This window comes from Curtobacterium sp. MCBA15_008 (assembly GCF_001865065.1).
GTDB lineage: Bacteria > Actinomycetota > Actinomycetes > Actinomycetales > Microbacteriaceae > Curtobacterium.
In genome coordinates, this window is the sequence record NZ_MJGN01000056.1 from 82,018 (window position 1) to 196,903 (window position 114,886).

Here is a 114,886-nt window from a genome sequence, read left to right on the forward strand (position 1 = left end):
CGGACTGGAAAGCGGAATCGGGCGTACCCGGTGGGAAGGATCCGCCGGGTACGCCCGATTCGACCGGGTGTGCCCGGTTTCGCCGGGCTCAGTGCGTTGCTGCGGCGATCAGGGTCTCGGCCGCGCGGCGGGCGTGCACGGCCGGCTCCGTCGTGCCGGCGATGGCCGCCGTGGTCTGCGCGCCCTCGGCGAGGAGTGCGAGCTGGGCGGCGAGCTCCTCGGCCCGGGCGGGGTCGGCGACCGCGTCGGCGGTGAGCTGCTGCACGAAGCGCTGGAAGGAGTCCTTGTGCTCGCGGGCGATCTCGGCGACGGCGGGTGACGTCGCGCCGAGCTCGCCGAAGGCGTTGATGAACCCGCAGCCGCGGAAGGTGTCGTCGCCGAACCACGACTCGAGGAAGTCGTACATCGCCAGGAGCTTGTCGCGCGGGGTCGAGGCAGCCTCGACCGCGCCGTGCACGCCGCGCTCCCAGAGGTCGTGGCGTCCCGCGAGCACCGCGGCGATGAGCTGTTCCTTGCCCGGGAACGCCGCGTAGAGCTTCTTGAGCGAGACGCCGGCACCGGTGCGGATCTCGTCCATGCCGACGGACTGGATGCCGCGCGCGTAGAAGAGCTGGTCAGCGACGTCGACGATGTGGGCCCGGACCTCCGGGTCGACGGTGCCGGTCGAGATCGTGCCGGTCGGGATCGTGCTGGTGGCCATGTGCGTCCCTCGTTCCTCGCGTGTTCACCATCCCCGACTTGCGCTGGGGAACGAACGTTCTCTAGTGTAGTGGACATCGGCCGAGAACGATCGTTCTCCGCCAGGTCGAACGGCCGCAGGGCCGCTCTCAGGGAAGGAACCACCATGGGAACCATCACCGTCGGGACCGAGAACAGCGTCGACATCGACCTGCACTACGAGGACAAGGGGACCGGTCAGCCGATCGTGCTGATCCACGGCTTCCCCCTCGACGGCAACTCGTGGGAGGGGCAGACTCCGGCCCTGCTCGAGGCCGGCTACCGCGTCATCACGTACGACCGTCGCGGGTTCGGCCAGTCCTCGCAGCCGTCGACCGGGTACGACTACGACACCTTCGCCGACGACCTGCACACCGTCCTCGAGACGCTCGACCTGCACGACGTGATCCTCGTCGGCTTCTCGATGGGCACCGGCGAGATCGCCCGCTACATCGGCCGTCACGGTGAGGACCGGATCGCGAAGGTCGCGTTCCTCGCCTCGCTCGAGCCGTTCCTGGCGATCACCGACGACAACCCCGACGGCGCCGGCCCGATGTCGTTCTTCGAGGGCATCGCCGCCGACGTGAAGAAGGACCGGTACGCGTACTTCACGAACTTCTACCAGGACTTCTTCAACCTGTCGGAGAACCTCGGCACCCGCATCTCGGAGGAGCAGGTCCGCAACGCGTGGAACGTCGCCGCCGGTTCCGGTGCGATCGCGTCTGCCGCGGCACCGCTGACCTGGCCGACCGACTTCCGTCAGGACATCCCGAAGGTCACCGTCCCGGCGCTCATCGTGCACGGCACGGCGGACAACATCCTGCCGATCGACGCCACCGGCCGCCGCTTCACCAAGGCGCTGCCGGCCGCGGAGTACGTCGAGATCGAGGGTGCGCCCCACGGCCTGCTGACCACGCACACCGCCGAGGTCAACGAGGCCCTGCTCACCTGGCTCGCCCGGTCCTGATCCCCGGACGAGTCGTCTGGTTCACCCGGCCCTGATTCCCGGGTGACCCAGTCGAGGGAACAGAAAACGTCGGGTCCGATCATCGGACCCGACGTTTTCTGCTCCCACAACGGGATGCTGCGCTCGGGGCTGACGCGCTCGGGCTGACGCGACGCCCTGCGGCGCGCTCAGTCCTCTTCCGCGGCGTCGTCCGGGTTGGTCACCTGCGCGCGGCCGGCGTCGTCGAGGTGGATCGACGTGCCGTCGTCGAGCGCGACCATCGGCTTGCCCTCGAGGAACGTCAGGGTCCAGCCCCACCCGGTCGTGTCGACGGCCTCGGTCGCGAGTTCGGCCTCGACCTCACGCACGGCGACGACCACCGCCTCGGGGAGTTGCCCGGGTGCCTCCGCACCCACGTTCCAGCGTCTGCCCAACTGCATCCGTGCCTCCAGTCCGTCTGCTAAGCCTGCTGCTCAGCCAACTCGATCTCGGTCACCGCGAGCTCCGCGCCGTCCGTGAACGACAGGTTCTCGATGCGGCCGACGGCCGCCAGGTCGACCGCCGCACGCTCGATGAGCGCGCGCGTCTCGGCCGGAGCCGCGACGACCGCGCGCGTGACGGGCGTCTTCTGGGACGCCTTCGCCGCGGTCTTCGCGCCACGGATCCCGATGAGCGCCTGGCCCACGGCGGCCAGCAGCCCCGTCGGCTCGGCCTGGGTGGGCAGCTCGGCCACGGTCGGCCAGGAGGCGCGGTGCACGCTGGTCTCGTGGGTCCAGGCCCACACTTCCTCCGTCGCGAACGGCAGGAACGGCGCGAGCAGGCGCAGGAGCGCGTCGATCGCGGCGCGGAGCGCGAGGACCGCGCTCGCCTGCGTCTCGTGCGTCGACTCGGTCGCGGTGCCGTACGCGCGCTCCTTGACGAGCTCGAGGTAGTCGTCGCAGAAGGTCCAGAAGAAGCGCTCGGTGACCTCGAGCGCGCGGGCGTGGTCGAAGGCGTCGAACGCCGCGGTCGCCTGCTCGATGACCGTGCCGAGCTCGGCGAGCACGTCCACGTCGAGCGGCTCGGTGACGCTGGTCGCGCCCTCGGGCAGCGGGAAGCCGTAGACGAACTTCGCCGCGTTGAGGACCTTGATCGCCAGACGACGGCCGACCTTGATCTGCTTCGGGTTCTGCGGGTCGAACGCCGCGTCGGTGCCGAGCTTCGACGAGGCCGCCCAGTAGCGGACCGCGTCGGCGCCGTGCTGCTCGAGGATCGACAGCGGCGTGACGACGTTGCCCTTCGACTTCGACATCTTCTTGCGGTCGGGGTCGACGATGAAGCCGGAGATCGACGCGTGCTTCCAGGGCACCGTGTCCGCCTCGAGCTGGCTGCGGAGCACGGTGGTGAACAGCCACGTGCGGATGATGTCCTGCGCCTGCGGGCGGACGTCGTACGGGTAGACGAGGCCGTAGAGCTCGGGGTCGGTCTCCCACTTGCCCGCGAGCTGCGGGGTCAGGGACGAGGTCGCCCAGGTGTCCATGACGTCGAGCTCGCCCTGGAAGCCGCCGGGGACGCCGCGCTGGTCCTCGCTGTGGCCGGGTGCCGGCTCGGACGCCGGGTCGACGGGCAGCTGGGCCTCGGTCGGGACGATCGGCTGGTCGTACACCGGGTTGCCGTCGGCGTCGAGCGGGTACCACACGGGCAGCGGCACGCCGAAGAAGCGCTGGCGCGAGATGAGCCAGTCGCCCGAGAGGCCGCCGACCCAGTTGTCGTAGCGCACGCGCATGAAGTCGGGGTGGAAGGCGATCTCCTCGCCGCGCTTCCGGAGCGTGTCCTTCAGCTGCTCGTCGCGGGCGCCGTTGACGATGTACCACTGGCGGGTGGAGACGATCTCGAGCGGCTTGTCGCCCTTCTCGAAGAACTTCACCGGGTGGTTGATCGTCTTCACGTCGCCGACCAGGTCGCCGGACTCGGTGAGGGCGTCCACGACGACCTTCTTCGCCGAGAAGACGGTCTTGCCGGCCATCTCGGCGTACAGGGCCTTGCCGCCCTCGGACTCGATCCACGCCGGCTCGTCGGAGCGGACGCGGCCGTCGAAGCCGATGATCGCCCGGTTCGGCAGCTGCAGCTCGCGCCACCACACGACGTCGGTGGTGTCACCGAACGTGCAGACCATCGCGATGCCGGCGCCCTTGTCCTTCTGCGCGAGGTGGTGCGCGAGCACGGGCACCTCGACGTCGAACAGGGGGGAGCGGACCGTGGTGCCGAAGAGGTCCTGGAAGCGCTCGTCGTCGGGGTGTGCGACGAGGGCGACGCAGGCGGGCAGGAGTTCGGGGCGGGTGGTCTGGATGACGACGTCGTCGCCGCCGTCGGTGCGGTGGAAGGCGATGCCGTGGTACGCGCCGGGCATCTCCTTGTCCTCGAGCTCGGCCTGCGCCACGGCCGTGCGGAAGGTGACGTCCCAGAGCGTCGGGGCGTCGGCCTGGTAGGCCTCGCCGCGCTCGAGGTTGCGGAGGAAGGCGCGCTGGGCGCTCGCCCGCGAGGTGTCGTCGATGGTGCGGTACGACTGGGTCCAGTCCACCGACAGGCCGAGGGTGCGGAAGAGGTGCTCGAACTGCTGCTCGTCCTGCACGGTCAGGCGCTCGCACAGCTCGATGAAGTTGCGGCGCGACACCGGGACCTGGTCGGCGGCCTTCGACGACTTGCCGTCACCGCCCTCGAACGGCGGGACGAACGTGCCGTCGTAGGGGAGCTGCGGGTCGCAGCGGACGCCGTAGTAGTTCTGCACGCGGCGCTCGGTGGGGAGACCGTTGTCGTCCCAGCCCATCGGGTAGAACACGTGCTTGCCGCGCATGCGCTCGTACCGAGCCTTGAGGTCGGTGTGCGTGTACGAGAACACGTGGCCGATGTGCAGCGAACCCGAGGCGGTCGGCGGCGGGGTGTCGATCGAGTAGACGTTGCTGCGGTCGCCGGCCGCTGCACGGTCGAAGCGGTAGGTGCCGTCCTGCTCCCAGACGGGGCCCCAGACGTCTTCGAGCCCGTCCACTGTGGGCTTCTCGGGCATGGGCTTCGTCATGGCTGCGCCTTCCGTTCGCTGTGTGCGGCACCGAGTCCGTGATGAGGTGCCTGAATGTCGCGCGCACGCTGCACGCGGTGCCTGCAATCGTAGCGGCCGAGCGCGCCGAGCAGGTCGCCGCACGGGTCGCGGTAGCACACAGACCTGTCGGACACGCCGAATGCCTGGTAGTCTGTCGGAGTTTGTCCGGCGAGCGCGGAGTTCGCAGGAGCTGCACCGTTGCCGTCCGCCGGACGCCCGAAGGACGCACCGCACACCGGAGGAACGACTTGGCACCGAACAACGCACCCCACCCGCACGGCGATCGGCCGTTGCGCACGAAGGGCGCCGCGAAGCGCGCTCGTCGCGATCTCACGAAGGACGACGTCACCGTCGTCGAGGAGTCGCTCCTCAAGCGTGCCGTCGCCGCCGCGGCGCTCGGCAACGCGATGGAGTGGTTCGACTTCGGCATCTTCGCCTACCTGACCGTCACCATCTCGCAGGTGTTCCTGCCGCAGGGCGACCCCGCCGCGAACATCGTGGCGACGTTCGGCTTCTTCGCCGCCGCCTTCATCGTGCGCCCGATCGGCGGCGCCGTCTTCGGCCCGATCGGCGACAAGATCGGCCGCCAGAAGGTCCTCGCGCTGACGATGATCCTGATGGCCGCCGGCACGCTCATGATCGGCCTGATCCCGTCCTACGACTCGATCGGCTTCTGGGCTCCGGTCCTGCTGCTCGTCGCCCGCTTCGTGCAGGGCTTCTCGACCGGTGGTGAGTACGGCGGCGCCGCGACGTTCATCGCCGAGTACTCGCCCGACAAGCGCCGCGGGTTCATGGGCTCGTGGCTCGAGTTCGGCACCCTCGCCGGCTACGTGCTCGGAGCGTCGATCGTCACCGGCCTGCAGTTCGGCCTCTCCGAGGACGCCCTCCTCAGCTGGGGCTGGCGCATCCCGTTCATCATCGCGGGCCCGCTCGGCCTGATCGGCCTCTACCTCCGGCTCAAGCTCGAGGAGACCCCGGCGTTCCAGAAGCAGCAGGAGCAGGCCGCCGAGCGCGAAGGGCAGAAGACGCCGTTCCTCAAGCTCTTCGCGGAGAACTGGCGCTCGCTCATCATCTGCATCGGCCTGGTCCTCGTGTTCAACGTGACCGACTACATGCTCCTGTCGTACATGCCGACCTACCTCGAGCAGAACCTCGGCCAGAACGCCACGTTCGGCCTCATCCTCATCGTGGTCGTCATGCTGCTCATGATGGTCGTCATCACCTTCGGCGGCCGGCTGTCCGACAAGTTCGGGCGTCGCCCCGTGCTGGCCGCGGGCTGCATCGGCTTCATCCTGCTGTCCTGGCCGGCCCTGAAGCTCGTCCAGACCGGGACGGGCGTCGGGGTCTTCGCCGGCCTGCTCATCCTCGGCGTGGTCCTGGTGACCTTCACGTCGACGATGCCCTCGACGCTGCCGGCGCTGTTCCCGACGATCATCCGATACGGCGCCCTCGCGATCGCGTTCAACGTGTCGGTGTCGCTCTTCGGTGGCACGACGCCGCTCGCGACCTCCGCGCTCATCAACGCCGCGAAGGACCGCGGCTTCGGGTGGGCCGAGGACATCCCGGCGTTCTACCTGATGCTCGCGGCACTGATCGGCCTCGTCGCGGTGTACTTCACCAAGGAGACCGCCGCGTCGCCGCTGATGGGCTCCGGCCCGACGGTCGGCTCGGAGGACGAGGTCGCCGGGGTCATCGAGGACTACAACGACCCGACGTCGGACCTCGCGCAGTCGGACTGGGCGAAGGAGTTCTCGACGAGCGAGATCCCGATCATCACGGCCGACGCCGCGAAGAAGGAGCCCGCGGACTCCTAGCCCGCGGCACCGCTGCGAGCTTTCGCGCTCAGCGAGACGTCCCGGCCGGTTGGTCGCGTGATGTGTCGCTGGGCGCGAAACTGCGTCGGGACGGCAGCACCGTCAGGCCGCGCCGGCCTCGTCACGCCGCGGTCCGGCCGCGAGCCGCTCGGCCGCACGCAGCAACCGCGCCGTCACGGCGTGCGCAGGCCGGTCGAAGACCCGTGCGGCCGGCCCCTGCTCCACCACGCGGCCCTCGTGCACGACGAGCACGTCGTCGGCCACCCGGCGCACGGCCCGCAGGTCGTGCGACACGAAGACCATCGCCACACCGGTCTCGTCCCGCAGCCGCTCCAGCAGTGTCAGCACGGCGTCCTGCACGGTCGCGTCGAGTGCCGTGACGGGTTCGTCGAGCACGATCACCTCGGGGTCCGTGGCCAGCGCACGGGCGATCGCGAGCCGTTGGCGCTGCCCGCCGGACAGCGTGCGCGGCGATCGGTGGCGCAGGACCGGGTCGAGCCCGACCTGCGCGAGCGCGGCGTCGACCCGCGCGCCGAGGTCCCCGCCCGCCGAGCGTTCGCGGCCGCCGGTGAACGCGTCGGCGAGCACCCGCTCGACACTCCACCGCTCGTCGAAGGTCGCGCCGGGGTCCTGCACGACGGCGGCCATCCGGTGTCGTCGGGGCCGACGGTCGCGTTCGTCGAGCGGCACCCACGGCTCGCCGTCGAGGGTCACCGTGCCGGTGTCCGGCGTCTCGAGGCCGAGCAGCATCCGCGCGATCGTGGTCTTGCCGGAGCCGGACGCCCCGATCACCCCGAGCACCCGGCCGCGGGCGAGCGCGAACGACACGTCGGTGACGGCGGGGACGCCCTCGAACGCGCGGGAGAGCCCCGACGCGGCCAGGACCGCCCCGGCACCGGACGACCCGGTCCCGGCGCCGGACGGCCCGGTTCCGGCAGCCGCCGCCGACCCGGTGCCGGCCGCCGCCGACCCGGCGCCCGCCGCCGCCGTCCCGCGCGACGCCGCCCGCACCAGCGCCCGCGTCGCCTCGTGCTGCGGGGCCGCGAACACCGCCGCGACCGGTCCCGCTTCCACGACGCGCCCCTCGTGCATGACCACGACACGGTCCGCCCACCCCGCGACGAGCCCCAGGTCGTGCGTGATCACCAGCAGTCCGGCCCCGCCCGCCTGCGCCGCACGGAGCTGCTCCATCACGGTGACGGCCACCCCCGCGTCGAGCGCCGTCGTGGGTTCGTCCGCCACGACGAGCTCCGGGGACGACACGGTGGCGGCCGCGATGAGCGCACGTTGCCGCATCCCGCCGGACAGCGTGCCGGCGAGCCGTCCGTCGGTCGCGATCGCGGGGTCGAGCCCGACCGCCTCGAGCGCGGTGCGGACCGCGTCCACCCGGGCGACGGCGCTCATGTGGGTGTGGAGGCGCAGTGCGTCGGCGACCTCGCGCCCGACGGGACGCAGCGGGTCCAACGCGCCCAGTGCCTCCTGGCCGACGTAGCCGACCCGTGAGCCGCGCACGCGACGCCACCGTCGGTCGGAGAAGGCGCGGACGTCGAGCCCGGCGACGGTGAGGCGGTCGACGCGCACCGAGGACCCGGGCGCGGAGAGCCCGAGCGCGGCGCGTGCCGTGACGGTCTTGCCGGAGCCGGAGGCGCCGACGAGCGCAACGCACTCGCCGGACTCCACCCGCAGGCCGACGTCGTGGACGAGCGTCGTGCCACCGACGGCGACGGAGAGGCCGTGCAGGTCGAGTGCGGTCATCGGAGGGCTCCCGTCCGTCGGAGGGCCCGACCGAGCACGGTCACCGCGGTCGCGAGCACGACGATCGCCAGGCCGGGGAAGGTGCTCATCCACGGGGCCGTCTGCAGGTAGGTGCGGCCGTCGGCGAGCATCGCGCCCCACTCCGGGGCCGGGGGTGGGGTGCCGACGCCGAGGTAGCTGAGGGCGGAGGCCCACACGATCGCCTGCCCGACGCCGAGCGTCCCGACGGCGACGACGGGCCAGAGCGCGGTGGGCAGCACGTGGCGGAACACGATGGTCGCGGGGGAGCGGCCCATCACGACGGCGGTCTCGACGACCTGCGAGCTCCGCGCACTGCGCACCAGGCCGCGCACGATCCGGGCGTACCCGGGTGCGGTCGCGAACCCGACGGCGAGCATCGCCGGCACCGTGCCGGGACCGGTGACCGCGATGACGACGAGCGCGACGAGCAGCAGCGGGAGCGCGAACGCCACCTCGGTGATGCGCCCGACGACGGCGTCGACGACCCGGCCGCCGAGTCCGGCGACGACGCCGAGGACCACCCCGATCCCGCCGCCGACCAGGGTCGCGACGACCCCCACGACGAGCGATGCCCGGGTACCGGCGACGACCCGCGCGAGGACGTCACGCCCCGACTCGTCCGTGCCGAACGGGTTGGCCCACGACGGCGCCCGGAGTGCTTGGGCGGGGTGCACGGCGAGCGGGTCCCCACCGCCGAGCAGCGCCGGCCAGACCGCCGCGACGACCGCGACCGCCACCACGACGGCCGCCAGCGTGCCGGCCGGCCCGAGCGTCCCCCCACGGAACCGCTCGGACCGTCCGGTCGACGGGTCGCGCTGCGTGCCGGCCTGGAGGCTCGGCTCGGCAATCCCGCTCACCGTGCGCCCGCCCCGGTGCGGGTGGCGCGCGGGGCGCGACGCCGACGCGGCCCGGTCGTCCGGCCCGCGGTGCGCGGGTCGACGGCCCGCTCGACCAGGTCGGCGACCGCCAGCACGACGACGTACGCCGCTGCGGACACCAGCGCGATGCCGGCCACCAGGGGCATGTCGCGCTGCGTGACCGCGGTGACGAGGGCCCGTCCGATGCCCGGCAGTGCGAACACCGACTCGACGACGACGGCCCCGGACACCAGCGACCCGAAGGCCCAGGCGGACAGGGCAATGCCCGGCAGTGCCGCGTGCCGGAGCAGGTGGCGACCGAAGAGCCCCGCGCGGGTCTCGCCCCGGCTGCGGGCGGCGAGCGCGAACGCCGACCGCTGCGCGTCGACCACGCCGTCGCGGACCGTCTCGGCCAGGTACCCGGCGACCGGCACCGCGACCGTGACGACGGGCAGGACCCAGCCTCGGACGGTGCCGTCGCTCACGGCGGGCACCCACCCGAGCGCGCTGGCGAACACCACGATGAGGACGCTGCCGAGCCAGAAGTGCGGCGTGACGCTGGCCGTGACGGAGATCGCGCTCGTCAGGCCGGCGGCGAACCGGCCGCGCTGCGTCGACCACCACGCGGCGACGATCGCCAACGCCCAGGCCACGACGAGGCCGAGGACGGCCAGGGTCAGCGTGACGGGGAGCTGCTGCCCGAGGAGCGTCGCGACCGGCGTGCGGAAGGCGTACGAGTCGCCGAGGTGCCCGGTCGCCAGGCGTCCGAGGAACACCGCGTACTGCACGAGCACCGGCCGATCGAGGCCGTACTCGGCACGGACCTGCGCCACGGCCTCGGCCGACGCCTGCGACCCGGGCCCGCCGAGGATCGCGAGCGCGGGGTCACCCGGGATGAGCCGGATCGCGACGAAGACGATCGTCGCGACCGCCCACAGCACGCCGATGCCGCCCAGCAGACGCCGGACCGCCCATCCGGACCACCGCCCTGCAGCCGAGCCGCCGATCGTCCGCAGGCGGCCCACCGGGCGCGTGCCGGGCCTCCTGTCCGTCACGGTCACCGCGTCAGCGGTCGATCCAGGCCGTGCCGAACCACGGCGTCGAGACCGCGGTGGTCTGCACCCCGTGGACGGACGAGCGGATCAGGAAGTGGTTCTGCTGGTCGTAGAGGGGGAGGACCGTGCCGCTGGCGAGGATCGTCTCCTGCGCCTGCTCGTAGAGGTCGCCGCGCTCCGAGGTGTCCGACGTCCGGGCTGCCTGCTGGAGCAGCGCGTCGAGCTTCGGCTCGTCGAGCTGGGCGAGGTTCGCGAAGTACCCCGACGGTGCGGGCGTGATGCTCGCGCTGTCGTAGAGGATGCGGAGGACGTCCGCGCCGACCTTCGTGTACGGAGCGCTGACGACGTCGTACTCGTTCGCCGCGAGGGCGGCGTACCAGCTGGACAGGTCGAGCTCCTTGAGGACGACCTTGAACCCGACGGCCTTCTCGGACGCCTGGATCTGCTGGAACAGGCTGCGCTCGGCCGGCACCGACTGGTTCGTCGACACCGGGAAGGTCACGGTGAGCTGCTGGCCGTCCTTCTCGCGGACGCCGTCGCTGCCGACCTTCCAGCCGGCGTCGTCGAGCAGCTGCTTCGCCTTCGTCGGGGAGTACCCGAACAGGCTCTTGTCGGAGTACCCGTACGGCTCGACGCTCGAGAGCACGGAGTACGAGCGCTTCGCGGTGCCGAGGAAGAGGCTCTGGATCCCGGGGTCGACCTCGGCGCCGGCGATGAACGCCTTGCGGACGGCCTCGTCACGGAAGACGCCGTGCCCGGAGTTGAGCTCGAGCCGGTTCGACGCGCCGGGCCGGGGTGCGTCGAGGTCGCGGATCGACCCCTTCGACGAGGCGGCCTTCAGCTGGTCGGGCTGTGCGTTGTCGATGACGTCGACCTGGCCGGACTGCAGCGCGGCGTAGCGCGAGGTCGAGTCGGGCAGGAAGCGCCAGGTGATGCCCGACAGCCGCGGCTTCGTCGTGCCGCCGGCCTGCTTGCCGAGCGGTGTGTAGTCGGTGTTCTTCGCGAGGGTGACCCGGTCGCCGTGCTTCCAGTTGGTGACCTCGAACGGGCCGGTGCCGACGGGTGACTCGCAGTTCGCCTCCTGCGAGCGCTGCAGGGCCTTCGGCGACTCCATGCCGACCCACGGCTGCGAGAAGGACTCGAGCAGCGCGCTGTCCGGACGGCTCAGGGTCAGCGTGACGGTGTGGTCGTCGGTCGCGGTCGCCTTCGTGATCGACTGCAGGGCGAGGTACCCCGTGCTGGACGCCGTCGCCGGGTCCTGCACGTGCTCGATGTTCGCGACGACCGCCGCGGCGTCGAACGGGGTGCCGTCGGTGAAGGTCACGTCGTCGCGGAGCGTGAAGGTGAGGGTCGTGCCGTCGTCGCTGGTCTTCCAGGACTCGGCGAGCGCGGGGACCGGCTTGCCGTCGTCGAGCGCGGTGAGCTCCTCGATGTACTGGCTCGACAGCAGCGCCTGCGGGTAGTTGCCGCCGACATGGGGGTCGAGGCAGGTCGGTTCGGCGTCGCCGGAGGCGTAGACGAGCGTGCCGCCGTTCCGCGGCGTCGAGTCGGCCGTGCTCGTGCCGGCACCCGTGCAGCCGGTGAGGGCGAGGAGGAGCGCGAGGGCACCCGCGGCGCCCGCTGTCCCGCTCGCGACACGGCGGCGGCTTTTCTGTACTGAGTCCAAGATCATGGCTGGACGAGTCTAGCGGTTTACTGGGGCGCATGGACGAACCGATGCGCCGCGGTGGGCGACCCCGACGCTCGAGTGCCGAGGTCCTCGCGGACGCCGCCGCCGAGCTGTTCCTCGAGCAGGGCTACGGCCGGACCACCGTCGACCAGGTCGCCGTGCGCGCCGGGGTGAGCCGGGCGACGTTCTTCAACTACTTCACCGCGAAGTCCGACGTGCTCTGGCTCGAGCTGGACGCCGCGGTCGCCTCGCTGCCGGAGCACCTCGCCGCCTCGACCGAGGACTCCGCCGTCCGTGCCGTCGAGCAGGCCCTGCTCGCCACCGCTCGCGCGCACGACCCGGAGCGGGTGCCGTGGGCGATCGCGCAGGCCGAGGTGATGGGCATCGGACCGGAACTCGTCGCCAGCGTCGCCGCCCGGGTGACCGCCCAGCACGCGACCGTGGCGTCGTTCGTGGCCGGACGGACGGGGGACCACCCCGCCGCGCTCTGGCCGCAGACCGTGTCCGGCGCGATGCTCGGGGCTGCTGCGGCGGCCTTCGGCGTGTGGGTCGCCGACGGGGTGGGCCGGCGGCCGCTCGTCGAGTACGTGGGGGCTGCGCTGACGCCGGTGGCCGCGGGGCTCGACGCGCACTGACGAGGTGCACAGGCTGGCTCGCGGCGGCGTCGTGCGCGCCGACCGCTGTGGGAGGATCGTCGCCGTGCAGTCGTGGGTACGCGTGGGGCGTTGGCCCGTGTTCGCCATCGTCGCCCTCGCCGGGGTGTTCGTCTGCTTCTGGCACATCGGGCAGCAGGTGCTCGACGGCGACGAACTCATCTACGTGCAGGCCGGTTGGCAGTACGTCCACGGGGTCGTCACGTTCAACCTCGAGCACCCGCCGACCGCCAAGTACCTCTACGGCCTCGCCCAGCTCGTCGTCGGGCAGGGCGTCCTCGGCCCGCGTCTCGTGGCGGGCACCGCCGTCTTCGCGACCGGCGTGGTGCTCTTCCTCTGGCTGCGTGGACCGCTCGGACACTGGGGCGCGCTCCTCGCGGCAGGCCTCTGGTGGCTGACTCCGCGCGCGAACGGCCCCGACGCGTTCGACCCGGGCTCGGGCACCGCGGTCCGCATCGACCGGATCGCCCTCCTCGAGCCCGTGATGGTGTTCTTCGTGGTCCTCGCGCTCGCCGCCGCCTGGGCGTGGATCACCACGAGCAGTCGCTGGCGTTGGGCGTGGGCGGCGGTCGCCGGTGCAGCCCTCGGGCTCGCCGTCACGTCGAAGGCCACCGGCGCCCTGTTCGTCGTGGCGATCGTCGTCCTGCCGATCCTGTTCCGGCGATGGTGGGAGCTGCTCGTCGGGGGCGTGATCGCAGCCGCGGCGTTCGCGGTGACGTTCGTGGCGTCGTACGCGCCCGTCGGCATGGTCCGCGGGCTCACGTACATGCTCGACTTCCAATCGGCACACGACGCGAACGGCCACCTGGCGGAGATCGCCGGCCACACGTACCGGTTCGCGCCGTGGTGGTCGCAGTACTGGTACATGGTCGTCGGCACCACGCCGGTGCTCGTCGCGGTGCTGGTCGTGGGGATCGTCGCCGCGCTGTTCGTCCGGCCGGACCAGCTCGTCGTGTACCTCCTCGCCGCGATCATCCCGGTCATGGTGTTCTTCGGTGCGTCGAAGGTGGCGCTCGCGCACTACTACGACGCGTGGATGCCGGTCGTGATCGCGCTCGCGGCCGTCGGCTTCGCCCGGCTCGGCCAGAGCGTCTCGCTCGCCGTCCGCGTGCGGACCGGCCACCGTGCCGGACGCCGGGTGCCCGTGGCCGCCACCACGGTGATCGCCGCCGTGGTCGTCCTCGGGGTCGGCGCGGCAGTCGTCCCCGCGACCCAGCAGACCGTCGCGGTCGCGCGGGTGCGGCCGTCGGGGCTGGCGCTGCTCGACCGGGAGCTCCGGGCGCACGGCGTGGACGGCGGCCGGATCCTGTTCACCGAGTACGGGGCACCGGGATGGCGCCCGTACTTCGCCGACCGCGGCGTGGACGTGCCGGTCGCCGGTCGGTACGGCGCGATCGTGCAGGGGACCGACGACCGCTTCCCGGTGCCGGAGCAGGTCCGGGCCTTCCTGTCCGCTGAACGGTCACGGTTGACGGCGTTCCGGATCGACGACCTGCGGGTGTGGGTGCCGGCGGGCGGCGGTGCGATCGTGATCGACGGCGGGGCGGTGTCCCTGCAGCGCTGACTGCGCTGGCTCCGTCCGGAGGGTCCCGCAAAACGCAACCTCGGCGGGTTCGCGCAGCGCCATACCGCTGCGAGCAACCGCCCACGTTGCGTTTTTGCGGGAGCGCGCAGCCGCTCGCCCGCCGCCGGCGCTCACTCCGTCCGGAGGGTTCCCGCCCCGCCGGACGCCACGTCCTCCACGGTGCCGTCCCGGACGACCTCGGGCACGTCGTCGTCGGTCGGCACGAGCGACTGGTCGCCCGGCAGGCTCAGCGTGAGCACGGCCTCCTCGATGTACTGGCTCTGCTCGAGCGAGTGCTCGACCTCCCGCAGTCGGACGGCCACGTGCTCCTCGTTCTCGTTGCCGGTGAGGTCCACCGCCGCGACGAGGTAGACCCGCGACGGCCCGACGAACTCCAGGTGCAGGTACGTGACCCGCTCGACCTGCGACCGGCCGAGCAGTTCGACGAGCACCGCGTTCTCGAGCTCCGGCGAGGTGCTCTCGCCGAGCAGGAACCGGCGGTTGCGGTCGATCAGCACGATCGCGACGACGCCGAGCAGGACGCCGATCGCGATGGACCCGATCGCGTCGAAGACCGCCAGGCCGGTGATCTGGTGCAGGAACACCCCGAGGAACGCGACGACCAGGCCGACGAGCGCGGCGGCGTCCTCGGCGAAGACGGCACGGAGCGTCGGGTTCGACGACTGCAGCACGTGGCGGAGCACCGGCACGCGGCGCTTCGTGGCGGCACCGTGCGCCTGCCGGTACGCCTGCAGGAAGCTCGTGCCCTCGAGCACGAACGACACCGCGAGCACGACGTAGTTCACCACCACGTCCGAAGCGGGCCCGGTGTCCCCGAGCTCTGAGATGCCGTGGTAGATCGACACGATCGCGCCGGCGGTGAACAGGCCGAACGCGGCGAACATCGACCAGATGTACGTCTCGCGGCCGTACCCGAGCGGGTGGGCGCTGTCGCGCTTCCGGGCGCCGCGACGCTCGGCCACCAGCAGGAAGACCTCGTTCCCGGTGTCCGCCCACGAGTGCGCGGCCTCGGCGACCATCGACGCCGACCCGGTGAGCATGGAGGCGACCGTCTTGGCGATCGCGACGAGCAGGTTCGCGGCGAACGCGATGATGACGGTGAGCGAGGACTCGGGACGGTCCTGCTCCGAGGATGCGGGCATCGCTCCAGCATGCTCCCGTCCGGTAGACTCGCGTTCCAAGAGCACCGATCCGGACATCACCGGGGAGCTCCCGGAAGAACGCGGACCTGGTCCGTCAGTAGAACCGGGCGGGTTCGGGACCGTCACCACCCCGACGACGAGCGGTCGTGGACGTGTCGAACCGGCACCCGCGGCAAGCGAGGTGGTACCGCGGAGCACGCTCCGTCCTCGTGGAGATCGACCGAACCCACGAGGAGCACCGGTGCCTTACCCGTTGAACGCAGACCGTTCCGACGACGCCCGCGACGGCGTCACCCCGTCGCCGTCCTTCCCCGCCGTCGAGCAGGGGATCCTCGCCTTCTGGAAGGGCGATCGCACCTTCCAGGCGTCCATCGACCAGCGCGAGGGCTGCCCGGAGTGGACGTTCTACGACGGCCCGCCCTTCGCGAACGGCCTGCCGCACTACGGCCACCTGCTGACCGGCTACGCGAAGGACGTCTTCCCGCGCTACCAGACGATGCGCGGCAAGCAGGTGCACCGCCGCTTCGGCTGGGACACCCACGGCCTGCCCGCCGAGCTCGAGGCGATGCGCCAGCTCGGCATCACCGAGAAGCACGAGATCGACGAGATGGGCGTCGACGTCTTCAACGCCGCCGCGAAGAAGTCGGTCCTGCAGTACACCGACGAGTGGCAGCAGTACGTCACCCGCCAGGCGCGCTGGGTCGACTTCGAGGACGACTACAAGACCCTCGACGTCACCTTCATGGAGAGCGTCCTCTGGGCGTGGAAGCAGCTGTGGGACAAGGGGCTCGCCTACGAGGGCTTCCGGGTCCTGCCGTACTGCTGGAACGACCAGACGCCGCTGTCGAACCACGAGCTGCGCATGGACGACGACGTCTACAAGATGCGCCAGGACCAGTCCGTCACGGTCTCGTTCCCGCTGCACGGCTCGCGCGCGGACGCGCTCGAGCTCACCGGCGTGCGGGCACTCGCCTGGACGACGACCCCGTGGACCCTCCCGACGAACGCCGCCCTGGCCGTCGGTCCTGAGATCGCCTACGCGGTCGTGCCGGCAGGGCCTGGAGGCGCGGCTGACGGTGCCGACGCCGGTTCCGTCTCCTACCTGCTGGCTTCGGACACCGTGGCCGCGCACGCGAAGGAGCTCGGCTACGCCTCGGGTGACGAGGCGCTCGCCGCCGTCGCCCGCACCCTGACGGGTGCTGAGCTCGACGGCGTCGAGTACGAGCGCCTGTTCGACTTCCTGGCCGATGCCGAGGGCATGGAGCACGCCTGGCGCATCCTCGTCGCCGACTACGTCGAGACCGGCGAGGGCACCGGCATCGTGCACCAGGCGCCGGCCTACGGCGCCGACGACCAAGAGGTCTGCGCCGCCGCCGGCATCCCGGTCGTGCTGTCCCTCGACGAGGGCGGCGTCTTCACGTCGCAGTTCGGCGAGGTCGCGGGGATGCTCTGGTCGGACGCGAACAAGCCGCTGACCAAGGCCGTCCGCGACGCCGGTCGACTGCTCCGCCAGGCGTCCTACGAGCACAGCTACCCGCACTGCTGGCGCTGCCGGAAGCCCCTCATCTACAAGGCCGTGTCGTCGTGGTTCGTCCGCGTCACCGAGCTCCGCGACCGCATGGGCCAGCTCAACCAGGACATCAACTGGGTGCCGGACAACGTCAAGGACGGCCAGTTCGGCAAGTGGGTCGGCAACGCCATCGACTGGTCGGTGTCCCGCAACCGGTACTTCGGCACGCCGATCCCGGTGTGGCAGTCGGACGACCCCGAGTACCCGCGCACCGACGTGTACGGGTCGCTCGAGGACATCGAGCGCGACTTCGGCCGCCTGCCGCTGAACGCCGAGGGCGAGGTGGACCTGCACCGCCCGTTCATCGACGACCTCACCCGACCGAACCCGGACGACCCGACCGGGCGGTCCACGATGCGCCGGATCTCCGACGTGTTCGACGTCTGGTTCGACTCCGGGTCGATGCCGTACGCCCAGGTGCACTACCCGTTCGAGAACCGGGAGTGGTTCGACTCGCACAGCCCGGCCGACTTCATCGTCGAGTACATCGGGCAGACGCGCGGCTGGTTCTACGTCATGCACGTGCTGTCCACCGCGCTGTTCGACCGTCCGGCGTTCCAGAACGTCATCAGCCACGGCATCGTCCTCGGCTCGGACGGCCAGAAGATGTCGAAGTCCCTCCGGAACTACCCGGACGTCTCCGAGGTGTTCGACCGCGACGGTGCCGACGCGATGCGCTGGTTCCTCATGTCGTCGTCGGTGATCCGCGGCGGCAACCTCGTCGTCACCGAAGAAGGGATCCGCCAGGGCGTCCGCGAGTTCCTGCTCCCGCTCTGGTCGACGTACTACTTCTTCACCCTCTACGCGAACGCCTCCGGGGACGACGGGTACCAGGCGTCCCGTCGAACGGACAGCACCGACGTCCTCGACCGCTACCTGCTCGCGAAGACCCGGGTGCTCGTCGAGGACGTCACCACGCACCTCGACGCGCTCGACACCCCGCTCGCGGCCCAGGCCGTGCGGGACTTCGCCGACGTGCTGACGAACTGGTACGTCCGTCGGTCGCGCGACAAGTTCTGGCTCGGCGCGGAGTCCTCACCCGAGGCCCGGGCGGCGTTCGACACGCTGTACACGGTGCTCGAGACCCTCACCCGCGTCGCCGCGCCGCTCGCCCCGCTCGTCACCGAGGAGATCTGGCGCGGCCTGACCGGCGGCCGGAGCGTCCACCTGACGGACTTCCCGGACGCCGACGAGTTCCCGGCCGACGACGCCCTCGTCGACGCCATGGACCGCGTCCGCGACGTCGCCTCGAAGGGACTCGCGCTCCGCAAGGCGACCGGCAAGCGTGTCCGCCTGCCCCTCGCCACGCTGACCCTCGTGGTGCCGGACCCGGCGGCCGTCGCCCCGTTCGCCGACATCCTCCGCGACGAGCTCAACGTCAAGCAGGTCGTGCTCGAGCAGCAGGAGGAATCCTCGCTCGGTCGCTACGGCATCGAGCGGAAGCTCACCGTCAACGCCCGCGCCGCCGGACCCCGGATCGGCAAGCAGGTGCAGCAGGTGATCCCGGCCGCCAAGCGGGGCGACTGGGTCGCGACCGAGTCCGGCGTCACCGTCGGCGGCATCGACCTGGTCGAGGGCGAGTACACGCTCGACCTCACCGTGGCCGACGACAGCGTCGCGGTGGCGTTCCTCGACGGCGGCGGCTTCGCGGTGCTCGACACCGTCACCACGCCCGAGCTCGAGGCCGAGGGGCTCGCCCGCGACGTCGTCCGCGCCGTCCAGCAGGCCCGCCGCGACGCCGACCTCGACGTCAGCGACCGGATCGCCCTGCGACTCCGGGTCACGGCCGACGCGGTGGACGCCGTCCGGACCCACGAACAGCTCATCGCGGGGGAGACCCTGTCGACGAGCGTCGACGTCGAGACGGCCGAGTTCGCGCAGAGCGAGGGCACCGACGTCGGCAACGGTGCGAAGGTGTCCGTGGAGGTGGCACGCGCATGAGCGATTACCCGGAAGAGCCGTCCGAGGACGGCATCGAGATCCCGGTCGGCCCCGCCGGCGACGTCGACCCGACGGAGTCCGTGCCGTTCGGCGCGGACGACGACGAGGTCGAGCGCGTCGAGGCGGCGCTGTACGCCCGCATCGGCGAGCAGTCGCCCGAACACCGGCTGTCGGCCACCCGGCGCGCCGTCGAGCTCCTCGGCGACCCGCACCTGTCGTACCCGGTGATCCACCTGACCGGCACGAACGGCAAGACCTCGACGGCGCGGATCGCCGAGAGCATCGTGCGCGCGCACGGGCTCCGCACCGGCCTCATGACGAGCCCGCACCTGGTGTCGATCCGGGAGCGCATCGTCATCGACGGCGCACCGATCGCGCCGGACCGCTTCGTCGAGAACTGGGACGACATCGCCCCCGTCCTCGAGCTCACCGACCAGGAGCTCACCGCCAAGGGCGAGCTCCCGCTGACCTTCTTCGAGGCGCTGACCGTCCTCGCCCTGGCGTGCTTCGCCGAGGCGCCGGTCGACGTCGCCGTGATCGAGGTCGGCATGGGCGGCGAGTGGGACTCCACGAACGTCGTGCAGAGCCAGGTGCAGGTCTTCACCCCGATCGCGATCGACCACGCGAAGCAGCTCGGCAGCACCGTCGCCGAGATCGCCCGCACCAAGTCGGGGATCATCAAGCCGTCCTCGTCCGTCGTGTCGAGCGCACAGGTCCCCGAGGCCCTCGCGGAGCTCCAGCGCGCTGCCGAACTCACCGAGTCGACCCTCGCGGTCGAGGGTGACGGCTTCTGGGTCGTCGACGTGACGCCGGCCGTGGGCGGGCAGCTCATCACCGTGCAGGGGATCGCCGGCCGCTACGACGACCTGTTCCTCCCGCTGTTCGGCAAGCACCAGGCCCACAACGCCGCGGTGGCGATCGCCGCCGTCGAGTCGTTCCTCGGCCGCGGCTCGCAGCCCCTCGACGAGGACGTCCTGTCCGAGGGGCTCGCGGGTGCGACCAGCCCCGGACGCCTCCAGCCGATCGCGACCGGTCCGACCGTCGTGGTCGACGCGGCGCACAACCCGCACGGCGCCCGTGCCCTCGCCGAGGCCCTGCCCGTGGCGTTCCCGTCCGAGCACGTCGTCGGCGTCGTCGGGATCCTCGGCGACAAGGACGCCCGCGGGTTCGTCCGCGCGCTCAAGGGCACCATCTCGACGTTCGTCGTCACGCAGCCCCCGGGCGACCGGGCGCTCGATGCGGACGAGTTCGCCCGGATCGTCGTCGACGAGGTCGGCGAGGACCGGGTCGTCGTCGAACCCTCACTCGCGGCCGCGCTGCAGGAAGCGCGCGACCTGGCGGACGAGGCGGACGCCGAGGACGCCATGGTGCTCGTCGCGGGCTCCATCGTGATGGTGGGCCGGGTCATGGACCTGGTGCACCGGGAAGGCACGGCGAAGTGACGGACGCACCACGGGCCTCCAGGCCGGGCCGTGCCCCGCGCGTCCGCAAGCCGCGACGCGAACGCGGGGCCCAGGAGAGCCTGCTGTCCATCGCGCTCGTGCTCGAGGCGATCATGTTCTTCTTCCCGATGCTCGTCGTGTTCGGCAAGGGGACCCTCCCGCCGGCCGCGGCGTTCGGCGGCGGCATCGGCGCGATGGTCGTGCTGGCGCTGGCCTCACGCCTGACCGGCAAGCCCGCCGGTGTATGGTTCGGGTGGCTGCTGCAGGCGGCCATCCTCGCCACCGGGTTCATCGAACCGTTCATGTTCGCGGTCGCCGTGGTGTTCCTGGCGCTGTGGGTCTTCTGCTTCGTCAAGGGCGGTCAGCTCGACCGCATGAACGCCGCGCGCCGAGCGGCCATCGGCGAGGACTGACCACCACATTCGACCCCGAACACAGGGAGTACTGCGTGTCCGACTTCGAAGAGACCCTCGTCCTCGTCAAGCCCGACGGCGTCGCCCGCCAGCTCACCGGTGAGATCCTCCGCCGGATCGAGGCCAAGGGCTACGAGATCGTCGACCTGAAGATGCTCACGGCGCCGCGTGACCTGCTCGACGCCCACTACGAGGAGCACCAGGGCAAGCCGTTCTTCGAGCCGCTCGTCGAGTTCATGCAGTCCGGCCCGGTCGTCGCCGTGCGCGTCGCCGGCAACGGCGTCATCGCCGGCTTCCGGTCGCTCGCCGGCACCACCGACCCGACCTCGGCCGCGCCGGGCACCATCCGTGGTGACCTCGGTCGCGACTGGGGCCTCAAGGTGCAGCAGAACCTGGTGCACGGGTCCGACAGCCCCGAGTCGTCCGCGCGCGAGCTCGCGCTCTGGTTCGCCTGAGCCGCGGGGACGACCGTGACGAACAACAACGACCGACCCACCAAGAACGAGCGTCGCCAGCACGCACGTGACGTCGCCCGGCAGCGCGCCGACGCCGAGAAGCGCCGCAAGCGCCGCAACCGCTGGTTCCTGCAGGGCGGCATCGGCGTCGGCATCATCGCGATCGCGGCCATCGTGGCGATCGTCATCGTGAACGTGAACAACGCGAACACGGTGTCGGCGACGGGCCCGAAGAACATGGCGACCGGTGCGATCCAGTTCACCGGCCAGAACGGCGAGGTCACCCCGGTGACCACCGGCAACGTCACGGCGAACGGGACGGCCACGCCGGTCCCGACCAAGAACGCCGACGGCGCGGTCGCCGTGACCGAGTACGTCGACTGGGCCTGCCCGGTCTGCAAGCAGTTCGAGGCCGCCTACGCCGACCAGATCCTCGACAAGGTGAAGTCGGGCGAGGCCACGCTGGCGATCCAGCCGGTGTCGATCCTCGACCGCAGCTACCAGAACTCGCGCTACGCCAGCCGTGCCGCGAATGCCGCGATGTGCGTCGCGAACTACGCCCCGGACAAGTTCCTCGACGTCCAGACGCAGTTCTTCGACAACCAGCCGGAAGAGGGCACCGCGGGCCTGACGAACGCCGAGATCGCGAAGCTCGTGAAGGCGGGCGGGGCGACGGGGTCGAACGTCTCCGAGTGCCTGTCGAGCGAGCAGTTCAAGGGCTGGGTGACGAAGTCGACCAAGGACGTCGTCGCGGACCCGGCACTGCAGGGCACGCAGGGCTTCGGTACGCCGACGATCCTGGTGAACGGCAAGAAGGTCGACACGCTGACCAACGTCATCTCCGAGATCGACGCGGCCGCGAAGTAGGCCGGCACCGGCCGACGGCCGCCGGCCCGCTGCGGCTCGCACAACCAAAGTCGCCCCGAACCACGCGCATGCGCGGTTCGGGGCGACTTTCGTTGTGCGGCGTCGACCGGCGCCGCGGCCACCGGGCTGCCGCGCCACCGGCGCCGCAGCCACGACGAGGGTGAGCGCCCTACGCGGCGCCGCCGTTCTGCTCGGCGAACGCGGCGAACGCGTCCGTGTCGGTCAGCGAGCCGGTGTACTGCTTCCCGTTGACGATGATCGTCGGCGTGCTCGTCACCTTGTCGAGCGACGAGTTCGGGATCGCCTCGTTGAGCACCCGGTTCGTGGCGTCGCCGACCCAGCCCGCGAATCGTTGGTCCTGGATGCAGGACGCGACCTCGCCGCTCGTCGCGCCGGCGGCCTTCGCCAGGGCGGCCAGCTTGTCGTTCGTCAGCCCGCGGGTGCTCTCGGACGGCTGGTTCTCGTAGAGCGAGGTGTTGTACGCCAGGAACGCGTCCGGGTCGTCGTTCGCGACGCAGGCGGCCGCAGCGGCCGAGCGGGTGGAGTACTTCGACCCGAGCGAGACCCGGTCGAGCAGGTTGAACGGATGCAGTTCGAGCGTCGCCGAGCCGTCCTTCACCCACTGCTGGATCTGGGGCATCTGGCTCGTCTCGAACTGGTTGCAGTACGGGCACATGTAGTCCGAGTACACGGTGATGTTGGTCACCGAGTCGTCCTGCTCCGTCGGGGTCGGCTTCCCGCCCTCGGGCGTGGCCTTCGTCGTCACGGGCTGGATCTGCCCGTCGACGCCGTGCAGCAGGACCCCGTCGCTCGCCATGTTCTTCGGACCGGGACCCGCCGGCTGCACCGAGTTCGCGATCACCACGACGACGATCGCGACGACCGCGAGCCCGCCGACGATGATGCCGCTGATCCCCAGGGTCCGGTTGCGGCGCCGACGCGCCTGCTCCTTCTCACGTGTCTCGCGAGCGCGTTCCCGCGCTGCCGCTCGCCGTGCCTTCTTGCCGTCGTCCTCGCTCATCGAGATCGAGCGTAGGTGCTGCCCACACGCCGATCCGCCGTCCTGGCTGGGAAGGAACCAGGAATTCGGTGACGCGTCATCGACAACGTCCAGGGAGGGATCAGAAGGACGTCAGGATCGTCGGGAACTTGATGAGGATCGTCACGATGATGACCAGGTAGTTCGCCAGCGGGAACGCCCAGCAGAAGGGCAGCAGCAGCCGGCCGACACGCTGCGTGCCGGCGCCGAAGCGACCCTGCGCGGCGTTCCAGATCGTGAACACCCAGAACATCGGGATCGTCATCGACCAGACGAGCATGCACCACGGGCAGAGCGCGCCGATGAACCAGACCGTCTGCGTGAAGAGCCACGTCACGAAGACCCACGCCAGGAACACGCCCGCGTTGAACGCGATCCAGAACCAGCGCGAACCGTTCCGGAAGCCGGCGAGCAGCATCACCGCGACGGCGATCGGCGCGACGAAGCCCATCACGCCGAGCAGCGGGTTCGGGAAGCCGAACAGGTGCCCCTGCCAGCTGGCCATCACGTCCGAGCAGCTGATGAACGGGTTGACGTCGCAGGACAGCACCTTCTTCGGGTCCGCGTACTTCGCGAACTCGTCGAGGACGAGCGAGAAAGACCCGTACAGGCCCACCAGACCGGTGATCAGGAGGAAGACCCCCATGGCGATCGGACGTCGGACGGCAGGTGCTGGCGTGCTCACGGCGTCATCATCGCACGCCCGTTCCGGTCCTTTCCGGGTGCGGCATGCGATAATCGCTGCATGTCGTGCGGCCGATCCGCGCGACGACGAATGCTTTCCGGGCGCCGCCCGGACGATCAGGTGCGGTGAGAGCGCACCGTGACCGCGATGCGCACGACGCACCGGTCACAAGACAGCGAACGCGGGGGCGTGGTCGCCACCCGCTACAACTACAGAATTCCCGCCGCCCGACGAGGGCGCGAGCGGGGTCAAGGAGTGCACCAGGTCCATGGTGGAGCAGAACAACGACAACACGAACCACGAAGAAGTCGCGCCGAAGCGTCGCGGTCGCCTGTTCGGCGGCCGTCGCGCCCGGTCGGCAGGCAGCCTGGAGGCACGGGGTGACGCCGCGCAGGCGGCTCCGGCCGACGAGACGGTCGCGCTGACGGACGAGACGGTCACCGCACCGGAGACCGCAGCGGCGGTGCCCGCGGTCTCGGTCGAGGTCGACGCGGTCGCCAGCCCGAGCGCCGAGCCGCACGACGTGAGCACCCTGACCGGCGACCTGCCGGTCGTGGACGCCACCGGGACGGCGGCGGCGAGCGTCGAGGACGAGGCGAGCCGCGCCTCCAGTCCGGACGCCGCCGGAACCGACACGCCGGACGAGCCGGCGTCACCCGCCGCGGCCGAGCCGTTCGTGCCGAAGGCGACGAGCACGCTCAGCCTGATCTTCCACGCGCCGGTCCTGCCGGAGCTGCCGTACCGCGCCCCCCGCGTGGACGAGGACGACGACGACGAGCAGGGCGGCGGACGCCGTCGCTCCCGCCGCCGCGGCACCAGCGCCGACCGCGAGCCGCGCGACCTGCGGGAACCGCGCGAACCGCGCGACCACCAGGAGCCCCGTCGCCGCGAGGTCGAGTACATCACCGAGCCGCAGAAGGTGAAGGGCTCGACCCGGCTCGAGGCGAAGAAGCAGCGCCGCCGCGACGGCCGTGACGCCGGGCGTCGTCGCCAGGTCGTCACCGAGGACGAGTTCCTCGCCCGCCGCGAGAGCGTCGACCGCCAGATGATCGTCCGTTCGAGCTCCTCGACGATCGAGATCGGCGTGCTCGAGGACAACGTCCTCGCCGAGCACTACGTCACCAAGTCGCACAACGTGTCGCTCATCGGCAACGTGTACCTCGGCAAGGTCCAGAACGTGCTGCCCTCGATGGAGGCGGCGTTCGTCGACATCGGACGCGGTCGCAACGCCGTGCTCTACGCGGGCGAGGTCGACTGGGCCTCGGTCGACACCGGCAACCACGGCCGACGCATCGAAGCCGCGCTGAAGCCCGGCGACAAGGTGCTCGTGCAGGTCACGAAGGACCCGGTGGGCCACAAGGGCGCCCGGCTCACCAGCCAGGTCTCGCTGCCCGGCCGCTACCTCGTGTACGTGCCGAACGGCTCGATGAACGGCATCTCGCGCAAGCTGCCGGACACGGAGCGCGCGCGCCTCAAGAAGATCCTCAAGGAGGTCCTGCCGGAGCACGCGGGCGTCATCGTCCGCACCGCCGCCGAGGGCGCCACCGAGGAGCAGCTGACCCGCGACGTCCAGCGCCTCACCAGCCAGTGGGAGGCCATCCAGAAGAAGGTCGCCGGCGGCCAGGCGCCGGTCATGCTCCACTCCGAGCCCGACCTGCTCGTGAAGATCGTCCGCGACGTCTTCAACGAGGACTTCACGAAGCTCATCATCGACGGCGAGTCCGCACGGGCCACCATCGACGAGTACCTGACCGCGGTCGCGCCCGACCTGAAGGACCGTGTCGAGCTCTACGACGGCCCGGACTCCTTCGAGGAGTACCGCCTCAACGAGCAGATCGAGAAGGCCCTCGACCGCAAGGTCTGGCTGCCCTCCGGTGGTTCGCTCGTCATCGACCGCACCGAGGCCATGACGGTCATCGACGTCAACACGGGGAAGTTCGTCGGCTCCGGCGGCAACCTCGAGGAGACCGTCACGAAGAACAACCTCGAGGCAGCCGAGGAGATCGTCCGCCAGCTCCGCCTGCGCGACATCGGCGGCATCATCGTCGTCGACTTCATCGACATGGTGCTCGAGTCGAACCGCGACCTCGTGCTGCGTCGTCTCGTCGAGTGCCTGAGCCGCGACCGCACGAAGCACCAGGTCGCCGAGGTCACCTCGCTCGGCCTCGTGCAGATGACCCGCAAGAAGATCGGCGTCGGGCTGCGCGAGTCCCTCGACGAGGTCAACGCCAAGGTCAACGACAACAACGCCGACCCGGGTCCGTCCAAGAGCCGGCGAAAGAGCCGTGGCGGCAACGGGTCGAACGGCAACGGCAACGGCGGCAACGGCGGCGGCAACGGTGGAGCGCCCGAGGCGAAGTCCTCGCAGGCGCACCAGATCACCGACGACGTGAAGAACGCGCTGTCGCGGATCGCCGCGTCGACGATCCCGCACGAGGAGCACGACACGCCCGCATCCGCTCCGGCGGCCTCGGTCGAGAGCCCCTCGTCGCCGACGTCCTCGCCGGACGCGTCCGAGCAGGGGGAGCAGTCCTCCGGCCCGAAGCGTCGTCGTCGCCGCGGCGGCCGGGGTGCGGGTGCGCCCGACACCGCGTCCACCGAGTCCGCGTCCACCGAGTCCGCGTCGGCTCCGGAGGCTGCCGCTTCCACCGCGCCCGAGGCACCCGTCGCGCCGGTCGTCGAAGCACCCGGCGCCGAAGCACCCGTCGCCGACGCCCCCGTGGCCGAGTCGCCGGTCGTCGAGGCTCCGGCGGTCGAGGAGCAGGCGCCGAAGGCTCCGACGCGTCGTCGGGTCAGCTCCAGCGCCCCGGTGACCCCGACCGAGACCTCGGTCGCGATCCTCGACATCCCGATCGCCGCCACGAAGCGCGAGCCGCGAAAGGTCAGCGGTGACGCCGAGTCGCTGCTCGACTCCGTCCTGCAGGCGCTCCCGGAGCCGAAGCAGCCGGGGCAGGGGCGTTCGCGTTCGCGCCGCGTCTCGTCGCCGAGCATCAGCGCTCCGGCGACCACCGACGGCGACACCACCGACGACGGCCCCGTGATCCTGGGGAACTGACGATGTCGAACCCGGGCGACCCGCAGCGGTCGCAGCAGGACCGCGGGTACTACGGTGCGGGCTGGCAGCAGCCCGCACCGGGCCCGCAGGCCCAGCAGCACCCGCAGCAGCAGGCCCCGCAGCAGCCGTACGGCGGCGGGCAGTACGGAGCACCGCAGTACGGCGCACCGCAGCCCGGCCCCGCCGCCGGACAGCAGTTCGCCGGACAGCAGTACGGCGGGCCGTCCGGGGCTCCGCAGCGCCGTCAGCGCGCTGCGGCCGACCCCCGCCGGGCGTTCGCGCCGGGAGCGTCGGTCACGAACACCGCCGGCGCGCTCATCGCCGTCGTGTCGCTCGTGCTCGTCGAGTTCGTCTCCGGACTCATCGGGCTGCTCGGCACGTCGCTCGTGGTCCACCCGTTCTCGTCCTACGGCGCGGGCAACAGCCTGCTCGGCGGGTTCGTCCGCGGGGTCTTCGCCTCACCGTTCCCGTTCTACGCCGGGGCGTTCCTCGCGCTCGCGTTCCTGACGCCGATCGCCCGCCGCAGTCCGCTGCCGACGGTGCTGCTCCGTGCGGTGCTCGCCGGAGCCGCCGGCACCGTCGCCCTCGCGCTCGTCGGCGTCTTCACGGGGTCCTTCGGGGCCGTTCGGTACGGGGGAGCACGACTCGTCATCGACGTCGTGACGACGCCGCTGCAGAACGGCATCCCGTTCACCGTGCTGCTGCTCGCGACCTCGACCGCCGCGTGGCTGTGGCTCGGACGCCCGCGAGGCGGACGCCGTGCCGCCGGAGCCCCCGGCACGCCCGGCACCGTCCGACCGGCGGACGCCGTACCGCCGGCGACCGTGCAGACCGCACCGGTCCAGCAGCAGCCGCAGCACCCCCAGCAGCCGCAGGTGCCGCCGTACGGCGGTCAGCAGCCGCCGACCAACCCCTGGGGTGGTCCGGCGCCCCGCTGAGTCGTCCCGGAGCGCTCAGCGCCTCGACCCTCCGGGGCCGCGCACGGCGTTCGCACACCGCAAGTCACCCCGAACCGCGCCATCGCGCGGCTCGGGGTGACTTGCACCGTGCGGTGCGCACGCCACGCGGAGGCCGGAGGCGGCGTGCCGGGGCAGAGCCGCGCCTCCGGGCCGGGTCAGAAGACGCGCTTGTCCCGCTGGGCGACCCGCAGTCCGCTCGCGATGAGCCGGAGCACCAGCTCGCGCCCGGAGACCGCGGTGGCCCCGGCGGCGACGAGTTCGTCGTACCGCGCGAGGGGCACGTCGTAGTGGTCGTGGTCGAACGCGCGGCGGGGGATCCCGGCACGTTCGGCGAAGGCGTGCAGCTCGTCGTAGGATCGGTCACTGACGAGGTGTGACCACACCGTGTCGTGCGCAGGCCAGGTCGGCGGGTCGATCAGCACGGTCACACGAGCAAGCTTACGTGTGTCGCCGTTTGACCGGACGTAGGGGGATCGAGTATTCTCGATCCCTGGTGTCAGCGGGCCGTTCTGCCTGCGTCGCCGATCGGGCCCGGGCCTCCGGGAGCCGCTCGTGCAGAAGTGGGCACCCGAGACTTCCCTCAAGCAGAGTTACGTAAGGATTTCCACGTGGTTTACGCAGTAGTGCGCGCCGGCGGCCGTCAGGAAAAGGTCGAGGTCGGGACGATCATCACGCTCGACCGTGCCAAGGCCGACGACAAGGGCAACATCGACCTCGCCCCGGTGCTCCTCGTGGACGGTGACAAGATCACGTCGGCGGCTTCCGAGCTCGCCAACGTGACCGTCACCGCCGAGGTGCTCGAGGACCTCCGCGGTCCGAAGGTCATCATCCAGAAGTTCAAGAACAAGACCGGGTACAAGAAGCGTCAGGGTTTCCGCGCTGAGCTGACCCGCGTCAAGATCACCTCGATCGCGTAAGGCGGGAGTAGAAGATGGCACACAAGAAGGGTGCGAGCTCCACTCGCAACGGTCGTGACTCGAACGCACAGCGCCTCGGCGTGAAGCGCTTCGGTGGCGAGGTCGTCAACGCCGGCGAGATCATCCTCCGCCAGCGCGGGACCCACTTCCACCCGGGCGCCAACGTCGGCCGCGGTGGCGACGACACGCTGTTCGCCCTCTCGGCCGGTTCGGTCGAGTTCGGCACCAAGGGCGGCCGCAAGGTCGTCAACATCGTCAACGCGTAACACCACTGACGATCTGACTCTGCGGGAGGGGCGGGCCACGTGCCCGCCCCTCCCGTTCTTTCTTTGCAACACCTAGGAGTGGACCCATGGCGACCTTCGTCGACCGCGTGACCCTGCACCTCAGCGCGGGCAACGGTGGCAACGGCTGCGTGTCGGTCCGCCGTGAGAAGTTCAAGCCCCTCGCCGGCCCCGACGGCGGCAACGGCGGGGACGGTGGTGACATCGTGCTCGTCGCTGACCCCAACGTGACGACGCTGCTCGGCTACCACCGTTCGCCGCACCGTTCCTCGAAGAACGGGCAGCCCGGCATGGGCGACCACCGGAGCGGCATCAGCGGGGAGACCCTCGAGCTGCCCATCCCGATCGGCACCGTCATCCACGACGAGGACGGCGAGGTGATCGCCGACATGACCGAGCCGGGCATGCGCGTCGTGATCGCCCCCGGCGGTCAGGGCGGCCTCGGCAACGCGGCGCTCTCGACCACGAAGCGCAAGGCTCCCGGCTTCGCGCTCCTCGGGACCGAAGGGTGGGCCGGCGACGTCAGCCTCGAGCTGAAGACCATCGCCGACGTGGCCCTGGTCGGGTTCCCGAGCGCCGGCAAGTCCTCGCTCATCGCCGCGATCTCCGCCGCGAAGCCGAAGATCGCCGACTACCCGTTCACGACCCTCACGCCGAACCTCGGCGTCGTCGAGTCCGGTTCCGTCCGCTTCACCGTCGCCGACGTCCCCGGCCTGATCGAGGGCGCGTCCGAGGGCAAGGGCCTCGGCCTCGAGTTCCTCCGTCACGTCGAGCGCTGCGAGGCGCTGCTGCACGTCATCGACTGCGCCACGCTCGACCCGGGCCGCGACCCGATCACCGACCTCGACGTGATCCTCGGCGAGCTCGCGCGCTACCCGGTCCCAGAGGGCCAGGTACCGCTGCTCGAGCGTCCGCAGATGATCGCGCTCAACAAGGTCGACGTGCCCGAGGCCGCCGAACTCGCCGAGTTCGTCACCGCGGAACTCGAATCGCGTGGCTACCGGGTCTTCCCGATCTCCACCGCGTCCCGCAAGGGCCTGCGCGAGTTGACGTTCGCGCTGGCCGACGTCGTGGAGCAGGCACGCGCCTCCCGGGCCGCCGAGCCGGTGCCGGAGCGCATCGTGCTCCGTCCCAAGGCGGTCGACGAGAAGCCGTACACGATCCGCGCCGAAGGCGGGGAGGAGCACCGCTTCTACCGCATCCGCGGATCCAAGCCGGAGCGCTGGGTGCAGCAGACCGACTTCACCAACGAAGAGGCGATCGGCTACCTCGCGGACCGCCTGGCGAAGCTCGGCGTCGAGGACGGCCTGTTCAAGGCCGGAGCCGTCGCCGGGTCCACCGTCGTCATCGGTGGCGACGGCGGCACGGTCTTCGACTGGGAGCCGACCCTCACCTCGACCGCCGAGCTCATCACGAGCGCGCGCGGGACCGACTCGCGCATCGGGGCGACCTCGCGTCCGACCCGCAACGAGCGCCGCGAGGAGTACTTCGAGCGGATGGACGCCAAGGCCGCAGCCCGTGCCGAGCTCGAGCAGGAGCGCATCGCCGGCCTCTGGGTCGACGACGACGACACCGACGGCACCGTCGCCACCGACGCATCGGTGACCGGCGCGTCGGCGACCGGCGCGGACCAGAGCGACAGGGACTGACCGCAGCATGACCGACACGACCGCGCGCACCGGCCTCGGACCCGTCACCCGACGCGAGGACATCCCGCGTGCGCGGCGGATCGTGGTCAAGGTCGGGTCGTCGTCGGTCAGCGGGGACAACACCGGGCAGATCGCTGCGCTGGTCGACGCCCTCGCCGCAGCGCACGCCCGGGGGACCGAGGTCGTGCTGGTGTCCTCTGGTGCCATCGCGACCGGGTTCCCGTTCCTCGGACTCGAGGGGCGGCCGGACGACCTGGCCACGCAGCAGGCCGCGGCGGCCACCGGCCAGAACGTGCTGATGTTCCGGTACCAGAAGGAACTCGACCGGCACGGGGTCGTCGCCGCGCAGATCCTCCTGACCGCGGGGGACCTGCAGAACCCGACGCACCGGGTGAACGCGCAGCGGGCCGTCGACCGGTTGCTCACGCTGCGGGTGCTGCCGATCGTGAACGAGAACGACACCGTCGCCACGCACGAGATCCGCTTCGGTGACAACGACCGGCTCGCGGCCCTGGTCGCGCGCCTGCTCGGGGCCGACGCCCTCGTGCTGCTCTCCGACGTCGAGTCGCTCTACACGCGGCCGCCGGAGCAGCCCGGCGCGACGCCGATCTCGCTCGTGCCGTTCGGCGACGAGCTCGCCGGGGTGACCTTCGGGTCGATCGGGGCAGCCGGCGTGGGGACCGGGGGAGCGGGGACGAAGGTCGCTGCGGCACGGCTCGCCGCCGAGGCCGGCACCGCCGTGCTCGTGACGGCGACGGCGCTCGTCGAGCGGGCGCTCGCGGGTGACCAGGTGGGGACCTGGTTCGAGGCGGCTCCGCGCTCCTGAGCGCGTTCCGTCCGGCTGGGCGCGCTGGTCGGCGCGCGGTCGGCGAGGTCGCTCGATGTGTCGCCGCACGTGACGGCTCGCGGCGTGTCGTGCGACCTCGGCGCTCGGCAGGCGGCGTGTTGCGCGACTTCGTCGCGTGTCCGGACTGGAGGCGCGGCTCGGCCCCGGCGTTCGGCGCGCCCTGGTGCGGTCGGCACCCTGGTGCGGTCGGCGAGCGGGTGGAACACGTCCCGCTCGGCGCGGACCGTTGACCGTTCTCGCCCGGTCGGCGGACGTGAGCGGCACGTCGTGACCGCTCGACGGCGGACACGCCCGCTTGTTCCGGGGCGCTGCCGATTCGAGGACAGGCGGCCGGTCCCTCCACAGGAGGTGCGCCTCCAGGCCGAGTCCACAGGCGGACCTGACCACCGTCATGCGGCGAGGGCCCGCGCCTAGAATCGAGCCATGTCGCTGACCGCCCCCGCACCGACCCTGACCGACAGACTCGTCGCCGCGAGGGACGCCTCGTCGGCCCTCGCCACGGCGACCACCGCGGTGAAGGACTCGGCGCTCCTCGCGATCGCCGCCGGGGTGCGTGCAGCGACGGACGAGATCGTCGTGGCGAACCACGGTGACCTCGTCGCCGGCGAAGAGGACGGCCTGTCCTCGGGGTTGCTCGACCGTCTCCGGCTCGACGCCGTGCGGATCGACGCCCTCGCGGCCGCGGTCGAGCAGGTCGTCGGGCTCACCGACCCGGTGGGGCAGCACGTCCGCGGGTCACGGCTGCCGAACGGCCTGCAGCTGACCCAGGTCCGGGTGCCCTTCGGCGTGGTCGGCGCGATCTACGAGGCACGCCCGAACGTCACGGTCGACATCGCGAGTCTCGCGCTGAAGAGCGGGAACGCCGTCGTCCTCCGCGGTGGCTCTGCGGCGCAGCGCACGAACGCGGTGCTGGTCGCCCGCATCCAGGACGCCGTGGCGTCGGTCGGGCTGCCGCGCGCGCTGGTGCAGACCATCGACGAGTTCGGGCGGACCGGCGCGACCGAGCTCATGCGCGCCCGTGGGCTGGTCGACGTGCTCATCCCGCGAGGGAGCGCCTCGCTCATCCAGACCGTCGTCACCGAGTCCCAGGTGCCGGTGATCGAGACCGGGGCCGGCGTGGTGCACGTCTTCCTCGACGAGTCCGCGCCGCTCGACCGCTCCGTCGACATCGTGCTGAACAGCAAGGTGCAGCGGCCGAGCGTGTGCAACGCCCTCGAGACCCTCCTGGTGCACGAGCGGGCGGCGGAGCGCCTGCTGCCGGTGCTCGCCGACCGGCTGCGCGCCGCCGGTGTGACGCTCCGCGGCGACGAGGCCACCCGGGTCATCGTGCCGGGCGTACTGCGCGCGACGGACGACGACTGGGCGACGGAGTCGATGGACCTCGACCTGTCGATCCGCGTCGTGCCCGACGTCGACGCAGCGATGGCGCACATCGCCCGGTGGTCGACGCGCCACACCGAGTCCATCGTCACGAACGACGTCGACACGGCCGAGCGCTTCCTCGCCGAGGTCGACTCCGCCGTCGTGATGGCGAACGCGTCGACCCGGTTCACCGACGGCGGCGAGTTCGGTTTCGGTGCCGAGGTCGGGATCTCCACCCAGAAACTGCACGCTCGCGGCCCGATGGGGCTGCCCGAACTCACCAGCACCAAGTGGCTCGTGCGCGGGCAGGGCCAGATCCGCGGCTAGACTGAACGGCGAATTCCCCCGACCGAACGGAGCATCGGACACATGACCTTCCTCGCTGAAGCCGCTGAGCACGCCTCTGGCGTCCCCGCGTACGTCTTCCCGCTCTGCGGCGCGCTGTTCTTCGCGTTCCTCGGTTTCGTCACCTGGAGCTTCCGCGACGTCGCCTACCGTCACTCGCAGAAGTTCGAGGCCACTCGCCACCACGAGACGGGTGTCGACGAGTTCGGTCACACCAAGATCTGACCTGCCACTCCATGCTCGAGAGCACGGGGCGGCCACGCATCGGTGTGATGGGTGGCACGTTCGACCCGATCCACAACGGTCACCTGGTGGCCGCGTCCGAGGTCGCGCGCGCGTTCGAACTCGACGAGGTCGTGTTCGTCCCCACCGGTCAGCCGTACATGAAGTCCGGCGTCACCGACGCCGAGCACCGCTACCTGATGACGGTCGTGGCCACCGCGTCCAACCCGATGTTCACCGTCAGCCGGGTCGACATCGACCGTCCGGGCCCGACGTATACGGTCGACACGCTCCGCGACCTGCACGCTCAGCGGCCCGACGCGCAGCTCGTCTTCATCTCGGGCGCAGACGCCGTCCAGCAGATTGTCGACTGGAAAGACCATGATGGCCTCTGGGACCTCGCGCACTTCGTCGCCGTGACGCGTCCGGGACACGCCTTGAGCATCACCGGATTGCCCGAACGAGACGTAAGCTTGCTCGAAGTTCCCGCGCTGGCGATATCGTCGACCGATTGCCGCGACCGGGTGAGACGCGGTTTCCCCGTGTGGTACTTGGTCCCCGACGGCGTCGTCCAGTACATCTCCAAGCACCATCTGTATCGGAGCGTTGCATGAGTTCGTCCGACGCGCAGCCGCCTCTGTCGCGGCGCGAGGCGCGCGAGCGGGAGCGTGCCGCCGCGGCCGGTGCGCAGCCCGTCACGCCGCCACCGACCGTCGCGGCACCGGCCGACCCGGCGGGAGCCCGCAGTCGTCCCGGGTCGCACGTCGCGCCCGCACCGGGTGCCCCCGCGCAGTCCGCCAAGCCGTCCTCGGCCGCCGCGCCCGTGTCGGCGCAGTCCGCCGAGCCCGTGTCGGCGCCGACCGCTGCGGCTCCCGCTCCGGTCGCGTCCTCACCGTCCGGCGTGCCGTCGGCCCCGCCGGCGTCCGCCACCGAGATCGTGCCCGGCAGCGGTGGCCTCACACGCCGTCAGATCCGTCAGATGCGCGCGGCCGAGGGGCAGGCGATCCAGCCGGTCCCGCTGCAGAACCCGACGCCGCAGTCCTCGGACCGCACGGTGCAGGACGTCCTCGGTTCGGTCGACGCGCTCCAGGTCGACCCCAACGCCGACGCGAACGCCGAGCCCGAGGGCTCAGCCGCCCAGGAGCCCGCCGCCGAGACCGTCGTGCTCGACCAGGCCGCCGTCGCCCAGGCGACCGAGGCCGACGGCTCGCCCGACGCCATCGAACCCCTCGAGGCCGCGGCGGCCCACGCCGAGGAGCCCCGTCGACACCGCTCGACCTGGGCCCCGCCGGACGCCGACGCGACGGACACTGCCGTGCCCGACACCGCCGTGCCCGACACCGCTGCGCCGGACTCCGCTGCGCCCGATGGTGCTGCGCCCGGAGCCGGTGCCACGGACGCCCCGGCCCGCGAGACCCCTGCTGACGATGCTGCCGCTCCGCCCCTGCCGACGTCGGCCTCGAGCGTCGCGTCGTCGACCCCGGCGGTGTTCCCGCTCTCCCTCGACGAGGACGACACCAACGAGGTCCCCGTGCTGGCCGCTCCGGGCACGACCCCGGCTGCCGCCCCGACGTCGGCTTCCCGACCGGTGAGCGCGCCGACCTCCGCCCCGCGGGCCAGCGGTGCGCCTGCATCGGAAGCGCCGCGTGTCCCCGCCTCGTTCCAGCGACCGACCGAGCCGAAGCCCGTCACGACGGCCTTCGAGCCGCCCGTCGGCCACTGGTCGCAGCAGGCGCACGACTCCCACGACGCCGAGGTCCACGACACCGAGACGGGCACCCGTCGCGTCGCGGTGACGAACACGAACGCGATCATCCTGCCGAACTCGGCCCTCGCTGACCCGACCGGTGCGCTCAACGCCACCGGCGAGGTCATCCTCACCGGTTCGATCGACCTGCCGGCCTCGCTGTCCTCGACCGGGTCGCACCGGCCGATCGACGGAGCCGAGGTCGACCGACTGCTCGAGCAGCACGACGAGCAGCCCGACACGGACGCCAGCCCGGTCCGTGCCAGCCGCGCGGTGTCGAGCCACACCTCGACCCGTCAGGTGGTCCTGGCGGCCGCGAAGCCGAAGGAGTCGCGCACGCCGCTCATCCTCGGCGTCACGGTCGGGGCCGTCGGCGTCGCCGCAGCAGCGGTGATCATCGTGGCCCTCGTCACCACCCACACGTTCGGCGGCTAGACCCCGCCATCGACACCCGCCCATCGGACCCCCGTCGGTCGCGGCCTGGCCGCCGTCGGTGGGGTGGCTTATGATCGGGACCCATCAAGCGATCCGGCACCCTGCCGGTTCGACGACCGGAAGGAATCCGTGACCGCCTCCTCACGTGCACTGGAACTCGTGCAGATCGCCGCACAAGCGGCCGACGCCAAGCAGGCCGAGGACCTCGTCGCCCTCGACGTGACCGGGCCGCTGCAGCTCACCGACGTGTTCCTGCTCGCGACCGGCCGGAACGAGCGCAACGTGCTCGCCATCGCGGACGAGATCGAAGAGCGCCTCCTCGACGCCGGGGCCAAGCCGCTCCGCCGTGAAGGCCGGAGCGAGGGCCGCTGGGTCCTCATCGACTTCGGCGACATCGTCGTGCACGTCTTCCACGAAGAAGACCGTCAGTACTACTCGCTCGAGCGCCTCTGGTCGGACTGCCCGACGATCCCGCTCGAGCTTCCGGTGGACCACACCGCCTAGCCGCGACTCGCCCGGGTGGCGTCGACGATTTCGTCACCCGGCGATCGCATGGTGTACGCTTCTATGGTGCCTCCGGGGAACTGGTCGGCACGAAAGCAGTACGAACGGGTCTGTGGCGCAGCTGGTAGCGCACCTGCATGGCATGCAGGGGGTCAGGGGTTCGAGTCCCCTCAGATCCACCAACAACCCCCGCGGTTCCTCGGAACCGCGGGGGTTTCGTCGTTCCCGGGCACTTGTCCCGGCACCCGTTCCGGCGCCCGCAGCGGTCCCGCTACGCTGAGCGCATGAGCAGCGACGCCCCCCTCTCCGGTTCCGCCCTGACGATCACCTCGGCCGGCTACACGGCCGAGATCGCCTCGGTGGGGGCGACCCTGCGGGCGCTCCGGCACGAGGGGCGCGACCTGGTGGTGCCGTTCGACGCCGACGAGGTCCGACCGGCCTTCCGCGGCGCCGTCCTCGCACCGTGGCCGAACCGGGTCGTCGACGGGACGTACACGTTCGGGGGCGTCGAACACGAGCTCGCGCTGACCGAGCCGAAGCGCCAGCACGCCCTGCACGGCCTGGTCGCCTGGACCGACTTCCGCATCGCCGTGCACGAGCCGGACCGTGCGGTCCTCGCGACGACGGTGCCCGCCCAGTTCGGCTACCCGTTCCGCGTCGAGGTGCTCGTGGAGTACCGCGTCGACGCCGACGGGCTGCACACCACCGTCACCGGCACGAACACGGGCGACGACGCCGCGCCGTGGGGGACCGGCCCGCACCCGTACCTGGTGGGCGGCGAGGGCCGGGTCGACGACTGGACCCTCACCCTGCCGGCCGCGCAGGTGCTCGAGGTCACCGAGGACCGGCTCATCCCGACCGGGCTCGCGCCCGTGCACGACGAGTTCGACCTGCGGACCGCGACGCGCATCGGCGACCGGTTCATCGACCACGCGTACACCGGCTTCGACCGCGACGCCGAGGGCGTCGCCACGATCGTTCTGACCGCGGCGGACGGGCGCGGCGTCCGGGTGTCCTTCGGGCCCGAGTGCCCGTGGGCGCAGGTGCACACCGCGGACCACGTCGTGCCGGAGTACCACCGCGCCGGCCTCGCGGTCGAGCCGATGACCTGCGCGCCGGACGCCTTCAACGCCGGTGCCGACTCCGGGCTCGTCGTGCTCGAGCCGGGCGCCTCCCACGCGGCCTCGTGGACGATCGCAGCGGTCTGACCCCAGCCCGCGCCGGGGCACCGGCCCGGCCGTCGGTCCGCATCGTGGTGCGGCGGCTGCCGTCGACGCCCGACCTCGGCTCGCTCGCGGCCGACACCGCCGACGACGTCGTCTGGCTCGACTCCTCCCTGCCGGACGGCTCGCCGCTCGGCGCACGTGCGCGGGCACGCTGGTCCGTTCTGGCGTGGACGGACGGTCCGTTCGCGGCACGGTTCCGGCACCAGGACCGGCGGGCCCGGATCACGGCGGCCCCGGCGTCCGATCGGTGGTTCGGGGCGCCCCGGCACGAGGACCGGTCGGCGTTCGACGTGCTCACCGACCTGCTCGCGTCCACCCCGGAGTTCGCCGAGCCGATCACGGGGTGCGGGTTCGCGCTCGGCTGGGTCGGGTTCCTCGGCTACGAACTCGGCCGTGAGTCCGGCGCCGTCGACCGCACGGCGGACGGGCACGCGGACGCCGACCTGCGCTTCACGGACCGCGCCGTGGTGGTCGCGGACGACGGAGCCGCCTGGGCGCTGGCGCTGGTCGCCGACGCGGAACCGGCGGCCAGTGCCGCGAACCGGGCGTGGACCGAGACGGTGACCGCGTCGTCGACGGGAGCCGACGTCGCGGAGGGCGAGCCGCGCCTCCAGGCCGACACGGCGGCGACCGGACGCGTGACGCGCGCCGCCTACGAGACGGCCGTCGAGGCGTGCCGCGCGGAGATCCGCGAGGGCAACGCGTTCCAGGTCTGCCTCACCACCGCCTTCGGGCTGGCTCCGGCGGCGGGCCTGGAGGCGCGGGTCGGCTCCGCCACGGACCCGCACCTGGTCGAGTACCTGCGCCTGCGCAGGGCGGACCCCGTGCCGTTCGGTGCGTACCTGCGGCTCGGGCCGCTGCGGGTGGCGAGCCGGTCGCCGGAGCGGTTCCTGCGGATCGAGGCCACCGGTGCGGTGTCCGCGGAGCCGATCAAGGGCACCCGGCGGCGGCTCCCGGACCGGGCGGCGGACCGGGCCGTGCGGGACGAGCTCGCGGCGAGCGTGAAGGACCGCGCCGAGAACGTCATGATCGTCGACCTGCTGCGGAACGACCTGCTCCGGACGGCGGTGCCGGGGTCGGTGCACGTCGACCGGCTCTGCGACGTCGAGACCTACGCGACCGTGCACCAGATGGTCTCGACCATCGGTGCGGTGCTGCCGGAGGGTGTCTCGCGGGCGGCCGTCGTGCGCGCGGCGTTCCCGCCGGGGTCGATGACGGGTGCGCCGAAGCACAGCGCGATGGCGATCGCGGACCGGCTCGAGGGCGCGCCCCGGGGCGTGTACTCGGGCGTGATCGGGTACTTCTCGGCGAGCGGGGCGGTCGACCTGTCGGTGGCCATCCGCACACTGGTGACGGTGGTCGACGAGGACACCGGTGCCGTCCGGTCACGGACGTTCGGTGCCGGCGGCGCGGTGACGTGGTCGTCGGTGGCGGCGGACGAGGCGGACGAGGTGGAGACGAAGACCCGGTCGGTGCTCGCCGGGGTGGGGGCCGTCGCGCGCTGGTAGCGGCGTGTCTTTCGGACTCATCGGCGTGTCGAACGCGTGTTCGACTTAGTTGTCCACAGGATGTCGGTCCTCGTTGACATCATCGAACACATGTTCGAATATGAGGGCATGCAAACGGCGACGGCACTCCAGTCGTCCGGGGCTCCGCCGGAGTCGACCGGACGCTCCGGGTCTGCCCGGCCGGTGCGCCGCGTGGACCACCTGGGCGATGCCCGGGTGGCGCTCGAGCGCATCACGTCGCTGCGGTCGCGGGTCGCCGAGATGGAGTCCACGCGCGTCGACACCGAGGGGCTCCCCACCGCCGAGGCGCTCGCGCCGCTGCTGCCGGGCGGCGCGATCCGGGTGGGCGGGTCCTACGCCGTGCAGGAATCGGTGCTCCTGGCCATCACCATGCTGCAGGCCGCCTCCGCGGCCGGGGCCTGGTGTGCCGTCGTGGGGGTGCCGTCCTTCGGCGTCGAAGCGGCCGCCGCTGCCGGCATCGACCTCGAGCGGCTCGTGCTCGTCCCCGACCCGGGCGACCAGTGGCTCACCGTGACCGCGGCGCTGGCGGACGTGGCGCAGATCGTCCTCACCCGTCCGCTCGGCCGGGTGGTGCCCGGGGACGTCTCCCGGCTGTCGGCACGGCTGCGCCAGCGCGGCGGGGCGCTCGTCGCGCTCGGGTCGTGGCCCGGGGCCGACGTCACGCTGCGGGTGACCAGGTCGGAGTGGAGCGGCATCGGGGACGGCCACGGCTTCCTGACGGAGCGGCGGGTCACGGTGTCGGCGAGCGGCCGGGCCGGGGCCGGGCGTCCGGTGGACGCCGACCTGCTCCTGCCCGCGGCGGACGGCACCGTGCGTGCTGCCGTGCCCGCGGGTGCCGCTGCCGGTGGTGGCTCGACGTCCGTGCTGCGTCCCGTGGCGGTGGCGTCGTGAGCCCCCGTGGCGGTGGACGGACCCGGACCGCCGGGTCCCGGGTCACCGGGGCACTCGCCGGGTCCGGGGCGCCCGATGCGCGGTCGATCCGCGCCGACGCACTCGCTCGCGGGGGTGCGCTGCCCGAACCCCCGCCGACCCGGACGATCGTGCTGTGGTGCCCGGACTGGCCGGTGATCGCCGCCGCCCGCGCCGCCGGCGAGCCACCGGAGCGCCCGCTCGCCCTCGTCGCGAAGGGGCAGGTGTACGCCAGCTCCGCCAGTGCCAGGCAGCACGGCGTCGTGCGGGGCATCCGCGTGCGCGAGGCCCAGGCGCGCTGCCCCGAGCTCGTCGTGCAGCCCTACGACGACGCGCTCGACCACCGGGCGTTCGAACCCGTCATCCGTGCGGTCGAGGCAGCTGTCCCCGGCGTCGAGGTCCTCCGACCCGGCACCATCGCGCTGCGCTCCCGTGGCCCGGCCCGCTACTACGGCGGGGAGCGCGCCGCGGCGGCCACCCTGGCGGGCATCGCCGCCGACCACGGTGCACCGGGGGTGCGGGCCGGGGTCGCCGACACCCCGTTCGCCGCTGAGCAGGCCGCACGTGCCCGACCGGTGCGCCCCGGGGAACGCGTCCGGATCGTCCCCGTCGACGGATCGGCACCGTTCCTGTCCGGGTTGCCGCTCGGGGTGCTCGGGGACGCCGACCTCGCGATGCTGCTCGGTCGGCTCGGCATCGCGACCCTGGGGGAGTTCGCCGCGCTCGGCGACGAACAGGTGCGCGACCGGTTCGGGCCAGCCGGGGCGTTCCTGCACCGGCTCGCCGGCGGCCGCGACCCGCGCGAGGTCGCTGCGCGGAGCGTCCCACCGGAACTCCGGGTCGAGGCCGCGTTCGAACCGCCACTCGACCGTGCCGACCAGATCGCGTTCGCGTTCCGGCGCTCCGCCGACGACTTCGCCGAACGGCTGCGGGCGGCGGGGCTCGTCGCCACCACGATCCGGGTGGGCATCGTCGACGAGCGGGACATCCTGCTCGAACGCACGTGGGTGCACCCGCGGTGGTTCGACGCCGCCGACGTGGTCGACCGGGTGCGCTGGCAGCTCGCCGGCGGGGTCGACCCGACCGGGCTCGAGGCGCCCGTCGTCTCGGTGGTGCTCGAACCCGTCGCGGTGGACGACATGGCGAACCACGAACGCGGGCTCTGGGGGACCGGACCCGACGAGCGGGTGCACCACGCGCTCGCCCGCGTGCAGGGGCTCGTCGGGCACGACGGTGTCGTCACACCGCGGGTCGGCGGCGGTCGCACCCTGGCCGAACGGGTCGTGCTCGTGCCGTGGGGCGACGCCCCGGTCGGCGGCGAACGCGCCCTGGCGACCGTCCGTGACCGCCCGTGGCCCGGCAAGCTGCCCGGACCGCCCCCGGCGACCGTGCTCGACCGTCCGCGCCCGGTGGACGTCGTCACCGCCGACGGCGGCACCCTCGACGTCGACGACCGCGGGGCGCTGACCGGCGTGCCCGAACGCTTCCGCGCCGAGGGGGAGCGCGGCGGCCGGTTCGGGTCCGTGACGGCGTGGGCCGGGCCGTGGCCGCTGGTCGTGCGCTGGTGGGAGGCCGGTGGGCGGCGGCTCCACCGACTGCAGCTCGTCGACGCCGAGGGGCGTGCGTGGTACCTGGTGCTCGCCGACCACCGCTGGTGGGCCGAAGCGGTGGCGACGTGAACGGCCGGACCGGAGGACACCGCTGATGGGCTACAGCAACCCGCCGATCCCGTGGTCGCAGTTCGAGCGTGCCCTGTCCGACAAGCGGAGCCCGGGCAGCACGCACGACGGCGACGGCGGCGACAGCCCCGCATGGTCCCGCAAGCGCGAGCCCTACGCCCCGGCGACCCCGCCGGTGATCGACGGCGGCAACGTCCCGGTGGTGCCGTACGCCGAACTGCACGCGCACTCGACGTTCAGCTTCCTCGACGGCGCGAGCGGACCGGAGCACCTCTTCGAGGAAGCCGCACGCCTGCACCTGCACGGCCTCGCGCTCACCGACCACGACGGCTTCTACGGCGCCGCGCGGATGGCCGAGGTCGCCGAGGCGTACCCGACCGTGGCGACCGTGTACGGCACCGAGCTGTCCCTCGGGCTGACCGAGCCGCAGAACGGCGTCCCCGACCCGGAGGGCACGCACCTGCTGCTGCTCGCCGACGGGCAGGAGGGCTACCACCGACTCGCCGGCGCCGTCACCAGCGCGCACCTGGCCGCCGGGGCCGAGAAGGGGCGGCCGCGGTACGACCTCGACGACCTCGCGGCGCGGTCGGACGGGCACTGGCGTGTCCTCACCGGGTGCCGGAAGGGTGCCGTCCGGCAGGCGCTCGAACACGGTGGCGAGTCCGCGGCCGAGGACGCCCTCCGTGCCCTGCTCGACCGGTTCGGCACCGCCGGCGTCGTGGTCGAGCTCATCGACCAGGGCGACCCGATGGACACCACCCGGAACGACGCCCTGGCCGCCCTCGCCGCGAAGCACGCGCTGCCGACCGTGGCCACCGGCAACGTGCACTACGCCACCCCGGACCGGTTCCCGGTCGCGACGGCCCTCGCCGCGGTCCGGGCACGGCGGAGCCTCGACGAGATCGACGGGTGGCTGCCGGCCGCGCCCACCGCGCACCTGCGCTCCGGCGTCGAGATGGCCCGGCGGTTCGCCCGCTGGCCCGGAGCCGTCGAGCACAGCGTGACCCTGGCCGACGAGCTGGGCTTCCGGCTGAAGACGGTCAAGCCCGGGCTGCCGGACATCGACGTCCCCGAGGGGCACAGCACGATGTCCTGGCTGCGGGAGCTCACCTGGCGCGGTGCCCGCCGGTTCTACCCGGGCAGCGCCGACGGGGTGGACCCGCAGAAGCGGGAGCGCATCGAGCGCGAGCTGTCGGTGATCGAGGACAAGGACTTCCCCGGCTACTTCCTCATCGTGCGGGACATGGTGCAGTACGCCCGCGACCGGGGGATCCTGTGCCAGGGCCGCGGGTCGGCGGCGAACTCGGCGGTCTGCTACCTGCTCGAGATCACCGCGGTGGACTCCATCCGGTACGGGCTGCCGTTCGAACGGTTCCTGTCGGCGATGCGCGACGAGGAGCCCGACATCGACGTCGACTTCGACTCCGACCGGCGTGAAGAGGTCATCCAGTACGTCTACGAGAAGTACGGCCGGTTCAACGCCGCCCAGGTCGCGAACGTCATCACCTACCGGCCGAAGGGCGCCGTGCGGGACATGGCGAAGGCGCTCGGGCACAGCCCCGGGCAGCAGGACGCCTGGTCGAAGCAGGTCGAGCGGTGGGGGTCGGTGACCGAGAGCCAGGACCACGACATCCCCGACGCCGTGGTCGACATGGCGCAGCAGGTCCTCGGGTTCCCGCGGCATCTCGGCATCCACTCCGGCGGCATGGTGCTCACCGACCGGCCCGTCGGCGAGGTCGTGCCGATCGAGCACGCCCGGATGGACGGTCGGACGGTGCTGCAGTGGGACAAGGACGACTGCGCCTACATGGGGCTCGTGAAGTTCGACATGCTCGGGCTCGGCATGCTCGCCGCCCTGCAGTACTCCTTCGACCTGGCCGACGAGCACTGCGGGGAGCGCTGGGACATGCACTCGATCCCGAAGGAGGAACAGGGCGTCTACGACCAGCTGTGCCGAGCGGACACCATCGGCGTCTTCCAGGTGGAGTCCCGGGCGCAGATGGGCACGCTGCCCCGGCTGCTGCCGCGACGGTTCTACGACCTCGTGATCGAGGTCGCCCTGGTGCGTCCGGGGCCGATCCAGGGCGGCGCGGTGCACCCGTACATCCGACGTCGCACCGGCGAGGAACCCATCACCTACATCCACCCGTCGCTCGAACCGGTGCTCGAGCGGACCCTCGGTGTGCCGTTGTTCCAGGAACAACTGATGCAGATGGCGATCGCGGTCGGCGGGTGCTCGGGGGACGACGCCGATCTGCTCCGGCGCGCGATGGGGTCGAAGCGCGGGCACGAGAAGATCGACCGGCTCCGCGAGAAGCTCTACGCGGGGATGGCGGCGAACGACATCCACGGCGAGGACGCCGACGCCATCTACGCGAAGATCCAGGCGTTCGCGAACTTCGGCTTCGCGGAGAGCCACTCGATCAGCTTCGCCCTCATCGTCTACGCGAGCGCGTGGATGCGGTTGCACTACCCGGGGGCGTTCCTGGCGGCGTTGCTCCGGGCACAGCCGATGGGGTTCTACTCACCGCAGACGCTCGTGGCGGACGCCCGGCGCCACGGGGTCCAGGTGCTGCGACCGGACATCCTGCGCTCGGGCGTGGACGCCACGCTCGAGCCGCTGCCCGACGGGGAGCGTGCGACGACGGGCGACGACACCTGCCTGGACACCGAGCAGGCCCCGGTGCTGCCGTTCGACAAGGCCCTGCCCGACGACACCGCCCGGCACCGTCGCGACGGTGCGTTCGCGGTCCGGCTCGGCCTCGCCGAGGTGGCGTCGCTCGGACGGAAGAGCGCCGAGAAGATCGTCGCCGAACGAGACGCCCACGGCCCGTTCACGGACATGTCCGACCTGGCCCGCCGGGTCGGCCTCACCACGGCGCAGCTCGAGGCGCTCGCCGCCGCCGACGCGTTCGCCGCGCTCGGGGTGGACCGCCGCGGTGGCATGTGGTCCGCCGCCCAGGCCGCCGCGGAGCGTCCCGACCAGCTGCCGGACACCCAGGTCACCGTGCAGCCGCCGCTGTTCGGGCAGATGACCAGCGGGGACGTCCTCATCGCGGACATGTGGTCGACGGGGATGACGACCGACGACCACCCGGTCCGGCACGTCCGTGACGGACTCGTCGCCCGCGGGGTGCTCAGCGTGCAGGACACCGCCACCGCCGAGTCCGGCCGGCGGGTCGAGGTCGGCGGGATCGTGACGCACCGGCAGCGTCCGGCGACGGCGTCGGGCATCACGTTCATGAACGTCGAGGACGAGACCGGGCTCGTGAACGTGATCTGCAGCGTCGGGGTGTGGGGACGCTACCGACGGGTCGCGCGCGAGGCGCCGGCGATCATCGTGCGGGGCATCCTCGAACGGTCGCCGGACGGGGTCGTGAACCTGGTGGCGGACCGGATCGAGCACCTGTCGCTGTCGGTGCGGACGCGCTCGCGGGACTTCCAGTGATCGCGCGCTACGACGCCTCGGGGATGCGGACCGTGACCTCGAGCCCGCCGGAACGGACGTTGCGGAGGGAGGCCGTGCCTCCAGACCGTTCCGCGACCGCCCGCACGATCGCGAGCCCGAGGCCGGAGCCGCCGGGCAGGGGGATCCCGCCGGTGGCCGGGTCCGGGTTCGGGCGCGACTTCCGCGCTTCGTCCGGTCGGGTGAACCGATCGAACGCGACCGGGATGAACGACTCGGGGACGCCGGGGCCGTCGTCGGTGATCTGCAGGACCCCTTCGCCCGCGGCACTCCGCCACGACACGAAGACCCCACCGCCGCGGGGCAGGGCGGCTACGGCGTTGCCGGCGATGTTCGTGACCAGCTGCGCCATCCCACCGGTGTCGAGCCGGTACCGCGGTTCCGTGCTGCCACCGCCGATGCCCGGGCCGGAGCCGCCGACCGTCACCGGTGGCTCGAGGTCGAAGTCGACGGTGATGTCCTTCGCTGATGCGATGAGCCGGACGCGGTCGACGGCGGACATCACCTCGTCGCCGAGGTCCGACCACGCGGTGAGGGGTTGCTCCTGGCCGTCCTGGTCGCGTCGCTCGGACTCCTCGATGCGCGAGAGCGCGAGCAGGTCGTTCGCCAGCCGCGACAGCCGCGCGACGCTGAGCTTCGCGCGCTCGATGTGGGCGGCGAGGGCTGCGGCGTCGTCGCCGTCGAGCGAGGCGAGGTCGAGCTGGGTGGTGAGGATCGCCAGGGGTGTGCGGAGTTCGTGGCTGGCGTCCGAGACCATCTGGCGCTCGCGCTCGGTGGCCTGGCGGGTGCGGGCGAGGAAGGCGTTGAGGGTGGTGGCGAGGGAGGCCAGTTCGTCTTGGGCGGGCCCGACCGGCAGCTCGGCGCGCTCGGGCGCGACGGACAGCCGTTCCGCCTCACGCCGCATCCGGTTCACCGGACGCAGGGCGGCGGTCGCCAGGGCCCACGACGCGATGCCGAACGCGACGAGGATCGCGAGCCCGGTGAGCGACAGGGTCGAGGTGAGGTCGTCGACGACGATCGCCTCGGCCTGCGAGTTGCGCGCCGCGACCACGGTCCAGCGGCCGGCCTGGTTGACCGGGTGTTCGACCACGACGCGGTACTCCGACCCAGAGACCCGGATGAGCGAGGTGCCGGCCTCCGTCGCTGTCAGGCTGCCGAGGGCGCGCTCGACCTTGGGCGGCATGGTCGACAGGGCGATGTCGCCCGTGGGGGAGACGACCGCGACGAGTTGCGCGTTGCCGGGCGCGGAGAGCTTCGGGTCGCTGTCGACCTCGAGCGTGGCGACGTACGGATCGGCGTCCGCGTCGAGCAGGGTCCGGGTCGCGCTCGCGACGACGCTGACCACCTGGAACCGCATGACCAGCACGAGCAGCACGATGACGACGGCGGCGATGGCCGTCGAGCCGATGGTGATCCGCGACCGCAGCGAGAGCACCCGGAGCGGACGGATCAGGCCGCGCCTCGGGGTGTCCGATCCGGAGGCGGGCCCGGGTCCGGTGGTGCCCGGTCCGGTCACGCCCCGAGGAGGTCGAGCCGGTAGCCGCGGCCGCGCACGGTCGAGATCGCGACGGTGGCCTCGTGCGAGGTCAGCTTCTTCCGGAGGTACGAGATGTACTGCTCGACGACGTTCGGGTCGACGTGCTGCGAGCCGTCCCACACCTCCTCGAGGATCTTCGGGCGGTCGACCACGGTGCCGACGGAGCGGGCGAGGAGGCGGAGGAGCGCGAACTCGGTGGGGCTCACGGCGACGCGCTGGCCCTTGATGAGGATGCGACGGGCCTCTGAGTCGATCGCCACGTCGCCCACCTCGATGGTGCGCGGTGCGCCGGCGGACTCGCGCCGACCGAGCGCGCGGAGGCGGGCGGTGAGCTCGGCGAAGGCGAAGGGCTTGGTGAGGTAGTCGTCAGCGCCGGCGTCGAGTCCGAAGACCCGATCGTCGACGGCGTCGCGTGCGGTCACGAGCAGGATCCGCACCGGGTCCTCGCGCTCGCGGATGCGCCGGGCGAGCTCGAAGCCGGACATGCCGGGCATCATCACGTCCACGACGGCGAGGTCGAACGCCTGGTCACCGAGCGCGATGAGCGCCTCGACCCCGTTCTCGACCGCCGTGACGCGGTACCCCTCAGCGGCGAGCCCACGCTCCATGAGCGCGCGCATCTCGTCATCGTCTTCGACCACCAACAGGCGCATAGCGACCTCCTCGGACCCATCGTGGCATCGAACCGGGGAAGCAGGGGCGTTCCGGCACCGAACTCGCTGAATCTCGTCACAGCGACGGAGTCGTCCGAGCAGAACGGTCTGTCCCTCGTTCGTGGGACGTGAGCACTTCTTGCTTCGTTGCTAGGCTCGCGCACCGGACGGGGCGTACCCGACGCAGCGTCCGCACTGGGGGAACCATGAACGAAACGCCGGAACACCCGGCCCTCGTCCGACTGCGCGCCGAACTCGATGCCGCTTGGAAGGGCATGGGGGTCCTCGGCGACATGGAGGACGTCAGCCGCGACCGCGTCGTCGCCGAACTGCGCGCTGCGGTTCCGGACGTCGCCAGTCGTGCTGCGCGCGCGGCGGGAGCCGACGTCGTCGTCGCGGAGATCAGTCGGTTCGCCGAGGCCGAGGTGGTCGCGAGCGACGCCGCCGTGCCGACCGCCATCATCTGGGACGACATCGTGCACACCGCGGCCGAAGCGGCCTCCGCTTCGCGCTGACGCGATCGGACCGCCTGGGGCGTGCGTCGCGCGTCCGCCGCGAGCGGGCGCATCCGTGCGCCCCGCGGCGAGCGGGCGGATCCGCTGGGTCGCTTTGTCGCGCGCCGCGGGGTTTCGCCCGCTCGCGCTGGCGCACGCCTGGCGGGGCGTGGCGGGGTCGACCCGTTCCTCCCGCCCGTCCGGTGTCGCGTCCGCGACGAGCGGGCGGACCCGCTGGGTCGCCTTGTCGCGCACCGCGGGGTTTCGCCCGCTCGCGCTGGCGCACGCCTGGAGGGGCGTGGCGGGGTCGAGCCGCTCCACCAGTCCGTCCGGTGTCGCGTCCGCGACGAGCGGGCGGACCCGCTGGGTCGCCTTGTCGCGAACCGCGGGGTTTCGCCCGCTCGCGCAGACGCTCGCCTGGAGGTGCGTGGCGGGGTCGATCCGTTCCTCCAGTCCGTCCGGTGTCGCGTCCCGGGCGCGGGCGGGCGCATCCGCTGGGTCGTCCTCGCGCGCACCCTGGCATTTCGCCCGCTCGCGCTGGCGCATGCCTGGAGGCGCGTGGCGGGGTCGATCCGTTCCTCCAGTCCGTCCGGTGTCGCGTCCCGGGCGCGAGCGGGCGCATCCGCTGGGTCGTCCTCGCGCGCACCCTGGCATTTCGCCCGCTCGCCCGGCCGCACGCACGTGCGGGCGGCCGCGCCGCAGCTCCGAGCGCCGCGGACGCGTCAGTCGTCCTCGCCGAGCAGCTCCTCGCGGACGCGCCGGATGTCCTCGAGCAGGGCCCCGATGAGCACCCAGTGCCGGGAGTTCGGCCGGATGACCTCGAGCGGTGCGGTCAGTGCGGGTTCCGACGGCGCCGGGTCCGCACCAGCGACTACCGACGCAGCACCCGCCCCCGCCCCAGGCCCGGGTCCGGCCCCCGCCCCGGCTCGGGCTCTGAACCTCCCGAACACGGACGACACGGACGACCCGGACGACCTCGACCCCGACCCCGACCTCGACCCCGATCCCGACCCCGACGCCCCCGACGACCCCACCTCGGACGCCGCCACCCGCGCCCCTAGCGCTCGGACGTCGGCCCCGATGCGGGCGACCTCGGTGGCGATGCTGCCGACGACCGGGTCGGAACGGAGGTCCGGCGCGGTGTTGTCGTGGATCGCCCGGGTCATGCCGGTCACGCGGGTGACGAGCACGCGCAGGTGCTCGGCGGCCGCGAGGTCCTCGTCGAGGATCGTCCGGTGCCGCCCGCCGCGCGGGTTCATGGTGAGGGACTCCCGGGCCGCGGTGAGCGAGGCCTCGGCGCGGGCGTGCTGCTGCCGGAGCGCTCGGGCCTGCAGGAGGGCCTCGTGCCAGCGGTCCCGGTCCCACCCCTCGGTGAGACCGATCGCGATCCGCTCGAACGCGACCGCGGTGTCCCGAGCGAGCCGGGCGACGGCGAGGTGCGCCGGGCCGAGCAGCACCGGCGGGACGACGACGGCGTTGACGATGAGGGCGACGATCGCGCCGAGGACGGTCTCGAGGATCCGGTCGGCCGAGTAGTTCGGCGTCACGACGCCCGCGGTGAGCACGAGCATGCCGCTGATTCCGACCTGCGTCGCCGAGGTCGGGGTGAGCCGGAGCCCCCACGCGATGAGGATCGCGAGCACGATGACGAGCAGCACGACCCACACCGAGTCGCCGAGCAGCAGGTGGAACCCGGTCGCGAGGATGACCCCGAGCACCACCCCGGCGCTCCGCTCGAGCCCCTTCACGAACGACTGGTTGATGCTCGGCTGGACGACGAGCAGCGCGGCGATGGCGGCGAAGGTCGGGAACGGGCCGTCGATGAGCACGCGGCAGAGCAGCACGGCGGCGACCACCGCGACCGCGGTCTTCACGACCTGCAGGAACGGCGTGCGGCTGGAGCTGCGGAGTCGCGCGACCGGGTTCACGACGTCCACGGTAGCCACGGTCCGCACGCCGAGCCGCGCACGAGCGCGACGAATCGTCCCCCGTCCGGTTGACTGGTCCCGTGTGGCCCAACCACGAACGCGTCATCCCGCAGGCCTTCGCCGGCTCCGGGACCTCCGTCGTGGCCGCACGCGCCCACTCGGTGGAGCCGTCTGGCAACGGCTACCTCTACGGGTACGAGGTGGACACCGTCGACCGGAACGGACAGCGCGCCACCGTCCTGACCTACGTCGACACCGGCGGGACCCATGACCAGAACAGCGCCATCGTCACCGATCCGGCGACGGGCGAGCCGGTGTCGGTGTGGGCGTACCCGAACGACCCCGGCCTGCCGGTGCTGCCGCAGGTGACCTACCGTGACGCGGTCGCCGAGCTCCTGACGACGCTCGGGATGCCGGTGACGAACCCGACGCTGACCGTCGCGGCCTACCGTCCGGGCAAGCGTGCCGTGGTCCGGGTCGACGCGCCGGAGGGCACGGTGTTCCTCAAGGTCGTCCGTCCGCACCGGGTCGCGCCGATCGAGAAGTCCCACGAGCAGTTCGTGTCCGCGGGGCTGCCGGTGCCGCGCGTGCTGTCGAGCCGCGGCGACGGGCTCCTCGTCCTCGAGCGCATCCGCGGCGTGCCCGCCGGCAGCCGGATCCTCGACATCGCCGACGACCCCCGGTTCGTGGCCTCGCTCGCCGCGCTCACCGGCCGGATCGCGACGGTCCCCATGACGCAGCAGGCGCGCGCCGACGCGATGGACCACGCGGACTGGCACCGCCGCACCCTGGTGGCGGCGCTGCCGCAGGACGCCGAGGAGATCGACGCCCTGTACGACGCGATCGGCCGCCGCTCGATCGGCTGGTCGTCGGCGACGAAGCAGGTCGTGCACGGCGACCTGCACCTCGAGCAGGTCTTCGTCGACGAGGACGAGCCATGGCGCATCTCCGGGCTGCTCGACATCGACACGGCGGGCTGGGGCTTCCCGGTCCGCGACATCGGCGCCGTGGTGGCGCACCTTGTCGTCACCGGGCTCTGGCACCGGTCGCGCGGGGACGCCGAGCGCGGCGCCGCGGCGGAACGACTCGCCGACGCCGTCGCCCGCGACTGGGTCGCGCGGAACCCCGACCAGACCGACCGCATCGGCCCCGCCATCGGCGCGCAGCTCCTCGCCCACGCGGGCGGGCAGGCGACCACCGGTTCCGCGAACGGCATCCAGACCGCGGAGCAGCTCCTCGCCGCGACGCAGGCCGCCCTGGCGGACGCGGCCCCGGTCCTGCCGTCCGACGGGCTGGTCCGCCCGCGGTCCGCACCACAGGTCTGAACCGGCTCCGCCCCGTGGGACGCACGGTGCGGGTCGGGCGCGCACCGTGCCTCCAGGACCGTCTGCCTGGAGGCGCGACTCGCGCGGGCGACGTCGAGTCGCCTCCGTCGGTGGTCGGGGAGTAAACTGAGCGCGCACGCACCGGATCCCCGCGTGCCGCGTCGATTCCGGACGCAGCAGTCGGTCACTTGACCGACGTGGGGAACCGGATCCGTGGTCGTCCCGAGGGGGCGTCACGTGCGTGTGACGGCGCCGGATCCCGGCGCGGACCGTCGCATGCGGCACCACCCGGTGGCCGCTACGGGAACGGCCCGCGGGACTCCACCGGACGTCCCGACACGGGGACCGGCGAAGCAGCAGGCCACGGTGGCCCGCGAGCGCCGGAGCCGTGTCAGGCACCGGTTCAGGACTTCCGCCCGATGGCGGCTCGCCCGGCACGAACGGGCGGAACAGGAGGAGCGTTGGCTCGATCAGGCACCCGGCGAGCAGCCGGCGGCACGCGGACCGCATCCCGCCGTACCCGGCCGCTCGACAACGACGGCGTCATCCCCGTCCTCGCGCGCGCCGTGCGCGAGGTCGAGGCGGCCGCGCAGCGCGGCCCGCTCAAGGCGTCGAACCGCTCGAAGTTCCAGGCGGTCGCCCTGCTCATGCGCGAGGAACGCGCACGGGTGAAGGCCGACCCGGAGCTCACCGACTCGCAGCGCGCCGAGCAGCTCAAGCGGCTCGACGGCGTCGCCACCATCCTCGCGAAGACCGCAGCGCGGGACACCAGCGTGATCCAGCTCCTCACCGAAGAGGCGTCGATGAGCGAGGCGACCCGCACGGTCAAGCGCGACATGATGATCGCCGGCGGCATGGAACTGCAGCCGGAGGAGCTCGTCATCGCCGCCGAGCCGTCGCCCTCGGTCGAGACCCCGGTGCGCTCCGTCGTGCCGCAGGCCGTCGTGCAGCGCCAGCTCGCCAACCCGTTCCTGCCGCCGGACTTCGCGCTCGCCGACCAGCCCGTCGCACACCCGCGTCGCCTGGCGAACTGGGAGCTGTTCGGCCCGCTGTTCAAGTCCTTCGAGTACGGCGCGGGCGGGGGAGCGGCGACGATGCCGCTGCCGGAGCCCACGACGCTGCACTCCCGGTCGGGCACCACGCTCATGAAGCACCAGGCGGAGCTCATCGCGTCCGCGGAGCAGGGCCACCGCACGTTCCTGCTCGCCGACGAGCCGGGCCTCGGCAAGACCGCGCAGTCGCTCCTCGCGGCCGACGCCGCGAACGCGTTCCCGCTGCTCGTCGTCGTGCCGAACGTCGTCAAGACGAACTGGGCGCGCGAGGCCGAGCGCTGGGTGCCGAACCGCCGCGCCACCGTCATCCACGGGGACGGCGACGACCTCGACGGGTTCGCCGACATCGTCATCGTGAACTACGAGATCCTCGACCGGCACGTCGGCTGGCTCGGGGCCTTCGGGTTCAAGGGCATGGTCGTCGACGAGGCGCACTTCATCAAGAACAAGGACTCGCAGCGGTCGCGGTTCGTGCTGCAGCTCGCCGAGAAGATCCGGCAGCGCACCTCGGCACCGCTGCTGATGGCCCTCACCGGGACGCCGCTCATCAACTCCGTCGAGGACTTCCGCACGATCTGGGAGTACCTCGGCTGGATCGACGACAAGAAGCCGCGCGCGAAGCTCATGAACGAGCTCGAGGAGATCGGCCTCACGCCGGCCGACCCGGGCTTCTTCGTCGAGGCGCGCAAGGCCGTCATCGACCAGGGCATCGTCCGACGCCGCAAGGTCGACGTCGCCGCGGACATCCCGGCACGCCGGATCGCCGACATCCCCGTCGAGCTCGACGGCGACGAGGGCCGCTCCATCCGCGACGCCGAGCGCGAGCTCACCGCGAAGCTCGTCAAGCGGTACCACCAGGCGCTCGACGCCCGGACCGGGCAGGACCCGGTGGTCGGCATCGACCACAAGCTCGTCCGACAGGTCGCCCGCTGGGAGCTCGAGGACCAGGACGCCTCGTCGACCGGCGAGAACGTGTTCTCGATGGTCCGTCGGATCGGCCGTGCCAAGGCCCAGCTCGCGGCGGACTACGCCGCGCAGCTCGCGTCGAACGTCGGCAAGGTCGTGTTCTTCGCGAAGCACCTCGACGTCATGGACCAGGCGGAGGAGGTCTTCGCACGCCGGGGCCTCCGCACCGCGACGGTCCGCGGCGACCAGACGCCGACGCAGCGCACCGCCGAGATCGACTCCTTCGTGAACGACCCCGACGTCGCCGTCATCGTCTGCTCGCTGACCGCGGCGGGCGTCGGCCTCAACCTGCAGGTGTCGTCGAACGTCGTGCTCGCCGAGCTGTCGTGGACGTCGGCGGAGCAGACCCAGGCGATCGACCGCGTGCACCGCATCGGGCAGGAGGAGCCGGTCACCGCGTGGCGGATCATCGCCGCGCAGACGATCGACACCAAGATCGCCGAGCTCATCGACTCGAAGGCGTCCCTGGCCGCGCGCGCGCTCGACGGCTCGGACGAGGAGCTCGTCGACTCGGGCGACATCCAGCTCGACGCCATGGCGGCGCTGCTGACCGAGGCGCTCGGGGGCTAGTCCCGCGGTGCGCGCTGCGCTGCCTGGCGCCGCCCGGCGCGGCGCTGATGCCGCCGGCGTGGCTCTGGCTCCGCCCGTTGCACCCCCGTACGAACATCGCGCCCCGTAGCTACGGGGCGCGATGTTCGTACGGGGGTGCGTGGAGTCAGATGCGCGACTGGACCTCGGCGAGCGACGGGTTCGTCGCGGTGCTGCCGTCGGGGAACACCAGCGTCGGCACGGTCTGGTTGCCGCCGTTGACCTCGGCCACGAGCTCCGCCGTGCCCGGGGTCTGCTCGATGTCGACCTCGGTGTACGGCACGCCGGCCTTCGACATCTGGTTCTTCAGGCGTGCGCAGTACCCACACCAGGTGGTCGTGAACATGGTGACGCCGCCGGCTTCCGGCACGAACGCGTCGCGGGTGATCGTCTCGCTCATGGCCTCAGGCTAACTCGTCCTGCTGGGGGTCTTGTGCGGCTTAATCTACATAGATAGGTTGAGAGCATGCAACCGATCCAGCGCGTGACGGCACCCACGCTCGACGTGCTCGACGCCCTGCTCTCGAGCGACGGACCCGTGTGGGGCCTGCTCGTGATCAAGGCCACCGGGCGACAGGCGGGCACGGTGTACCCGATCCTCGAACGACTCGAGCGGCAGGGGTGGATCCGGTCGTCGTGGGACGACGACGCGGACCGGTCCGGACCGCGTCGTCGGCTCTACGAGTTCACGGCCGACGGTGTCGAAGCCGCCCGGAGCCTCGTGGCCGAGCGACAGACCGACGCTGCCGGGGCAGCCCGGCCCTCCCGTCCCGCACGCCCGAGCGGCCGGCCGGTGACCTCGTGAGCGCCCTCGACCGGCTCCTCGTGGACGCGGCCGTCGCCGTGTCGCCCGCCGCACACCGGACCGCCCGCCGAGAACAGTGGGCCGCCGACGTCCGCGACGCGCACGAACTCGACCTGTCGCCGACCGCGCTCGCGTTCGGTGCGCTGACCACCGCGCTGTTCCACCGACGCGCGGGCCACCGATCCACCTGGGGGGAATCCATGACCGCACCACCGCTCGACGTCCGGCCCGCGCCCCACACGATCCGCACGGTGCCCGTGTTGGTCGTCGTCGCGCTCCTGTCGCTCGTCGCCGCCGGTGCCTGGCTGATCCTCCAGCCGAACTACGGGTACGAGAGCGACGCCGATCGGGTCGTCGGCACGGCGGGACTCTGGACGCTGGTGTTCATCGTGCCCGGTGCGGCGACGACGCTGGCAGCGCTCGCGCTCCGCACCCCGATCGGCCGGCGACGTGTCGGGGCGAGCATGATCGCCGCCGCGACCGTGACCGGCGTGCTCGCCCCGCTGACCACGGTGACCGCGGCGTTCCCGCTCCCGACGATCCCGTTGTTCCTCGCGCTCGCGGGCTGGCTCGTCGCCGTCCGGGCTCGGGGTTGGACGTGGTCCCTCGCCCTTGTGCCCGTCCTGGCCCTGGCGCTCGACTGGAGCGGCACCATGTACCAGCTCCTGCCGGTCCGGTGGAGCCCGTTCATCGTCGGGATGCCCGCGATGTCGGTGATCGTCGCCGGGGTGATCGCGAGCCGGTTCTCCACAGATGCACCCGCCAGGGTCGAGCAGCACCCGGAAGCCCTGGTAGACAAGAGCGCGTGAGCGACACGCACCTCGAGATCGAGCGAACCTACGACCTGCCCGAGGGCGGTGCCCTCCCCGACCTGATCGGCGTCGGCGGCATCCTCCGTACCGACCACCAGGACCCCTTCGAACTCGACGCGACCTACTGGGACACCGAGCGCTACGACCTGGTGGCCGCGCGGGTGACCGTTCGCCGACGCACCGGGGGACCGGACGCGGCCTGGCACATCAAGCGCTCCGAGTCGGACACGATCCGGCACGAGCAGCACTTCCCGCTCACCGACGACGCCGACGCCGTGCCGGACGAGGTCCTCGCCGCGCTGTTCACCGAACGCCGTGGCCGCGGGCTCCGTCCGGTCGTGCGCATCACGACGACCCGCACCGTCACTCGCCTCCTCGACGAGGACGGCGACCAGATCGCCGAGCTCGCCGACGACCAGGTCACCGCGCGGCGCCTCGACGACGACGCCCCGGAGACGCCGCGGACCTGGCGCGAGGTCGAGGTCGAGACCGTCGGCGGTGTCGACCCGCAGGTGGCGCACGAGCTCTTCGCCGCCCTCGACGGTCGGTTCGCCGCGGTCGGCGCCGGCCCGGCGGCTGTCTCGTCGAAGCTCGCCCGCGGTCTGGACGGCGCGCCCGCAGCGCGCCTCCGGTCGGCCGAGAAGCCCGAGAAGGGCACCGCGGCACGCGCGCTCACCAAGCGGCTGCGCAAGCTCCGGTCGGGACTCCTCGAACAAGAGGCCCTGCTCCGGTCCGGCGGGGAGGCGGACCTCCGCGAGACGGCCGAGATCGCACTCGGCCTCGCCGCGGTGACCGGTTCGTACCGGCCCGCGTTCCCGGCGACCGAGACCGTCGACCGCGCGGTCGAGGCGGCCGAGGGGCTGGCGGCGGTGACCGCTCGTGCCGCACTGGCCGACTACCTCGTCGAGCGCCTGCCGCGGGCGTCGACCCCGGCGCAGGACTCCCTGGTGGACGCCATGACGCGGGAACGCATCCTCGCCGCCACCCGGGAGCGCCGCGCCGTGGCCGTGCGCGACGTCGTCGCGTTCCTGCACGGTGAACCGTTCCTCGAACTGCTCGACGTGCTCGACGACGCCGTGGAGCGGCCGGAGCCGACCGCGTGGGCGCTGCGCTCCCCGAAGAAGGTCGCGCAGGACGTCTCCGCGGTCGAGAAGCCCCGCGTGCGAGAGCTCGTCCGCGATGCCGTGGGCGAGGACGACGAGACCACCGCCGTGCTCGAACGGGAGACCGCTGCGCGCGAGGCGACCGAGCTCGCATGGCGTGCGGCGACCCGTGCCCGCAAGGCGATGGACGTGCTGCGGGACGATGCGTTCCCGCATGCGCTGTGGACCCGCATCGGCGACGCGGCCGACGTCCTCACCGAGCGGGTGCGGTCGCTGCACGCGCTCGACGTGCTCCGGGTGCACTCCGGCATCGCCGAGCGTGGCGGCGAGGGCACCTTCGGGTACGGCGTGCTCGCCGGTGACCGGGTCCGGCTGGCCGAGGAGTCCTACGACGAGGCGGTGCAGGCGCTCAACCGCGTGTGAGCACCGGGCTGCGGCCTACGCGGTGAGCGGGACGGTCGCCGCGGGCGCGACGTCGAACCGGCGGCCGGGGTACCGCAGCCCGCTCCAGTACATGTTCGTGTGCGCGATGACGTCCGCGGATGCGATGACGGTGCCGCCCCACTCGGCATCGGTCGTGGTGTGGGCGTCCTCGACCAGGGTGACGTCGAAGCCCTCGGCGGCGGCACGCTGCGCGGTGGTCCGGACGCAGTAGTCCGTCTGCGTGCCGGTGACCACCAGCCGCGAGACGCCGAGGTCGGCGAGCACCACGTGCAGGTCCGTGTCCGCGAAGGAGTCCCGGTAGGTCTTCCGGATGAGCGCCTCGGCATCGAGCCGGACGAGCGGCGCAGCGAGCTGCCAGTCGTCCGACCCGACGGGGAAGTCCTGTTCGTCCTGCACCCAGACCACGGGGACGCCCTCGGCCCGCGCCCGTTGGACGAGCCCGTGGATCCGGTCGACGACCTGCTGCCCGTCGAGGCAGGGCCGGACGACCCCCGCCTGGACGTCGATGACGAGCAGCGCGGTCGTCATCCGGCAGCGATCGGGTTCGCGTTCGCCGCAGCCGGCGTGACGTCGGCGAGCCCGAGCACGTCGAGGAGCCAGGCGAGTTCGAACGCCCGCTCCTTCCACGAGTCGTACCGACCGCTGACACCACCGTGCCCGGCTGCCATCTCGGTCTTGAGCAGCACAGGCGCCCCGACCTCCCGGAGCTTCGCCGTCCACTTCGCCGGTTCGACGTAGAGGACCCGGGTGTCGTTGATCGACGTCACGGCGAGGATCTTCGGGTACTGCACGTCGTCGCGCACGTTCTCGTACGGGGTGTACTCGCTCATGTAGCGGTAGACCTCGGGGTCGTGCAGCGGGTCGCCCCACTCGTCCCACTCGATCACCGTCAGGGGCAGGTCGGGGTCGAGGATGCTCGTCAGCGCGTCGACGAACGGCACCGCGGCGAGGATGCCGGCGAAGCGTTCCGGCGCGAGGTTCGCCACCGCGCCCATCAGCAGCCCGCCGGCGCTGCCGCCCTCGGCCACGAGCCGGTCGGCACTGGTGCGACCCGAGTCGATGAGGTGCGACGCCACCGCGACGAAGTCGGTGAACGTGTTCTTCTTCGTGAGGGTCTTGCCGTTCTCGTACCAGTGGCGGCCCATCTCACCGCCGCCCCGGACGTGGGCGACGGCGAACACGACACCGCGGTCGAGCATCGAGAGTCGCATCACGCTGAAGCCGGGGTCGATCGAGTGCTCGTACGAGCCGTACCCGTACAGGTGCAGCGGCGCCGGCTGGTCGGCGTCGACCGCGTCGCGGCGCCAGACGAGCGAGATCGGCACGCGCGTGCCGTCGGCCGCGGTCGCCCAGTCCCGCTCCTGCATGTAGTCGGCGGGGTCGTAGCCGCCGAGGACGGGCTGCCGCTTGAGCACGGTCACCTCGCCGGTCGCCAGGTCGAGGTCGCTGACCTCGGACGGCGTGACGAACGAGGTGAAGCCGATGCGGAGCGTCGGCTGGTCCCACTCGGGGTTGCCGCCGAGTCCGGCCGAGAAGAGGGCCTCGTCGAACGGGACCTCGTGCGCGTCGCCGTAGCCGTCGCCCTCGATCGGGATGATCGCGATGCGGGGGAGCGCCTCGGACCGGTACTCGAGCGCGAGGTGTCCGGCGAAGGCGTCGACCGACTCGATACGGCGTTCGGGGTCGTGCGCGACGACCACGCGGCGGTCGCGCTCGGAGGTCGGGTCGTCGGCGGGGACGTCGACGAGCTCGAAGTTCTCGGCGCCCTCGTTGTGGAGCACGAGGAACCGGTCGCTCCCACCGACGATGGCGTGCTCGATCTCGTACTCGACCCCGTCGCGGCGCGGCCAGACGACCTGGAACTCGCCCGTGGGATCGGCCGCGTCGAGCACGAGCGCCTCGGACGTGATCTTCGACCCGAGCTCGATGACGATGTACTGCGACGACCGGGTGACCCCGACGCCGACCCAGTAGCGGTCGTCCGGCTCCTCGAAGACGAGCACGTCGTCGGAGGCGCTGGTGCCCACGGTGTGGCGCCAGATCCGGTCCGGGCGCCAGGAGTCGTCGACCGTGGGGTAGAACACGTACCGGCCGGAGGGATCGAACGTCGCGCCGCTGCCGGTGTTCGGGATCTCGTCGCCGAGGTCCGTGCCGCTCGCCAGGTCGCGGACGTGCAGCGTGTACCGCTCGTCACCTTCGACGTCGATGCCGTAGACCAGTCGGGTGCCGTCGTCACTGATGTCGTAGGTGCCGAGCGAGAAGAAGTCGTGGCCGTCGGCGAGGGCGTTGCCGTCGAGGACGACCTGCTCCCCGGGGAGCGTGCCAGCACCCTCGCCCACCGCGGGCGGGGTCCAGTCGTCGCGGCCGGCGATCGGTGCACGGCAGTGCACGCCGTACTGGCTGCCCTCGGCCGTGCGGGTGAAGTACCACCAGTCGCCCATCCGGACGGGCACGGAGAGGTCGGTCTCCTGCACGCGGCCCTTCACCTCGGAGAAGATCCGGTCACGCAGGGCGCTCAGGTGCTCGGTCTCGGCGTCGGTGTACGCGTTCTCGGCCTCGAGGTAGGCCAGGGTGTCCGGTGACTCCTTGTCCCGCAGCCACTCGTAGTCGTCGACGAAGTCGATACCGTGGTGGGTCCTCGTGACCGGCCGCTTGGCGGCGGTGGGAGGGGTGGCCTGTGCGTGCTCGCTGCTCACCACCCCACCCTATTCGCCCGCTGTCGGACGGCGGCCTGGACGCGGTCGCCGAACGCGGCGAGTTCGTCGGCTGCGGCGACCGTCACCCAGGCGCGGTCACGGCGTCGTGCGGTGACGGACCGCAGGACCCCTGCGCGGCAGAGGTCGTCGGTCACCGCGTCCACCGTGCCCTGGTCGCCGTGCAGGAGCGCGTCGAGGCGGTCTTCGGTGAGCACCGGGTCGTGGGCGAGGGCCCGCCCGACCACGGCGTGTGGGCCGGCGGCGCACGGGCCGATGCTCCGCTCCGCCGCGACCTCGTCGAGGAGCACCGCCGTCAGCGTGGCTTCGTCGCAGACGGTCCCGACCGCGATGGCGACGTCGCGCACCCACTCGTCCACTCGTCCGTCGCGGAACCGTTCCAGGTGCCAGAAGTAGCGGTCGCGTTCGGCGACGAGGGCCGTGGCGACGGGGACCGTGACGAACCGGGTGAGCCCGCGCCGTCGGAGCACGGCGGCGAGGAGTGCCCGTCCGATCCTCCCGTTGCCGTCGGTGAAGGGGTGGATCGACTCGAACTGGGCGTGGGCGATCGCAGCCTGTGCGACCGGGTGGACGTCGTCGCGGTGCAGGAACACGAACAGGTCGTCCATCAGGGCCGGTACCAGCTCCGGCGGTGGCGGCACGTACCGGGCGAGCCGCGGGGTCCGTCCGCCGCCGATCCAGTTCTGCACGGCCCGGTACTGCCCGGCGTCGCGTCCGTCGACGGGGTCGTCCCGCAGCAACCGGCGGTGCGCGTCGAGCAGCGACGACTCGGTGATGGTGCCGGAGCCCGCCGCCGTCACGAGTCCGTCGATCGCCCCGCCGGCACGGACCATCGCGGTCGCGCTGGCGTTCGCACGGATGCCGACGACCGCGCGGGCCAGGTCGTCGAGGCCGGCTCGCTCGTTCTCGATGCGGGAGGACGCGACCGCCTCGGTCCGGTCGAGCACCCCACCGAGCGCGGTGAGCCCTGCACCGTGCTGCGCGTCGAGCTCGCGGAGCGCCGCGGCGGCACGGTCGAGCACCGCCGCGGTGCCGGTGTCCGGCGTCCACCGCGCCCCTGCGATGGTGCGCGGGATCGACGCCCGGACCGCCGTGGTCTCGCGGTCGGCGCGAGGACCGCGGACGGTGCTGCGCCAGGGCACGGTCGTCGCGGTGTGCGACGGCCAGTGCCGGTCGTGTCGGTTCGGTCGGGTGTGCTGCATGGTTCCTCCGTCGCCCGGGCGGGATCGTCGTGCTCCGACCGTAGGCAGGGCACACACGGCGGCACCAGGAATCGGTGTTCCACATGCATGACGGCCTTGTCACCGGACCTCGCTACCGTGGTGGCATGAGCAACTCCTTCGTCGTCACCAACGCACACGTGGTCCCCGTCTCCGCCCCCGAGTTCGACGGCACCGTCGTCGTCGAGCAGGGCAAGATCACCGCCCTCGGCGCGGACGTCGCCGTGCCGGCCGGGCTCGAGGTCGTCGACGCCGGCGGCGCGTGGCTCGTCCCCGGCTTCGTCGAGTCGCACGGCCACGTCGGCATCCACGAAGAGGCGAACGGCGAAGCCGGCAACGACACGAACGAGATGACCGGGCCGAACATGGCCGGCGTCCGCGCGATCGACGCGATCGACATCGACGACGAGGGCTTCCGTGACGCACTCGCCGGCGGCATCACGTCCATCGTCGTCAAGCCCGGCTCGGGCAACCCGATCGGCGGCCAGACCGTCGCCATCAAGACCTGGGGCGGCCGGACGATCGACGAGCAGCTCATCTCCGACTCGGTGAGCATCAAGAGCGCCCTCGGCGAGAACCCCAAGCGCGTCTACGGCGGCAAGGGCCAGACCCCGTCGACCCGCCTCGGCGTCGCGAAGATCATCCGCGACGCCTTCGTCGAGGCGCAGAACTACCGCGCCGCGCGCGACGCCGCGGCCGCGAAGGACGAGCCGTTCGCCCGCGACCTGACGAAGGAGACGCTCGTCCGCGTGCTCGACGGCGAGCTGGTCTGGGACCAGCACACGCACCGCCACGACGACATCGCGACCGCCATCCGTCTCTCCGAGGAGTTCGGCTACCGCCTCGTCGTGAACCACGGCACCGAGGCGCACAAGATCGCCGACGTGCTCGCCGAGAAGGACATCCCGGTCATCTACGGCCCGCTGTTCACGAGCCGCTCGAAGGTCGAGCTCCGCGACCGCGGGATCCCGAACCTCGCGACCATCGCCGCCGCCGGGGTCCGCGTCGCGATCACCACGGACGCACCCGTCGTGCCGATCAACATGCTCGTCGACCAGGCGACCGCGGCCGTGAAGGAGGGCCTGCCCCGGCAGACCGCGCTCGAGGCGCTCACGACCAACCCGGCCGACTTCCTCGGCTTCGGCGACCGCGTCGGCCGCCTCGCCGAGGGCTACGACGCCGACCTCGTGCTGTGGGACGGTGACCCCCTCGACGCCACCAGCCGCGCGACGCGCGTCTGGATCGACGGTGCGTCCGTCTTCGAGTGGGCCGACGGGACCGGCGTCACCACTCCGCGCTGGTAGCGGGTCACGACGGACCGGAGGCGCGGTGCCAGCCGGCACCGCGCCTCCCGTCCGTCACCCGGACGCGACCGCGACCCGCGACCGCGACGCGTGCCCGGGCCTCAGACCTCGCGTGCCAGCAGGAAGTCGTTGATGCCGGTCGTGAGCGCCGCGTCGATCGCCCGCGCGTTGCCGTTGACCTCGCGGATGGGCGCCGCCTGCCGGACGCTCGACACGAGCCAGGCGGCGTCCGCCGACAGGAAGTCCTCGACGGTCAGGAGCTCGTAGGCGGTCTCGATGCCCTCCTGCTCGGCGAACCGGAAGACGTCGGCCTGCGTCGTGCCGGCGAGGATCCCGATGTCGGTACGCGGCGTGACGAGCCGGCCGCCGACCGACAGGATGAGGTTCGCGCGCGTTCCCTCGAGCACGTAGCCGTCGGTCGAGACGAAGACGGCGTCGTCCGCGCCGCGGCGTGCTGCCTCGCGGAGAGCCGCCATGTTCACCCCGTAGGACAGCGTCTTCGCGCCCTGCAGCAGCCACGGCGAGGTCCGCTCGACGTCGTGACGGTAGCCGCGGTCGAGCGTGACGACCGAGATGCCCTCGGTGCGTGCTGCGGTGGAGTCGCCGGACGGCGCCGCGTACACCCAGCCCGTCGGCCGGTCGGTGCCCTCGACGCCGCGGGTCAGGACGGTCTTCGCGAAGGCCTCGCGGACGGGGTCGAGCCGCGCGCACACGGCCTCGATGGCCTGACGCCACGCCTCGGCGTCGGGGGCCGGCAGGTCGAGCATCGCGGCGGATCGACCGAAGCGCGCGATGTGCGCCTCGAGCGCCTGGGGGTGGCCGTCGACGACCGTGATGGTCTCGAAGACCCCGTCGCCCCGGGTGATCCCGAGGTCCTGCACCTGGATGTGTTCCTCGAGGGGCTTCGCCCACGTGAAGGCGTCGGCCGCGGGGTCGTGCGGTGCGGCGTCGCGGGAGGGCTGGTTGAGGACGGCGAGGACGGTTTCGGTCATGGCCCCATCAAACCGCAGGCGTGTGACGAACGACCCGATGCCGTGCAGGGGACCGGTCAGCCAGCCTCGGGCAGCGCGCCCATCAGCTTCCACACCGCGGGCGTGAGCTCCGGGTGCTGCAGCGCGATGCGGCGGAGGCGGTGGTACTCCTCGCCCATCCGGGTGCCCTGCCCCGAGGCGGGGTGCATCGACCACTGCGCGCTCCGCTTGCCGATGGCCTCGTCGAGGTCGACGGCGTCCGCGCGCAGGATGAGCACGACCTGCTCGTCGACGGTGGGCAGCGTCGGCATGAACTCCCACGGGTCCTCGCCCTGACGGCTCCGGTGCTCGACGAGCATCGAGATCTCCTCGGCGGCCTCGGCGCGCAGCACTTCGAGGCTGCGCCCGGTCCTGCGGGGCTCAGCCATGGTGCCCCCGCAGCACGCCTGCCATGGAAAAAGCCTACGCCAGAACTTCGGCCAGACTGGACACGTGGCCCTTCGCGACGAGAGCAAGTCCCAGCACCCCGCGGTGGTCGTGGTCTACCTGCTGCGCGACGACGGGTCGGGTCCGCAGGTGCTCCTGGGGGAGAAGCGCCGCGGCCTCGGCACGGGCCGCCTGGTCGGTCCCGGCGGCAAACGGGAGCCGGGGGAGTCCGCGGTCGAGACCGCGGTGCGCGAGGTACGGGAAGAGGTCGGCCTGCGGATCGAGGCTGCCGACCTGGAGGCACGTGGCACGTTGGACTACCGGTTCCCGTACCGCCCGTCCTGGTCCCAGGTCTCGGACGTCTTCGTCTGCCGCCGCTGGCAGGGCAGCCCGTCGGGCAGCGACGAGCTCGAGCCGCGGTGGATCCCGGTCGACGCCGTGCCGTACGACGCGATGTGGGACGACGCGCGGTACTGGCTGCCGGGAGTGCTCGCCGGTGGATCGGTGCGGGCGCGCTTCACCTTCGGCGAGGACGACGCGACGGTGTCCGGCTTCAGCGGCACCGGCGTCTGACGCGCGGCCGCCCTAGCGGGTGTGCGTGCGGGTGCTGCCCGTGCGGGCCTCTTCGGCGGCGGCGATGACCTCGGCGTCGCCGCTCCGGCCGCCGAGCGGGCGGACGAAGAAGTCGACGATGCCGAACACGATGGCGCCGATCATGGCGAACATCGCCCAGCCGACGAACAGCCCCGCGACGTTCCGGCCGTCGGCGGGGGCGAGGAGGACGCTCGCGGCGTAGAACCCGACCGTCAGCACGAGGAACACGACGACGACGGTGACGAGGACGCGGTGCCAGGCGATGCGGGGGTTCATGACCCCCAGGGTACCCGCCCGGCCGCGGCTCACCGGTCCGCGTGCCGACCGTGGGGACGGTCGCCGGTCGCGTCCGGACCACCCGCGTCGGACCGGACCGGGGCCCGGGAACCCTCGCCGCGCGGGACGGGACGGGTGCGTGGTCCGGTCCCCGCGCCTCCCGGCCGTTGCACCGGACCGGAGCGGTCCCCGTTCCGCACCACGGCGATGCGGCCGGTGGGCGTGGTCTCGGTCTCGAGGCCGTCCCGTCCGCCGGTGAAGACGTCACCGCCGACGCGGGCGTCCTCCCAGTCCTCGTCGCGGAGCACGCTCAGCGTGCCCGTCTCGGTCGAGGTGAGGCCGTGGCGCTCGAGCTCGGCGTCGCGCTGCTTGCCGAGGAACTCGCGGTTCGCGGTCTGGGCGTCCTGGAACATCGTCGTGCGGCCGGTGACGATCGCGCGGATGCGGCGGTGCTCCCACCACTGCTTGCCGAAGTACATGAGCACGAGGCCGGCGGCGGCGTAGCAGGCCATCGTGATGAGGCCGCGGGCGGGACCGGGGCCGACGCCGTACACCTGGTGCTTGATCATGTCGACCATGCTCGAACCGACCACGACGTGGTTGAGCCACGCGAACGGCTCCGGCATGAACCACTTCGGGTACGCACCACCGGACGACGGCATCGACAGGAAGACGAAGCAGATCATCGCGGGTGCGGCGATGAAGCGGCCGACGAAGTAGCTCAGCCCGTTGACGGCGAGGCCGATCGCGACGATCCATCCCCAGGCGATGAGCACGAGCTGGATCCAGTGCCCGTGGATCGCGCCGAGCACCGGGCCGGCCAGCGTGTTCGTGATGAGGGAGATGACGAGCCCGCCGACGACGATGACCGCCATCCGGGTGCGGTGCCGGAGCGGGCCGCCCATGATGCCGATGAACATCGCGACCATGTATCCGCCGATGCACCAGGCGAGCATGACGTACATCGCGACGGTGCCGTACTCGTCCCAGGCCGGCAGGGGTGCGAGTTCGGTGATCGTCGGCGCCGCGACCCCGATGCCCGTGAGGACCGTGCTGAGCGTGACGGGCACGAGCGAGGCGACCTGGAACTGGTGCGCGCTGGCCTTGAAGACCTCGTTCGCGCTCGGGTCGTAGGCCACCGCCATCGTGCCGGCGATGACGTCGTGCTTCGCCCGGGCGAGCGAGTCGTACACGTGGAAGACGTACTCACCGGGGAGCGCCTTCTGCACCGCGGCGACGAGCGTCGGGTCGCTGCCGACCAGGGCGACGGGGACGTCGTGGGGGTGCGGGGAGTGGAACGCGAAGACGTAGCAGAGGCAGAAGCCGACGATGAAGAAGAGCGGCATCCAGAGCTGGAGCCCGATCAGCTGCAGCGAGGGGTGCAGTGTGCTGAACCAGCGGCGGTACCGACTGATGCGCTGCGGATCGGGGACGGGCGCCTGCCTCGTGGGGCCGCCGCCGCCGGACCGGGCCGGACGTGTGCCGGCGACCGGGGCACCCCGCCGTGGCTTCGACCCACCGCGCGTGGAGGGGCGGGTCGTGCGCGGCTTCGGAGCGGAGTCCTTCCGCGGCCCCCCGTCGCGATCCGGGAGGTCGTTGTTCCTGGGGACGTCGTTCCGCGGCGTGCTCACTCGGCGATGCGCTCCTGTTCTGGGTCGGAGCGCCAGGATACGCCCGGCCCGCTCGGCGCGCGCCGGACGCCGTGATGCCCCCGCTGCTGCGTCCGCGGGGGGACCGGGGCTGCGTCGGCCCGCGTCAGGACCGGCTGCGGGACGCCTGCGCCGAGTCCATCGCGAGCTCTTCGGCGTCGAGCGTCACGAGCACGCGGCGCATGACCTCTTCGTCGAGGTTGCCCTTCTCGCGCTCCTCGAGCACGATCTCGCGGCGCCGGTCGAGGAGCTCCCGCCGGATGTCCTGGATCTGCGAGCCACGGAGGCGGACCGGGGCGTTGCGTTCCTCGACCTCTTCTTCTTCGGCGTCGCGGCGGAACGTCTCCGCCTGCCGCTCGAGCCGCGCCTTGAGGCGGTTGACGACCGCGTCCACGGCCTCGTCCCCGTACTGCTTCGACCAGTCCGGGCGGCGCTTCTCGAGCAGCTCGATCGCGGCCTCGGTGGTGCGCTGGTTCAGGCGCATCTCGCTGCGGACGTCGGCGTCGTCCTCTGCCGGGTCCTGCACCTTGAGCGCACGGATGACGAACGGCAGCGTGAGGCCCTGCAGCAGGAGGGTGCCCACGGTGACGACGAACGCGATGATGAAGATGGTGTCCTGCGCGGGGATCTTCGTCGGGCTCACCACGACGGACACCGCGGCGGCGAGGGTGACCACGCCGCGCATGCCGGTCCACGAGATGACCGTGAGCTCCCGCCAGTTGAGCTTCGGTTCGGCCGTACCGCGCAGCCACCGCAGCGACGGGTGCCCGCGCGACAGCCGGATCCGGAGTGGACGGAGCCATCGCCCGTTGATGCGGTTGCGGACGTACGACTCGAAGACGAACAGCGGCCGGACGAGGATGACGACGACGAGCACCACGCCGGCGGCGGTCAGGGTCTGCGAGAGGCTGCGCTCGCTCACGACGAGGTCGTGCACGACGGTGTTGAGCTGCAGGCCGATGAGGGCGAAGACGAAGCCCTCGAGGATGACGTCGATGCTCGTCCACAGCGGGCGCTCCTGCAGCCGGGTCGCGTAGCCCTCCTTCGGCGAGTTGTAGCCGATGTAGAGCCCGGCGGTGACGACCGCGATGACGCCGGAGCCGGAGAGGTGCTCGGCCAGGATGTACGCGACGAACGGCAGCAGGATGCTCATGATCGTCTCGACCACCGGGTCGTTGATGCGCATCCGGATCCAGTGCACCAGCACGCCGAGCACACCGCCGACCAGGAGCCCGACGCCGATGGCCAGCCCGAAGATCCCGAGGTCCTGCCAGATGGTCAGCGACGTGCCCGCGATGATCAGCGTGAACACCCGGACCAGGGTCAGCGAGGCCGCGTCGTTGATCAGGCTCTCGCCGGAGAGGACCGTCATCACCCGGCGGGGGAGCCCGAGCTTCCGTCCGATCGCAGCGGCCGACACGGCGTCCGGCGGGGCCACGATCGCACCGAGCAGGATCGCCGCGGGCAGGGTCATGTCCGGGATGAGGAAGTACGCCACGACGCCGACGACCAGCGCCGTGACGATGACGAGGAAGATGCCGAGACGACGGATCTGCTTGATCGACCCGCGGAAGCTCTGCCACGACACGTCGAGCGCGGCCGAGTAGAGGAGCGGCGGCAGGATCACCGTCAGGATCACCTCGGAGTCGATCTCCATGGGGGGCAGCCCCGGCAGGAAGGACGCCGCCAGCGCGACCGCGGTCACGAGCAGCGGTGCGGGGAGCCCCCAGGACCGGGCGAAGCCGGTCACCACGAGCGATCCGACCAGCAGGATGAGGAGCTCGACGGTGTCCATGGCCTCCATTCTCCCAGAGGCATGGGTCCACGGCTGTACAGACGTGAAGGACCGGTGAACACGAGGTTGCGAGCAGGGTTTGCCCTCTGACCGCCTGATGAGGAACACTGGCCCGCGGTGGACATCACACTCATAGTCGTCCTGGTCATCGCGTTGGCCCTCTTCTTCGACTTCACAAACGGTTTTCACGACACCGCCAACGCGATGGCGACACCGATCGCCACCGGTGCGATGAAGCCCAAGGTCGCCGTCACGGTGGCCGCGGTGCTGAACCTCATCGGTGCGTTCCTCAGCACGGCGGTCGCGACGTCGATCTCGCACGGCTTGATCAACGAGGGACCCGGTGGCGTCGCCATCAGCCCCGAGATGATCTTCGCGGGGCTCATCGGCGCGGTCGTCTGGAACATGATCACGTGGCTGCGTGGCCTGCCCTCGTCGTCGTCGCACGCGCTGTTCGGCGGCCTCATCGGAGCCGCGATCGTCGGCGCCGGGTTCCAGGCGGTGAACTACGCCGCGCTCCTGACGGTCGTGATCATCCCGGCGTTCCTGTCGCCCGTGATCGCCGCGCTGGTGTCCTTCCTGTCGACGCGCATCGCGTACCGGATCACCCGGCGCCCGGTGTTCCCGAACGAGCGCGGCGGGTTCCGGATCGGCCAGGTCTTCACGAGCTCGATGGTCTCCCTCGCGCACGGCACGAACGACGCGCAGAAGACGATGGGCGTCATCACGCTGACGCTCATCGCGTCCGGTGCGCAGTCGTCGAACCAGGGCGTGCAGTTCTGGGTCATCGTGGCGTGTGCGCTCGCGATCGCGCTCGGCACCTACACCGGCGGCTGGCGCATCATCCGCACGCTCGGCTCGGGCATCACCGAGATCCGCGCGACGCAGGGCTTCGCCGCCGAGGCGTCCACCGCCGCCACGATCCTCGCGTCGAGCCACCTCGGCTTCGCGCTGTCCACCACGCAGGTGTCCTCCGGCTCGATCATCGGCGCCGGGCTCGGTCGCCGCGGGTCGAAGATCCAGTGGTCGACCGCGGGCAAGATCGTCATCGCCTGGTTCATCACGCTGCCGGCCTCGGCCGCGGTCGGGGCGGTCGCCTCGGGCATCGCGCGCTTCGGCGTCGTCGGGCTCGTGATCGACGCGGTCGTCGGTGCCGTGGTCATCCTGGGCCTGTACCTCTGGTCGCTCCGGAAGCCGCACGAGCAGGCCTCCGCGATCGAGGTCGACGTGGCCGCGAACGCGGTCCTCACCCGCAAGGAGCTGCGCGACCTGCAGCGGAAGAAGCGCGCGGAGACGGTCGCCGCCCGCCGCGCCGAGCTCAGCCGTGAGCGCACCCTGCGCCGCATGGCCGGACGCAAGGGAGGCCGTCGCTGATGGGCATCGACTGGCTCGCCTTCCTCACCGTCGCGATCGTGGCCCTCGTCGGCGCGTGCTTCGTGGTCACCGTCTACTCGGTCGGCCTCCGCTTCTGGAGCGCGGCCGACACCCGCGCCGGCAAGTACACCGTGAAGGACGACGGCACCGTCGGCCCGGCCACGAGCGGCTTCCCGCTGCCCGGCAACACGCCACCGGGCGTCCGCGTCTTCCGCGCCCTGTCGGTCGTCTGCTTCGCGATCTGCGCAGCAGCGGTGCTCTACGGCATCTACCTGATCGTCCCGCAGTTCCACTGACGCCGGTCGCGCCTCACGACCCGGCGTCGGCCTGGAGGCGCGGTGCCAGCCCGCACCGCGCCTCCAGGCCGTCCGTGGTCGCGTCTCACGCCGCATCGAGGGAGCAGGAATCGTCGGGTCCGGCGCACCCACCCGACGATTCCTGCTCCCTCGACGACGCGCCCGCACCGGAGGCGGGAACCGACCGGCCGGACGGGCTAGCCTCGCAGGCGTGACCGGCAACGAAGCAGCACAGGCCCCTGACCGCGCGCAGACGCGCACCGAGACCGACTCCCTGGGATCGCGGGAGGTCCCGGTCGACGCCTACTGGGGCATCAACACCCTGCGGGCGCTCGAGAACTTCCCGATCACCTCGGTGCCGATCGCGGTGTACCCGGACCTCATCGAGGCGCTCGCGATGGTGAAGCAGGCCGCGGCCCGGGCGAACAAGGCGATCGGGGTGCTCGACCCCGAGCGCGCCGACGTGATCGACCGAGCCGCGCAGGAGGTCCGCGACGGCGCGCTGCGTGACCAGTTCGTCGTCGACGTGGTGCAGGGCGGCGCCGGGACGAGCACGAACATGAACACGAACGAGGTCCTGGCGAACCGGGCCCTCGAACTCCTCGGCCACGAGAAGGGCGACTACGGGGTCCTGCACCCGATCGACCACGTGAACCGCAGCCAGTCGACGAACGACACCTACCCGACGAGCGTCAAGCTCGCGATGATCCTTGGCGTGCAGCGGCTCATCGGCGAGCTCGAGCTGCTCTCCGGCGCGTTCGCGGAGCGGGGCCGGGCGTTCCAGGACGTCCTCAAGGTCGGGCGCACGCAGCTGCAGGACGCCGTGCCGATGACCCTCGGGCAGGAGTTCACCGGGTTCGCGCACACCATCCAGGAGGACGTCCTCCTGCTCCGCACCGTGATGCCGCTGCTGGCCGAGACGAACCTCGGCGCGACGGCGATCGGCACCGGCATCACCGCCGACCCGCAGTACCGCGACGAGGTACGGCGGCAGCTGCAGGTCGTCACCGGGCTCGACATCGTCACGGCGCCCGATCTCATCGAGGCGACGAGCGACGCCGGCGCGTTCATGACCCTGTCCGGCACCGTGAAGCGGAGCGCGGCGAAGCTCTCGAAGATCTGCAACGACCTGCGGCTGCTCGCGTCCGGCCCGCAGGCGGGGCTGGGGGAGATCACGCTGCCCGCACGGCAGGCGGGGTCCTCGATCATGCCCGGCAAGGTCAACCCGGTGATCCCGGAGGTCGTGAACCAGATCGCGTTCGCCGTCGCCGGTGCCGACACCACCGTGACGATGGCGGCCGAGGGCGGGCAGCTGCAGCTCAACGCCTTCGAGCCGATCATCGCGCACTCGATCCTGCAGTCGCTGCAGTGGATGGCCAGGGGCTGCGCCACGCTCCGGGAGCACTGCATCACCGGCATCGAGGCGAACGAGGCGAAGCTCGCGGCGCAGGTCGACACGAACGTCGGCGTCGTCACGGCCCTCACGCCGTACATCGGCTACGCGGCCGCGGCATCGATCGCGCACACGGCGCTGACCACCTCGACGCCGATCGCGACGCTCGTGGTCGCGGCCGGGCTGATGGAGGAGGACCAGGTGCAGCGGGTGCTCAGCCCCGCGCGCCTGTCCGGCATCGAGCTGGCGACGGGCGCGATCCCGGTCGTCACCGAGGAGATGCTGGACCGGGCGGCACGCGAGCGCTGACGGCCCCCTGCCCCCCCCCCTTGCCCCCGCAAAACGCAACTGTGGCGGTTGCTCGCAGCGGAGTACCGCTGCGAACAGTCGCCAACGTGGCGTTTTGCGGACGCGCGGACGCGCGGCCGCGCTCAGGGCATCGGGGGTTCGCCGACGCGCACCTGCCGCGACAGGTCGCGCAGGTGTTCCTCGGTCGGCGTGGGCGGCTCCGCCAGCTCCTCGGCACGCTGCGCCGCCGCCGTCCGGACCTGGTGCGCCGCCGCGATGTCCTGGTCACGCCAGCGCGCGAGGGTGAAGTTGCGGGTGACGTCGCGGAGCGGCAGCCGGATCGACTCGTCGGCCTCGATGCCGGCGAGGAGCTGCCGCATCCGGATCACCTCGGAGTCGAGCTCGCCACCGACGACGAGCACGAAGTTCGAGATGTAGAGGTAGACGAGCAACAGGATCGCGCCGCCGAGCCACCCGTACGCCTTGTTGCTGCCACCGATGGTCTCGACGTACAGCGTGAACCCGACCGTCGCCAGCGCCCACGTCACGATCGCGAAGCCGGCACCCGCGGACACCCAGCGGAGCTGCGGCGTCTTCACGTTCGGGGTCGCGTAGTACAGCGTCGCCACCATCACGACGAGGTCCGCCGCCAGGACCGGCCACTTCGCGACGTTCCAGACGTCGTCGATCCACGGCGCCCACCCGAGCTGCCGGATCACGGCCGCCGAGATCGTCGGCGTGCCGAGCAGGATCACGATCGCGATGGCACCGCCGACCATGACGAGCAGCGTGACGAGGAGCATCATGCTGCGGAACTTCCAGATCCGCCGGCCCTCCTCGACCTCGTACGCGGTGTTCATCGCCCGCCCGAACGCGGTCGCGTACCCGGACAGCGACCACAGCGTCAGCACGACGCCGATCGTGAAGCCGAGCCACGGGTTGTCGAGGGTGAGGAGCTGCCGGAGCGGCCCCTCGAGGTGCTGCGCCGTCTCCGGCCGCACGATGAACCCGAGCACCGCGATGATGTCGGACAGGCTGTCGCCCTTCCGGTCCACGATCGACAGCGCGGAGACGACGGTGAGTGTCGTCGGGAAGACCGTGAGCAGCGCGAAGAACGTGAGGGACGCTGCCGCGTCGACGACACGGTGCCGGATGACCGAGTGGTAGGTACGCCGGACGACGGCGCGGACTCCCGTCCGCTGGAGGTCGCGCGATGCGCTGTCCGGCATGCGTTGTACGGTACCCGACACGTGACGGCCTGGAGGCGCGGGGCGGCGCCGCCACGCGCCTCCAGTCCGGCCCTCGGTCGCGTCTCGTGCCCCGCCCCCTTCCGCACAACGCCACCGTGGCGGTTGCGCGCAGGGGGATGTCGCTGCGGGCAGTCGTCGAGGTTGCGTCTTGCGGGGTGAGGGCGGCGGGAGCCGTCAGTTCGCGTGCGGGTGCAGGGCGTCGTAGCGGCGGAAGGACGGCACGAGGCGGAGGAGCAGCGCGACGAGGCCGATGATGAGCACGCCGCCGATGATCGGCGGGTACGCGATGCCGGCCGCGACGACCAGGCCCGCGTAGAGATCGCCGAGCCGTGGGCCACCGGTGACGACGACGATGAAGATGCCCTGCAGTCGGCCGCGCATCCCGTCCGGCGACGCCGCCTGCAGGATCGTGTTGCGGAACACCGAGCTGACGTTGTCGGCACCGCCGGCCGCGGCGAGGAACAGTGCTGCGAGCCCGAGCGCGGGCAGGATGCCCACGGAGAACGCCTCGCCGGAGCGACCGCCGAGCACGTGTGCCAGCGCGATGACGACCCCGAAGGCCGCGATCGCCGCGCCGTAGGCGGTGATCGCCCAGCCGACGGCCTCGCCCTGTCGCCGGACGTGGCCCAGCGGTCCGGAGAACACGCTCGACAGGAGAGCGCCGATCGCGTAGGCCGCCGTCAGCGTGCCGACCGTGATGGAGCCGCCGCCGATGACGAGCGCGCCGATCGCGGGGAAGAGCACCCGCGGCTGCCCGAACGTCATCGCGACGATGTCGAGCACGAACGTCATCGTGATGTTCTTCGACTTCCGCAGGAACTTCGCGCCCTCGACGAGCGAGCCGAGCCCGGGGCGGAGCGCGCCGTGGTCGGCGGCCATCCGCGGCAGGGTGAAGACGCCGAGGAAGGCGAAGGTGAAGAGGACGACGTCGATCGTGTAGGTCGGCGCGAACCCGACGCTCGCGATGAGGACACCCGCAACCGCCGGGCCGACCGTGACCTGGAACCCGGACGCGATCCCGCCCAGGGCGCTCGCCGCGGGCAGCAGGTCGGTGCCGACCAGGCGCGGCACGATCGCCGAGCGGGAGGCGTTGCTGACGGTCGCTGCCACCGCGTTCACCGTCGCGAGCACGTAGAGCAACAGGACGCTGTGCAGGTCGAGCCAGGCGTGCGTCGCGATCAGGGCGACCGCGACCCAGGCGATGATCGACGACACGAGGGCGACGAGGCGCCGGTCGAAGGCGTCCGCGAGCATGCCGCCGTACAGGCCGGCGACGATCATCGGCAGCAGGGCGATGACGCCGACGAGTGCGACCGCGAAGGTCGAGTGCGTGATCTCGTAGACCTCGAGGCCGACGGCCACGGTGGTCATCTGCGTGCCGATGCCGGCGATCGCGGTGCCGGCCCAGAGCCGGGCGAAGGCGGGGGAGCGGCGGAGCGGGGTGAGGTCGGCGAGGATGCGGCGGCGCGGCGGTGCGTCCTGCGGGGGAGTCGATGGTGTCACGGTGGAACCATTCTGGTGCCTGTCGGGGCCGGACGGGGGCTGCGGCGCCGGGACCGCGCTCTCTGGTTGACTGGCGGGCATGACTGACCTGAACAGCAAGCCCGAGTTCGACGCCCCCGAGGGCCCCGCCCCCACCGAGCTCGTGATCACCGACATCGTCGAGGGCTCCGGCGACGTCGCCAGCGCCGGCTCGACCGTCAAGGTGCACTACGCCGGCGTCGAGTACGAGACCGGCGAGGAGTTCGACAGCTCCTGGAACCGCGGCGAGCCGATCGACTTCCCGCTCGCGGCGCTCGTGCGCGGCTGGCAGGAGGGCATCCCCGGCATGAAGGTCGGCGGACGCCGCAAGCTCGTCGTGCCGCCGGAGCTCGCCTACGGCCCGGCCGGCGGCGGACACTTCCTCTCCGGCAAGACCCTCATCTTCGTGATCGACCTGCTCGGGGTCCGCTGATGCAGGTCGGCGCCCCGACGATCGAGCTGAACGACGGCCACCGCTTCCCGGAGCTCGGCCTCGGCACGTACGGCCTGAACGGCGACGAGGGCGCGGCAGCGGTCGGCACCGCGATCACCGGCGGCTACCGGCTGCTGGACACGGCGCTCAACTACGGCAACGAGGACGCCGTCGGTCGTGCCGTCCGAGAATCCGAGGTGGCGCGCGAGGACCTCGTCGTCACGTCGAAGCTCCCGGGTCGCCACCACGGCTACGACGAGGCGCACCGCTCGATCGACGAGACCCTCGGCAACCTGGGGCTCGACAGCGTCGACCTGTACCTCATCCACTGGCCCAACCCGTCGGTGGACAAGTTCGTCGACACCTGGAAGGCGTTCGTCGACCTCCGCGACAGCGGCAAGGTCCGCTCGATCGGCGTCTCGAACTTCACGCCGGAGCACCTGCACCGCATCGTCGACGCCACCGGTGTCGCCCCGGCCGTGAACCAGGTCGAACTGCACCCGTACTTCCCGCAGGCGGCACTGCGGAAGGTGCACCAGGAGCTCGGCATCGTCACCGAGAGCTGGAGCCCCCTCGCGAAGCGGTCGGAGCTCCTCTCCGAGCAGCCGATCGTCGACGCGGCGGCGGCCCACGGCGTGACGCCGGGCCAGGTCGTGCTCCGCTGGCACGTCCAGATCGGTGCCGTCCCGGTGCCGAAGTCCGGCGACGCGGCCCGGCAGCGCGAGAACCTCGACGTGTTCGGCTTCGAGCTGACCGACGACGAGGTCGCGGCGATCTCCGGGCTCGAGCGCGGCCGCCTCTGGGACGGCGACCCGGACACGCACGAAGAGATGTAGTCGTCCCCGCGGGACGGACGGGAGGCGCGGTGCCAGCTGGCACCGCGCCTCCCGTCTCCTGTGTCGGTCCGGCGGGACTACACTGGACACCCCTCTTTCCCGAAGGGTTGTGTGTGTCCGAACCGACCGAGATCGACCGCGAGCGCGGCTACGTGGACGGGCTGTTCGCCCGGCTCGACGAGCTGACCGCCGAGGCCGAGCAGCGACTCGCCGAGACCCGCCGACAGGCGGTCGGCGGCAACCATCAGAGCCGCAGTGAACGCGACGCGTTCGCGCGGCTCTACGAGGACACCATCGCCACGCTCGACCGCGTCGGCGACCGTCTCGTCTTCGGTCGGCTCGAGGTCTCCGAGCCCGACAGCGACGAGGACGCGTTCCGCTACATCGGCCGCGTCGGCCTGCGGGACGCCGACCACCGCCCGCTCCTGCTCGACTGGCGCGTCCCCGGGGCGAGCGCGTTCTACCAGGCGACCGCCGCGCACCCGATGGGCATGCGGGCGCGCCGGCACCTGACGCTCGACGGCCGTGCCGTGGTCGGCATCGAGGACGAGGTCTTCGACGCGAGCCTCTACGACGACGAGCGGACCCACCTGCAGGGCGAGGGCGCGCTCCTCGCGGCCGTCACCGCCGAGCGCACCGGCCGCATGACCGACATCGTCGCGACCATCCAGGGCGAGCAGGACCGGATCATCCGCTCCCCGCTCGAGGGCGTGCTCATCGTGCAGGGCGGCCCCGGCACGGGCAAGACCGCCGTGGCGCTGCACCGGGCCGCGTACCTGCTGTACTCGTACCGCGAGCGGCTCCGGGGCTCCGGCGTGCTCGTAGTCGGGCCGTCGCCGGCGTTCCTCACGTACATCGAGCAGGTGCTCCCGTCCCTCGGCGAGACCGGCGTCGTGATGGCGTCGCTCGGCTCGCTCTACCCGGGCGTGCACGCGACGAAGCACGACCGGCGCGAGGTCGCCGCGGTGAAGGGCAACGCCGAGATGGCGCAGCTGCTCCGTCGTGCAGTGCGCTCCCGGCAGGTCGTGCCGACCGAGTCCGTGACGCTCGACGTCGAGGGCGAAGGACTCGTCGTCCCGCCGGGGCTCGTCGCCGACGCCATGAAGCGCGCGCAGGACCGCGGCAAGCCGCACAACGCCGCCCGCGTCACGTTCAACAAGATCGCGCTCGACTCGATGACCCGCCTGCTCGCCGACCAGCTGCGCGAGCGCGGGACGGCCGTGGACGAGGCCGACGAGAAGGTCCTGCGCGAGGACATCCGCTCGTCGTACGACGCCCGTGTCCTGCTCAACACGGCGTGGCTGCCGTTGCCGCCGGAGAAGCTCCTCGAGGACCTCTACGCCCGGCCGAACTGGCTCGCGTCCCTCACCCCGCACTGGACGCCCGAGCGCCGCGCGCTGCTCGAGCGCGGCCGCGGTGCCGGGTTCACCGTCGAGGACGTCCCGCTCCTCGACGAGGCCGCCGAACTGCTCGGACCGTTCGACCCGACCGGCGGCGCCGCCAAGCGTGCGGCGAAGGCGAGCCGCAACCGCGACATCGAGAACGCGCGCCAGGCCATCGAGAACATGGGCGTCGAGGGCATCGTCACCGCCGAGCAGGTCGCCGGCTCCTTCGCCGAGGGCGGCGACGCCCGCAGCACGGCCGAGCGCGCCGCCGAGGACCGCGAGTGGACCTACGGCCACATCGTCGTCGACGAGGCGCAGGAGCTCTCCCCGATGCAGTGGCGGATCCTCGCCCGGCGCAACCCGCTCCGCTCCTTCACGATCGTCGGCGACATGGCGCAGGGCTCCTCGCCCGGGGCCGCCCGCACCTGGGACGACGTGATCGGTGCCCTCGCCCGTCGCCGTCGGGGTCGCGCGCCGCAGATCCCGATCGAGCACCGCATCGAGCAGCTCACCGTGAACTACCGCACGCCGCGCTCCATCGTCGAGGCGGCGGGGGCCTTCGCGGACGCCGCCGGCCTGACGGTCACCCGGAACGAGGCCGTGCGCGACGGCGACCCCGTCGAGCGGCTCAGCGTCGCGCGCGCCGAGGTGTTCGACACCGTGGCCCGGGTGGTCGACGCCGAGCGCGACCGGATCGGCAGCGGCACCATCGGGGTCATCGTGCCCGAGGCCGACGCCGACGCGATCCGGCAGCGGCTCGCCCGGACCGAGGCCGACGTGCGGTCGCTCGGGTCGCCGCGGGCGGGGTCCGTGACGGTGCTGACCGGTGCGGACGCGAAGGGTCTCGAGTTCGACGGCGTGCTGCTCGTCGACCCGGAGCGGGTCGGCGCGGACGCGGCACGTGCGGCGGCCGCGGTCTACGTCGCGATGACGCGCCCGACCCGACGGCTGACGGTCATCGACGTGGCCTGAGGCTGGCGCCCGTCGCTGCCCGCGGCGGCTTCGTCCGCCCGCGCACCCGCCTCGTCCCCGGCGACCCCGTCCCCGGCCCCGTCGAGGGAGCAGGAATCGTCGCTCGGCGCAGACCGACCCGACGACTTCTGCTCCCTCGACGCGTCAGGACGGGTCGCCCTCCGAGCGCACCCGGGCGACCAGGTCGGCCCACGGTCCGTCCAGGCGCCGGCCGGGGATCGTCACGGTCGTCTGTGCGACGGTGATCGTCCACGTGAAGTCGTCGGGGACGGGTGCAGCCGCTGCGGGTGCGTCCTGAGGGAGCGCCCCGAGCAGGGTGGCCCAGTCGTCGGGGTCGCTGCACGTGTCCGTGTCGAGCTGCCAGCGCCGCGTGGTGCCGGCGAAGCCCCCGGAGCGGCGGACGTCGATGTGCATGCTGCCGACGCTACGCCGGGCGCGGGCATCAGTCGAGGACGCCGACCGTCCGCCAGGCCTGCTGCACCGCGGTGTGCTGGGCGGACCCCTCGCCGAAGCGGTTCCGTGCGGCATCGACCGTGACGGCCGCGAAGCCGGCGAAGTCGATCGACGCCGTCACCGCGTCCGAGGTCAGGGCGTCCCACCAGACGGCTCCGGCGCCCTCCCACGCGTTCCCGCCGATCGCCGTCGCCGCCAGGAAGAAGGCGTGGTTCGGGATCCCCGAGTTGGTGTGCACGCCGCCCTGGTCGTCCGTGGTCTCGACGTAGCCGGCCATCGTCGCGGGCTGCGGGTCCTTGCCGAGCACCGGGTCGTCGTAGGCGGTCCCCGGCGCCTTCATGGACCGGAGGGCCACTCCGTGCACGGCGTCGGTGAAGAGCCCCTCGCCGATCAGCCACGACGCCTGCTCGGCACGCTGGCCGGCGGCGTACTGCGCCACGAGCGAGCCGAACACGTCGCTCACCGATTCGTTGAGCGCGCCGGACTGTCCCTGGTAGGTCAGGTCCGCGGTGTACTGCGTGACGCCGTGGGCGAGCTCGTGACCGATGACGTCGACGGCGATCGTGAAGCGGTTGAAGACCTCGCCGTCCCCGTCGCCGAACACCATCCGGCTGCCGTCCCAGTAGGCGTTGTCGTAGTCCTGCCCGTAGTGGACCGTGGCGTCGAGGGGCAGTCCGGCGCCGTCGATCGACACCCGCCCGAACACCTCGAGCCAGAAGGCGTGGGTGTCGCCGAGGCCGGTGTACGCCTCGTCGACGGCGGGGTCGCCCGACGTCGGGTCCCCTTCGTGCCGGACCGGGGTGCCCGGCAGCGTCGTGGACCCCTTCGCGTCGGAGATCGTCCGCTGCGGCGACCGGTCGACGGTGCCGCTGACACCCCGCGGTCGGAGGAGGTGCTCGTGTTTCGGGGCCTGCACCGTCTCGAGCGAGGCGAGGGCGGTCCGTGCGGCCTCGGCCGCGCGTGGGAAGTCCGGCGCGTCGGCGACCGCGCGGAGCAGGTAGGGCGGGACGACGGAGTGGAGACGGCCGGTCGGTGACATGGCGGCCATGCAACCACCGGGCACCGACAGCCCGGCTCGGAACTCAGTCGCGCGTGCGGTTCTCGACCAGGCCGAGCGCGTACGACTCCCACCACTGCCCGGCGGCTGGTCCGCCGTTGCAGGTGCCGTCGCTCAGTCCGGGGGTCTTCACCCAGAGCAGGGCGTCCAGGCGGGTGGACCCCCGGGTGACGTGGGGTGCCTGGCCGAGCCCGGCGCCGTCGGGGTTGCACCACGTCCCGCGCCAGCCCTTGCCGTTCCGCGAGACGTCGATGACGAAGTGCGGGTCGCCGCCGATGGCGTCCGCGAGTTCGTCGGCGTAGGCGCGCTCCTGGTCGACGCGGTAGAAGTTCGAGACGTTCGTGAAGAAGCCCTGCGTCCGGTCGACGCCGGCCTCGCGCAACCACTTCGCCATCGTGGCGGTCGGCACCCGGTTCTCGTTCCCGCCGTCCAGGTAGACCGTGAGGCCGTGGCCGCTGAGCTCGCCGACGGCCTTGCGGATGAGCGGCAGACGGTCCTCTTCGAGCCGCTTGCACACCTGGATCTGGGCGATGGCGTCGGGTTCGACGAGCACGACCGCACCCGACCCCTGCATCGCCCGGGCGGCCGCGCGGACCCACGGCAGGTAGTCGTTCGCCTCGGTGCCGCCCTTCGAGTAGCTGCCGCAGTCGCGGTCGGGCACGTTGTAGAGGACGAAGACCGGCGTGCGGTGCTGCCGTTCGGCGCTCCGGACGACGTCGCGGATCGTCTCGCGCGTCTCGCTGACCGAGGTGTTCGTCAGCCACGTGGCGATCGGCTGGTCGGCGATCACGGCGATCTTCTCGGCGGTCGCGTCCTGTCCGTCGGCGCGGGCCTCGGCTTCGCGCTTGCCCGGCTGGTTCTCGTCCGGCGGCTGCGTGGCGAGGCCGCCCGGGAAGGCCTCGGCCGCGGACTTCCGTTCGGCGACCTGCCGCCCGTCCGGTCCGGAGCCGCGGGGGAGGACCAGGACGAGCGTCGTCACGAGCGCGGCGACGACGACCGCGCCGACCCCGAGCCAGAGCCACTGGCGTCGGCCGGAGCTGCGGCGTGCGCGGGTTCCCTCGAGACTCGGCATGCGCCCATGCTCGCAGGTGGACCCCCGGCGCGCCCAGACCCACGGCGTGCCCAGACCCCGGGCGCGCCCAGACCCGCGACGTGTGCCGACCCCGGCGCCAGCCCGGTCGGCCGCTCCACCAGCACGCCGGGCGTTCCCCCAGGACTGGTGGTGGTTCCTGCCAGGACCGTGCCGCAGACTGGCGGGATGTTCCGGAAGCTCCTCCTCCTCGCCCTGACCGCGGCGTACGCCTGGGTGATCTGGCGGATGACCCTGACGCCGCAGGTGTTCACCGCGGCGCAGAACTCCCTCGTGCTCCACGCCCTCGCCTGGGTGCAGCAGCTGCCGCACGGCACCTGGTTCACCTACGAGCGCACCGAGTTCCTGGCGAACATCGCGATGTTCGTCCCCGTCGGCATGCTCGCGGCGCTCTGGCTGCCGCGGCGCTGGTGGTTCCTCGGGGCTGTCGTTGGCGTCGGCCTCTCCGCCGGCATCGAGGTCGCGCAGGCGGTCTACCTGCCGTACCGCGTGGCGGACCCGCGCGACGTCCTGTCGAACGGCCTCGGCGGGATGCTGGGCGCGACGCTCGTCGGACTCGTCCGCAGCCTGTTGCCCGCTCCGCGCCGCCGTCGACTGCGCGCTCGGACCGCCTGACTCTGGTAGTCTTCTCCGGTTGCCGTCGAACGGCCGCGGACAAAGAGCGCTCATGCATCAGGTGTGGGCACCGCGCAACGGACAGGAAGGGGATCTACCTATGGCACTTGACGCGAAGGTCAAGCAGGAGATCATCGAAGAGTACGCGACCCACCCGGGCGACACCGGATCCCCCGAGGTCCAGGTCGCCGTTCTGACGCGTCGTATCAACGACCTGAACGAGCACCTCAAGGAGCACAAGCACGACCACCACTCGCGTCGTGGTCTGCTGCTCATGGTCGGTCAGCGTCGCCGTCTCCTCGGTTACCTCTCCGACGTCGACATCGCTCGCTACCGTGCGCTCATCGAGCGCCTCGGCCTGCGTCGCTAGTCGACCGAAGCACGCTTGACGAACGCCCCGGTCCTCCTCGTGAGGACCGGGGCGTTCACTGTTGACCAGGAGCGCGTTGACCAGGAGCTCGTTCCCCGGGAATGCTTGCGCTCCCCGCTCGGTTGGCTACGATGTTCATGCAAACGCATCGAAAGTCGGGAGTCACCATGACCACCATCGCCGTCGTCTCCGCCGGGCTGTCCGAGCCCAGCTCCACCCGTCTGCTCGCCGACCGCCTGGCCGAGTCCACCGTCGCGGCGCTCGCCGCTCCGGATGCCACGGGCCTGCCCGGAGGCGCGGCGAAGGTCCTGCACGTCGACCTGCGTCCGCTGGCCCACGAGATCACCGACGCCATGCTCACCGGGTTCGCCGCGCCGGGCCTGTCCGCCGCGATGGCGACCGTCATCGAGGCCGACGCGGTCGTGTTCGTCACACCGATCTTCACCGCCGGCGTGAGTGGGCTCGCGAAGTCCTTCCTCGACGTGCTCGACAAGGACGCCCTCGCCGACATGCCCGTCCTGCTCGGTGCCACCGGCGGGACCGCCCGGCACTCGCTCGCGATCGACCACGCGCTGCGACCGGTGTTCGCGTACCTCCGCGCCGCGATCGTCCCGACGGGCGTCTTCGCCGCGACCGACGACTGGGGGAGCGAGGCCGACTCGGCCGCCCTGGACGGTCGCATCCGCCGGGCCGGGGTCGACCTGGCCTGGGCGATCCGCGCCTCCCGTCGGACCCCGCAGGAAGCCGACGCGCTCCCGGAGACCGTGGACTTCGCGTCCCTGCTCGGCGGGGTCGGTCACTGACGCCACCGGTGAGGGGCGGCGTCGAGCCGAGCCGCGCTCAGTACCAGTGCGGGTTGACGCCCATCTCGTGGCCCCACGCCGCACAGGGCGACCCGTAGGCGCTCTTGATGTACGCGAGGCCCCAGTTGATCTGCGTCGCCGCGTTCGTCCGCCAGTCGGGTCCGGCCGCGGCCATCTTGTCCGCCGGCAGCGACTGCGGGATGCCGTAGGCGCCACTCGATGCGTTCAGGGCGTTCGCCCGCCAGCCTGACTCCTGCGTCCAGAGGGACTGCAGGCACCCGAACTGGTCGGGTCCCCAGCCGTACGAGGCGAGGGCGCTCCGGGCGTAGGCCTGTGCGCCCGCCGGGTCGACGACGACCCCGCCGGTGCTCGGGTACGACGTGCCGGAGCCCCCACTCGAAGCGGTGCCTCCAGTGGGCGCGGCGGTGTTCGCCGCGGCGCGGGCCGCCGCCTCGCGCTTCCGCTGCTGCTCGGCCTTCTGCGCGGCGACCTTCTGCCCGAGTGCGTACCGCTCCTCGGTCTGCGCCGTGGTGTCCTTGAGCGACGCGAGCTGCGCGTACAGCTCGTCGCTGTGCTCCTGCGTGTCGTCGACGGCCGCGTTCGCCGCGGCCTCGGCGTCCTTCGCGGCGGTCGCCTTCGTCTCGGCGGCATCCGCCAGGTCGGCACGCTCGTGCTCGGCCCGCTTCGCCTGCGCGTGGAGTGACGACGCGGTCTTCGCCGCGACGGACGCGTCGTCCATCACGCCCGCCCAGGTCGACGACAGCTGGTCGAGCGCCCCGAGCTGGTAGAGGAGCTCGCGCGGGTCCTTCGCGGTCGCGATCCGCGTGGTCATCTGGTTCGAGCTGCCGTCGCGGTACAGGTTCGCCGCCAGCTGGCCGGCGCGCTGCTGCGCGCGGTCCGCGGTCTTGGTCGCCCGATCGGCCTGGGCCTGGAGGCTCGTGGCGGCCTGGGTGGCCGCCGTCAGGTCCGCCTCGGCGTCGTCCGCCTTCGCGGAGGCGTCGAGCGCCGTCTGCGACTTCGCCGCGGCGACGGCCTGGGCCGCCTGGAGCGCGGCCTGCACACGGGCGACCTCGGCGTCCTTGGTCTGCTCGTTCCCCTTCGCGCGCTGCACGTCCTGCCAGCTCGGGTACTCCGTCGCGGTCGCCGGTGCTGCGGTGACGACGGGGGCGACGAGCGCACCGACGACCACGGCGGCCGCGACGAACAAGCCCCGGGAGGGGGTGAGGCGCATGGCGGCAGGCTACCGGGGACACGCCCGTTCGCCCTGAGCCTCGCCGCCGTTTCCCTGCGGACTGGTAAAGTCCATCACGTCCGGGGACCGTTTCCCCGGGCAGTACGACAAACACTGCGCAGGCCGGGCACGGAGCTGGTCATCGGTGGTGGCTCGCGGGCCGGACGGTTTCCCGAGTGCTTCTACTGCTGGCCAGACATGCGTCCCGATCCCTTCGGCGCGCACGCACCCAACGGGTGCCGTGGCCCCAGCCTGCCGAACACCTCAAGGAGGCACCCTTTTGGAGGGTCCCGAGATCAAGTTCGCCGAGGCCGTTCTCGACAACGGCAAGTACGGCAAGCGCACCGTCCGGTTCGAGACCGGTCGGCTCGCACAGCAGGCGCAGGGCGCGGTCGCCGCGTACCTCGACGAGGACACGATGCTCCTCTCGGCCACCAGCGCCGGCAAGCACCCGCGTGAAGGATTCGACTTCTTCCCGCTGACCGTCGACGTCGAGGAGCGCTCGTACGCCGCCGGTAAGATCCCCGGTTCGTTCTTCCGCCGTGAAGGCCGTCCCAGCACCGAGGCGATCCTCGTCTGCCGTCTCATCGACCGGCCGCTGCGCCCGTCGTTCGTCGACGGCCTCCGCAACGAGGTCCAGATCGTCATCACCGTCCTGAGCATCGCTCCGGACGAGTTCTACGACGCGCTCGCGATCAACGCGGCATCCGCGTCGACGCAGATCTCCGGTCTGCCGTTCTCCGGCCCGATCGCCGGTGTGCGCCTCGCGCTCATCGGTGACCAGTGGGTCGCGTTCCCGAAGGCGTCGCAGCTCGCCGAGGCCGTGTTCGACCTCACCGTCGCCGGCCGTGTCGTCACGGACGAGGCGGGCAACGAGGACGTCGCCATCATGATGGTCGAGGCCGAGGCCACCGAGCACAGCTGGGACCTCATCCAGGGCGGCGCCACCAAGCCCGACGAGGCCGTCGTCGCGCAGGGTCTCGAGGCGGCGAAGCCGTTCCTCAAGTCCCTCGTCGAGGCGCAGGCGAAGATGGCCGCGCAGTCGGCCAAGGAGATCCAGGACTACCCGGTCTTCCCGCCGTACGCCCCCGAGGTCTACGACGCCGTCGAGGCGATCGCCCTGTCCGAGCTCGGCGACGTCTACAAGATCGCCGGCAAGCTCGAGCGTCAGAACGCCGACGACGCCCTCAAGGCCCGCGTCAAGGAGGCCATCGCCGCCAAGGTGACGGCCGGCGAGCTCCCCGAGAGCGCCAACGGCCAGGTCAGCGGCGCCTACAAGTCGGTCACGAAGAAGGTCGTCCGCGGCCGCATCCTGACCGAGCAGGTCCGCATGGACGGCCGCGGCCTCGCCGACATCCGTCCGCTCGACGCCGAGGTCGCCGTGATCCCGCGCGTCCACGGTTCGGCGATCTTCCAGCGCGGTGAGACCCAGATCCTGGGCGTCACCACGCTGAACATGCTCAAGATGGAGCAGCAGATCGACTCGCTGTCGCCGGTCACCAAGAAGCGCTACCTGCACCACTACAACTTCCCGCCGTACTCGACGGGTGAGACCGGTCGTGTGGGGTCGCCGAAGCGTCGCGAGATCGGGCACGGCTTCCTCGCCGAGCGCGCCCTCGTGCCGGTGCTGCCGTCGCGCGAGGAGTTCCCCTACGCGATCCGTCAGGTGTCCGAGGCCCTCGGCTCCAACGGTTCGACGTCGATGGGTTCCGTCTGCGCCTCGACCCTGTCGCTGCTCAACGCCGGTGTGCCCCTCAAGGCCCCGGTCGCCGGCATCGCGATGGGCCTCGTCTCCGACACCGTCGACGGCCAGACCCGCTACGCGGCGCTGACCGACATCCTCGGTGCTGAAGACGCGCTCGGCGACATGGACTTCAAGGTCGCCGGTACCGCCGACTTCGTCACGGCCATCCAGCTGGACACGAAGCTCGACGGCATCCCCTCGTCGGTGCTCGACGCCGCGCTGAAGCAGGCCAAGGAGGCCCGCTCGGCCATCCTCGGCGTGCTCAACGAGGCGATCGACGCCCCGGATGAGATGGCGGACACCGCTCCTCGTGTCATCTCGGTGCAGATCCCCGTCGACAAGATCGGCGAGCTGATCGGCCCGAAGGGCAAGACGATCAACGGCATCCAGGACGAGACCGGTGCCGACATCTCGATCGAGGACGACGGCACGGTCTACATCGGCGCCGTCGACGGTCCCTCGGCCGAGGCCGCTCGTGCCCAGGTCAACGCGATCGCGAACCCGACGAACCCGGAGATCGGGGACCAGTTCCTCGGCACGGTCGTCAAGATCGCGACGTTCGGTGCGTTCGTGTCGCTGCTCCCGGGCCGCGACGGGCTGCTCCACGTCTCCGAGGTCCGCAAGCTCGCCGGTGGCAAGCGTGTGGAGAACGTCGAGGACGTGCTCGGCGTCGGCCAGAAGGTCCTGGTCGAGGTCACCAAGGTGGACGACCGCGGCAAGCTCTCGCTCGCGCCGGTCGTCGCCGACGACACCGAGTCCGCTCCGGTCGAGGGCGTCCGCGCCCACGCCGAGGACCCGGCCGAGGGCTGATCCCTCCCGCGTCCTGACGCACGAACGGCCGCCGTCCCTTCCGGGGCGGCGGCCGTTCGCCGTTGTGGGCGGTGTCACGCGGGTTGGCCGCGCGTGCTTTCGCGGCCAGCGACACCTCACGGGCACGGCGCCGCGTGAACTGTCGCTGCGCGCGAAAGAACGCGGCGCGGTGCCGCGTGCCGGTCAGGAGGCGGGCGTCTCCTGCGTGCCGACGAGCTGCGCGCGCCCGAGCAGGTGGTCGCGCAGCATGAAGCCGACGACCGCGGGGGTCGCGTCCGCGGGGACCTCGAGTACGGGGACGTCGAGGGCGCTCAGCGTGAAGAAGTAGCGGTGCGGACCGTGTCCGGCAGGCGGGGCCGCGCCGAGGAACGTGTCGGTGCCGAACTCGTTGCGACGGCGGAGGGCCTCGGCGGGGAGCAGGGCGTCGTCCGTGCCGGCGTCCTGCGGCAACGAGGTCGCGCTGCCCGGGATGTCCGTGAGACTCCAGTGCCAGAAGCCCGAACCGGTCGGCGCATCGGGGTCGTACACGGTGAGGACGTAGCTCCGGGTGCCCTCGGGCGCGCCGGACCACTCGAGCGCGGGGGAGCGGTCCTCGCCGCCGGCGTCGGTGCCGCGCGCCCACTCGGGCAGGACACCGCCGTCGGAGAAGTCGGGGCTGGTCAGAGTGAAGGACGGGACCTCGGGGAGGTTCCAGTTGGGGTCGTTGGCCATGTCACCAGCCAACACCCGCCACCTCGGGGAGTGCGGAAGGCGACGGACGGGAGGCGCGGTGCGGGCCGGTCCCGTGCCTCCAGGCCCGGTGTGTGGTCGCGAGAGCGACAGATGCGGCCCGCAGCCGGGGTCGGGTGCGGCAGCGCGACAGAACGTCTCGGTGTTCACGCGGACAACTGTCGCTCTCGCGACCGCGACCGCGACCACCGCGACCCGTCAGCGCGTCAGGCGGCCAGGACCCGCTCGACGACGCGACCCAGCGCCGCCGTCGCCGCGATGGCGTCCCCGGCGTAGGCGCCGGACATGGCACCGTCGCGCGCCAGCATGAGCTCGTCCGCGCCGTCGCCCGGCAGCGTGTGCCCGGCGTCCTGCAGCAAGTCGGCCAGCCGCTCCGTGTACCAGTCGCGGTGCATGGCGACGACCTCGCGCACGGGGTCGCGGGGGTCGTGGTACTCGGCGGCGGCGTTCACGAACGCGCAGCCGCGGAAGTCGGGGTCGTTGACCTCGTCGGTGAGGGCGGCGACCCAGGCGCGGACGGCCTTCGACGGGCTGCCGGCGTCGGCGACGAGCTGTTCCATCCGCTGCTGCACGCGTTCGTGCTGGGTGCGGATGTAGGCGAGGATCAGGTTGTCCTTCGACCCGTAGTGCTTGTAGAACGTCGCCTTGGTGACGCTCGCCTCGGAGATGAGGCGGTCGACGCCCACGCTGTGGATGCCCTCTTCGTAGAAGAGCCGCGTGGCGGTCTCGAGGACACGGACCTTCGCGCCGCCGGAGCGGGGAGTCGGGGGGACGCTCGACCCGTCCGGCGACGCGAGGTTCGTGCTCGGGCCAGGGAGACGCTGGACGGTCGGTTGGGGGGAATCGACCGTCACAGCGTGGCTCTCCTTGGACTCATCGGCTCCGCGGCGGCTGAGTGGGGGAACTCGTGTGCCGCGCAGGACTGATGTCCCGAGCCACCGGATCGGAATCTAGGGGGGCTTCCGATCCGGTAGCAACAACGGTAGCACAAGGAGGACAGACAGACGAGTCTTTCTATCCTCCTCTCATGTACCCCACTTCGAGTGACGCGCTGGGCGGCGAACGGCCGGGCCCGGGAAACTGGGTGAGGAGGCCCGGGGTGTCAGTAGGCTCGTCTGCGATGAACCACCCAGTGCCGTTGCCACTCGAGGCCCCGGACACGTCGTTCCTGACGTCCGGGGGCGCCTTTGTCCGCCGAACCGTCCTGCCCTCGGGCGTGCGGGTCCTGACCGAGGCGATGCCCGGCACTGCCTCGACCAGTCTCGGCTTCTGGGTGGGGGTGGGGTCGCGGGACGAGCGCGAGGGCCAGTACGGGTCGACGCACTTCCTCGAACACCTGCTCTTCAAGGGCACCGCGAAGCGCTCGGCGCTCGACATCGCGATCTCCTTCGACTCCGTCGGCGGCGAGCACAACGCCGCCACCGCGAAGGAGTACACCTGCTACTACTCCCGCGTCCGTGACGCCGACGTCCCGATGGCGGTCGAGGTGATCGGCGACATGGTCACCGGCTCCGTGCTCGAGGCGGCGGCGTTCGACGTCGAGCGCGGCGTCATCCTCGAAGAGCTCGCGATGGCGGCGGACGACCCCGCCGACGTCGCCGGCGAGGCGTTCTTCGCGGCGGCCTTCGACGGGCACGCCCTCGGTCGGCCGATCGGCGGCACGCCGGAGAGCATCCGCGCGGTGCAGCGCGACGAGGTCCTGGCGCACTACCGCGAGCACTACGCCCCGAACGGCATCGTCGTCACCGCAGCCGGTGCCGTGGACCACGACGCCTTCTGCGCCCTGGTCGAGGCGGTGTTCCGGGGCGCGCCGACGGCCTCGCCGCTGGCCCGACGCACGCCGCAGCCCGTCGCGGACAAGGCGACCCCGAAGCTCTCCGTCGTGCACCGTCCGACCGAGCAGGTCAGCATGCTGCGCGGCTCGCAGGGCCTCGACCTCCGCGACGAGCGCCGTCCCGTCCTGAGCGTGCTGAACGCCGTCCTCGGTGGCGGCATGAGCTCACGGCTCTTCCAAGAGGTCCGCGAGCGCCGCGGCCTCGCCTACGCGGTGAGCTCGTTCGCGCCCGCCTACCTCGACAACGGCGCCTTCGGCGTCTACGCCGGCTGCGCCCCGGACAACGTCCCGGGCGTGATCGAGATCGTCGACGCCGAGTTCCGCCGGATGGTCGACGACGGCATCACCAGCGACGAACTCCGGCGCGCGAAGGGGCAGATCGAGGGTGCGCTCACGCTCTCGCTCGAGGACTCCGACGCCCGCATGACCCGCCTCGGTCGCTCCGAGCTCGGCACCGGCGAGTTCACCGACCTCGCCACCGCCCTCGAGCGCGTGGACCGGGTCACCACCGCCGACGTCCTCGACCTGGCGCGCGACCTGCTCACCCGCCCGACGATCACCTCGGTGGTGGGCGCCGTGCGGCAGGACGAACTGGCCGCCGCGATCGGGATCGGCGGTTGAGCACCGACATGTCGCACTACCTCTACCTCGTCCGGCACGGTGAGCACCAGGACGCGGAACACGGACTCCGCGACGGCAAGCTGTCGGAGCGCGGCAAGCGACAGGCGATGCTCGTGGCGGACCGCCTCGGCGGGGTGCCCTTCGACGGCGTGTACCACTCCCCGTTGGAGGCCCCGAGCGAGACGGCGTCGTTCCTGGCGCAGCGGCTGCCGGCGATCCAGCCGGAGCCGTCGACCCTGCTCTTCGACTGCATCCCCTCCGGACCCACGCCGGACATGCCGCACGCCTACCAGGGGTGGTACGGCGGCATCACCGAAGAGGAGATCGTCGCCGGACAGGCGCAGATGGGCGACGCCGTCGCCGAGTGGTTCACGCCCGCGCGCGAGGACCGGCACGACCTCCTCATCACGCACAACGCCGTCATCGGCTGGTTCGTGCGCGAGGCGTTCCAGGCGCCGGAGTGGCGCTGGATGGGCACGAACGTCGCGCACACGGCGCTGACGATCATCCGCATCCGGTCCGCGAAGCCGGCCGAGGTGGTCGCCCTGAACGACCTGGCGCACCTGCCCGTCGAGCTCCGCACGGGTCTGCCCGTCGGTCAGCCCGTCTAGCGACCCGCCCCCGCGGGTGGTCGCGTCGTGCCTTCCTGGAGGCGCGGATCGCCTCAGCGCACCGGCTTGCGGTACCAGGCGGTCGCGTTCGGGTTCGCGTTGAACGGCTCCACACGCTGGTAGCCGCGGCTCCGGTACATCGCCCCCGCGGCGACGAGTGAGTCGTTCGTGTCGAGCACGACCGCCGTCGCCCCGAGCCGCACGGCGTCGGCCTCGAGCGCGTCCATGACCGCGGTCGCGACGCCGCGGCCCCGACCCGCGGGCGTGACGAAGACGTGCTTCACCTCGAAGCGGACGTCGTCGCCGTCGCCGTCGCCGTCGTCCGGGATCCGCCGGAGGCCGCCGCAGCCGACCGGGAAGCCGCCGTCGTACGCCACGACGAAGGTGCCGTTCGGCGGCGTGAACTCGGCCGCCGGGGTGCGCTTCCGCGCGTACGAGCCCTGCGCGCTCGGGAACGTCGCCTCGCGCTCGTCGAGGTAGGCGTCGAGCAGCTCGTCGACCTGGGGAGCGTCTGCCGGCACGGTCCTGACCTCGAGCGTCATGTGTCGATCCTAGGATGGGACGCATGGTCACTCCCGTCGCCGTCGTCGGCGCCACCGGTCGTCTCGGGGGCCTCGTGGCCGCCGTCGTCGAGGAACACCCGGACTTCGAGCTCGTCGCCAGTCTGTCGTCGAAGGACGGGGCGCACGAAGCCGGCCCGTCGGTGTTCCGCGGCGCCGCGCTCGTGGTCGACGTGACGGTCCCGGCGCTCAGCCCGGCCATCGTGGACACCGCCCTCGAGAGCGGCGCGAACGTCCTCGTCGGCACGTCCGGGTGGTCGCAGGACCGCCTGGCGAAGCTCCGTGCCGGGCTCGAGCAGCGCCCGGAGCAGGGCGTGTTCGTGGTCCCGAACTTCTCGATCGGGTCGGTGCTCGGCACGCACCTGGCGACGATCGCGGCGCCGTGGTTCCCGTCGGTGGAGATCGTCGAGACGCACCACGCCGGCAAGATCGACTCGCCCTCGGGCACCGCCGTCCGCACCGCCGAGCTCATCGCCGAGGCCCGGCGCGAGGTCGGTCCGGTCGAGGCCCCGCACGTCGACCAGCGCGCCCGCGGGCAGCAGGTCGCCAGCGTGCCGATCCACTCGCTCCGGCTGCCCGGGGTGAAGGCCGTGCAGGACGTCCTGCTGAGCGGACCCGGCGAGACCCTGACGATCCGGCACGACACCAACGACGACATCGCCTACCTGGCCGGCATCCGTGCCGCGCTGTCGGCGGTCGGCTCGATGCGCGGCCTGACGGTCGGCCTCGGCAGCGTCCTCGGCATCGGCTGACCCGCCGTGGGCGTCGCTCGATCGCTGCGGTCGCCGTTCTGGGGCGCCGCCCTCATGACGGTGCTGCTGGCGCTGTACATCGTGCTCGTCGGGCAGCGGGCCGTCGCGTTCATCGCGACCGGGCTGCCGATCGGCATCGGCATCGGTGTCGCGCTCTTCGTCGTCGCGGGCATCGGCGCACTGCTGCTCGTGCTCGAGTTCCGGTTTGGCATCCGCATCACCCGCCTCGGGGCGCGTCTCGAACGCGAGGGCGCCGCACCGGCCGACGTGGTGCCGGTACGTCCCTCGGGGCGGCCGGAGCGCGAGGCCGCCGACGAGCTGTTCCCGACCTACAAGGCCGCGGTCGAACAGGACCCGGCGGACTGGCGAGGCTGGTACCGCCTCGGCGTCGTGTACGACGCGGCCGGCGACCGGAAGCGCGCCCGCGCCGCCATGCGCACGGCCCTGGCGAGGGCGAGCGCGGCCCGCGGTTAGAACGTGGCGTCGACGGCGTCCTCGGCGCGCGGGTACCGGAACGCGTAGCCGGACTCGAGGAGCTTCGTCGGCACCATCTGCTGGCTCGACAGCAGCATCTCGTCGGCGGCCTCGCGCAGCACGAGCCGGAGTGCGAACCCGGGCATCCGGAACAGGTACGGCCGGTGCAGGTCCTCGGCGACGCGCTTCGTGATCCGGTCGGCCACGGCGGGCTCGGGTCCGGCGAGGTTCACCGGCCCGCGCACCTCGGACGCGGACGGGCTCGTCGCGAGGTGCACGATCGCGCCGACCTCGTCCTCGAGCGCGATCCAGGGCCAGAACTGCCCACCGGTGCCGAGGCGCCCGCCGAGTCCGGTCTTCGTGAGCGGGACGAGCGGAGCCAGGGCGCCGCCGCCCTTGCCGACGACGATGCCGGTGCGGAGCGTGACGACGCGGACACCCTCGGGCGCCGTGTTCGCCGCGGCCTCCCACACCGTGCAGACCTCGGCGAGGAACCCGCTGCCCGGAGCGGCGTCGTCCTGCAGGACGTCGGCCGGCCGGTCGCCGTACACGCCCGACGCCGAGCCGGACAGGAAGAGCGCGGGTGGGACCGCGGCGTGCCGCATCGCCTCGACGAGGGTCTCGGTGGCGTCGACGCGCGACCGGCGGATCTCCTGCTTGTAGGACTCGGTCCAGGGGAGCTTGCCGATGTTCGCGCCGGCGAGGTTCACCACCACGTCGGCGCCGTCGAGGATGGCCGGGTCGAGCGGCCGGGAGCCGGGGGACCAGCGGAACTCGCTCGCCGTGCGCGGTTCGCGCCGGACGAGCGTCGTCACCTGGTGTCCCGCGTCGCGCAGGGCGCGGACGAGCGGGGTGCCGATGAAGCCGGACGCGCCGGCGACGAGGATCGAGAGCGGCTGTTCCGCCGTGTCTGCCATGGCTGCAACGCTACTCACGTCGACGTAGTCTTCTGTGTGTGACCGACAGCGAGACCGTGCAGCCCGACCCCACCGTCCCGACGCCGTACGAAGACCTGCTCCGCCGGGTCCTCGACGAAGGGGCGCCGAAGGGCGACCGCACCGGGACCGGCACGCGGAGCGTCTTCGGCGCACAGCTCCGCTACGACCTGTCGAAGGGCTTCCCGCTCGTCACGACCAAGCGCGTGCACTTCAAGTCGGTGGCGTACGAGCTGCTCTGGTTCCTCCGTGGTGACGGCAACGCCCGCTGGCTGCAGGAGCACGGCGTCCGCATCTGGAACGAGTGGGCGGGCGAGGACGGCGACCTCGGTCCGGTGTACGGCGTGCAGTGGCGCTCGTGGCCGACGCCGTCGGGGGAGCACGTCGACCAGATCGCGCAGGTCATCGAGCAGATCAAGTCGAACCCGGACTCCCGCCGCCTCATCGTCTCGGCGTGGAACGTGGCCGACGTGCCGGACATGGCCCTGGCCCCGTGCCACGCGTTCTTCCAGTTCTACGTCAACGACGGCAAGCTGTCGTGCCAGCTGTACCAGCGGAGCGCGGACATGTTCCTCGGCGTGCCGTTCAACATCGCCTCGTACGCGCTCCTCACCCACATGATCGCGGCACAGACCGGGCTCGAGGTCGGCGACTTCGTGTGGACCGGCGGCGACTGCCACGTGTACGACAACCACGTCGAGCAGGTCGAGGAGCAGCTGTCGCGCACGGCCTACCCGATGCCGACGCTCGAGCTCGCGCCGCGCGACTCGATCGACGACTACGAGTACGAGGACTTCACCGTCGTCGGATACCACCACCACCCGGCCATCAAGGCCGCCGTCGCCGTCTGATGCCGGACGGCAGCGGGACCGAGGCCGGCACCGAGGCCGACTGGACCGAGCCGGTCCGCGGCGTCGGCATGGTCTGGGCACGCTCACTCGACGGGGTCATCGGCGCCGACGGCGGGATGCCCTGGCACGTGCCCGAGGACCTCGCGCACTTCCGGCAGGTCACCGGTGACGCCACGGTCGTGATGGGGCGGCGCACGTGGGAGTCCCTGCCCGAGCGCTTCCGCCCGCTGCCCGGTCGCCGCAACGTCGTGCTCACCCGTGACGGGTCGTGGTCGGCCGACGGCGCCGAGGTCGTGCACGACCTGGCGACCGCGCTCGACACGGACGAGCCGGTGTGGATCATCGGCGGCGGGCAGGTCTACGCGGCGGGGCTGCCCTTCGCGGACCGCGTATCCGAGACGGTCATCGACCTCGACGTGCCCGGCGACACCGTGGCGCCGGCGTTCGGCGACGACTGGACGCTCGTCGACGAGGGCCCGTGGCAGACGTCGCGGAACGACGGCACCCGCTACCGCTTCCTCGAGTGGCGCCGCCGCGCCTGACGCCCTCGTGCGTTCGCGCCCCCGTGCGTTCGTGCCCTCGTGTGTTCGCACCCCCGTGCGAACGTCGCGCCCCCGCACACCGGGGCGCGACGTCTGCACGGGGGTGCAACGTGTCTCGGCGGCGGCGGCGGCGGCGCCGACCGGACGGCGGGCGGGACGCGCCTGACGGGGGTGATCCGTGCCTCCAGGACGGCCACCGTCCACACGGACGGCGGTCCCGGCGCGCATCCCCGGTACGCTGGTGCCCGTGTCCCCGCGTGAGAATCCCTTCGGTCAGGTCCTCGTCGCCCTCGTGACCCCGTTCACGGCCGACGGCGAGGTCGACTGGCCCGGCGTCGAGCAGCACATCGACGACTGCATCACGGCCGGTGCCGACGGCATCGTCGTGACCGGTACGACCGGCGAGACCAGCACCCTGACCGACCCGGAGAAGCTCCGTCTGGTCGAAGTCGGCAAGTCGGTCGCCGCGGGCCGCGCGAAGATCATCACCGGCGGTGGCTCGAACGAGACCGCGCACGCGATCCACCTCTACAAGCAGAGCGAGCGGGCCGGCGCCGACGGCGTCATGATCGTCACGCCGTACTACAACAAGCCGACGCAGTCCGGGGTGCTCACGCACTTCCGGATGATCGCGGACGCCACCGACCTGCCGGTCATCCTGTACGACATCCCCGGTCGCACCGGCATCCCGATCACGTACGAGACCATCGTGCGGGCGTCGCACCACCCGAACATCCGCGCCGTGAAGGACGCCAAGGGCGATTTCGCCGAGGTCTCGCGGGTGCTCAACAACACCGACCTCATGTACTTCTCCGGTGACGACACGAACGTGCTCCCGCACCTGTCGATCGGTGCCACGGGCCTGATCGGCGTCACCGCGAACATCACGTCGACGCCGTACCGCACCATCGTCGACGCGGTGAACCGGGGCGACCTCGCCACCGCGACCGCCGAGCACAAGCGCGTCGAACCCCTCGTCCGCGCTGTGATGACGCACGTGCCCGGCACGGTCGCGGCGAAGTACATCCTGCACGGGCTCGGCCGCATCGGCAGCCCGCGCGTCCGGCTGCCGCTCGTCGGCCCCGAGGACTCCGAGGCGTACGCCATCGAGACCTCGCTCGAAGCCGTCCGGGACATCCCCGGCGCCGACTTCTCGAACTTCCGCCCCGACCGCAACGCAGCGGCCGGCGGTGCTCTACCGAAGGTGCCAGGCACCACCCGCTAGCGAACACCGCGGCGCGCAGCACGCGCGTCGCCCGAATCCGTAGGACCGAATGCCCACACAGATCTCCGAACCCCAGCCGCTCGAAGCCGGCACCCTCCGCGTGATCCCCATCGGGGGACTCGGCGAGATCGGTCGCAACATGACCGTCTACGAGTACGAGGGCAAGCTGCTCATCGTCGACGCCGGCGTCCTCTTCCCCGAGGAGCACCAGCCGGGCGTCGACCTGATCCTGCCCGACTTCGCGCCGATCCGGGACCGGCTCGACGACGTCCTCGGGGTCGTGCTCACGCACGGTCACGAAGACCACATCGGCGCCGTCCCGTACCTGCTGAAGCTCCGCAGCGACATCCCGCTGATCGGCTCCACGCTGACCCTGGCACTCGTCGAGGCGAAGCTCAAGGAACACCGGATCAAGCCGTACACGCTCGTCGTGGCCGAGGACCAGACCGAGCAGCTCGGCCCGTTCCACCTCGAGTTCGTCGCCGTGAACCACTCCATCCCGGACGCCCTCGCCGTCGCGATCACGACCCCCGCCGGTCGTGTCCTGCACACGGGCGACTTCAAGATGGACCAGCTGCCGCTCGACGACCGCATCACCGACCTCCGTGCCTTCGCGCGGCTCGGCGAGGCCGGCGTCGACCTGTTCCTGCCGGACTCGACCAACGCCGACGTCCCGGGCTTCACCGCCCCCGAGCGCGACATCGGCCCGGTCCTCGAGAACATCATCATGCGCGCCCGCAAGAAGGTCGTCGTGGCGAGCTTCTCGTCGCACGTGCACCGCGTGCAGCAGGTCCTCGACGCCGCCGCCGCCGCGAACCGCAAGGTCGCGTTCATGGGGCGCTCGATGATCCGCAACATGACGATCGCCGCCGACCTCGGGTACCTCCGGGTGCCGGAGAACGTGCTCATCGACACGAAGAAGGCGAAGAACGTCCCCGACGACCAGATCGTCTACATGTCGACCGGGTCCCAGGGCGAGCCGATGGCCGTGCTCGCGCGGATGGCCAACCTCGAGCACCAGATCGAGATCGGCGAGGGCGACACCGTCATCCTCGCGTCGTCGCTCATCCCGGGCAACGAGAACGCCGTCTACCGCGTGATCGACGGGCTGACGAAGCTCGGCGCGAAGGTCGTGCACAAGGGCAACGCGAAGGTGCACGTCTCCGGACACGCGTCCGCCGGCGAGCTCCTCTACTGCTACAACATCCTGCGACCGCGGAACGTCCTGCCGGTGCACGGCGAGCAGCGTCACCTGTACGCGAACGCCGACCTGGCGATCCAGACGGGCGTCCCGCCGCGCAACGTGATCCTCGGGCAGGACGGCATCGTCGTCGACCTGAAGGACGGCGTCGTGAACGTCGCCGGGCAGCTCGACATCGGGTACGTCTACGTCGACGGGTCCACCGTCGGCGAGATCACCGACGCCGACCTCAAGGACCGCCGCGTCCTGGCGGAGGAGGGCTTCATCTCCGTCTTCTGCGCCGTCGACTTCACGACCGGCCAGTGCGTCATCGGCCCGGAGATCCAGTCGCGCGGCTTCGCCGAGGACGACTCCGTCTTCGACGACGTCCGTCCGCAGATCGCCAAGGCCCTGGCCGAGGCGGCGGCGAACGGCACGGGCGACAGCCACGCGTTCAGCCAGGTCGTCCGCCGCACGGTGGGCCGCTGGGTGAACACGAAGCACCGCCGCCGTCCGATGATCGTCCCGGTGGTCATCGAGGCGTAGCGACCGCGCGCCGGTCCTGCTGGGTGCGACGCGCCTGCAGACCGGCCAGGAGGCCCGGTGCACGTTCCTGACGGACGTGCGCCGGGCCTCCAGTCCGTTCCAGGGCGCGTGGCCGGGTCTGCGCTGCAGGCGCGGTTCGGCGGGTCGCCGGGCCGGTGTCCCGGCCTGTCGGCCAACCGGGTTCATCCCACAGGATGATGTTCTGTCGGTATGTCACTCAATAGTGTGCCGGTGTGACCGTCCTGCGTCGCTGGGTGTGGCCCGGCCTGAAGTTCCTCGTGTTCGCCGCCATCGCGGTGGCCCTCGTCCGCCTCGCGTTCTTCGCGGCCCAGCCCGAGGGTGAGGAGACCGTCCCCACCGGGCAGATCGCCGACCCGACCGTGACGGTCGAGAAGGGCGACGTCGTCAACGACGTCGAGGCCACCGGCACCATCCGCTCGGTCGCCTCGACCGCCGTCCGGTCGTCGGCGGAGGGGACCGTCAACAAGGTCTTCGCCGGGAACGGCGCCCACGTCGAGCAGGGTGCCCCGGTGATCGACCTGCGGGTGGAGACCCCGTCGACCGGCACCACCGACGACGGCGAACCGCTGCCGCCCACCGTGACGTTCTCGACCGTCGTCGCGCCGGCCGCCGGCACCGTGTCCGGGCTCGACCTCGTCGCGAAGCAGCCCGTCGCGATCGGGGACACCGTCGCCCAGGTCGCGCCCGAGGCCTACCGCGCGAGTGCCACGCTCGACGCCGCGCAGCTGTACCGGCTGACCTCCCGGCCGTCCGAGGCCACCGTCACCGTGAAGGACGGCCCGGCCCCGTTCACGTGCACCAACCTGTCGCTGACGAGCGCGACGAGCGGTTCGGGCGCCTCGTCGGACGCCGGCGACGGGTCCGACGGTTCCGACGGCTCCGGTGGCGGGGACGCCGCCGGTGGGACCCAGCTCGAGTGCGACGTGCCGAGCGGGGTGACCGTCTTCCCCGGCCTCGAGGTCACGGTCGCCGTCCCCGCAGGCAAGGCCGAGGGCGTGCTGACCCTGCCGACCACCGCCGTCCAGGGCACCGCGCAGAAGGGCGTCGTCACCGTGCTCGACGACGCCGGCAAGCGCTCCGAGCGGACGATCGCGCTCGGACTCAACGACGGCGAGACCGTCGAGGTGCGGTCCGGGCTGCACGAGGGGGACACCGTCCTGCAGTTCGTGCCCGGCAAGGAGCAGGCAGAGGACGACGAGTCCGCCGACGGCGGTTCGGTGATGGTCGGATGAGCCTGGTCTCCGTCCGCGGGCTGCGCAAGTCGGTCGAGCTGCCCGACGGCTCGCCGCTCGAGATCCTCCGTGGCGTCGACCTCGAGGTCGACGCGGGCACCCGTGTGGCCATCGTCGGCCGCTCCGGCTCCGGCAAGTCCACGCTCCTCAACGTGCTCGGTCTGCTCGACACCCCGACCGAGGGCGTCCACGAGTTCGACGGCGTCGACGTCGGTCGCGCTGGCTCGCTCCGACGTGACCGCATCCGCGGCGACGAGGTCGGGTTCGTGTTCCAGCAGTTCAACCTGCTGCAGGGGCGCACCGCGATCGAGAACGTCGAGGTGCCCCTCCTCTACGCGACCGGTCGTGCGTTCTGGCACCGTCGGCGGCTCGCGCTCGAGATGCTGGACCGGGTCGGGCTGGCGGACCGCGGCGACACGCAGCCGCACCGGCTGTCCGGTGGCGAGCAGCAGCGCGTCGCGATCGCCCGCGCGCTCGTCCGGCAGCCGCGGCTGATCCTCGCGGACGAGCCGACCGGTGCCCTCGACGTCGACACCGGACGTGCCGTGATGGAGCTCCTCGAGACCGTCGCGGCCGAGACCGGTGCGGCGCTCATGACGATCACGCACGACGCCGCGGTCGCCGCGCGCGCCGACGTCGTGCACCGGATCGACCACGGTCTGGTGGTGGACCCCGCAGCGGCCTCGGCCGAGGGGATCGCCGCCGAGGTGGCCGGCGCGGGGGTGTCCGCGTGAACCGCGTGCTGACCACCGTCGTCGGGACGTTCGTCGAGTCCTGGCAGGAGCTCCGCGTGCACCGGGGCCGTGTCGTCCTCAGCCTCATCGGGGTCACGATCGCGGTCGCGTCCCTCGCGGTCGTGGTCGGGTTCGGATCCCTGGCGGAGCGGGTCACCGCGGCGTTCAGCGAGCAGTACGGCGGACGGGCCGCGACCTACAGCCTGACCGGGACCGGCCCGGGCGACGGCTCGGCATCGGACACCGCGACCTCGGACGCCCTCGACCGGGAGCTCCGTGCCGCGGTCGCCCGGTACGACGTCCGCTACGCCACCGAGGCGACCTACACGTCCCGCCGGGTGCAGTTCCCCGACGGCGTCGCCGAGGTGCAGGGCCAGACCGTCGATCCGCCGTACGCCGAGATGCACCGGCTCCGGATGGCCTCGGGGGAGTGGTTCACCGAGTCCGACCGCGAGCGCCTCGCACCCGCGATCGTGGTGAACCAGGCGTTCCTCGACCAGCTCGGTGGGGCCGACGTCGTGACCCACCCCACCGTCCGGCTGCCCGGCACGCCCGGGGTCACCGCCGTGGTGGTCGGCGAGTACGCCTCGTCGGAGTACGACACCGAGCCGATGTTCTACCAGCTGGCGAACTCGGTGGCGACGTCGAGCGTGGCCCCGGGGACGGCCGACGGCAATCCGCGGTCGTTCGAGGTCTGGGTGCCGGAGTCCGGCGGCAAGGCCCTCGCGAAGCGCATCGCCAGCGATGCCGAGCGCGCCGTCGGTGACGGGATGTCCGTCGACGCGACCCGGATGGACGCCGCCGGCTCGGTGGACGGTGACCCGCTCGGGGCGATGCGGTACGTCATCGCCGGTGTCGCGGTCCTCGTCCTCGTGCTCGGCGGGCTCGGACTGCTCAACGTCTCGCTCGTCAGCGTCCGGCAGCGCATCCGCGAGATCGGCATCCGTCGCGGCGTCGGAGCCTCGGCCGGTCGGATCTTCGTCGCGGTGCTCCTCGAGAACGTGCTCGGCACGCTCGTCGCCGGCGGGGTCGGTGTCATGATCGGCGCCGCGGTGCTCGGCAACGACACGGTCCGCGGGCTCATCACGAGCGGGGTGGAGGTCGGCGGGGCGCCGTTCCCGCTCGAGGCGGCCCTGGTCGGCGTGGGTTCCGCGGTGTTCGTCGGCGCGCTCGCCGGGTTCCTCCCCGCGATCGTCGCGGTGCGGGTCAAGGTCATCGACGCGATCCGGTACTGACCGCGCCCTCGGCCTGGATGCCCGTCCCGCGTCCGCCCCGGACGTCGCGGCGGGCCTCCCTCGGTTTGTCCTGAGAGGGGATTAGGGTTCTGCCCATGGCCGGAGGCACCAAGTCGACCACGCGCTCGCGCGCGTCCTCGTCGTCCCGTGGAAGCGGGACGCGTGCTCCGTCGCGCACCCAGGCCACGACGAAGAAGCTCCCGCAGGCGGCACCCACGCCGGTGTTCCGCGAGCAGAGTCCGTTCGTGACGTTCTGGCTCGCGATGGCGCACGGTGTCGGGGCGATGTTCCGTCTGCTCGGCAAGGAGACGCTCGAGAAGGACCAGCGCCGCGACGGCTTCCCGTTCCTGCTGTTCGTCCTCGCCATCGCCGGCGCGGTGGTGGAGTGGCTCAACCCGACGAACTCGGTCTCGGTCGCGCTCGACGCGTACACGTTCGGCGGGCTCTTCGGCCGACTGGCGTTCGCGCTCCCGGTGATCATGGTCGTCTTCGCCGGCTGGCTCTTCCGGCACCCGGCCTCGGTGCACGACAACACCCGCATCGGGATCGGCCTCGGGCTGCTGCTCGTGTCGATCGCCTCGCTCTGCCACGTGTTCGGCGGCCGGCCCAGCGCCGCCGACGGCATGCCCGCGCTCGCCGCGGCCGGCGGGGTGATCGGGTGGGTCGTCATCGGGTGGCTCGTCACCATCGCCACGGCCTGGGTCGCGGTGCCCGTCGCGATCGTGCTGCTCGTGCTCTCCCTGTTCATCATCACGAAGACCCCGCCGAACAAGCTCGGCCGACGGCTGCACGAGCTCTACGCGTACCTGTTCGGTGCACCGGCCCCCGCGGCGGAAGCCGAGGCCGAGGTGGCCGAGGCTCCTGCACCACGAGCGCGGTCGACGAAGCGCGCGAAGAAGGGCGACACCGACTTCCAGCTCTTCGACGACCTCGGCTTCGAGGGCGACGAGGCCGCAGCGGCCGACGCAGCCGAGGACGGCGGCACCGTCCCGTGGTGGCGCCGGAACAAGTCCGGCCGCGAAGAGGACCCTGCCTACGACAGCCCCGTCATCACGGGCGCGACCTCGACGGTCCCCGACGTGCCGGCAGCCGCCGCGTCCCCGAGCCCGACCCCGACCCTGGGTGCCGCGGCCGGCCTGATCGACCACACCCCCGCCGAGCCCGCGTCGGTGAACCTCAACGACTCCGTCGAGCACGACCTCGAGGTCGCCGAGCAGGCGCTCCGCGACTTCGGCACCGTCGTGCCGGACCGCGCCGACGCCACCGAGGTGATTCGTCCGGACGCGTCCGTGTCTCCGGTGGTCTCCCCGTCCCTCCCGGCCGAGGACCCGGCGGACGACGTCGCCGCCGACGCCGCCGACGGGCTGCCGCCGATGTCCGACGCCGACGAGGACCCGTCCGCGCCCTACCGCCTGCCCGCCGCGACCACCCTGAGCTCTGGCTCGCCGTCGGTCGCACGCAGCCAGGCGAACGACGACATCGTCGCCGCGATCACGAGCGTCCTCACCGAGTTCAAGGTCGACGCGAAGGTCACCGGCTTCTCGCGCGGCCCGACGGTCACGCGCTACGAGATCGAGCTCGGCCCGGGCGTCAAGGTCGAGCGCGTCACCGCGCTGTCGAAGAACCTGTCGTACGCGGTCGCCTCGAACGAGGTCCGCATCCTCTCGCCCATCCCCGGCAAGAGCGCGATCGGCGTCGAGATCCCGAACTCCGACCGCGAGACCGTGTCGCTCGGCGACGTCCTCCGGTCGAACGCCGCTCGGAAGTCCAAGCACCCGATGACCATCGGCGTCGGCAAGGACGTCGAGGGCGGCTTCGTCGTGGCGAACCTCGCGAAGATGCCGCACCTGCTCGTCGCCGGCTCGACCGGGTCGGGCAAGTCGGTCTTCATCAACTCGATGATCACCTCGCTCCTCATGCGCGCGAAGCCGTCCGAGGTCCGCATGGTCCTCGTCGACCCGAAGCGCGTGGAGCTCTCGATCTACGCCGGCGTCCCGCACCTCATCACGCCGATCATCACGAACCCGAAGAAGGCGGCCGAGGCGCTGCAGTGGGTCGTGAAGGAGATGGACATGCGGTACGACGACCTGGCGTCGTTCGGGTTCCGCCACGTCGACGACTTCAACAAGGCGATCGAGAACAACGAGATCGTCCTGCCCGCGGGCAGCGAGCGGAAGCTCAAGCCCTACCCGTACCTGCTCGTCGTGGTGGACGAGCTCGCCGACCTCATGCTCGTCGCACCCCGCGACGTCGAGGAGTCGATCGTCCGCATCACCCAGCTGGCCCGTGCCGCCGGCATCCACCTCGTGCTCGCGACGCAGCGCCCCTCGGTCGACGTCATCACCGGCCTCATCAAGGCGAACGTCCCGTCGCGCATCGCGTTCGCGGTCACCAGCGTCACGGACAGCCGGGTCATCCTCGACCAGCCGGGCGCCGACAAGCTCATCGGGCAGGGCGACGCGCTCTTCCTGCCGATGGGGTCGTCGAAGTCGCTCCGTGTGCAGGGCGCCTGGGTGAACGAGAGCGAGGTCGCCGAGGTCGTCCAGCACGTCACCCGGCAGGCCCGCCCCGAGTACCGGCAGGACGTCCAGGCGGTGGTCGAGCGCAAGGAGATCGACGCCGACATCGGTGACGACCTCGAACTGCTGCTGGCCGCGGTCGAGCAGGTCGTGTCGACGCAGTTCGGCTCGACCTCGATGCTCCAGCGCAAGCTGCGCATCGGGTTCGCCAAGGCCGGACGCCTCATGGACCTCATGGAGTCGCGTGACATCGTCGGCCCGTCCGAGGGGTCGAAGGCGCGCGACGTGCTCGTGACCGCCGACCAGCTGCCGTCCGTGCTCGCGAAGCTCCGGGGCGAGGAGCCCCCGGCTCCGGCGGCTCCGCCCGCGGGTGCTGCGCCGACGGCCGCGGCCGTCGACGGGCCGCTCTCCGGCGGCGACGACCGCTACGGTGCCGACCCGGTGGGGGACATGACCCGCGGGTACAGTGAGGTCGACGACGAGCCCGACGAGGACGCGTGGGGACTGACGGGCAGGGAGTGAGTGCGATGACCGCCTCGAACGGTACGGACACGTCGCACGGCGCCAAGTTCCCGTGGCGCGGACGCCTGCTCCGCAAGGGCACCGGTCCGGCGTCCACGGCGAACGTCGCGAACATCATCACGGTGGTGCGCATCCTGATGGCGCCGCTGTTCTTCGTCCTGCTGCTGGCGGACGCCGGCGCCGACGGGCCCCTGCGGATCTGGGCAGCGGTCGTCTTCGTCGTGGCCATCGTCACCGACAGCGCGGACGGCATCATCGCCCGCCGGCAGAACCTGGTCACCGACTTCGGCAAGCTCGTCGACCCGATCGCCGACAAGGTCCTGATCGGTGGTGCCCTCGTCGCGCTGTCGATCCTCGCCGAGCTGCCCTGGTACGTGACGGTCCTCATCATGGTGCGCGAGATCGGCATCACGGTGTTCCGCTTCGCGGTGCTGTCCGACCGGGTGATCCCGGCCAGCCGCGGGGGCAAGATCAAGACGGTACTGCAGGCAGTGGCGCTGACCGCCGCGCTCTTCCCGTGGTGGAACCTGGTGGGCGAGTGGGCGCACTGGGTGAACGGCATCCTGATGACCGCCGCGTTCCTGGCAACGATCCTGAGCGGCATCGACTACCTCTGGCAGGCATGGAAGCACAACCGCAGCGCAGCGTGACCGACGACCCCGCACCGGTGCCGGTGCCCGTGGCTCCCGGCCTCATCGCCGAGCTGACCGCACGGGGTGAGACCGTCGGCGTGGCCGAGTCCCTCACCGGCGGGCTCGTCGTGGCCACCCTCGTGGACGTCCCCGGTGCGAGCGCCGTCGTCCGTGGCGGTGTCGTGGCCTACGCGACGCCGATCAAGCACGAGATCCTCGGGGTCGACGCCGAGCTCCTCGACGCGAAGGGCGCGGTCGACCCGGAGGTCGCACGGCAGATGGCAGCCGGTGTCCGGATCGCGATGTCCGTTGACGGTGCGCCGGCGACGTGGGGGATCAGCACGACGGGTGTCGCCGGACCGGACCCGCAGGACGGGATGCCCGTGGGGACGGTCTTCGTCGGGATCGCGTCGGCGAACGGTGCCGAGGCGTACGAACTGCACCTCGACGGTGACCGGGAGGCAATCCGGCACGCCACCGTCTCCGAACTCCTGGCACGGATGTCGTCCACGCTCCGCGGCCGGGAATAGGTCCCGTTTCCACTGGGTTACATCTCACGCAATCTCCAGCGGTACAGCAGCCGGCCTCGCTAGCATGCTGCAACCGGCAACGCTATTGTTGCTCAACCCGAACTCGGCCATCCGGTCCGAGCGGGCGCGGAGACGACAGAGAGGAGGAGTTCTTATGGTTCTCGTTCGTCAGGAAATCGGCGACGTTCTGCGGGACTTCCGCTTGCAGAAGGGCCGGACCCTCCGTCAGGTCGCGTCCAAGGCCAGCGTTGCCCTCGGGTACCTCAGCGAGGTCGAGCGCGGGCAGAAGGAAGCCAGCTCGGAGATCCTCGCGTCCGTCGCGGACGCGCTGGACACCCCGATCTCGACCATCATGCGCGAAGTGGGCGACCGCCTCGCCGTGGTCGAAGGCCTCACCCCCGTCCCCGACACGCTCCCCGACGACCTCGTCGCCGAGTTCGACAACGACCTCGCGGTGCGCTGACGCCATCGCTCCCCAACGCCCCCGCCGGCCCTGCCGGCGGGGGCGTTCGTCGTTCCGGTCCGTCCGCACCGGTGGCGCTCGTTACGCTGGAACGATGCGGGTGAGTGAGTTCTGGCGAGCCGTCGACCAGGTGTTCGGTGACGCCTACGGTGCCGTGGTCAGTCGTGACGTGGTGCTCGAGGAGCTCGGTGGGCGGTCGGCGGCCGACGCGCTCGACGCCGGCATCGACGCGCGCCGGGTGTGGGAGGCGCTCTGCGACTCGCAGGACGTCCCGCTCGACAAGCGGCACGGCAAGGGTCTGGCGGAGCCCCGGGACTGACCCGGAGGACGACCTGCGCGTCCGAACACGTGTTCGGCGTGTTGCTCGAACGCGTGTTCGATCGGTGGTAGCTTCCTCCACATCGGCGCTGTTCGAGGAGTTCGTCCACAGATCGCGCGGCTGACGGCAGTGATGTCGGTGGCCCGCCCTAGGTTCGGAGTCAACGGGAACAGCCCGAAGCCTTGTCGCAGAACCACTGGCCTTGCACCATCGGCCGGTGTGGACGCGACAGCCTACAGGCGGCCGACACCGAGCACGAAGGAGCACCCCATGCCATCACCGGCAGACCGCGAGAAGGCCCTCGAGACCGCACTCGCCCAGATCGACAGGCAGTTCGGCAAGGGTGCGATCATGCGCCTCGGGTCGGACGAACGCGCCCCGGTCAACGTCATCCAGACCGGGTCGGTGGCGCTCGACGTCGCGCTCGGGATCGGCGGACTTCCCCGCGGCCGCATCGTCGAGATCTACGGCCCGGAGTCCTCGGGTAAGACGACCCTGACGATCCACGCGATCGCCAACGCCCAGCGTGCCGGCGGCATCGCGGCGTTCATCGACGCCGAGCACGCGCTCGACCCCGAGTACGCCAAGAAGCTCGGTGTCGACATCGACGCCCTCCTGGTGTCGCAGCCCGACACCGCCGAGCAGGCGCTCGAGATCGCGGACATGCTCGTCCGCTCCGGCTCCATCGACCTCATCGTGATCGACTCCGTCGCGGCCCTCGTGCCCCGTGCCGAGATCGAGGGCGAGATGGGTGACTCGCACGTCGGCCTGCAGGCCCGACTCATGTCCCAGGCGCTGCGCAAGCTCGCCGGTGGGCTGAACCAGACCCAGACCACGATGATCTTCATCAACCAGCTGCGCGAGAAGATCGGCGTGTTCTTCGGTTCGCCGGAGACCACGTCCGGCGGTAAGGCGCTGAAGTTCTACGCGTCCGTCCGACTCGACATCCGCCGCATCGAGACGCTCAAGAGCGGGACGGACGCCGTCGGCAACCGCACCCGCGTCAAGGTCGTCAAGAACAAGATGGCGCCGCCCTTCAAGCAGGCCGAGTTCGACATCCTGTACGGCGTCGGCATCTCGCGAGAGGGCTCGCTGCTCGACTTCGGTGTCGACCACGGCATCGTCAAGAAGTCGGGTGCCTGGTACACCTACGACGGTGACCAGCTGGGCCAGGGCAAGGAGAACTCGCGGTCCTTCCTGATCCAGAACCCGGAGATCGCCGCCGAGATCGAGGGCAAGATCCTCGCGAAGCTCGGTGTCGGTGCGGCGAAGGCCGAGGTTGACGCACCCGTCGAGTCGATCGCGCCGAAGATCGCGGAGCGCAAGGGCGCGTGACGACCGACCACCACGACGACGAGGACCTCGCACCGGTCACCGACCTGTTCGGTGCGCGGTCCCGTCGTCGGGCCGCGGCTCCTGCTCCCGCTCCTGCGCCCACCTCGGTACCGGACCCCTCGGAGCCGAGTTGGGGAACGGACGCCGACGAACCGTCGGCGGGCGTGCAGTCGCAGGACGCCGATGCCGACACCCCCGTGCCGCTCCCGATCCAGGGCGCTCGCGCCCAGGCCGACTGGCTGTCGCCGGTCGTCGGCGACGGAAGCGGCCGCACCGCCCGCGCCGAACAGGACGGCTACGACGAGGACTCGACCGCCGACGCCTCGACCGCGTCGGTGTTCGCCATCGACTCCGGCGCCGAGATCGACCCGGCGGATGCTCCGCGGCCGATCGACGAGCAGCGGGCCGACGCCGAGCGACTGAGCATGCGCGCGTTGAGCCGCAAGGGCGTGAGTGAGTCCGAGCTCCGGAAGATGCTTGCCGAGAACGACTTCGACGCCGACGTGGTCGAGTACGAGATCGAGCGGCTCACCCGGGTCGGCCTGGTCGACGACGTCGCCCTCGCGACCGACCTCGTCGACCGCCTGCACGACCGGAAGGGCCTCGGCCGGCAGGGTGTGGTCGCGGAACTCCGACGCCGGGGCATCGACCAAGCCGCGATCGACGCGGCGCTGGACGCCGCGGCCGACGACGAGGACGACGAGTTCGTCCGTGCCATCGAGCTCGCGCAGAAGCGTGCGGGGCAGTTGCGTGGACTCGACCGGGCGACCGCCGAACGCCGACTCTCCGGGTTCCTGATGCGCAAGGGCTACAACGGCGGCGTCGTCCGGATCGCGGTGGAGCGAGCGCTCGACGGCGGCGGGCGGCCGAAGGGCGGGCCTCGCGGGCCCGTGCGGTTCGAGTAACCCGCACCGCGCCCATCCGCGCGTGGTCCGCACTCGGTCTGTGCGTGGTCCGATTTACACTGGGACGACCATGGCCACCGTCGAAGCGCGCCCCCGCACCTACGAAGTCCGCACCTACGGGTGCCAGATGAACGTGCACGACTCCGAGCGGCTGAGCGGTTCGCTCCAGGCCGCCGGGTACGTCGCGGCTGACGGCGAGCAGGCGGACGTCGTCGTCATCAACACCTGCGCCGTGCGTGAGAACGCCGACAACCGCCTCTACGGCAACCTCGGCCAGCTCGCCGGCATCAAGCGCGAGCACCCCGGCATGCAGATCGCGGTGGGCGGATGCTTGGCGCAGAAGGACAAGAACGTCATCCTCGAGAAGGCGCCCTGGGTCGACGTGGTGTTCGGCACGCACAACATGGGGTCGCTGCCGACGCTGCTCGAGCGGTCGCGTCACAACGACGAGGCGCAGATCGAGATCCTCGAGGCGCTGGACGTGTTCCCCTCGACACTCCCGACGAAGCGCGACTCGACGCACAGCGGCTGGGTGTCGATCTCCGTCGGCTGCAACAACACCTGCACGTTCTGCATCGTGCCGTCGCTCCGCGGCAAGGAGAAGGACCGTCGCCCCGGGGACGTCCTCGCCGAGATCCAGGCGCTCGTCGACGACGGTGCGATCGAGGTCACCCTGCTCGGTCAGAACGTGAACTCCTACGGCGTCGAGTTCGGTGACCGCCAGGCGTTCGGCAAGCTGCTCCGTGCGGCAGGGCAGATCGACGCTCTCGAACGCGTGCGGTTCACCAGCCCGCACCCGGCCGCCTTCACCGACGACGTCATCGACGCGATGGCCGAGACGCCGAACGTCATGCCGCAGCTGCACATGCCGCTGCAGTCCGGGTCCGACCGGATCCTCAAGGCGATGCGTCGGAGCTACCGGAGCGAGCGGTTCCTCGGCATCCTCGACCGCGTCCGCGCGAAGATCCCGAACGCGGCGATCTCCACGGACATCATCGTCGGGTTCCCCGGCGAGACCGAGCAGGACTTCGAGGACACCCTTCGCGTCGTCGAGCAGTCCCGGTTCGCGTCGGCCTTCACCTTCCAGTACTCGATCCGACCGGGTACGCCTGCGGCGACGATGGACGAGCAGCTGCCGAAGCACGTCGTGCAGGAGCGCTACGAACGGCTCGTCGCCCTGCAGGAGCACATCACCGCCGAGGAGAATGCGAAGCAGGTCGGCCGTCGCGTCGAGGTGCTCGTCGCCACCGGCGAGGGCAAGAAGGACGAGGCGACGCACCGCCTGTCCGGCCGCGCGGAGGACTCGCGTCTCGTGCACTTCGCCGTCCCCGAGGGATCCGACGTGCCGCGCCCCGGCGACGTCGTCACGGTCGAGGTGACCCGGTCGGCCCCGCACTTCCTCATCGCCGACAACCCGGGCCCGCTGCCGATCCGTCGCACCCGTGCCGGCGACGCGTGGGACCGTGCCCAGGCCGAGAGCTGCGGCGTCCCGACCCCGGCCGCGCCCGGCGAGGGGGCGCGTGCGGTCTCCCTCGGGCTGCCGACCATCCGTGTCGGCCGCTGACGGGACGGGGCCCGCTGACGGGACGGGGCCCGCTGACGGGACGGGTCCCGCGGGCGCGACCGGCGCGGTCGATCCCACGGACGCGGCTGGTCCCGACGCGCTGATCGCGGTCGTCGGCGCCACGGGCACGGGCAAGTCCGACCTCGGCATCGCGATCGCCGAACGGCTCCGCGCTGCCGGACGCGACGCCGAGATCGTCAACGCCGACGCCATGCAGCTCTACCGCGGCATGGACATCGGTACGGCGAAGCTCCCGCCGGAGCACCGGCACGGCATCCCGCACCACCAGCTCGACGTGCTCGACGTGACCGACGAGGCGAGCGTCGCCGCGTACCAGCGCGACGCCCGAGCTGACGTCGAGGCGATCCAGGCGCGGGGCGGCGTCGCGGTGCTCGTCGGCGGCAGCGGGCTGTACGTCTCGGCGGTCCTGTTCGACCTGGCGTTCCCCGGGACCGACCCGGAGCTCCGCGCGCAGCTCGAGCGCGAGTACGACGAGCTCGGTCCGGGAATCCTGCTCGAACGGCTGCGCACCCTCGACCCGGCGGCCGCAGCGACGATCGACGCACGCAACCCGCGGCGGTTGATCCGCGCACTCGAGATCGCGAGCCGATCCGAGGTCGTGACCCCGAGCCTCCCGTCCGTGCCCCGCCCCTGGCGACCCGCGCGGATCCTGCACCTGCACCGCGACCGCGCGCAGCTCGTCGAGGCGCTGCACCAGCGGGCGGCGCGGATGTTCGACGCCGGGCTGGTGGACGAGGTCCGCGCGCTCCGCGACCGCGGGCTGGAGCAGGGCCGGACGGCCCGAGCCGCGATCGGGTACTCGCAGGCCCTCGAGGTGCTGCACGGCGACGCGACCGTCGAACAGGCGGTGGAGGCGACCGGGATCGCGACCCGCAAGTACGCCCGGCGCCAGGTCTCGTGGTTCCGCCGGTACGCCGACGCCGAGGTCCTCGACGTCACCGGCGCCGACCGCGCCGGGCTGACGGACGCTGCCCGTAGGATCGTTCCGTGACCGAGCTGCACTTCACCAAGGGCCAGGGGACCGGCAACGACTTCGTCCTGTTCGCCGACCCCGACGCCACGGTCGACCTGACCCCGGACCGCATCCGGGCCATCGCGGACCGGCGGTTCGGCGTCGGCGGCGACGGCGTCATCCGCGCCGTGCGGTCCGAGGCACTGCCGGAGGGCCGGGCGCTCGTCGCCGTCGAGCCCGCCGCGACCTGGTTCATGGACTACCACAACGCCGACGGCTCGGTCGCCGAGATGTGCGGCAACGGCATCCGCGTCTTCGCCCGGTACCTCACCGAGTCCGGTCTGGTCGACCTCGCCCCGGGCGAGACCCTGACGGTCGGCAGCCGCAAGGGCCTGGTCGACGTGCAGCGCACCACGAACGGGTTCTCGGCCGACCTCGGCCGCTGGGGGCTCGGCATCGAGGGCGGCGGCGCTGAGGACGTCCTGGTGCGCGCGAAGAACCTCGACCGTGCCCGGCCGGGCCTCGGCATCGACGTCGGCAACCCGCACGTCGTGGTCGCCCTCGCGACGGAGGACGAGCTCGCGGACGTCGACCTCACGTACATCCCCGTGCTCGACCCGCTGCCCGCCGCCGGAGCGAACGTCGAGTTCGTCCTGCCCGGCGACCCGCTCGTCAAGGACGGCGTCGGCGAGATCACGATGCGCGTGCACGAGCGGGGCAGCGGCGAGACGCTGTCGTGCGGCACCGGCGCGGTGGCCGCGGCCCTCGCGACCCGCCACTGGGCCGGCAACGGTGCGCCGGACACCTGGCGCGTGCGCGTGCCCGGCGGTGTCGTCACGGTCCGCATGTTCGCGGCGGAGGACGGCGAGCACGTCTCGCTCTCCGGTCCGGCGGAACTCGTCTTCTCGGGTGACCTGACGGTCTGATCCCGTCGGCACGTGTCCACCGGACGCGACCACGGTGGTCGGACGGGAGGCCCACCCAGCGTCACCGACGTCGGTGCGGTGGGTCGTGCCTCCAGGCTGACGTCCGTGGTGCGTCGCAGGGGAGGCGGCGGCGGTGCGTCTCGGGGACGCGGCGCCTACGCGGTGCGGTGCACCCGCAGGACGCGGAAGCCCTTGTCCGTCGTGGCGCGCGTGACGTGGAAGCCGTCGTCGAGCGTGTCCCGCAGCCAGCGCTGCAGCGAGTCGCCGCCGAGGTCCTTCGACACGACGAGCCAGGCGTCGCCGTCGACCTCGAGCCGGGGGAGCCAGGTGAGCAGGATCTGGTGCAGTTCGTCCTTGCCGACACGGATCGGCGGGTTGGACCAGATCGTCCGGAACCGCAGGTCGGCCGGGACGTCGTCCGGCAGCGCGATCGAGACGTTCCCGGCGCCGGCAGCCGTGGCGTTCGCCCGGGCGAGGCCGAGGACCCGTTCGTTGACGTCCACGCCCCAGACCTGTGCGTCGGCGGACTGGAGCGCCATCGTGATCGCGATCGGGCCCCAGCCGCAGCCGACGTCGAGGAGCGCGCCGTCGGACGCCGGTGGCGGGACGGAGCCGAGCAGGACGCGGGTGCCGCGGTCGAGGCCGTCGGGGCTGAACACGCCGGCCGCGGTGGTCAGCGTGAGGGTCCGGCCCGCGAGGGTGACGGTGATCTGGCGAGGCCGAGCATCGCTCTCCGGACTCGCAGAGAAGTAGTGGTCGTTCGCCATGGATGAACCGTACCGGCAACCCCGTGTGTCCTGAGCACGGCGGAGGTACCCTGTGGACAGCATGACGGACTCCAACGAGCACGACCAACCAACCACTGACGACAGCGCTGCCGGTGTCGTCGAACGAGTCCTGCGCAACGCCGACTCACGGGCCTCGTCGTCCGTGTTCGCGCCCGCGCAGGCGATCCAGACCCGGTCGGTGGACGACCGCGGCTGGAACGGCGACGGCGACCAGTACGACCGCGAGGACCGCGCGGCCCTCCGTCGCGTCGCCGGCCTCTCCACCGAACTCGAGGACGTCACCGAGGTCGAGTACCGGCAGCTCCGGCTCGAGCAGGTCGTCCTCATCGGCGTGTACCCGCAGGGCGACGCCGCCGACGCCGAGAACTCCCTCCGTGAGCTCGCCGCCCTCGCCGAGACCGCCGGCGCGGTGGTGCTCGACGGGCTGCTGCAGCGCCGACCGAACCCCGACCCGTCGACGTACCTCGGCAAGGGCAAGGCCGAGGAACTCGCGATGGTCGTCAAGGCCACCGGCGCCGACACGGTCATCGCCGACACCGAGCTCGCACCGTCCCAGCGTCGAGCGCTCGAGGACGTGGTGAAGGTCAAGGTCATCGACCGCACGGCCGTCATCCTCGACATCTTCAGCCAGCACGCGAAGAGCCGCGAGGGCAAGGCGCAGGTCGAACTCGCCCAGCTCGAGTACCTCCTGCCGCGCCTGCGTGGTTGGGGTGAGTCGATGTCCCGCCAGGCCGGTGGTCAGGTCTCCGGCGGTGCCGGTATGGGTTCGCGTGGCCCCGGTGAGACGAAGATCGAGCTCGACCGCCGCCGCATCCACACCCGGATGTCGAAGCTGCGTCGGCAGATCGCCGGCTTCCGCCCCGCGCGTGAGGCCAAGCGCGCCGACCGGCACCGCAACGACGTGCCGAGCGTCGCCATCGCCGGCTACACCAACGCGGGCAAGTCCTCGTTGCTGAACCGGCTGACGAGCGCGGGCGTGCTCGTGCAGAACCAGCTGTTCGCGACGCTGGACGCCACCGTGCGCCGCACCGAGAGCGCCAAGGGCCGCGAGTTCACCTTCGTCGACACGGTCGGCTTCGTGCGCAACCTGCCGCACCAGCTCGTCGAGGCGTTCCGCTCCACGCTGGAAGAGGTCGGCGAGGCCGACGTCATCGTGCACGTGGTCGACGGGTCGCACCCCGACCCTGCTGCGCAGCTGTCCACGGTGCGCGAGGTCATCGGTGACGTGGGGGCGCGGGACCTCCCGGAGATCGTCGCGTTCAACAAGGCGGACCTGATCGACGAGTCGCAGCGGCTCGTGCTGGTCGGCCTCGTCCCGGACGCCGTGTTCGTCTCGGCCCGCACGGGTGAGGGCATCCAGACCCTGCTCGAGGCGATCGAGGCCCGGCTGCCCGAACCCGACGTGTCGCTCACCGTGGTGATCCCGTACGACCGCGGGGACCTCGTGTCGTCACTGCACGACGCGGGCGCGGTGGACGCGGTCGACTACGTCGAGGACGGCACGCGGCTGCAGGTGCGGGTGTTCCGTCGGCAGGTCTCGGAGCTGGACCCGTTCGTGGTCGCGCCGGTCGTGCCGGTCGCTTCCGCGTAGCGCGTTCCGCAAAACGCAACGAAGGCGGTTGCTCGCAGAGGTACACCCCTGCGAGTAGCCGCCTCCGTTGCGTTTTGGAGGAGATTGCGTCCCCCGAGGAGGAGGGGGCGCCGGCTCAGAGGGAGCGGAGGACCGCCACGACCTTGCCGAGCACGGTGGCGGCGTCGCCGAGGATCGGTTCGAACGCGGTGTTGCGGGGGAGCAGCCACGTGTGGCCGTCGCGCTGCCGGAAGACCTTGACGGTGGCTTCCTCGTCGAGCATGGCCGCGACGATGTCCCCGTTGTCGGCGGTCTGCTGCGACCGCACGACCACCCAGTCGCCGTCGCAGATCGCGGCGTCGATCATCGACTCGCCCACGACCTTGAGCATGAAGAGGTCACCCGTCCCGACGAGCTGACGAGGGAGCGGCACGATCTCGTCGACGTGCTGCTCGGCGGTGATCGGGACGCCAGCGGCGATCCGGCCGACGAGCGGGACGAGCGTGGTGGCGTCGACGTCCGGTCCTTCGACGTCGGGGGTGGGCTCGTCGACCAGGACCTCGAGCGCGCGGGGGCGGTTCGGGTCGCGGCGGATCCAGCCGCCGAGTTCGAGCTGACCGAGCTGGTGCGAGACGCTCGAGAGCGAGGACAGCCCGGCTGCGTCGCCGATCTCACGCATGCTCGGCGGGTACCCCCGGCTGGCGATCGACGCGCGGATCGCGTCGAGGATCGCCTGCTGCTTCGCCGTCAGCGGCTTCTGTCCCCGCAGTTCATCCACCACGTCGTCTCGCCCTTCGTCGGTGCCGGGACGGTGCCCGCGGGAATGTCGGTGGTCCCCGCTTGACTTGTCCCAGTCGATCGAAACAGTATCCGACCGGTCACGGCCGGACAAACACCTGTTCGAGCGTGTCGGCGGAAAAACCCCCAGAAATCTCTGCATGCCACTTGTGCGACCACAGATTCGAACGTATGTTCGGTACAGGGCTTCGGTCCACCCGAACGGGAAGGCAAGAACGACATGAGCACCATCGCCATCGCTGACACCCAGCGCACCTCGGCGCCCGCCGTGCGTACGCGCCTGCGTCTCACGCGCCGCGGACGCCTCGTCATCACGACGCTCGCCGCGATCCCCCTGCTCCTCGGTGTCGGCTTCGCCGTGCTGAACGGCGGCCAGGCCTCGGCCGGCAACGCTGCGGCGGACGTGCACTTCGACACCGTCACGATCCAGCCGGGCGAGACGCTCTGGCAGCTGGCGGAGGAGACCGCGCCGAACGCCGACCCGCGCGACTTCGTGCAGGACGTCATCAGCCTGAACGCGCTGGACGGTTCCGGGCTGCAGGCCGGCGAGCAGATCGCCATCCCGGCCAAGTACACCTCCGGCCAGTAACGCCGAAGTCCGGCCAGTAACGCCGAAGTCCGGCCAGCAACGCCGAAGCCCGGCCAGCAACACCGAAGTGGGAGCGATGCCGGGGCGGAAGCGCTGTCGCTGCACACCGTCCGGACGGCCGGTCCTCGGACAGGTCACTCGGCCTACGATGGATCGGTGGCATTCACGCTCGAAGACCTCCCGATCCGAGACGACCTGCGCGGGCAGAGCCCCTACGGCGCCCCGCAGAAGCACGTCCGCGTGCAGCTCAACGTCAACGAGAACACGCATCCGGTGCCGGCGGACGTCGCCGAGGACATCGTGGCGTCGATCCGGCAGGCACTCACGACCGTGAACCGATACCCGGACCGCGAGTTCACCGAGCTCCGCCAGTCCCTCGCCGCGTACCTGCAGCGCGGGCTCGGCGCCGAGCAGCAGATCGGTCCCGAGCAGATCTGGGCCGCGAACGGTTCGAACGAGGTCCTGCAGCAGCTCCTCCAGGCCTTCGGCGGACCGGGCCGCACGGTGCTCGGCTTCCCGCCCACCTACTCGATGCACTCGATCCTCGCGTCGGGCACCGGCACCACCTGGATCCCCGCGCAGCGTGACGACGAGTTCCGCATCTCGCCGGAGACCGTGGTCGCCGCCATCCGCGAGCACCAGCCGGACATCGTGTTCCTCTGCGGCCCGAACAACCCCACCGGCACGCCGCTCGCCATCGAGACGATCGAGGCCGCCTACGCCGCGACCGACGGCATCGTGATGGTGGACGAGGCGTACGCCGAGTTCATGCCGTCCGACGTCCCGAGCGCGCTCACGCTGCTGCCCGGGCGCGAGCGGCTCGTCGTGTCCCGGACCATGAGCAAGGCCTTCGCCTTCGCGGGCGCGCGCGTCGGCTACATGGCGGCACACCCCGCCGTGATCGACGCGATCCGGCTCGTCCGGCTGCCGTACCACCTCTCCGCCCTCACCCAGGCG

102 protein-coding genes and 1 tRNA gene (1 of these 103 cut by a window edge) are annotated in these 114,886 nt (G+C 71.8%); 68 read left to right on the forward strand and 35 right to left on the reverse strand.

Annotation, left to right across the window (positions count from 1 at the left end; translation table 11 throughout):
- Positions 1-88 precede the first annotated feature (88 nt).
- Positions 89-700 carry a TetR/AcrR family transcriptional regulator gene (locus BIU96_RS16715; protein ID WP_071293742.1) on the reverse strand — a complete coding sequence of 204 codons (612 nt, stop codon included), beginning with the start codon at positions 698-700 and terminating at the stop codon, positions 89-91.
- Positions 701-844: 144 nt separating this feature from the next.
- On the opposite strand from BIU96_RS16715, the gene BIU96_RS16720 reads away from it, so the two are divergent.
- Positions 845-1,684 (forward strand): alpha/beta fold hydrolase, encoded by an 840-nt coding sequence (locus tag BIU96_RS16720; protein WP_071293743.1) that lies wholly within the window; start codon positions 845-847, stop codon positions 1,682-1,684.
- 167 nt (positions 1,685-1,851) lie between these two features.
- Here BIU96_RS16720 and BIU96_RS16725 read toward each other — a convergent pair whose 3' ends face one another.
- Both BIU96_RS16725 and valS read right to left on the reverse strand, forming a co-directional pair.
- Positions 1,852-2,103, reverse strand: a complete 252-nt coding sequence (locus tag BIU96_RS16725; RefSeq protein WP_071293744.1) for a hypothetical protein — start codon at positions 2,101-2,103, stop codon at positions 1,852-1,854.
- A gap of 20 nt (positions 2,104-2,123) precedes the next feature.
- Positions 2,124-4,718 (reverse strand): valine--tRNA ligase, encoded by a 2,595-nt coding sequence (gene valS / locus BIU96_RS16730; protein ID WP_071293745.1) that lies wholly within the window; start codon positions 4,716-4,718, stop codon positions 2,124-2,126.
- Positions 4,719-4,987: 269 nt separating this feature from the next.
- Here valS and proP point away from each other — a divergent pair, with 269 nt between their 5' ends.
- The gene (gene proP, locus BIU96_RS16735) at positions 4,988-6,553 is read left to right on the forward strand and encodes a glycine betaine/L-proline transporter ProP (protein WP_254786219.1); all 1,566 of its coding nucleotides are present in this window, start codon (positions 4,988-4,990) and stop codon (positions 6,551-6,553) included.
- Between the two features lie 102 nt (positions 6,554-6,655).
- Here proP and BIU96_RS16740 read toward each other — a convergent pair whose 3' ends face one another.
- The 4 genes from BIU96_RS16740 to BIU96_RS16755 are packed head-to-tail and all read right to left on the reverse strand — an operon-like array spanning position 6,656 to position 11,913.
- On the reverse strand, positions 6,656-8,308 hold the full coding sequence (locus tag BIU96_RS16740; RefSeq protein ID WP_071293747.1) for an ABC transporter ATP-binding protein: 1,653 nt from the start codon (positions 8,306-8,308) through the stop codon (positions 6,656-6,658).
- Positions 8,305-9,186 (reverse strand): ABC transporter permease, encoded by an 882-nt coding sequence (locus BIU96_RS16745; RefSeq protein WP_071293748.1) that lies wholly within the window; start codon positions 9,184-9,186, stop codon positions 8,305-8,307. Before BIU96_RS16745 ends, BIU96_RS16740 begins: the two co-directional genes overlap by 4 nt.
- Complete coding sequence (locus BIU96_RS16750; RefSeq protein ID WP_368072982.1) at positions 9,183-10,241, reverse strand: ABC transporter permease; 1,059 nt, start codon at positions 10,239-10,241, stop codon at positions 9,183-9,185. Before BIU96_RS16750 ends, BIU96_RS16745 begins: the two co-directional genes overlap by 4 nt.
- 10 nt (positions 10,242-10,251) lie before the next feature.
- The gene (locus tag BIU96_RS16755) at positions 10,252-11,913 is read right to left on the reverse strand and encodes an ABC transporter substrate-binding protein (protein WP_071293749.1); all 1,662 of its coding nucleotides are present in this window, start codon (positions 11,911-11,913) and stop codon (positions 10,252-10,254) included.
- 32 nt (positions 11,914-11,945) lie between these two features.
- Here BIU96_RS16755 and BIU96_RS19585 point away from each other — a divergent pair, with 32 nt between their 5' ends.
- Together BIU96_RS19585 and BIU96_RS16765 are read left to right on the forward strand one after the other, a co-directional pair.
- Positions 11,946-12,545, forward strand: coding sequence for a TetR/AcrR family transcriptional regulator (locus BIU96_RS19585; RefSeq protein WP_071293750.1), 600 nt, complete (start codon positions 11,946-11,948; stop codon positions 12,543-12,545).
- A 64-nt stretch (positions 12,546-12,609) separates the two neighbouring features.
- Positions 12,610-14,127 carry a phospholipid carrier-dependent glycosyltransferase gene (locus BIU96_RS16765; protein WP_139200107.1) on the forward strand — a complete coding sequence of 506 codons (1,518 nt, stop codon included), beginning with the start codon at positions 12,610-12,612 and terminating at the stop codon, positions 14,125-14,127.
- 131 nt (positions 14,128-14,258) lie between these two features.
- On the opposite strand, the gene BIU96_RS16770 is transcribed toward BIU96_RS16765, so the two are convergent.
- Entirely contained in the window at positions 14,259-15,290 is a 1,032-nt protein-coding gene (locus tag BIU96_RS16770) for a cation diffusion facilitator family transporter (RefSeq protein WP_071293752.1), read from the reverse strand.
- Positions 15,291-15,531: 241 nt separating this feature from the next.
- Here BIU96_RS16770 and ileS point away from each other — a divergent pair, with 241 nt between their 5' ends.
- The 5 genes from ileS to BIU96_RS16795 are packed head-to-tail and all read left to right on the forward strand — an operon-like array spanning position 15,532 to position 21,978.
- Positions 15,532-18,801 carry an isoleucine--tRNA ligase gene (ileS, locus tag BIU96_RS16775; protein ID WP_071293753.1) on the forward strand — a complete coding sequence of 1,090 codons (3,270 nt, stop codon included), beginning with the start codon at positions 15,532-15,534 and terminating at the stop codon, positions 18,799-18,801.
- Positions 18,798-20,243: a folylpolyglutamate synthase/dihydrofolate synthase family protein gene (locus BIU96_RS16780; RefSeq protein ID WP_083403019.1), complete on the forward strand. Its 1,446-nt coding sequence runs from the start codon at positions 18,798-18,800 to the stop codon at positions 20,241-20,243. Before ileS ends, BIU96_RS16780 begins: the two co-directional genes overlap by 4 nt.
- Positions 20,240-20,656, forward strand: coding sequence for a DUF4233 domain-containing protein (locus BIU96_RS16785; RefSeq protein WP_071293754.1), 417 nt, complete (start codon positions 20,240-20,242; stop codon positions 20,654-20,656). Before BIU96_RS16780 ends, BIU96_RS16785 begins: the two co-directional genes overlap by 4 nt.
- A gap of 35 nt (positions 20,657-20,691) precedes the next feature.
- A complete protein-coding gene (ndk, locus tag BIU96_RS16790) occupies positions 20,692-21,111 on the forward strand; it encodes a nucleoside-diphosphate kinase (protein WP_071293755.1) in 420 nt (139 codons plus the stop codon).
- 15 nt (positions 21,112-21,126) lie between these two features.
- On the forward strand, positions 21,127-21,978 hold the full coding sequence (locus tag BIU96_RS16795) for a thioredoxin domain-containing protein (protein ID WP_071293756.1): 852 nt from the start codon (positions 21,127-21,129) through the stop codon (positions 21,976-21,978).
- Between the two features lie 169 nt (positions 21,979-22,147).
- Here BIU96_RS16795 and BIU96_RS16800 read toward each other — a convergent pair whose 3' ends face one another.
- Together BIU96_RS16800 and BIU96_RS16805 are read right to left on the reverse strand one after the other, a co-directional pair.
- Entirely contained in the window at positions 22,148-22,999 is an 852-nt protein-coding gene (locus tag BIU96_RS16800) for a thioredoxin domain-containing protein (protein WP_083403020.1), read from the reverse strand.
- A gap of 100 nt (positions 23,000-23,099) precedes the next feature.
- Complete coding sequence (locus BIU96_RS16805) at positions 23,100-23,702, reverse strand: vitamin K epoxide reductase family protein (protein ID WP_254786221.1); 603 nt, start codon at positions 23,700-23,702, stop codon at positions 23,100-23,102.
- 268 nt (positions 23,703-23,970) lie between these two features.
- Here BIU96_RS16805 and BIU96_RS16810 point away from each other — a divergent pair, with 268 nt between their 5' ends.
- Entirely contained in the window at positions 23,971-26,757 is a 2,787-nt protein-coding gene (locus BIU96_RS16810) for an Rne/Rng family ribonuclease (protein WP_071293758.1), read from the forward strand.
- A 2-nt stretch (positions 26,758-26,759) separates the two neighbouring features.
- Positions 26,760-27,695, forward strand: a complete 936-nt coding sequence (locus tag BIU96_RS16815; RefSeq protein WP_071293759.1) for a hypothetical protein — start codon at positions 26,760-26,762, stop codon at positions 27,693-27,695.
- Positions 27,696-27,871: 176 nt separating this feature from the next.
- Here BIU96_RS16815 and BIU96_RS16820 read toward each other — a convergent pair whose 3' ends face one another.
- Positions 27,872-28,144: a DUF4031 domain-containing protein gene (locus BIU96_RS16820; protein WP_071293760.1), complete on the reverse strand. Its 273-nt coding sequence runs from the start codon at positions 28,142-28,144 to the stop codon at positions 27,872-27,874.
- A gap of 180 nt (positions 28,145-28,324) precedes the next feature.
- Here BIU96_RS16820 and rplU point away from each other — a divergent pair, with 180 nt between their 5' ends.
- The 15 genes from rplU to BIU96_RS16895 all read left to right on the forward strand — a co-directional run bounded on the left by rplU (position 28,325) and on the right by BIU96_RS16895 (position 44,819).
- Positions 28,325-28,633 carry a 50S ribosomal protein L21 gene (gene rplU, locus BIU96_RS16825; protein ID WP_071293761.1) on the forward strand — a complete coding sequence of 103 codons (309 nt, stop codon included), beginning with the start codon at positions 28,325-28,327 and terminating at the stop codon, positions 28,631-28,633.
- A gap of 14 nt (positions 28,634-28,647) precedes the next feature.
- Positions 28,648-28,899 carry a 50S ribosomal protein L27 gene (rpmA, locus tag BIU96_RS16830; protein ID WP_022905368.1) on the forward strand — a complete coding sequence of 84 codons (252 nt, stop codon included), beginning with the start codon at positions 28,648-28,650 and terminating at the stop codon, positions 28,897-28,899.
- Positions 28,900-28,985: 86 nt separating this feature from the next.
- On the forward strand, positions 28,986-30,566 hold the full coding sequence (gene obgE / locus BIU96_RS16835; protein ID WP_071293762.1) for a GTPase ObgE: 1,581 nt from the start codon (positions 28,986-28,988) through the stop codon (positions 30,564-30,566).
- Positions 30,567-30,573: 7 nt separating this feature from the next.
- A complete protein-coding gene (gene proB, locus BIU96_RS16840; protein ID WP_254786224.1) occupies positions 30,574-31,392 on the forward strand; it encodes a glutamate 5-kinase in 819 nt (272 codons plus the stop codon).
- A 444-nt stretch (positions 31,393-31,836) separates the two neighbouring features.
- Positions 31,837-33,102 (forward strand): glutamate-5-semialdehyde dehydrogenase, encoded by a 1,266-nt coding sequence (locus tag BIU96_RS16845; RefSeq protein ID WP_071293763.1) that lies wholly within the window; start codon positions 31,837-31,839, stop codon positions 33,100-33,102.
- A gap of 42 nt (positions 33,103-33,144) precedes the next feature.
- Entirely contained in the window at positions 33,145-33,345 is a 201-nt protein-coding gene (locus BIU96_RS16850; RefSeq protein WP_071293764.1) for a hypothetical protein, read from the forward strand.
- An 11-nt stretch (positions 33,346-33,356) separates the two neighbouring features.
- Positions 33,357-33,956 carry a nicotinate-nucleotide adenylyltransferase gene (gene nadD, locus BIU96_RS16855; RefSeq protein ID WP_083403021.1) on the forward strand — a complete coding sequence of 200 codons (600 nt, stop codon included), beginning with the start codon at positions 33,357-33,359 and terminating at the stop codon, positions 33,954-33,956.
- Entirely contained in the window at positions 33,953-35,524 is a 1,572-nt protein-coding gene (locus BIU96_RS16860; RefSeq protein WP_071293765.1) for a hypothetical protein, read from the forward strand. The genes nadD and BIU96_RS16860 overlap by 4 nt, the downstream gene beginning before the upstream one ends.
- 129 nt (positions 35,525-35,653) lie before the next feature.
- A complete protein-coding gene (rsfS, locus tag BIU96_RS16865; protein WP_022907296.1) occupies positions 35,654-36,028 on the forward strand; it encodes a ribosome silencing factor in 375 nt (124 codons plus the stop codon).
- Between the two features lie 106 nt (positions 36,029-36,134).
- Positions 36,135-36,210 (forward strand) — tRNA-Ala (locus tag BIU96_RS16870).
- A gap of 102 nt (positions 36,211-36,312) precedes the next feature.
- Positions 36,313-37,236 (forward strand): aldose 1-epimerase family protein, encoded by a 924-nt coding sequence (locus BIU96_RS16875; protein ID WP_071293766.1) that lies wholly within the window; start codon positions 36,313-36,315, stop codon positions 37,234-37,236.
- Positions 37,215-38,762: an anthranilate synthase component I family protein gene (locus BIU96_RS16880; protein WP_071293767.1), complete on the forward strand. Its 1,548-nt coding sequence runs from the start codon at positions 37,215-37,217 to the stop codon at positions 38,760-38,762. Before BIU96_RS16875 ends, BIU96_RS16880 begins: the two co-directional genes overlap by 22 nt.
- A 90-nt stretch (positions 38,763-38,852) precedes the next feature.
- Positions 38,853-39,674 (forward strand): hypothetical protein, encoded by an 822-nt coding sequence (locus BIU96_RS16885; protein ID WP_175477593.1) that lies wholly within the window; start codon positions 38,853-38,855, stop codon positions 39,672-39,674.
- On the forward strand, positions 39,671-41,371 hold the full coding sequence (locus BIU96_RS16890; protein WP_254786225.1) for a DNA polymerase Y family protein: 1,701 nt from the start codon (positions 39,671-39,673) through the stop codon (positions 41,369-41,371). Before BIU96_RS16885 ends, BIU96_RS16890 begins: the two co-directional genes overlap by 4 nt.
- A gap of 25 nt (positions 41,372-41,396) precedes the next feature.
- Positions 41,397-44,819 (forward strand): error-prone DNA polymerase, encoded by a 3,423-nt coding sequence (locus tag BIU96_RS16895; RefSeq protein ID WP_071293769.1) that lies wholly within the window; start codon positions 41,397-41,399, stop codon positions 44,817-44,819.
- A gap of 7 nt (positions 44,820-44,826) precedes the next feature.
- Here the strand turns inward: BIU96_RS16895 and BIU96_RS16900 are convergent, their stop codons facing one another.
- Positions 44,827-46,353, reverse strand: coding sequence for a HAMP domain-containing sensor histidine kinase (locus BIU96_RS16900; protein WP_083403022.1), 1,527 nt, complete (start codon positions 46,351-46,353; stop codon positions 44,827-44,829).
- A complete protein-coding gene (locus BIU96_RS16905; RefSeq protein ID WP_070416542.1) occupies positions 46,350-47,027 on the reverse strand; it encodes a response regulator transcription factor in 678 nt (225 codons plus the stop codon). The genes BIU96_RS16900 and BIU96_RS16905 overlap by 4 nt, the downstream gene beginning before the upstream one ends.
- A gap of 206 nt (positions 47,028-47,233) precedes the next feature.
- Here BIU96_RS16905 and BIU96_RS16910 point away from each other — a divergent pair, with 206 nt between their 5' ends.
- Positions 47,234-47,542, forward strand: coding sequence for a hypothetical protein (locus BIU96_RS16910; RefSeq protein ID WP_071293770.1), 309 nt, complete (start codon positions 47,234-47,236; stop codon positions 47,540-47,542).
- 701 nt (positions 47,543-48,243) lie between these two features.
- Here the strand turns inward: BIU96_RS16910 and BIU96_RS16915 are convergent.
- A complete protein-coding gene (locus tag BIU96_RS16915; protein ID WP_071293771.1) occupies positions 48,244-49,458 on the reverse strand; it encodes an aromatic acid exporter family protein in 1,215 nt (404 codons plus the stop codon).
- Positions 49,459-49,529: 71 nt separating this feature from the next.
- On the opposite strand from BIU96_RS16915, the gene BIU96_RS16920 reads away from it, so the two are divergent.
- Positions 49,530-50,774: a phosphotransferase enzyme family protein gene (locus BIU96_RS16920; RefSeq protein WP_071293772.1), complete on the forward strand. Its 1,245-nt coding sequence runs from the start codon at positions 49,530-49,532 to the stop codon at positions 50,772-50,774.
- Positions 50,775-51,235: 461 nt separating this feature from the next.
- Entirely contained in the window at positions 51,236-53,362 is a 2,127-nt protein-coding gene (locus BIU96_RS16925; protein WP_071293773.1) for a DEAD/DEAH box helicase, read from the forward strand.
- Between the two features lie 145 nt (positions 53,363-53,507).
- On the opposite strand, the gene BIU96_RS16930 is transcribed toward BIU96_RS16925, so the two are convergent.
- A complete protein-coding gene (locus BIU96_RS16930) occupies positions 53,508-53,780 on the reverse strand; it encodes a mycoredoxin (protein ID WP_071293774.1) in 273 nt (90 codons plus the stop codon).
- A gap of 66 nt (positions 53,781-53,846) precedes the next feature.
- Here BIU96_RS16930 and BIU96_RS16935 point away from each other — a divergent pair, with 66 nt between their 5' ends.
- From BIU96_RS16935 to BIU96_RS16945, 3 genes are read left to right on the forward strand one after another with little or no spacing between them, the layout of a single operon-like run.
- Positions 53,847-54,185, forward strand: a complete 339-nt coding sequence (locus BIU96_RS16935) for a PadR family transcriptional regulator (RefSeq protein WP_071293775.1) — start codon at positions 53,847-53,849, stop codon at positions 54,183-54,185.
- The gene (locus tag BIU96_RS19975) at positions 54,182-54,994 is read left to right on the forward strand and encodes a hypothetical protein (RefSeq protein WP_071293776.1); all 813 of its coding nucleotides are present in this window, start codon (positions 54,182-54,184) and stop codon (positions 54,992-54,994) included. The genes BIU96_RS16935 and BIU96_RS19975 overlap by 4 nt, the downstream gene beginning before the upstream one ends.
- Positions 54,991-56,523, forward strand: a complete 1,533-nt coding sequence (locus tag BIU96_RS16945) for a CYTH domain-containing protein (RefSeq protein WP_071293777.1) — start codon at positions 54,991-54,993, stop codon at positions 56,521-56,523. The genes BIU96_RS19975 and BIU96_RS16945 overlap by 4 nt, the downstream gene beginning before the upstream one ends.
- 15 nt (positions 56,524-56,538) lie before the next feature.
- On the opposite strand, the gene BIU96_RS16950 is transcribed toward BIU96_RS16945, so the two are convergent.
- From BIU96_RS16950 to BIU96_RS16960, 3 genes are read right to left on the reverse strand one after another with little or no spacing between them, the layout of a single operon-like run.
- Positions 56,539-57,072 (reverse strand): cysteine hydrolase family protein, encoded by a 534-nt coding sequence (locus BIU96_RS16950; RefSeq protein ID WP_071293778.1) that lies wholly within the window; start codon positions 57,070-57,072, stop codon positions 56,539-56,541.
- The gene (locus BIU96_RS16955; RefSeq protein ID WP_071293899.1) at positions 57,069-59,240 is read right to left on the reverse strand and encodes a S9 family peptidase; all 2,172 of its coding nucleotides are present in this window, start codon (positions 59,238-59,240) and stop codon (positions 57,069-57,071) included. Before BIU96_RS16955 ends, BIU96_RS16950 begins: the two co-directional genes overlap by 4 nt.
- Complete coding sequence (locus tag BIU96_RS16960) at positions 59,237-60,460, reverse strand: Fic family protein (protein ID WP_071293779.1); 1,224 nt, start codon at positions 60,458-60,460, stop codon at positions 59,237-59,239. Before BIU96_RS16960 ends, BIU96_RS16955 begins: the two co-directional genes overlap by 4 nt.
- Before the next feature lie 125 nt (positions 60,461-60,585).
- Here BIU96_RS16960 and BIU96_RS16965 point away from each other — a divergent pair, with 125 nt between their 5' ends.
- Positions 60,586-61,782 carry an amidohydrolase gene (locus BIU96_RS16965; protein ID WP_071293780.1) on the forward strand — a complete coding sequence of 399 codons (1,197 nt, stop codon included), beginning with the start codon at positions 60,586-60,588 and terminating at the stop codon, positions 61,780-61,782.
- A gap of 101 nt (positions 61,783-61,883) precedes the next feature.
- On the opposite strand, the gene BIU96_RS16970 is transcribed toward BIU96_RS16965, so the two are convergent.
- A complete protein-coding gene (locus tag BIU96_RS16970; protein ID WP_071293781.1) occupies positions 61,884-62,774 on the reverse strand; it encodes an aminodeoxychorismate lyase in 891 nt (296 codons plus the stop codon).
- 56 nt (positions 62,775-62,830) lie between these two features.
- Complete coding sequence (locus BIU96_RS16975) at positions 62,831-63,181, reverse strand: tryptophan synthase subunit alpha (RefSeq protein ID WP_071293782.1); 351 nt, start codon at positions 63,179-63,181, stop codon at positions 62,831-62,833.
- A gap of 64 nt (positions 63,182-63,245) precedes the next feature.
- Between BIU96_RS16975 and BIU96_RS16980 the strand changes: the two genes are divergently transcribed.
- Positions 63,246-63,752, forward strand: coding sequence for an 8-oxo-dGTP diphosphatase (locus BIU96_RS16980; protein ID WP_217642292.1), 507 nt, complete (start codon positions 63,246-63,248; stop codon positions 63,750-63,752).
- 12 nt (positions 63,753-63,764) lie between these two features.
- Here BIU96_RS16980 and BIU96_RS16985 read toward each other — a convergent pair whose 3' ends face one another.
- From BIU96_RS16985 to BIU96_RS16995, 3 genes are all read right to left on the reverse strand, one after another.
- Positions 63,765-64,049, reverse strand: coding sequence for a hypothetical protein (locus tag BIU96_RS16985; protein WP_071293783.1), 285 nt, complete (start codon positions 64,047-64,049; stop codon positions 63,765-63,767).
- Between the two features lie 29 nt (positions 64,050-64,078).
- Positions 64,079-65,680, reverse strand: coding sequence for an ABC transporter permease (locus BIU96_RS16990; protein ID WP_071293784.1), 1,602 nt, complete (start codon positions 65,678-65,680; stop codon positions 64,079-64,081).
- Positions 65,681-65,804: 124 nt separating this feature from the next.
- Complete coding sequence (locus BIU96_RS16995) at positions 65,805-67,493, reverse strand: sodium:proton antiporter (RefSeq protein ID WP_071293785.1); 1,689 nt, start codon at positions 67,491-67,493, stop codon at positions 65,805-65,807.
- 117 nt (positions 67,494-67,610) lie between these two features.
- Here BIU96_RS16995 and BIU96_RS17000 point away from each other — a divergent pair, with 117 nt between their 5' ends.
- The 3 genes from BIU96_RS17000 (at position 67,611) to BIU96_RS17010 (ending at position 70,865) form a co-directional block, all read left to right on the forward strand.
- A complete protein-coding gene (locus BIU96_RS17000; RefSeq protein ID WP_083403026.1) occupies positions 67,611-68,867 on the forward strand; it encodes an inorganic phosphate transporter in 1,257 nt (418 codons plus the stop codon).
- Entirely contained in the window at positions 68,867-69,163 is a 297-nt protein-coding gene (locus BIU96_RS17005) for a hypothetical protein (RefSeq protein WP_071293787.1), read from the forward strand. Before BIU96_RS17000 ends, BIU96_RS17005 begins: the two co-directional genes overlap by 1 nt.
- Before the next feature lie 211 nt (positions 69,164-69,374).
- Positions 69,375-70,865 (forward strand): aspartate ammonia-lyase, encoded by a 1,491-nt coding sequence (locus BIU96_RS17010; protein ID WP_071293788.1) that lies wholly within the window; start codon positions 69,375-69,377, stop codon positions 70,863-70,865.
- Between the two features lie 122 nt (positions 70,866-70,987).
- Here the strand turns inward: BIU96_RS17010 and BIU96_RS17015 are convergent, their stop codons facing one another.
- Positions 70,988-72,073 carry a YihY/virulence factor BrkB family protein gene (locus BIU96_RS17015; protein ID WP_083403027.1) on the reverse strand — a complete coding sequence of 362 codons (1,086 nt, stop codon included), beginning with the start codon at positions 72,071-72,073 and terminating at the stop codon, positions 70,988-70,990.
- 195 nt (positions 72,074-72,268) lie between these two features.
- Positions 72,269-73,597 carry an MFS transporter gene (locus tag BIU96_RS17020; protein WP_083403028.1) on the reverse strand — a complete coding sequence of 443 codons (1,329 nt, stop codon included), beginning with the start codon at positions 73,595-73,597 and terminating at the stop codon, positions 72,269-72,271.
- 79 nt (positions 73,598-73,676) lie between these two features.
- On the opposite strand from BIU96_RS17020, the gene BIU96_RS17025 reads away from it, so the two are divergent.
- The 3 genes from BIU96_RS17025 (at position 73,677) to BIU96_RS17035 (ending at position 77,241) form a co-directional block, all read left to right on the forward strand.
- Complete coding sequence (locus tag BIU96_RS17025; RefSeq protein WP_092094011.1) at positions 73,677-74,048, forward strand: FKBP-type peptidyl-prolyl cis-trans isomerase; 372 nt, start codon at positions 73,677-73,679, stop codon at positions 74,046-74,048.
- Positions 74,048-74,884, forward strand: coding sequence for an aldo/keto reductase (locus BIU96_RS17030; protein WP_071293790.1), 837 nt, complete (start codon positions 74,048-74,050; stop codon positions 74,882-74,884). The genes BIU96_RS17025 and BIU96_RS17030 overlap by 1 nt, the downstream gene beginning before the upstream one ends.
- A gap of 113 nt (positions 74,885-74,997) precedes the next feature.
- Positions 74,998-77,241, forward strand: a complete 2,244-nt coding sequence (locus BIU96_RS17035; RefSeq protein WP_175477594.1) for an ATP-binding domain-containing protein — start codon at positions 74,998-75,000, stop codon at positions 77,239-77,241.
- Between the two features lie 144 nt (positions 77,242-77,385).
- Here the strand turns inward: BIU96_RS17035 and BIU96_RS17040 are convergent, their stop codons facing one another.
- Genes BIU96_RS17040 through BIU96_RS17050 form a run of 3 tightly spaced genes read right to left on the reverse strand, consistent with a single transcriptional unit; the run spans position 77,386 to position 79,823 of the window.
- Positions 77,386-77,655 carry a protealysin inhibitor emfourin gene (locus tag BIU96_RS17040; protein WP_071293792.1) on the reverse strand — a complete coding sequence of 90 codons (270 nt, stop codon included), beginning with the start codon at positions 77,653-77,655 and terminating at the stop codon, positions 77,386-77,388.
- A 28-nt stretch (positions 77,656-77,683) separates the two neighbouring features.
- On the reverse strand, positions 77,684-78,733 hold the full coding sequence (locus tag BIU96_RS17045; protein ID WP_071293902.1) for a M4 family metallopeptidase: 1,050 nt from the start codon (positions 78,731-78,733) through the stop codon (positions 77,684-77,686).
- A gap of 43 nt (positions 78,734-78,776) precedes the next feature.
- A complete protein-coding gene (locus BIU96_RS17050) occupies positions 78,777-79,823 on the reverse strand; it encodes a glycoside hydrolase family 6 protein (protein ID WP_071293793.1) in 1,047 nt (348 codons plus the stop codon).
- A 186-nt stretch (positions 79,824-80,009) separates the two neighbouring features.
- On the opposite strand from BIU96_RS17050, the gene BIU96_RS19195 reads away from it, so the two are divergent.
- From BIU96_RS19195 to BIU96_RS17065, 3 genes are all read left to right on the forward strand, one after another.
- Complete coding sequence (locus tag BIU96_RS19195; protein ID WP_175477595.1) at positions 80,010-80,456, forward strand: VanZ family protein; 447 nt, start codon at positions 80,010-80,012, stop codon at positions 80,454-80,456.
- 100 nt (positions 80,457-80,556) lie between these two features.
- Positions 80,557-80,826 carry a 30S ribosomal protein S15 gene (gene rpsO, locus BIU96_RS17060; protein ID WP_070416523.1) on the forward strand — a complete coding sequence of 90 codons (270 nt, stop codon included), beginning with the start codon at positions 80,557-80,559 and terminating at the stop codon, positions 80,824-80,826.
- Between the two features lie 167 nt (positions 80,827-80,993).
- A complete protein-coding gene (locus tag BIU96_RS17065; protein WP_071293794.1) occupies positions 80,994-81,629 on the forward strand; it encodes a CE1759 family FMN reductase in 636 nt (211 codons plus the stop codon).
- A gap of 37 nt (positions 81,630-81,666) precedes the next feature.
- Here the strand turns inward: BIU96_RS17065 and BIU96_RS17070 are convergent, their stop codons facing one another.
- The gene (locus tag BIU96_RS17070; RefSeq protein ID WP_071293795.1) at positions 81,667-82,860 is read right to left on the reverse strand and encodes a lytic transglycosylase domain-containing protein; all 1,194 of its coding nucleotides are present in this window, start codon (positions 82,858-82,860) and stop codon (positions 81,667-81,669) included.
- A 280-nt stretch (positions 82,861-83,140) separates the two neighbouring features.
- Between BIU96_RS17070 and BIU96_RS17075 the strand changes: the two genes are divergently transcribed.
- Complete coding sequence (locus BIU96_RS17075) at positions 83,141-85,414, forward strand: polyribonucleotide nucleotidyltransferase (protein ID WP_071293796.1); 2,274 nt, start codon at positions 83,141-83,143, stop codon at positions 85,412-85,414.
- 183 nt (positions 85,415-85,597) lie between these two features.
- Here the strand turns inward: BIU96_RS17075 and BIU96_RS17080 are convergent, their stop codons facing one another.
- Both BIU96_RS17080 and BIU96_RS17085 read right to left on the reverse strand, forming a co-directional pair.
- Positions 85,598-86,125, reverse strand: coding sequence for a YbhB/YbcL family Raf kinase inhibitor-like protein (locus BIU96_RS17080; protein ID WP_071293797.1), 528 nt, complete (start codon positions 86,123-86,125; stop codon positions 85,598-85,600).
- A gap of 224 nt (positions 86,126-86,349) precedes the next feature.
- On the reverse strand, positions 86,350-86,997 hold the full coding sequence (locus tag BIU96_RS17085) for a TetR/AcrR family transcriptional regulator (protein ID WP_071293798.1): 648 nt from the start codon (positions 86,995-86,997) through the stop codon (positions 86,350-86,352).
- A 266-nt stretch (positions 86,998-87,263) separates the two neighbouring features.
- Between BIU96_RS17085 and BIU96_RS17090 the strand changes: the two genes are divergently transcribed.
- Both BIU96_RS17090 and BIU96_RS17095 read left to right on the forward strand, forming a co-directional pair.
- Entirely contained in the window at positions 87,264-88,598 is a 1,335-nt protein-coding gene (locus tag BIU96_RS17090; RefSeq protein WP_071293799.1) for a pitrilysin family protein, read from the forward strand.
- A gap of 8 nt (positions 88,599-88,606) precedes the next feature.
- Complete coding sequence (locus tag BIU96_RS17095; protein ID WP_071293800.1) at positions 88,607-89,209, forward strand: histidine phosphatase family protein; 603 nt, start codon at positions 88,607-88,609, stop codon at positions 89,207-89,209.
- Positions 89,210-89,262: 53 nt separating this feature from the next.
- On the opposite strand, the gene BIU96_RS17100 is transcribed toward BIU96_RS17095, so the two are convergent.
- Positions 89,263-89,751: a GNAT family N-acetyltransferase gene (locus BIU96_RS17100; protein WP_071293801.1), complete on the reverse strand. Its 489-nt coding sequence runs from the start codon at positions 89,749-89,751 to the stop codon at positions 89,263-89,265.
- 23 nt (positions 89,752-89,774) lie between these two features.
- Here BIU96_RS17100 and dapB point away from each other — a divergent pair, with 23 nt between their 5' ends.
- Both dapB and BIU96_RS17110 read left to right on the forward strand, forming a co-directional pair.
- Positions 89,775-90,521 carry a 4-hydroxy-tetrahydrodipicolinate reductase gene (gene dapB / locus BIU96_RS17105; protein WP_071293802.1) on the forward strand — a complete coding sequence of 249 codons (747 nt, stop codon included), beginning with the start codon at positions 89,775-89,777 and terminating at the stop codon, positions 90,519-90,521.
- A gap of 54 nt (positions 90,522-90,575) precedes the next feature.
- Entirely contained in the window at positions 90,576-90,995 is a 420-nt protein-coding gene (locus tag BIU96_RS17110) for a tetratricopeptide repeat protein (RefSeq protein ID WP_071293803.1), read from the forward strand.
- Here BIU96_RS17110 and BIU96_RS17115 read toward each other — a convergent pair.
- Positions 90,992-91,912, reverse strand: coding sequence for a TIGR01777 family oxidoreductase (locus tag BIU96_RS17115; RefSeq protein WP_071293804.1), 921 nt, complete (start codon positions 91,910-91,912; stop codon positions 90,992-90,994). The genes BIU96_RS17110 and BIU96_RS17115 overlap by 4 nt on opposite strands.
- Positions 91,913-91,950: 38 nt before the next feature.
- Between BIU96_RS17115 and BIU96_RS17120 the strand changes: the two genes are divergently transcribed.
- From BIU96_RS17120 to dapF, 17 genes are all read left to right on the forward strand, one after another.
- Positions 91,951-92,781: a thymidylate synthase gene (locus BIU96_RS17120; protein WP_254786226.1), complete on the forward strand. Its 831-nt coding sequence runs from the start codon at positions 91,951-91,953 to the stop codon at positions 92,779-92,781.
- A 68-nt stretch (positions 92,782-92,849) separates the two neighbouring features.
- The gene (locus BIU96_RS17125; RefSeq protein WP_071293905.1) at positions 92,850-93,323 is read left to right on the forward strand and encodes a dihydrofolate reductase; all 474 of its coding nucleotides are present in this window, start codon (positions 92,850-92,852) and stop codon (positions 93,321-93,323) included.
- Between the two features lie 247 nt (positions 93,324-93,570).
- Positions 93,571-94,548, forward strand: a complete 978-nt coding sequence (gene dapA, locus BIU96_RS17130; RefSeq protein ID WP_071293906.1) for a 4-hydroxy-tetrahydrodipicolinate synthase — start codon at positions 93,571-93,573, stop codon at positions 94,546-94,548.
- A gap of 49 nt (positions 94,549-94,597) precedes the next feature.
- Positions 94,598-96,274: a ribonuclease J gene (locus tag BIU96_RS17135; RefSeq protein ID WP_071293805.1), complete on the forward strand. Its 1,677-nt coding sequence runs from the start codon at positions 94,598-94,600 to the stop codon at positions 96,272-96,274.
- A gap of 233 nt (positions 96,275-96,507) precedes the next feature.
- Complete coding sequence (locus tag BIU96_RS17140) at positions 96,508-97,527, forward strand: efflux RND transporter periplasmic adaptor subunit (protein WP_071293806.1); 1,020 nt, start codon at positions 96,508-96,510, stop codon at positions 97,525-97,527.
- Positions 97,524-98,261: an ABC transporter ATP-binding protein gene (locus BIU96_RS17145; RefSeq protein ID WP_071293807.1), complete on the forward strand. Its 738-nt coding sequence runs from the start codon at positions 97,524-97,526 to the stop codon at positions 98,259-98,261. Before BIU96_RS17140 ends, BIU96_RS17145 begins: the two co-directional genes overlap by 4 nt.
- Positions 98,258-99,496, forward strand: a complete 1,239-nt coding sequence (locus BIU96_RS17150) for an ABC transporter permease (protein WP_083403032.1) — start codon at positions 98,258-98,260, stop codon at positions 99,494-99,496. The genes BIU96_RS17145 and BIU96_RS17150 overlap by 4 nt, the downstream gene beginning before the upstream one ends.
- Positions 99,497-99,591: 95 nt before the next feature.
- Positions 99,592-102,537 (forward strand): DNA translocase FtsK, encoded by a 2,946-nt coding sequence (locus tag BIU96_RS17155; protein WP_071293808.1) that lies wholly within the window; start codon positions 99,592-99,594, stop codon positions 102,535-102,537.
- Positions 102,534-103,187 carry a CDP-diacylglycerol--glycerol-3-phosphate 3-phosphatidyltransferase gene (gene pgsA / locus BIU96_RS17160; RefSeq protein WP_083403033.1) on the forward strand — a complete coding sequence of 218 codons (654 nt, stop codon included), beginning with the start codon at positions 102,534-102,536 and terminating at the stop codon, positions 103,185-103,187. The genes BIU96_RS17155 and pgsA overlap by 4 nt, the downstream gene beginning before the upstream one ends.
- A gap of 29 nt (positions 103,188-103,216) precedes the next feature.
- Positions 103,217-103,699: a CinA family protein gene (locus BIU96_RS17165; RefSeq protein ID WP_254786232.1), complete on the forward strand. Its 483-nt coding sequence runs from the start codon at positions 103,217-103,219 to the stop codon at positions 103,697-103,699.
- A 154-nt stretch (positions 103,700-103,853) separates the two neighbouring features.
- Positions 103,854-104,162 (forward strand): helix-turn-helix domain-containing protein, encoded by a 309-nt coding sequence (locus BIU96_RS17170; RefSeq protein ID WP_058742950.1) that lies wholly within the window; start codon positions 103,854-103,856, stop codon positions 104,160-104,162.
- A gap of 94 nt (positions 104,163-104,256) precedes the next feature.
- Positions 104,257-104,481: a DUF3046 domain-containing protein gene (locus BIU96_RS17175; RefSeq protein WP_071293810.1), complete on the forward strand. Its 225-nt coding sequence runs from the start codon at positions 104,257-104,259 to the stop codon at positions 104,479-104,481.
- 270 nt (positions 104,482-104,751) lie between these two features.
- On the forward strand, positions 104,752-105,816 hold the full coding sequence (gene recA / locus BIU96_RS17180; RefSeq protein ID WP_071293811.1) for a recombinase RecA: 1,065 nt from the start codon (positions 104,752-104,754) through the stop codon (positions 105,814-105,816).
- Positions 105,813-106,721 carry a regulatory protein RecX gene (locus BIU96_RS19200; protein WP_083403035.1) on the forward strand — a complete coding sequence of 303 codons (909 nt, stop codon included), beginning with the start codon at positions 105,813-105,815 and terminating at the stop codon, positions 106,719-106,721. Before recA ends, BIU96_RS19200 begins: the two co-directional genes overlap by 4 nt.
- Positions 106,722-106,791: 70 nt before the next feature.
- Positions 106,792-108,285 carry a tRNA (N6-isopentenyl adenosine(37)-C2)-methylthiotransferase MiaB gene (gene miaB, locus BIU96_RS17190; protein ID WP_071293812.1) on the forward strand — a complete coding sequence of 498 codons (1,494 nt, stop codon included), beginning with the start codon at positions 106,792-106,794 and terminating at the stop codon, positions 108,283-108,285.
- A 100-nt stretch (positions 108,286-108,385) separates the two neighbouring features.
- Positions 108,386-109,297 carry a tRNA (adenosine(37)-N6)-dimethylallyltransferase MiaA gene (gene miaA / locus BIU96_RS17195; RefSeq protein WP_071293910.1) on the forward strand — a complete coding sequence of 304 codons (912 nt, stop codon included), beginning with the start codon at positions 108,386-108,388 and terminating at the stop codon, positions 109,295-109,297.
- A complete protein-coding gene (gene dapF, locus BIU96_RS17200; RefSeq protein ID WP_071293813.1) occupies positions 109,294-110,184 on the forward strand; it encodes a diaminopimelate epimerase in 891 nt (296 codons plus the stop codon). Before miaA ends, dapF begins: the two co-directional genes overlap by 4 nt.
- 155 nt (positions 110,185-110,339) lie before the next feature.
- Here dapF and BIU96_RS17205 read toward each other — a convergent pair whose 3' ends face one another.
- The gene (locus BIU96_RS17205; protein ID WP_071293814.1) at positions 110,340-110,951 is read right to left on the reverse strand and encodes a class I SAM-dependent methyltransferase; all 612 of its coding nucleotides are present in this window, start codon (positions 110,949-110,951) and stop codon (positions 110,340-110,342) included.
- Positions 110,952-111,012: 61 nt separating this feature from the next.
- Here BIU96_RS17205 and hflX point away from each other — a divergent pair, with 61 nt between their 5' ends.
- Complete coding sequence (gene hflX, locus BIU96_RS17210; RefSeq protein ID WP_071293911.1) at positions 111,013-112,563, forward strand: GTPase HflX; 1,551 nt, start codon at positions 111,013-111,015, stop codon at positions 112,561-112,563.
- Between the two features lie 115 nt (positions 112,564-112,678).
- On the opposite strand, the gene lexA is transcribed toward hflX, so the two are convergent.
- Positions 112,679-113,323 (reverse strand): transcriptional repressor LexA, encoded by a 645-nt coding sequence (lexA, locus tag BIU96_RS17215; protein WP_071293815.1) that lies wholly within the window; start codon positions 113,321-113,323, stop codon positions 112,679-112,681.
- Positions 113,324-113,560: 237 nt separating this feature from the next.
- Here lexA and BIU96_RS17220 point away from each other — a divergent pair, with 237 nt between their 5' ends.
- Positions 113,561-113,929, forward strand: coding sequence for a LysM peptidoglycan-binding domain-containing protein (locus tag BIU96_RS17220; RefSeq protein ID WP_071293816.1), 369 nt, complete (start codon positions 113,561-113,563; stop codon positions 113,927-113,929).
- A gap of 156 nt (positions 113,930-114,085) precedes the next feature.
- A protein-coding gene (locus tag BIU96_RS17225) for a histidinol-phosphate transaminase (RefSeq protein ID WP_071293817.1) crosses the window boundary here: on the forward strand, positions 114,086-114,886 show its 5' portion. It continues 324 nt past the right edge of the window; only the first 801 of its 1,125 coding nucleotides appear in the window; its start codon is at positions 114,086-114,088; the stop codon falls past the right edge of the window.

What these genes read in the sequence shown, in the direction of transcription:
- recA (WP_071293811.1), top strand. Translation starts at nt 104,752, where the DNA reads ATGCCATCACCGGCAGACCGCGAGAAGGCCCTCGAGACCGCACTCGCC.
- BIU96_RS17170 (WP_058742950.1), top strand. Translation starts at nt 103,854, where the DNA reads ATGGTTCTCGTTCGTCAGGAAATCGGCGACGTTCTGCGGGACTTCCGC.
- BIU96_RS16995 (WP_071293785.1), bottom strand. Translation starts at nt 67,493, where the DNA reads ATGGACACCGTCGAGCTCCTCATCCTGCTGGTCGGATCGCTCGTGGTG.
- BIU96_RS17015 (WP_083403027.1), bottom strand. Translation starts at nt 72,073, where the DNA reads ATGCCGGACAGCGCATCGCGCGACCTCCAGCGGACGGGAGTCCGCGCC.
- hflX (WP_071293911.1), top strand. Translation starts at nt 111,013, where the DNA reads ATGACGGACTCCAACGAGCACGACCAACCAACCACTGACGACAGCGCT.
- valS (WP_071293745.1), bottom strand. Translation starts at nt 4,718, where the DNA reads ATGACGAAGCCCATGCCCGAGAAGCCCACAGTGGACGGGCTCGAAGAC.
- BIU96_RS19585 (WP_071293750.1), top strand. Translation starts at nt 11,946, where the DNA reads ATGGACGAACCGATGCGCCGCGGTGGGCGACCCCGACGCTCGAGTGCC.
- BIU96_RS16780 (WP_083403019.1), top strand. Translation starts at nt 18,798, where the DNA reads ATGAGCGATTACCCGGAAGAGCCGTCCGAGGACGGCATCGAGATCCCG.
- BIU96_RS17065 (WP_071293794.1), top strand. Translation starts at nt 80,994, where the DNA reads ATGACCACCATCGCCGTCGTCTCCGCCGGGCTGTCCGAGCCCAGCTCC.
- BIU96_RS17145 (WP_071293807.1), top strand. Translation starts at nt 97,524, where the DNA reads ATGAGCCTGGTCTCCGTCCGCGGGCTGCGCAAGTCGGTCGAGCTGCCC.
- BIU96_RS16810 (WP_071293758.1), top strand. Translation starts at nt 23,971, where the DNA reads ATGGTGGAGCAGAACAACGACAACACGAACCACGAAGAAGTCGCGCCG.
- BIU96_RS17025 (WP_092094011.1), top strand. Translation starts at nt 73,677, where the DNA reads ATGACTGACCTGAACAGCAAGCCCGAGTTCGACGCCCCCGAGGGCCCC.
- BIU96_RS17155 (WP_071293808.1), top strand. Translation starts at nt 99,592, where the DNA reads ATGGCCGGAGGCACCAAGTCGACCACGCGCTCGCGCGCGTCCTCGTCG.
- BIU96_RS16930 (WP_071293774.1), bottom strand. Translation starts at nt 53,780, where the DNA reads ATGAGCGAGACGATCACCCGCGACGCGTTCGTGCCGGAAGCCGGCGGC.
- BIU96_RS16950 (WP_071293778.1), bottom strand. Translation starts at nt 57,072, where the DNA reads ATGACGACCGCGCTGCTCGTCATCGACGTCCAGGCGGGGGTCGTCCGG.
- BIU96_RS16970 (WP_071293781.1), bottom strand. Translation starts at nt 62,774, where the DNA reads ATGACCGAAACCGTCCTCGCCGTCCTCAACCAGCCCTCCCGCGACGCC.
- BIU96_RS16985 (WP_071293783.1), bottom strand. Translation starts at nt 64,049, where the DNA reads ATGAACCCCCGCATCGCCTGGCACCGCGTCCTCGTCACCGTCGTCGTC.
- BIU96_RS16860 (WP_071293765.1), top strand. Translation starts at nt 33,953, where the DNA reads ATGAGTTCGTCCGACGCGCAGCCGCCTCTGTCGCGGCGCGAGGCGCGC.
- BIU96_RS16755 (WP_071293749.1), bottom strand. Translation starts at nt 11,913, where the DNA reads ATGATCTTGGACTCAGTACAGAAAAGCCGCCGCCGTGTCGCGAGCGGG.
- BIU96_RS17135 (WP_071293805.1), top strand. Translation starts at nt 94,598, where the DNA reads ATGCCCACACAGATCTCCGAACCCCAGCCGCTCGAAGCCGGCACCCTC.
- BIU96_RS17050 (WP_071293793.1), bottom strand. Translation starts at nt 79,823, where the DNA reads ATGCCGAGTCTCGAGGGAACCCGCGCACGCCGCAGCTCCGGCCGACGC.
- BIU96_RS16885 (WP_175477593.1), top strand. Translation starts at nt 38,853, where the DNA reads ATGTTCGAATATGAGGGCATGCAAACGGCGACGGCACTCCAGTCGTCC.
- BIU96_RS17090 (WP_071293799.1), top strand. Translation starts at nt 87,264, where the DNA reads ATGAACCACCCAGTGCCGTTGCCACTCGAGGCCCCGGACACGTCGTTC.
- BIU96_RS16935 (WP_071293775.1), top strand. Translation starts at nt 53,847, where the DNA reads ATGCAACCGATCCAGCGCGTGACGGCACCCACGCTCGACGTGCTCGAC.
- BIU96_RS17080 (WP_071293797.1), bottom strand. Translation starts at nt 86,125, where the DNA reads ATGGCCAACGACCCCAACTGGAACCTCCCCGAGGTCCCGTCCTTCACT.
- BIU96_RS16910 (WP_071293770.1), top strand. Translation starts at nt 47,234, where the DNA reads ATGAACGAAACGCCGGAACACCCGGCCCTCGTCCGACTGCGCGCCGAA.
- BIU96_RS16800 (WP_083403020.1), bottom strand. Translation starts at nt 22,999, where the DNA reads ATGAGCGAGGACGACGGCAAGAAGGCACGGCGAGCGGCAGCGCGGGAA.
- BIU96_RS16875 (WP_071293766.1), top strand. Translation starts at nt 36,313, where the DNA reads ATGAGCAGCGACGCCCCCCTCTCCGGTTCCGCCCTGACGATCACCTCG.
- BIU96_RS17070 (WP_071293795.1), bottom strand. Translation starts at nt 82,860, where the DNA reads ATGCGCCTCACCCCCTCCCGGGGCTTGTTCGTCGCGGCCGCCGTGGTC.
- BIU96_RS16770 (WP_071293752.1), bottom strand. Translation starts at nt 15,290, where the DNA reads ATGCCCGCATCCTCGGAGCAGGACCGTCCCGAGTCCTCGCTCACCGTC.
- BIU96_RS16740 (WP_071293747.1), bottom strand. Translation starts at nt 8,308, where the DNA reads ATGACCGCACTCGACCTGCACGGCCTCTCCGTCGCCGTCGGTGGCACG.
- BIU96_RS17100 (WP_071293801.1), bottom strand. Translation starts at nt 89,751, where the DNA reads ATGACGCTCGAGGTCAGGACCGTGCCGGCAGACGCTCCCCAGGTCGAC.
- BIU96_RS17045 (WP_071293902.1), bottom strand. Translation starts at nt 78,733, where the DNA reads ATGTCACCGACCGGCCGTCTCCACTCCGTCGTCCCGCCCTACCTGCTC.
- BIU96_RS16965 (WP_071293780.1), top strand. Translation starts at nt 60,586, where the DNA reads ATGAGCAACTCCTTCGTCGTCACCAACGCACACGTGGTCCCCGTCTCC.
- dapB (WP_071293802.1), top strand. Translation starts at nt 89,775, where the DNA reads ATGGTCACTCCCGTCGCCGTCGTCGGCGCCACCGGTCGTCTCGGGGGC.
- BIU96_RS17005 (WP_071293787.1), top strand. Translation starts at nt 68,867, where the DNA reads ATGGGCATCGACTGGCTCGCCTTCCTCACCGTCGCGATCGTGGCCCTC.
- BIU96_RS16895 (WP_071293769.1), top strand. Translation starts at nt 41,397, where the DNA reads ATGGGCTACAGCAACCCGCCGATCCCGTGGTCGCAGTTCGAGCGTGCC.
- BIU96_RS16845 (WP_071293763.1), top strand. Translation starts at nt 31,837, where the DNA reads ATGTCGCTGACCGCCCCCGCACCGACCCTGACCGACAGACTCGTCGCC.
- BIU96_RS17175 (WP_071293810.1), top strand. Translation starts at nt 104,257, where the DNA reads ATGCGGGTGAGTGAGTTCTGGCGAGCCGTCGACCAGGTGTTCGGTGAC.
- BIU96_RS16720 (WP_071293743.1), top strand. Translation starts at nt 845, where the DNA reads ATGGGAACCATCACCGTCGGGACCGAGAACAGCGTCGACATCGACCTG.
- BIU96_RS17030 (WP_071293790.1), top strand. Translation starts at nt 74,048, where the DNA reads ATGCAGGTCGGCGCCCCGACGATCGAGCTGAACGACGGCCACCGCTTC.
- BIU96_RS17205 (WP_071293814.1), bottom strand. Translation starts at nt 110,951, where the DNA reads ATGGCGAACGACCACTACTTCTCTGCGAGTCCGGAGAGCGATGCTCGG.
- BIU96_RS17125 (WP_071293905.1), top strand. Translation starts at nt 92,850, where the DNA reads ATGGTCTGGGCACGCTCACTCGACGGGGTCATCGGCGCCGACGGCGGG.
- obgE (WP_071293762.1), top strand. Translation starts at nt 28,986, where the DNA reads ATGGCGACCTTCGTCGACCGCGTGACCCTGCACCTCAGCGCGGGCAAC.
- BIU96_RS16905 (WP_070416542.1), bottom strand. Translation starts at nt 47,027, where the DNA reads ATGCGCCTGTTGGTGGTCGAAGACGATGACGAGATGCGCGCGCTCATG.
- nadD (WP_083403021.1), top strand. Translation starts at nt 33,357, where the DNA reads ATGCTCGAGAGCACGGGGCGGCCACGCATCGGTGTGATGGGTGGCACG.
- BIU96_RS17040 (WP_071293792.1), bottom strand. Translation starts at nt 77,655, where the DNA reads ATGCACATCGACGTCCGCCGCTCCGGGGGCTTCGCCGGCACCACGCGG.
- rpmA (WP_022905368.1), top strand. Translation starts at nt 28,648, where the DNA reads ATGGCACACAAGAAGGGTGCGAGCTCCACTCGCAACGGTCGTGACTCG.
- BIU96_RS17220 (WP_071293816.1), top strand. Translation starts at nt 113,561, where the DNA reads ATGAGCACCATCGCCATCGCTGACACCCAGCGCACCTCGGCGCCCGCC.
- proB (WP_254786224.1), top strand. Translation starts at nt 30,574, where the DNA reads ATGACCGACACGACCGCGCGCACCGGCCTCGGACCCGTCACCCGACGC.
- BIU96_RS19195 (WP_175477595.1), top strand. Translation starts at nt 80,010, where the DNA reads ATGTTCCGGAAGCTCCTCCTCCTCGCCCTGACCGCGGCGTACGCCTGG.
- BIU96_RS16850 (WP_071293764.1), top strand. Translation starts at nt 33,145, where the DNA reads ATGACCTTCCTCGCTGAAGCCGCTGAGCACGCCTCTGGCGTCCCCGCG.
- BIU96_RS17095 (WP_071293800.1), top strand. Translation starts at nt 88,607, where the DNA reads ATGTCGCACTACCTCTACCTCGTCCGGCACGGTGAGCACCAGGACGCG.
- BIU96_RS16960 (WP_071293779.1), bottom strand. Translation starts at nt 60,460, where the DNA reads ATGCAGCACACCCGACCGAACCGACACGACCGGCACTGGCCGTCGCAC.
- rpsO (WP_070416523.1), top strand. Translation starts at nt 80,557, where the DNA reads ATGGCACTTGACGCGAAGGTCAAGCAGGAGATCATCGAAGAGTACGCG.
- BIU96_RS16815 (WP_071293759.1), top strand. Translation starts at nt 26,760, where the DNA reads ATGTCGAACCCGGGCGACCCGCAGCGGTCGCAGCAGGACCGCGGGTAC.
- BIU96_RS17110 (WP_071293803.1), top strand. Translation starts at nt 90,576, where the DNA reads ATGACGGTGCTGCTGGCGCTGTACATCGTGCTCGTCGGGCAGCGGGCC.
- BIU96_RS16725 (WP_071293744.1), bottom strand. Translation starts at nt 2,103, where the DNA reads ATGCAGTTGGGCAGACGCTGGAACGTGGGTGCGGAGGCACCCGGGCAA.
- BIU96_RS16975 (WP_071293782.1), bottom strand. Translation starts at nt 63,181, where the DNA reads ATGGCTGAGCCCCGCAGGACCGGGCGCAGCCTCGAAGTGCTGCGCGCC.
- miaB (WP_071293812.1), top strand. Translation starts at nt 106,792, where the DNA reads ATGGCCACCGTCGAAGCGCGCCCCCGCACCTACGAAGTCCGCACCTAC.
- BIU96_RS16715 (WP_071293742.1), bottom strand. Translation starts at nt 700, where the DNA reads ATGGCCACCAGCACGATCCCGACCGGCACGATCTCGACCGGCACCGTC.
- BIU96_RS17115 (WP_071293804.1), bottom strand. Translation starts at nt 91,912, where the DNA reads ATGGCAGACACGGCGGAACAGCCGCTCTCGATCCTCGTCGCCGGCGCG.